This window comes from uncultured Eudoraea sp. (assembly GCF_947260015.1).
Lineage (GTDB): Bacteria > Bacteroidota > Bacteroidia > Flavobacteriales > Flavobacteriaceae > Eudoraea.
This window is the reverse complement of sequence record NZ_CAMYOM010000005.1, coordinates 1-115,343: the sequence shown is the minus strand read 5'-3', so window position 1 is coordinate 115,343 and position 115,343 is coordinate 1. Positions and strand designations below refer to the sequence as shown.

Sequence of the window (115,343 nt, the reverse complement as noted above, 5' to 3'; positions counted from 1 at the left end):
AAGACTGACAATTTTGTCATTTGTGGTATCCGGTAAAGTAAAATTAGGGGCAATTGTACCTAAAGGCAACATATTGCTTGGTGTTCTTGCCATCTTTTAAAGATTTTTTAGAGAGGACTAAAGTTAGCATTTATATAGCAAATAGAAAGCGATATCGTTAACACTAATTACAACAACTATTAATTGTTATCTGGTTTAATATTAAGGTTAGTATTTCCATAAAGGGATATTTGATCATTTTTGTATCCAAAATTAATGAGGTAAGAACAGTTTTGTTTATCCACGAATATCGGCTAGTAAATTATTCCCAAAGGTAATCCTGCTTTTGTCTGAATGATATACCCCGGGCTTCAGGGCATAAAAAAACGATCTTTGAATACAAGGATCGTTGAGTTGTTTAATTGATTAGAGTTTTAGAGTTCATCAAAATCTAAATCTGTGAATTTATCTTTGGAAGAAATCTCACCATTCTGACCCGGCTCTTCCTTTTTGAAGTCCTTTTGATGTCTTTCTGAGATGACTTCATGCCCTTTCTCGTTAATTATATAGTCCATCATTTCTTCCATGATCTCTCTAAATGATTGAAAGTCTTCTTTATAGAGATAAATTTTGTGTTTCTTATAATGAAAGGAGCCATCATCATGCGTAAACTTTTTACTCTCCGTAATGGTCAGATAATAATCTTCTGCCTTTGTACTCCTAACATCAAAAAAATATGTCCTTCTCCCAGCTCTTAAAACTTTTGAGAAAATTTCTTCCTGATCCATGAAATCTTTATCGCTCATTTGTTAAATATCTAGTTAGTATTTAAAGCTAAAATATATTCAAAAATGGGCAAAAAAAGCGTATCCAGCAAGATTTTTCTAGATTTCTTTCGCTGATAGTTGATTGATATATAGCTCCTTGTAATAACCGTTTACTTCTATCAATTCATTGTGAGTGCCTTCTTGGAGCACCTTTCCGTCTTCCAAGACTATAATCTTATCGGCATTTTTGGCCGAAGAAACACGATGACTTACGATAAGGGTGGTCCTTAGATGTGAAGCTTGTTTTAAGTTTTGTAATATTTCTTCTTCAGTCTCAGTGTCCACAGCAGACAGGCAATCATCGAACAGATATATCATGGGATCTTTTAGTAGAGCCCTGGCAATTGAAACACGCTGTTTTTGACCTCCGCTAAGGGTTATTCCCCTTTCGCCCAGAATTGTATCATACTTTTTAGAAAAGCCCATGATGTTTTCATGCACAGCAGCCTTTCGGGCCACTTCTAAAATTTCATTTTCGGATGCGTCCTCCTTCCCGAATTTAATGTTATTTTTTATGGTATCAGAAAAAAGAAATGCATCTTGCGGAACGGCACCTATAGATTCTCTCAGGCTAAGTAAATTTAATTTTTGAACCGGGACATTGTCAATTAAAATCTCACCTGAAGAGCTGTCATATAGCCTGGCAATCAGATCCAGGATAGTGGATTTTCCTGAGCCGGTTTTTCCTATTATAGCAACTGTTTCACCTTCACTAATGGTGAAAGATATATCGTTAAGTGCGGTAATGTTAGTGTCGTCATAAGTAAATGTGACATTCTTGAATTCTATTGCGCCCTTAATCGGGGTATCTTCTAAAACTTCATTTCTTATCTCGGGTTGTTCCTTTAAGAACTCATTTATCCTTTTTTGAGAAGCTTCGGCGCGCTGAACAATAGATGTTAACCACCCTACAACGGCTACCGGCCAGGTAAGCATATTTACATAAAGTATGAATTCTGCTATGGTACCAATAGATGAAATTTCGCCATTAATATATTGCTTACCTCCCACATAAATAACAAAAATGTTGCTGATACCAATTAACAGGATCATCAAGGGAAAAAACCAGGCGTTCACTTTGGCTAAGTCCATGCTTTTCTCCTTTCCCTCATTAGCAAGCACAACCACTTCACTATTTATCTGAGGTTCCAGGCTATATGCCTTCATAACTGATATTCCAGAAAAGGATTCCTGGGCAAAGGTTGACAAAGTGGACAGGTATTCCTGAACTTTGGTACTTCGTTTATGAATAATTTTACTTATCTGGTATATCAAAACAGAAAGTATAGGCAGGGGTAATAAGGAATAAAATGCAATGGTTGGAGCCTTAATAAACATTAAAGGTATGAGACAAACGAATAAGGTGAGTGTCTGAATTCCATACATTATTGCAGGTCCGGTATAAAGCCTAACCTGCCCAACATCCTCACTTATCCTGTTCATCAGGTCACCAGTTCGGTTCTTTTTATAAAAATTTAAACTTAAAAGTTGGTAATGATCGAAAACTTCATTTTTTAAATCGTATTCAATATATCGCGATACATTTATGATGGTCTGTCGCATTAAAAAAGTAAAGAATCCCGATAATAAAGCTGCCCCAACGATGATAAGGATGTATTCCAAAAGCAAGTCTCTTGCCTGGGGTTCTGTAATTTGTGAAGCCACATAATTTTCAACAACTTCTATGGATTTTTTTACATAGGAAGGCATTACCAATTGAAATATCCTGGCAATAATGGTGATAATTATGCCGATGAGTAATTTAAACCAATATTTTTTGAAGTATTTGTCTAAGTGCCTGAGTTCTTTCATTAAAATGGCTGGTAATGCAAATAGGGTTTAAGCAAAGGACAAATATAGCTGATTGGACCCAAAACAAATGTTATAAAACTTATAAGATAAACTGATAATTAGGTTTGGATTTAAAATAGATTAGTATTTTTGCGGCGTTTTGTATTTCTAATTTAACACAAGGTTCTTTAAAATGCTTACACGAAGGCAAATCAGGGTAAAAGTGATGCAATGCATTTATGCCTTAACCTTATCGCACGATGAATCATTAGAAAAACAGAAAAACTTCCTCCGAATAAGTATTGACAACACTTATATCCTCTATCTACTTGTTGTAAGTCTTCTAATAGAACTCCATAGAATGGAGGAAAATTTCATCAGATTATCTGCTAAGAAATATTTGAGTGAAAATGATGAAAAATATCCGAATAAGGAAAAGTTTCTAAATAATGCAATACTTAAGCAAATTGTTAATAATTCGCTGTTGCAGGATGAATTGGTTAAAAGGAAATTGAAAAATTGGGATCTGCACGAGGATTATGTAAAAATTGTGTTTAATGAAATAAAAAAAAGAATTTATGAATATTTTGAGGATGATAAATTAACCTGGGTAGATGACATCCCCTTGGTAAATACCTTTGTACTGAAACAATTGAGGAAGGTAAATAAAGAATATAGCCAATCCTTCTTTGTGCCAAAGCTTTTAAAAGACACAGATGATATGGTCTTTGCTAATCAATTATTAACAAAAACTCTCTTAAATAATAAAAAATTTGAAGAAGAAATTCAAATAAAAACACCCAATTGGGATAAGGATAGAATAGCAGATATAGATGCTATACTTTTGAAGATGGCCATTTGTGAGCTAACTGGTTTTTCTTCCATACCCGAGCGAGTCACCATTAACGAGTATTTAGAAATTGCTAAAGAATATTCTACACCTAAGAGCAGTATTTTTATTAATGGCATATTAGATAAATTGGTAAAAGAATATAGGATTGATGGAAAATTGAAAAAAACAGGGAGAGGGTTATTATAAACAAATATTCCTTAATTTTGCATGCAAATCTTAAACTTATATTGAAATGAAAAGATTATTTATTGCCCTCGGTTTAACCGCAGCGTTAGTGCTTAGCTCTTGTAAGGAAAATGCTTCGAGCAAGGTAAATACTGAAAATGTTGAAGTGGCAGCAGAAAGAGATTTGCAGGCAAAAAATCTACCTGTAATGAATTTTGAAAAAACGGAACACGATTTCGGAACCATCACTCAAGGTGCTCCACAGGAGACTATCTTCAATTTCACAAACACAGGTAGTGCGCCCTTAATTATTACAAATGCAACCAGTAGTTGTGGGTGTACAGTTCCCAATCCACCTAAAGATCCTATTGCACCGGGTGAAACAGGTGAACTTCTTGTGAAGTTTAATGGTTCAGGCCAAAATCAGGTTACTAAGACCATTACCGTTACTGCAAATACAGAAAAAGGGCAGGAAATTTTAAGAATTAAAGCATTTGTTAACCCTAAAGAAGGAGGACCTTCAGCAGCTCTTGGTCCAGTTAAATAAGTAATCCAAAACTCAACAAAAAATTATGGGTGATATAGGACAATTTCTTCCAATGATACTAATCTTTGCCGTGGCATATTTTTTTATGATACGCCCTCAAATGAAACGTCAAAAAGATGAAAAGAAATTTGCGCAAGCATTAAAGAAAGGTGATAAAATAGTAACTAAAAGTGGCTTGCACGGTAAAGTAGTGGATTTGAATGATAAGGATTTTTCCTGTATTATTGAGACCATGGCCGGAAGGCTTAAATTTGACAGATCATCCATTTCTATGGAAATGAGCGCCAAATTGAATGTTAAGCCAAAGGAAAAATAGGGTTAAAAACAATTTCATTAAAAAACACCGGTAGCTACCGGTGTTTTTTTTGATCTGGCTATTAGTTGAAAATCTTTGTATTGATCTTCTCAATATATAATGATATGAACAGATAAAGGAGAAGCTATATTTAGAGAAGGCTCATTGTTAACTAGATTCAGAGAAGTAGCATTCCGTAAAATTAGGTGAAATCAGATGGGTTAAAGCCTTGGCATATCTGGGGTGGATGTAAGTTGTTCCTATAATAGCTGGAAATTATCCCAATAACAAATAAGCAATATATAAAGTTGACCTTTTCAGAAATTTAAGGGCACTAACAGGGATAAATAGCTATAAGTTTATTTGTATTTATCATTTAATCCCTGGCCTTTAGAAATCATTGGAAGTATCTTTTCAAGTCGCGATTCCTTTGTCTTTTGTTGTTTTGCCTCTGCGATGTACTCGCAATAATCTCGTTGCTTATAAGGAGTAAGTTCATTAAATTGTTCGTTCAGTCTGGTATTTTCTATCAAAGAGTCCAATAATAGTTTCGGAATAATTATTTCTGTCTTTCGCGATGGTTTTAATTCCAGTCCTTTCTTTTGATTTGCGATAGCTTCCTTTATATATTCAAGAACACCTGCTTCATCTATATCGCTTACTGCCTTAAATTTCCAATGCCTCATCGATTTTGTTTTGCCTTCTTGTGCATTTTCTAAAACTCTCTTGGGATCACTAAGGAAAACTCCGTTAAAAAACCATAAGCCAAAATAACTTTTAAAAGCTAATATCCCCAATACATTTTTATTGTCGATAGTGTAAACAGGAGAGCCCCATTTATAAGTTTCTACCAATTGGGTTTTCAAGGCAATCTCCCTTAGCCGGGCAATACCCTCCCTGAATTTTTGATCTTTGGAATAATAGGATTCTATTTTTTCTGCTATTACCATATTCCCAATTATTTGCTGCCTACAATTTCGCAAATTTTCACGATAACCTCAACTGCTTTTTGCATACTTTCTACTGGTACGTATTCGTACTTTCCATGGAAATTATGTCCCCCCGCAAAAATATTTGGACAAGGTAGGCCCATATAACTAAGTTGCGAACCATCTGTACCACCCCGTATAGGTTTTATGATTGGTTCTATATCGAGTACTTCCATAGCCTTTTTGGCAATTTCAACGACTTGAATTACCGGTTCTATCTTTTCCCTCATATTGAAGTATTGATCTGTTATCTCAACAGTTAAGAAATCTCCATGTTTTTCATTCAGTTCATTGACAATATTCTTTAATAACTTTTTTCTCTTCTCAAATAAAGACCGATCATGATCCCTTATTATGAGTTCCAATTCTGCTTTTTCTATTTCGCCCCGGAGGTGATTTATATGAAAAAATCCTTCCCGGCCTTCTGTTTGTTCCGGCACTTCTTCTTTTGGCAATAAATTCATTAATTCACTAATGAGGCCAATTGCATTTACCATTTTTCCTTTTGCGTATCCGGGATGTACACTTTTACCTATAGCCGTAATTTTTGCTCCGGCTGCATTAAAATTCTCATACTCCAATTCTCCTATCTGGCTCCCGTCTATAGTATATGCCCAATCTGCATTAAATTTTTTAACATCAAATTTATGGGCTCCGCGCCCTATCTCCTCATCCGGCGTAAAACCAATACGGACAGGGCCATGCTTAATTTCCGGATGCTGTATAAGATACTCCATTGCTGTGATTATTTCGGCAATACCAGCTTTGTCGTCTGCTCCCAGCAGGGTAGTACCATCCGTAACAATAAGGGTTTGTCCTTTGTAAAGAAGTAAATCATCAAAATAATCCGGGGAAAGCACAATGTTGTTCTTCTTATTAAGTACGATGTCCTTTCCGTCATAATTAGGTATCAAACGAGGCCTTACATTGGTTCCTGAAAAATCGGGTGTTGTATCAAAATGTGAGATAAATCCAACAGTTGGTACCGCTTTTTTAATATTTGAAGGAAGGGTAGCCATAATATAGCTGTTCTTATCAATAGACACATCTTGCAGACCAATTTGTTTTAATTCTTCAGTCAGTTTATTGGCGAGCACCCATTGTTTTTCTGTACTAGGAGTACTATTTGAATTTGGATCACTTTGAGTATCTATAGTTACATAGCTAATAAAACGGTCAATAATTTTTTTCATGCTAGTTAATTTTATCAAAATTACAATAATACTTTAAAGCCTCAAAGAGCACAATATTAGTTGCTTGGCTCAAAATCCAAATGAAAAAAGTATAGTTAAAGGGTATTTAACAAAGTTTTTTCTACCTTATGCAGATATTAACTCAAATTGGATAAGATATGAAACAGTATTACTTAGTTTTTTTAGTCCTCGTTTTTGGCGCTATTTGCATTGCAAATGGTCAGATAAGTGGAACGGTCAGCGATGATCAGGGAGTTCCGCTTGTTGGAGCTTCAGTTGTAAAAAAAGGTACCAGCATTGGTACTACAACAGATTTTGATGGAAACTACACAATTGATGCAATCCTTGGTGACAGGTTAATCGTTTCTTTTATTGGGTATGAACCTCTGGAAGTTATGGTAAATAGTACTATTCTGAACATCACCCTGGTTTCCGGTTTAGCATTGAGTGAGGTAATTATTACAGGTTCCCGTAACCCCAACAGAGTTGCTACAGAGAGCACGGTTCCTGTAGATGTTATAGATGTTAAGGAATTGGCAGCTGTTGGTCCTCAGGTGAATTTAAATCAGATTTTAAATTATGTAGCGCCGTCATTTACGTCGAATACACAAACCATTTCGGATGGAACGGACCATATAGATCCTGCCTCACTCAGAGGTTTAGGACCTGATCAGGTATTGGTTTTGATTAATGGAAAAAGAAGACATACATCTTCACTGGTAAATGTGAATGGCACATTTGGGAGAGGAAGTGTAGGAACAGATTTAAATTCTATTCCTGCGGCTTCAATACAACGTGTTGAGGTACTGAGAGATGGAGCTGCTGCTCAATATGGGTCGGATGCTATTGCAGGTGTAATCAATATTATTCTTAATAAAGGGTCAGGTGAATTAAACCTTACCGTAACTACCGGCGCGAATTTTTCAAAGAATGCCAATGAACAAACAGGAGGTTCAGATGGTGAAGCTACTAATGTAGCTGGCAGCTATGGAATTTCTTTGGGTGAAAGAGGAGGATATTTAAATTTTTCAGGAGATTTTGATGTTCGTCAGGATTATAGTCGTATGAAAGAATGGGAAGGTGATGTATTTAATCAATACAATACTGTAGAACGATTTGCAAACGCTGATGGTTATGATCTAGCTGCATTACTGGATGACGATGTTACCGATGTAATTCAATACGCAAATGCTGCAGGAATTGATATAATGGGAGCTACTACTAAGGCAGAATTACAGCCTATACTCGGGGTTGATAATACAGAAGCTGAATTGACAGCAAGGGGACAAGTAAGGAGTGATTATAATATGAGAGTGGGGCAGTCCGCATTAAGGGGTGGTCGTTTCTTCGCTAATTTTTCACTTCCCCTGGACGACTATGGAACAGAACTATATTCTTTTGCGGGGATAAGCTCAAGAACGGGTAATTCTGCAGGTTTTTACAGACTTCCTAATCAGAGTAGAACATTTACCCCTGCATATATCAACGGATTTTTACCGGAAATAAATTCCAATATTAAAGATCAATCCATAGCAATAGGTATCAAGGGAAAAGTAGGCGATTGGAGTGTCGATTTCAGTAATACGTATGGAAAGAATGCATTCCTTTATACTATAGGAAATACCTTTAATGCTTCCCTGCAGAGCGCATCACCTACTAGCTTTGACGCGGGTGGGTTTTCCTTTGCACAAAATACAACTAACCTGGATGTTACCCAGTTTTATGATGATATCTTTAGTGGTTTTAATGTCGCTTTCGGTGGAGAATACCGTTATGAGAATTATGAAATTGTTGCCGGGCAGGAGTCGTCTTATGCTCAATACACGGGTGCAGGAGAAGTAATTACACTTGCTACCCAGCAACCGTCACAGGATTTCTTTGGAAATTCCAGGCCTGGCGGATCGCAGGTTTTTCCGGGATTTAGTCCTAACAATGAATTATCGAGAGACCGAAGCAGTATTGCGGGATATTTTGATTTAGAAGCGGATTTTTCTGAAAATGTACTTGTGAGTTTAGCCGCTCGCTTCGAAAATTACAGTGATTTTGGATCTACTTTTAACTTCAAGCTCTCGTCAAGAGTTAAGATTACTGATGAAATTAATATTAGGGGTGCCGTAAATACTGGATTTAGAGCGCCATCTCTTCATCAGATATATTTTAATTCAACTTCCACTATTTTTGATCAAGATGGCAATCCTCAAGAGGTGGGAACTTTTTCCAATGATAGCAGGGCTGCCAATCTTCTTGGGATACCAAGTTTAAAAGAAGAAACATCAAGTAGTGTAAGTATAGGTTTAACAGCTCAAATACCTTCTGCTAACCTTACCATTACTGGCGATGGGTATTTTGTTAGAATAAATGATAGGGTTGTATATACGGGGCAATTTCAAGGTCCTGGAACCGGAACGGAATTGGATAATCTGCTTAGACAGGCAAATGCATCTGCAGCTTCATTTTTTGCTAATGCAATTGATACAGAATCAAGAGGTATTGATTTAGTTGTTACCCAAAGGGCTAATGTATGGGATGGATGGATGCTTAATTCATCTTTGGCAGCTACTTTTTCTAAGACGCAGCAGGTAGGGGAGATAAAGGCATCTCAGGTTCTTGAGGACGCAGGTTTGGTAGATACTTACTTCCCTGAAGATAGCAGGGTTTATCTGGAAGAAGCGGTGCCAAGAACAAAGGTGAACCTGACGTTTAATCTGTCTTCAGAAAAATGGATCTTCTTTCTAAGAGGCGTATATTTTGGAAAAGTAACTGAAGCAACTACAAATATAGATAGACAACAAGTCTTTGGTACCAAATTTGTAACTGATCTTTCGGTGAGTTATAGAGCTACACCCTCACTTACCTTTACAGTCGGGGCAAACAACTTATTTGACACTTATCCCGACAGGGCGGCCGAAGTTTTGGCTGACGGTGGGAATAATCGTAGTAGCGGTCGTTTTGATTGGTCTCGTAGAGCACAACAGTTTGGTATTGGAGGTAGATTCTTATTTGCCCGGGTGAATTTCATTTTAAAATAAGCCATACAATGGCAATACTAAAAAAGCTACCTTATTGGGTAGCTTTTTTTGTTTTTGGCGTTAAATTGACTGGAAGTATAATTTTTGATAAAGAATATAGTTTATATATAAGTCTATTTAATAAATTCCTTAAAGGATTTGTGCTCATGAAATTGAATAATTATTGTTCTATTCTACTGTTTTTTATCTTCTTCACAAGCGTAGGTCAAACTGTTGACTGTACCTTGGGTATTGGTGGTAAGGATACAGAAACCATTATTAAAGTATTTCAGCTTAGTGAAGAACAGTTAGTACAAATGGAAGGCTGGATTGAGGAATTGAATAAATCTAATGAATTAATTGAAGAACAAATTGATGTCCTTTTGGACAAGCATCCGCAAAGTAACGAAGAGGAATTACAAGTTCTGGCTGAAAAATTTAAACCACTTCGTGCACAGATTATCGCCAATTCAAGAATATGCGATCAAAAATTAGTGGGTATACTGAATGAAAATCAATACCAACGATATATTAGTTTGTGTTTCGAGGCTGTGCGCAGACCACTAAAAGGATTAACTTCTAAGGAGGATTCCGCACCGGAGTGAATTTCACACTACATAAAAGTCGAAATAGTTGGTAATGGAGCGCTAACCTAATGGAAGTTTGTATTTTTGAGCAAAGTTTTTATAGATTATGTACAAGCTCCTCATCAGACCTTTTCTATTCCTTTTGGACCCGGAAAAAGTACACCACCTTTCATTTATGTTTATTAAATTGCTCTCGAAAATTGGATTTTCTGGTCTCTTCAGATTCCTTTATCTTATAGATGACGAACGTTTGGAGCGAGAGGTTTTTGGAATAAAATTTAAAAATCCTGTAGGCCTTGCAGCCGGATTTGATAAGAATGCCAATTTATATAACGAACTCTCCAATTTTGGATTTGGTTTTATTGAAATTGGTACTGTAACACCTAAACCACAAGCTGGTAATCCAAAAAAAAGACTTTTCAGATTAAAAGCAGATCAGGCAATAATAAACAGAATGGGCTTTAATAACCTGGGAGTTTTTGAAGCCGTTGAAAACTTAAAGAAAAAACACAATGTTATAATAGGCGGCAATATTGGTAAGAACAAAATCACTCCAAATCAGCTTGCAATCAAAGATTATTTAATATGTTTTGATGTACTTTTTGATCATGTCGACTATTTTGTGGTGAATGTAAGTTCTCCAAATACTCCGGGCCTTCGGGAATTACAGGATAAGGAGCCTCTTACCGCGCTTTTGATGGCATTAAAACGTGAAAACCATAAATATTCACAAAGTAAACAAGTAATTGAGAAGCCAATTCTTTTAAAAATAGCACCTGATCTTACTAATGACCAGTTATTAGATATAATTCAAATTATGGAAGACACCCGGATTTCCGGGATAATTGCCACTAATACTACTATAACAAGAGAAAATTTGAAATCGGATTACTATCTCAAGGAAGAAAAAGGAGGATTAAGTGGTAAACCCCTTGCGAACAGAAGTACAGAGGTTATTCGATTCTTGTCTGAAAGAAGTAATAAGGCGTTTCCAATAATTGGGGTGGGTGGAATTCATTCGGCAGAAGATGCCCTAGAAAAACTAGAAGCAGGTGCAGATTTAATTCAGCTATGGACAGGATTTGTTTACGAGGGCCCGGCACTGGTAAAAAAAATAAATAAGGCCATTCTGGACAAAAGCTAAACGCGGTTATTTAATTTCACTTGAATTCGATTAGTGATGCTTTACCTTAAAAATGGCAATCCAGACTATTATTTTGTCCAATAATCAACCACCATTACATCATCTACCGAAGGTCCTATAAGACTGACAAACGCCTTATGATCTGGATGTGGTAAATATATTGCACGATCTTTTTCACTTTTAAAACTGATAAAAAAGCAATGTGTAAATCCTTTATCCAGTCCTTCCGGGCTATTGTTTAAACCCCATTCGAAATCAGAGATTTGTGGTATTTTACCCGCTAAAGCTCCAAAAGCCTCTTCAAAAGAATCTAGTTGTTCCTCAGACGTTTCTTCCTTAAACTTAAAAAGGACCACATGTCTTAAAACACTGTCCTTCGTATTTTGTAATTCCGTTTTGGTCTGAATTAATTTTTTATCCATTTTTAAGGAAGTAAAGCTGAGTGACACCAGGCCAAGGACTGCTGTTATTAAAAGTAATTTAGTTTTCATAAATAAAATTTTTGTAAGATAAAGAAAAGCAGGAAACTTTTGTATTTTGAGCAATGATACTCATAAATTCATAACTTGAATTACGAAATACTTTCTGCTTTTATCCTGGCAACGGCTGCGCTGGCCATATCACCGGGACCCGATAATATTTATGTTTTAACACAAAGCATATCCAATGGTATAAAATATGGCATTTCAACTACCGCCGGTCTAATTACCGGATGTATTGTTCACACTACTTTCCTGGCATTTGGCGTCTCGGTATTAATTAAAGAAAACGATCAGTTATTTTTCGTTATTAAACTATTTGGAGCATTTTACTTGTTTTACCTGGCTTATAAGGTTTATAATACCAATGTGCATATTAAATTGGACAGTACAGAGATTCCGAAAAAATCTTTGAGTCAATTGTTTAGACAAGGTTTTATAATGAATGTACTCAATCCGAAGGTTACTATTTTCTTTCTTGCTTTTTTTCCCGGATTTCTTTTTAGCGAAGATTTGGATACGGTAATTCAATTTTATGTTCTTGGTTTAATATTTATGATAGTTACATTCCTTATCTTTTCTTCAATTGCATTGCTTTCAGGGTCTATTGCCGAACAAATAAAAAGACATAAGGGGATAGCATTATTTCTTAAGTGGTTACAAATAGTAGTCTTTTCCGGCATAGGCATTTACCTGTTATTTTCGAATAAATAACACTAATTTTGGTAAATAATAGATTAGTAATATGCCCGAGAATGTGAAGATTATTGAATGTCCCAGAGATGCGATGCAAGGCATTAAAGACTTTATTCCAACTGAGAGGAAAATTGCATACATTCAATCATTGCTGGGTTGTGGTTTTGATACTATAGATTTTGGGAGTTTCGTTTCACCCCGGGCTATACCACAGATGGCAGATACTGCTGAAGTGCTTTCAAATTTAGACCTGTCCAAATCAAAGAGTAAGTTATTGGCTATTGTAGCCAATGTACGAGGGGCAAATGAGGCAAGCGTTAACCCGGAGATTGACTATATGGGTTATCCATTTTCCATTTCAGAAAACTTTCAAATGCGTAACACGCATAAAACAATCTCACAATCCACAGATGTTCTGGATGAGATTCTTGAAATTGCAAATGCAACTAACAAAGAGGTAGTTACTTATATATCTATGGGATTCGGTAATCCATATGGTGATCCATGGAGTGTAGAAGTTGTGGGAGAATGGGCAGAAAAATTGGCTAATATGGGAGCCCGGATATTGTCCTTGTCTGATACAGTTGGGACCTCCACCCCTGAAGATATTAACTATTTATTTTCACATTTAATTCCCAAATATCCGAATGTTGAGTTTGGAGCGCATTTGCATACAACACCAAACAGATGGCATGAAAAAGTTGATGCGGCATATAAAGCAGGCTGTCGCAGATTTGATGGTGCGATAAGGGGGTTTGGGGGCTGTCCAATGGCCAAAGATGAATTAACCGGAAATATGCCTACTGAAAAAATGTTGTCTTATTTCACTGAAAAAAAGGTAGATACGGGAGTGAATTGGATGGTCTTTGAAGCAGCACATAATAAGGCTTCCGAGCTGTTTTCCAACTACCAATAAAGTTTTCATAAGAATTGAATTCCTTTGCCGGTATTATTCTCGATATTAATATTGCAATAAGACCCCAATAAAACCTCCAAAAGGATGGCCTGGGCGCAAACCTGCGGGGACGCGGGATACAGCATATGTCTCATCCAATAGATTAATGATTCTCCCATTGATACTGAAATGATCATTCAGATGATACTTTGCCGATAAATCTATTACAAAACTGGATGGTACTAATTCATTGGCAGGAATCCTGCCACTACCGGCTTTGGTTCTAAAAGAGCCATTGTATCTTCCGCTGAGATTTAGTTCATAGGAAGGATGCTCCAGAGAAATCAAGGCATTAAACTGATGTTTGGGGATATAGGGCATTTCATCTCCTACAGTAACTTCTCCCCAGATATCATTGGGGCTGTCAAAACTACTTCTGAATTCTGCATTGGTGAGCGTATAAGCAAAAGTTATAGGAAGCCTTAGATTCTTGTGGTTATTTAAAGCACTGTAATTTAATAATACTTCTAATCCTGTCACATTTACTTCTCCGGCATTAAACTGTTCCAAACTTCCAGTGCCTCCGGTAGCAGCCAGATCGCTTCCTAAAAGATTGCTATAATCATTAAAAAATCCTACAAGTTCTCCTGAAAAGCTTCCCAGTGTAAATCGGGATCCAAGTTCATAATTGACACTTTCTTCCGGCTGTTCACCTTCTTTGCTTGTTGGCGGCGAAAACCCTTTGTGAATACCACCAAAAAGCGATATCTGGTTGAAAATATAATTGAAACCTATTCCTGGAATCCAAACGAACACTTGGTTTTCACGAGTAGAGAGGTCAATACCCTGGCGTGAGACGTCATTTTTACCATAGTCTTTTCGCCCCAGTGAAATAGACTCATACCTTAATCCCGGGGTAATGGTAAGGTTTTTGTATTTAAGTTTATAAAGTAAATAACTGGAGAAGGCACTGGCATCACTTATCCGATTGGCATCAGTACCTCGGGTGCCCGCCGTAGTCAGGTTCATGATACCATCGTTAATACCATAACTATCAACCCATTGAAATCTATCTTCAAAGTCAGTATGAAAACGAGCCCCTAATTCCAGATCATGAAAGGTATTGTCGCCACTCCAATGGTAATCAAACTTCGTCTGAATACCTTTGGAAACATATTTTCTATTATTGGCCTTTACTAATAAGGCATCGGCCGCTTCGTCCTGGTTCCCTGAGATAACGCTGTAATATTCCTCATTGTTTATAGGGTCTTCAAGAATATTTGCAAGGCTTCTGCGATCTCCATTTAATGTCACGGCGTCTAGTTTATACCAGTTTCTGGCAAATCCGTTGTAATAAGCTGTAGTAGTTATATGGAAATAATCGCTGAAATCCAATACATAAGTAGCGGCCACCTGAATATGATCATTAACCATTTCATCTTCCTGAGACCCGGCATATCTCCTAAATGGGGTATTTGCAAAATCATTATCAGTAAGACCAACATATGTTTCATTGGAATCCTCATCGGAATATTGGAATTTCATGTCCAGAATATGCTTTAGTTTGGCTTCCGGATCAGAATTTAGTCTAAACTTTGCAACAACATCATTTTTGTCAAAACCTGTATTTCCGCCATTATCCAAATCTTTAAAACCATCGGAATTAAAGTTTAAATATTCAACACTATATCCAAAATGCTTTTTGGTATCCCCTAATTTTACATGTAGTTCTCCACTATGATAACTTCCATAACTTGCCAATAATGAGGCTTGAAAAGAATCAGGAATTGTTGAAGAAATCATATTTATGGCGCCACCGGTGGTAAAAGGACCGTATTGAACTTGGCTACTGCCTTTAAGAATTTCTACCGCCTTCATCCGGGCAACTGATGGGAAATAATAAGCAGCCGGAGCACTATAAGGTGCAGGAGCAATTAGTACACCATCTTCCATCAAAGTAATCTTTGCGCTCCTTTCCGGAGAGGTACCCCTTAGACTAATATTTGGACGTAACCCAAATCCGTCTTCTTCAACAAGAGTTACTCCGGGTACAGATCGTAAAACCCGGTTAATATCCGTGTAGTTATATTTCAATAATTCAGGTTGCGATACATAGTAGGCAGAGCCAGTTCTGTTCTTCGCCTGGAATTTGCTTCCCAGAATGGCATTGGCAGATAGCACTACTTCTTCCAGTTTTATAAGGTTAGAATCCTGGACTTTAGTAATGAGACGGGTTGATTGCCCATAGGACAGATTCAGAACAATACCGGTTAAGAGAAAGACAAGAAAACACTTCATTTAATTTAGACTAATTATAAATAGAGTTAAATGTAGTTGTCAAAATTAGCAACTAAATTCAAAAGATAAAAGCTTATTTAGATTAAATAAAAATAAAATTATTTACTTTTTTCATTTTGAGAGGGTTGCATCTTACACTGAAACATGATCTCCGATTAAAATGACATTGTCCAAAAAGTTCTTCTTGTAAAAATGTGTATATTTGCACGCAATTAATCCTTAATTGCCATGGAAGCTCACCTTAATAAAATTCTTGGAGAAGGCCTCACATACGATGATGTCCTTTTAGTTCCTGCTTATTCCGAAATACTCCCCAGAGAAGTAAGTATTCGGACAAAGTTTACCAGGAACATCACTATAAATGTTCCTATAGTTTCAGCTGCGATGGATACGGTTACTGAATCAAAAATGGCTATTGCCATGGCTCGTGAAGGAGGTATTGGTGTATTACATAAGAATATGTCCATTGAGCAACAGGCAGTTAAAGTTCGAAAAGTAAAAAGAGCTGAAAGCGGGATGATTTTGGATCCGGTGACATTACATCTAGATGCATTGGTTGGCGACGCCAAAGCAAATATGCGGGAACATAGTATAGGGGGTATTCCCATTGTTGATGAAAATCAAAAACTTATCGGTATTGTAACCAACAGAGACCTTAGGTTTGAAAAGGACAATAGCCGTCCTATTGCGGAGGTAATGACAAAATCCAATCTTATTACTGTCGCAGAAGGAACTTCCCTGGAGCAGGCAGAGGGGATACTTCAGATCAATAAAATTGAAAAACTTCCGGTTGTCGATAGTTCGAATAAACTTGTAGGACTTATCACCTTCCGGGATATTACGAAGCTAACTCAAAAGCCAATATCAAATAAAGATAAATATGGAAGGCTAAGAGTAGCAGCGGCTATAGGCGTAACTCCAGATGCCTTGGAAAGGACAGAAGCACTGGTGGCAGCCGGAGTTGATGCTGTAGTTATAGATACTGCCCATGGACATACAAAGGGCGTAGTTAAGATACTTAAGGACGTTAAGAAACAATTCCCGGAGCTGGATGTTATAGTTGGTAATATTGCCACGGCGGATGCCGCAAAATATTTAGTAGAGGCCGGGGCAGATGCCGTCAAAGTTGGGATAGGACCTGGTTCAATTTGCACAACAAGAGTAGTGGCAGGTGTTGGGTTTCCACAATTTTCGGCAGTGTTGGAAGTTGCAGCAGCTATTAAGGGTAGCGGCGTTCCGGTTATTGCTGATGGTGGAATACGTTATACCGGAGATATCCCAAAAGCGATCGCAGCCGGAGCAGATTGTGTTATGCTTGGCTCTTTATTGGCGGGGACCAAAGAATCTCCGGGAGAAACAATTATCTACGAAGGTCGAAAATTTAAGTCCTATAGAGGAATGGGGTCTGTAGAGGCCATGAAGGAGGGAAGTAAGGACCGGTATTTCCAGGACGTCGAAGATGATATTAATAAATTGGTACCTGAAGGTATTGTAGGTCGCGTTCCTTATAAGGGAGAGCTATATGAAAGTATACATCAATTTATTGGTGGTCTCAGGGCCGGGATGGGTTATTGCGGTTCCAAAGATATTGACACTTTAAAAGAAACAGGAAGTTTTGTTAAGATTACAGCGAGCGGTATTAATGAGGGCCATCCTCATGATGTGACAATTACTAAGGAATCTCCCAACTACAGCAGATAATTTATTTTATATTTCCACTATAAGTTTTCCAGTCTTTTTCCTTATAAATATTATCTCCAAAATATCGGGCAATATTTAAAAAGGGATCTGGTTTTTGATATCCGGGTACAGGAGAGAGCATATTGAGTTGCTCATCCATGAATACCACAGTCGGGTAGCTTAACCGCCCTTGCATTAGAGCCGCAGCAAACTCATGGTAACCTCTTTTACCCGACGGTACATACTTATAGGTCTTGCCCTTAAAATCAATGGGTTCTTTCCCTTCTCCATCCAGCTTAACCATATAAAAGTTATTGGACATGTATTCTGCCACTTCTGCATTTTGAAAAGTATCCTTATCCATTTTTTTACACCAGCCACACCAATCGGTATAGACGTCCACAAAGATTTTCTTTGGATTCTTGTCTGTTGCTGCCAGTGATGCAGCTTCATTCCAGCTAAGCCAATTAACCTGCTGAGCGCTTGCGGTAAAGGTTAATAAACCAATAATGACTACGAGAAAGGGCTTAGAAATTGCCAGGGACTTAAATTTCATAAGATTTGATTTGAGTTATTAGTCCAAATACTATACCAAAACTAACGAAAATTTAACTGCTTTATTTCACTATGGCTTTTTGATTCTTTGTTGCAAACAGATCTTTAATATCAATTTGATTTCTAATCAGATCATCAAAAGATTCTCTTTCCCGTATAAGTACAGATTTACCCTGATACCAAAGGACTTCAGCCGGTCTGTATCTCGAATTGTAATTACTGGCCATACTAAAGCAATAAGCTCCTGCATTTTTAAAACAAAGGATATCACCTTCAGCAATTTCATTGATTCTCCTGTTATTGGCAAAGGTATCGGTTTCGCAGATATAGCCAACTACTGAATAATAGCGTTCTTTTCCTTCCGGATTGGAGATGTTGATTATTTCATGATTGGCACCATAGAGCATAGGGCGAATTAGATGATTAAAGCCGGAATCTACACTGGCAAAAACGGTAGAAGTAGTCTGTTTTACCACATTTACTTTTGCTAGAAAGTATCCGGCTTCACTTACAAGAAACTTCCCTGGTTCAAAAGCCAAAGTCAGTTCTTTTCCATACTCTTCACAAAAGTCATTAAACCGACTACTTAATTTTTCACCCAATTCCTCAATATTGGTCTCTATATCTCCATCTCTATATGGTACTTTAAATCCGCTTCCAAAATCTATAAAGTCCAGCTCTTTAAAATTTTTGGCAGTTTCAAAGAGAATTTCTGAGGCATATAAAAACACCTCAATATCCAAAATATCACTCCCGGTGTGCATATGTATGCCATTGATTGTCATTTTAGTTAGTTCAACAATTCTCAATAAATGAGGAATTTGATGGATGCTAATACCAAATTTTGAATCAATGTGGCCCACCGATATATTAGAATTTCCACCGGCCATTACATGAGGGTTTATTCTAATACATACAGGAATATCAGGATGTTTGCTGCCAAATTGCTCAAGGATAGAAAGATTATCAATATTTATTCGTGCTCCTAAAGCTGCGGCTTCTTCTATTTCCTCTAAAGAAACTCCATTCGGGGTATAAATGATTTCTTCAGGCTTAAAACCAGCCATAAGTCCTAGTTTTACCTCTTGTATTGATACGGTGTCCAAACCACTCCCAAGGTCATTCATTAACCTCAATATTGTTAGGTTGGAAAGTGCTTTTGCAGCGTAATTTAATTTTAATTTTTTAACTGTTTTAAAGGCATTGGTTAGCCTGTTGAACTGAGATTTTATCTTTTCAGCATCGTAAACATATACAGGATTTCCGTACTCTTTTGTAATGTTTAATAGATCGGTATACTTCATCTTAACCTTGCTTTTGAACAAAACTAAAATACTTGGGGCTATTGCACAAAATAAAACGCAGAATAATTATAAATAAAACAAATAGTTACAAATATAACAATCTTAATTAATGCATCATTTGCGACTATGTAGTTCACTTTGTATTTTTAGAAAAATATTTTAATATGAAACTACCCTTTTTCCCTTTGCAATCTGTTTTCTTTCCCGGTGAAAAGGTGCCTTTACACATTTTTGAGGAAAGGTATAAACAACTTATCAATGATTGCCGTAAAGAGGCTATTACATTTGGTATACCAGTGTATATTGATGATAATATTGCTTTTGGAACTGAGGTTCAGTTGATGGAAGTCGTTAACACCTATGAAAGTGGGGCAATGGATGTTGTATGTGTAGCGAGACAGATATTCAGGGTGGTTTCTTTTGATAACTCAATGAATAAAAGACTATATGCCGGTGGCGAGGTACAATTCATAGATAATATTAAGGACAGTGAATTAACTGCGAAACAAGAAGTATTTCAAAAACTTAAGGAGTTATACCAACTTATGGAAGTTCCTTTTGCGCCCATTGGAATAGAAATGTTTAATAGCTATACCCTTGCCCACAAAATGGGTCTTTCATTTGAACAGGAATACCAGCTCTTACAGTTAGCAAGTGAAAGGGAACGTTTGCAATTTATAATGAATCATTTATTGGTAACCATTCAGGTCCTAAATGAAGTTAATCGTACTAAAGTACTCATAGAATTGAATGGTCATTTCAGAAATTTTGATCCATTAGATTTTAAAGCTTTTAAAATTTAGATATAAAAACTGACTGGATGACTATTAATATTCCTTTCCAAAGAATACTACTCCAAAGTTTGTGGATTCTTAAAAAGATTAAGTCCTATTTATCGTTTTATTAGGGTAAATGCCGTCCGTTTCCTATTTTTGCCTCTTAACAATCACAAATTGTAATATGAATCTTCACGAATACCAGGGAAAAGAAATTTTGGCAAGTTTTGGAGTACGAATTCAACGCGGTCTCGTCGCCCACAGTCCGCAAGAAGCCGTAGATGTGGCAAAACAACTTACAAGAGAAACCGGCACTAAATGGTTTGTGATTAAGGCACAAGTGCATGCAGGTGGAAGGGGAAAAGGAGGAGGCGTAAAGCTGGCAAAAAATTTAAAAGAAGTAGAGGAGGTTTCAGGTAATATTATAGGAATGAACTTAGTTACCCCTCAAACTTCAGCAGAGGGTAAAAAAGTGCATCAGGTACTGATTGCGGAAGATGTCTATTATCCGGGTGAAAGTGAAACGAGTGAGTTTTACATGTCCGTTTTACTGAATAGGTCTAGTGGAAGAAATATGATAATGTACTCAACGGAAGGGGGCATGGATATTGAAGATGTAGCTGATAAAACACCGCACCTTATTTTTACGGAGGAAATTGATCCGGCTGTTGGATTATTGGCATTCCAGGCCAGAAAAATAGCTTTTAATCTGGGTTTATCCGGAATTGCTTTTAAAGAAATGACCAAATTTGTTACAGCACTTTATAAGGCATATGACCAAAGTGATTCTAATATGTTTGAAATAAATCCGGTTCTTAAGACATCGGATAATTTGATAATGGCTGTTGATGCCAAGGTATCTATAGATGATAATTCCCTATACAGGAGAAAGCAATATGCCGAAATGCGGGATTTGCGTGAAGAAAGCCCCATTGAAGTAGAAGCGCGTGCTGTAGGATTGAATTATGTGGATCTTGATGGAAACGTAGGATGTATGGTCAATGGAGCGGGATTGGCAATGGCAACTATGGACTTGATAAAAATGGCAGGCGGGGAACCGGCTAACTTTCTTGATGTGGGTGGTACTGCTGATGCCAAAAGGGTGGAAGAAGCATTTCGTATTATATTAAAAGATACTGCGGTGAAAGCTATCCTTATAAATATTTTTGGAGGTATCGTTAGATGCGACAGAGTAGCACAAGGGGTCGTAGATGCTTATAAAAATATGGGAGATGCTATTAAAATTCCTATTATTGTTCGATTACAAGGCACTAATGCCGAATTGGCCAAGGAGATAATTGATAATTCCGGACTTGCCGTACACTCAGCTGTTCAATTCCAGGAAGCAGCGGATAAAGTAAAAGAAGTTTTAGCCGAAATTTAGGATTACTAAGATTTTATAAAAAAGGGCTATGTTTTGAACATAGCCTTTTTTTTTATTTCTATAAGTAACAATGTGTTATCTATATTAAATTACCATTAACCTTTTTTAGGGCTTTATATCACACAAATAATTTCTGGTTTCTAAGGAATTAGTAGTTAAACTATTGATTAAAGTTTTGTTAAAACTAAGAATAGCTGTAACATTCTTAATTATTGGTCGTCTATTATAACAAATCATCAATTAATTTATTCATCAATCATTAAACAAACAACATCATGAGAAAATTCAGTTTCGTTTTAGTAGCGGCAGTTCTACTAACATCAGGAAATCTTTTTGCAACCGAACCTACATCAACAGATCCAAACACTAATATTGCTACTCAAATAGGAGAGCTGTTAGAAAGAAACAATTTTATTATTAACGATAATGATTTGACAGCCAATGTTTTGTTTACTTTAAATGCAGACCATGAAATAGTGGTCATATCCGTTGATACAGAAGATGACGTCTTGGAAATGTTTGTAAAAAGCAGGTTGAATTACAAAAAAGTACAAGTATCAAGTGTCAAAGAAGGTAAAATGTATACGGTTCCGGTTCGTATTACGGAATAACAAACTATTGATGCAAGAGAAAATCCTGAATTTATTCAGGATTTTTTTTTGTTTTTGTATTTGACATAACTAAGATCAGGCTTTTTTTTCGGTTTTTCATATTTCCTAGGTGGAGTGCTTTCCGGTTTTTTTGTTTGTTTTAAAACCTCTATTGGGATTTTTGGATTTTCTTTTGTCCCTCTTAAATGAATAACTAAACCGTTAAGGAAATTGCGCAATACCTGATCTCCACATTCACGGTATTTAGGATGTCCTTCCTTCCGGCAAAAAGCGCCGATTTCACTTTTTGAAATTCTGAAATCAACTAATTCAAGAATTTCTACAATTTGATCATCACGAAGCATTAATGCCACACGAAGTTTTTTTAATATATCATTATTGGTCATATCAGGCATTTTATGCAAGTTATTATAAATAACGAATCCTTAGCCGTTTTTGAGTCTTTTGGACCGTTTTTTATACGAAATTGGGCATTTTGGTGTTATAGATATGACTAAATTAAAGGAGGGATTAACAAATTAAAGAATGAGTAGCTATAAAGAAAAACTTAGCATATTATCCGAAATGATTGCTTTTGCAAAGGCCGATCATGCTTTAAAAGATGCTGAATATAATTTTCTATTCGGTGTGGCTGTTATTTTGGGTATTGATAAGGATATATTTGATTCACTTCTCGACAAACAGGAAAAAATAACTGTACCTAAAACACAAGCAGATCGTATTCTGCAGTTCCATAGATTGGTGCTACTAATGAATGTTGATCAGGAACAACATCAAATTGAAATTGGTAAACTACACAATATTGGCCTTGGCATGGGTTTACCACCATCTGCCATCGAACAGGTTCTAACCGTTATGCATGATTATCCGGATAAAATAATTCCCCCTGAAGTGCTAATTAATATTTTTAAAGCACATTACAACTAAATTTAAGCATCAATATTTTATTAAATTCATTCTTCTGGGTATATAGCCCATGGCTTTCAATAAACCTTTTAGCAACTAAAAGTTATTGCTTTGTGGTTAAGTAAATGCGCCATAATGGCATTAAGAATACCCGTTAATAAGCCAAAAAGGCAGTTAGTTAAGCTTGGTATATGATTTGACTATTAATAATCAAGTAAATAAGTTTAATAAAAAAGATAGTATCATGAGTATAGTTAAAAGAAATAATTTGGTTTTTCCTTCCTTAATGAATGAAATCCTTAAGCCTGATTGGTTCGGCGGATTGGAAAATTACAGGAGCGCATTTCCTCCAGTTAATATTCAGGATAATGAAACAAGTTTCGAATTGGAGTTATCTGTTCCTGGAAGAAAAAAAGAAGATTTTAATATTGAAATTGATGAACAGGTTTTGACAATTACCAGTGAAGTGCAAAGAGAAGAAGAAGTTAAGGAAGCGAGTTACACTCGTAGAGAATTTTCTTATTCTTCATTTAAAAGATCGTTTACGCTCCCAGAAACCGTGAAAGAGGAGGGAATTAAAGCCTCTTATGAAAATGGTATTTTAAGGTTTAGTTTACCTAAGAAAGAAGAGTCACTTCCTAAACCCAAAAGATTAATTGAGATTGAGAAATAAGTATTAAAAACACTATGTGGTACCCTCTTAAGGGTATTCATAATAGTTGGTTTGTTTAGTTGGTTAGGAAGAGCGTCTTGATTTATCAGGGCGCTCTTTTTTTAGCTCTGGTGTTGCAGCATCTTTATTTCATCTCTGAGTTTTGCAGCATGCATAAAATCTAATTCTTTTGCTGCTTTTTCCATTGCTTTTCTCTTCTCTCTGATCAGCTTTTCCCTTTGATCTTTCGTAATATATTGCAAGTCAGGTTCTGCAGCTCTAATTTCTTCTTTTATAAAATGGTAGGTAGAAACAGAATTCTTGGCAAGTGCATTGTCCAAACTTTTGTTAAGTGCCTTAGGAATGATATTATTTGAAATATTATACGCTGTTTGTTTTTCCCGTCGGTAATTCGTCTCATCTATCGTTTTTTGCATGCTTGCTGTAATTCTGTCCGCATACATAATTGCTTTGCCGTTTAAATGACGTGCAGCTCTTCCCACAGTTTGCGTTAATGAGCGGTTACTTCTCAGAAACCCTTCTTTGTCTGCATCCAAAATTGCCACAAGTGATACCTCAGGCAAGTCCAAACCTTCTCTTAATAAATTAACTCCAATTAAGACATCAAAGACCCCTTTTCGTAAATCCTGCATTATTTCAACCCTCTCCAAAGTGTCCACATCACTATGTATATATCGACATCTCACATTGATCCTTGCAAGATATTTAGCGAGCTCCTCGGCCATTCTTTTGGTAAGTGTGGTTACAAGGGTGCGTTCGTCTAGTTCTACCCGTTGTTGTATTTCTTCTACCAGATCATCAATTTGATTTAAACTTGGACGGATATCTATTTCCGGATCTAAAAGGCCTGTAGGACGAATTACCTGTTCAACAAAAACACCCTGACTGTTCTGCAATTCATAATCTGCGGGGGTAGCACTGGCATAGATTACCTGATTCTGAAGCGCTTCAAATTCTTCAAATTTTAAAGGTCGGTTGTCCATGGCTGCCGGTAAGCGAAATCCATACTCCACAAGATTTTCTTTTCGGGACCTGTCACCACCATACATTGCGTGCACCTGAGGTATTGTAACATGACTTTCGTCTACAACCATTAAGAAGTCATCCGGGAAATAGTCCAGTAGGCAGAATGGTCTGGTGCCAGGTTCACGACCATCAAGATACCTTGAATAATTTTCGATACCCGAGCAATATCCTAATTCTCGGATCATTTCCAAATCAAAATTGGTACGTTCTTCGAGTCGTTTGGCTTCAAGAGGTTTAGGAATACTTTTAAAGTATTCAACCTGACTTACAAGATCTTCCTGTATTTGATGAATGGCGCCCTGAAGGATATCGGGTGAGGTCACAAACATATTCGCAGGATATATATTTAGATTTTCATAACGCTCCAATGCCTTATTCTTATAAGGATCAAAAGCTTCAATTTCTTCTATCTCATCCCCAAAGAAATGGATTCTGTAGGCGTGATCAGCATAACTTGGAAATACATCTACCACATCCCCTTTTACTCTAAAATTCCCATTTCGGAAATCCGCTGTCGTTCTTGAATAAAGACTCTGTACAAGTTGATGAAGGAATTTGGTTCTGGAAATAACCTGATCTTTCTGTATGGAGATAACATTTTTTTGAAACTCCACAGGGTTTCCGATACCGTATAAACAGGAAACTGAAGCCACCACAATAACGTCTCTTCTTCCGGATAATAGAGACGAAGTAGCGCTTAGTCGCAGTTTCTCTATATCCTCATTTATGGAAAGATCTTTTTCAATATATAATCCCGAGGTAGGAATATAAGCTTCAGGCTGATAGTAATCATAATAGGAGACAAAATATTCAACGGCATTTTCCGGAAAAAACTGTTTGAATTCAGAATATAGTTGGGCCGCTAATGTTTTGTTGTGAGCCAAAACCAATGTTGGCCTTTGAACTTCTTCAATTACATTGGCCACAGTAAACGTTTTACCAGATCCGGTTACTCCTAATAATGTTTGATAACGTTCACCAGTTTCTATACCTTCTGTCAGCTGTTTAATTGCTTCAGGTTGGTCTCCTGTTGGTTCAAATTCAGATACTACCTTAAATTTCATTTAGCAAAGTTACAAAAGGGTAAATATTATTCTTAGAAGGGTATTTGTTATGTATGTTTTACCTTTTTAAGGCAAAAAATCCCCTGATTTCGTTATTTAAGTTATCCCTTGCATTAAACCAATAACTGGAGGCGGGTAGTGGTTGTCCATTAAATGTGCCATCCCATCCCTTCGAAGTGGGCATAATCTGGGTTAATAAAATCCCATATCTATCAAAAATGTAGATTACACCTATGTTCATTTCTCCGGTCAAAGAGGTTGGAATAAACTGCCAGAAGTCATTAACCCCATCACCATTGGGTGTAAAAAATTTAGGAAACCCTTCCAGCGTCAAATCCTGTTCTAATAGTTCTTGCGCAATTCCGCACCCATTTTTATCTCTAACGTATACTGTGTATGAACCAGCCGGACCAGTATTAAAAACATTACTGTCCTGATAAGGTCCGTTTGTGTCATTCAATGCATATTCATAGTCACCAATACCACTGGCATCTACCGTAATTCTTATGTCCTCTCCTTGTTCGGTTATATTCACAGAATTAATCGTTGCTATTTCCGAAGATACCACATTAAAAAATTTGGATGTGGGGCATTCTACAGTACCACTTGCCTGTAAAACAGTATTGTAGGCTTCATAACGGTACTCACCTGTCTCCACAAGGGAAACATCAGACGTATCTGAGATCAGTGTTTCATTCCCAAATTCATCTATCTGAAACCACCTGAATCCTTCCGCTGCATCTGTTGAGGATACTAAAAAAGGAAGTTCATCCTGACAAAAAGAAATAATGTCGGGAAAAGATATTTCGGGATTTATGATGATTAGTTCCCCTGTAACTGAATCAAAATAGGGCCCGCACCCAATTATGGTTGAGAAAGATTCTGTGATGCAACCAATAGCTTCCCCTGCAGCGTTAAATGGTATTATTGTTATAAAAAATGTGCGATTGGGCTCAAAGTTTATCACAAAAGTAGAATTAGTTGAGAAAACCACATTGTCCAGTACTTCTGTTGTAAAGGGCGAACTTCCTATAGTCACTTTATATCCGGCAGCTCCTGCCACTGCTGTCCATTCTATCAAAGGGGTAAGTGGCACATTTATTTCACCATTTAAGGGACTAATAAGGGTTGCACAGCCGGGGAGGACAGCCACGGCGCCCGTAGTAAAACTTTGTTCCAGGCAGGGAGACAAATCTCCATTCTCATTGTATGGCGTTATTTGAACAAATATCTGCGTACTTGGTGGCAAGTCCAGAATTGGATTATATAACAGGACATTACCTACGTCCTGATCATTTACAATATTACCCGTACCAGAGACCGTACTCATAGAAATTCGATAGCCGGTAGCTGTGGGCGAATAATTCCATGAAATATTTGATCCTATGTTTACATTTATTGCACCATCAGCAGGGCTCGTCATTGTTCTACATGGGGGTGGGCTGGTCACATCCTCAGTCCGAAAAGTTGAACTTGGGCACATGACATCGGGAATCGCCGGGTCAAAAAAGAAAAGGGTTATGGTGACATATATCTGAGTATTCTCGGGGAAACCTAATGGAGGAGTGTAAGAAAGGGCAGCTCCCACATTGGTCTGATTTACAATATCCACTCCACCCAGAGTTGTTCCTATAGATATAATATAACCAGGGACTCCTACTACGGCATTCCAGGTAATAGTGGAATTGACAGGCACATCTGTTGTTCCGTTAACTGGAAATGTCAACACAGGAGAATTACATTCCTGTGCCGATAAAAAAAATGACCAGCATAGAAATATAAAAAAGACTGTATTATTCTTACCTATTCCCAATTTGTACTTGCTATATTCAATATCAATAATATTTTATGATTACTTTTTCTTTACCTTTTTAGGGTAAAGTGGCCCTTAATTTCTCTGCCGTCTTCCAGTTTTAGCTTAAACCAATAATCAGAGGCGGGTAGTATGTTAGATCTTGATGTGCCATTCCATCCTTTTTGTTCGGGACTGATTTGTGTAACCAATTTTCCATAACGATCAAAAATAGCGATCATGGCAGCAGGTTGAAACTGTTCATTTATTCCTGTAACTTGCCAGTAATCATTGACTCCATCCCCGTTAGGAGTAAAAAATTTGGGATAACCCATAACGGACAGGTCTTGTAACACTTCTCCACAACCATTAGTGTCCCTCACTGTCAGCGTTAAAAAACCCGGTTCAACATTGTTAAAAACATTCTCTGGTTGATAGTTAGTCCCGTCAAGTGAATATTCATAAATACCTTCTCCTGACACTTCAATCTCCACCGAATTATTATTTGAAAAATCAGTAATATTGACATTCTGAATTATTGGCTTACCCGAGGAAATTACCGTGAATTTTTTGCTATTTTCACAGCGTATTTCCGCACCTCCAATATCATAAATAAAAGTTGTTTCAAGTATATAATCCCCTGCTTCTGTTATATTAACCTCTGGCTTTTCAGATATAAGTTCTTCCCTGTCATTTATTTGGAGGAACCATCTGTAAGAATCAAAACCCTCAGGGCCATTAATAAAAAGCTGGGTGCCTTCACATTTTATATAATTCTCTTCCAGGAATAGTTTGGGAGATTCAGTAACCACAAATTCTATAGCATCCACCCCTAAACACTGTCCGGAACTTTCCCGCAGGCCATAGATGGTGGACGTTTCGGAAATGTAAAGATTGTCTATTTCATTTTGTTCTAAAGCCAAATCCTCTCTTGTTTGAAAAAACCGAATTTCTTCATTTGTATAATTAGCGGCTATAGCTTCCAGGTCAAAGCTGCCTAAGAGAATCTCGTCATTTGGAATCTCATCGCAACTGTAAAATGGACCATATGGACTTGCCTCAATATCAACTGGTGATATTTCGAGTTGGATTTCTCCTGAGTATGTACATCCCGCAATATTTACCGCTTTGTAATACAGTGTTTGGTTAAAAACTGAAGTGTTTTGATATCCGCTTGTATCAGGAATTCTTATGTCATTATCGCGGTTCGAAATACTTTCATAGAAATAAAATATTATTTCAGGATCATTGTTTAACTCTTCTAAATTTATTGTCGTGATGCCATCAGTTGAGTTAGCAATATCAAGATCACATTGAGTTATAGAAAGTACTGGGTCTGGAACAGGAAGGATATTTACTAAAGCTTCACCGAGAATTGGGCAAGCCGAAGGATTGGATGGTGTAATTTCCACACTGTAACGCCCGGAATCATCAATGTCTACATTTCCTATTTCCAAATAATAACCGGTAGGGACAACAATTGGGACTCCATTTTTTAACCAGGTATAGATTGCTCCGGGATTTTCTTCGGCTTCCAGTCTTAAAGTTTCACCTGTGCATTTTGTTAGGGTACTGCTTCTCGTTCCATCATTGTTTAGAACCAATTGTATTTTACCAAAAAATGACTGAATAAACGGAGGTAATCCCTGAGTAGCATTCCCTTCCAAAAACACAGCATTGTGTTCATAATTAGAGGCAGTTCCTTTTTCATTAGGATTATTAATGGCTCCTAGATATGAAGTACCCAGATTATAATTTTCTGCGATTGTTCTGTAAATTTTACCATTATTTGCCAATTGCAGTGCCCCACGAAATATTGGCCTTGAATCTAATCGTAGTTCTGAAGCAGAAATGTCAACCGCTGTTAGGTCATACTGCAGCAGTTGAGATAAATGGCCGGATTCCTCCAAAATATTATTTGAAGTATGTACATAAAGAAAATTACTATTTGGAGAAAATTCTACCCCGTAAGCAAATTGATTGGATGTACGTACCGTAATTCTTTGTTGATTAGAAAGAGTGCCTGTTGCAGCATCAAAATCATAAATATAGAGTCCGCTCAATACATTAGCACTAGCCATTTTAGTACCATCTGCAGAGAGTTTTAAATAGCCCCGTGAATCATTCACCATTAAATCATCGAAAGTTGTTTTAACTGGCGTGTTTACTACACCTGTCGCATTCACTTCATAGGCGTAATATGTATTTAACCTTCCCAATCCTCCATCTGCTGATGCAAGTGTAAGTAGCCATATTGAATTGTCTGAGCAGTCTTTTAAAACTGCGGATATTTTTTCAGAACAGTCTCTTAGTAAATTAACATTTTTCTGAATTACGGCTCCCATACCATTGTTCAAAGAAATATCGACAACCGAATAATTTAATCCAAAATCGGGATCCGTTTCGAAGATAGTAGTATCAACAGTAAATATAAAAAACAGATTGGGGTCCTGGGGCTTGGGAATTATGAGGGCAGACTGTGTACTTGAAGAGTCGCCGTACAAGCCCTCACCATTTTGCATTATTTCATTCGTTTGGTCGTAAACAGTAATCCCATCAGTATAGAAAAGTAGGTTACCGAAAGTGTCAGAAATAGCTGCACAACCTTCAAAGGTATTGAGTTTACCATTTTTAAGTGCAGTAACGCTGCCGTCATTATTAAACCTTAACCCAGCTTCATTTCCAAAATACCAATTGGATGCTTCGCCCTGGCCTGAGACAAAAAAGGGGCAAAGAATCAGAAGGAGCAATAATGTTCCGATCTTTTTCATAGTGTTCTTTCAAACACCACAAGATACTACAAATCTCTCTTTTTTAGTAAAGCATACGATAAATAGATAAAAATGGCAGTCCAACCTATGACTATAAGAATCTCATAGAATTGAACATGATAGTCCAGTGCAAGTTCTTCACCAATTTGATCGGCAACTGTCTGAACAGCGCCCAGTCTGGAAAAAGGTTCTTTTATCAGATTCCACATAGAATTCAAAGGGAAAAAGGCCATTATGGCATCGGTAGTTTCACCATCAAACAACTGCCAACGCATCATCCCCCTTACAAATCCTTCGAAAACCTGCCATAGAACTAGAAAACCCAATGCAAATGCCGATCGCTTTACAAGTATTCCCAGAAATAAACAGAATGAAAAGAATCCAACTAGTTTTATAAAAAATGCAAGAAGGAACTCCAAGTCAGAAAAAATGATGGAGATTTCATTATAATCTGAATAAATAAGTCCCAATATCATTGAAACTACAAAAACAAATACTGTGGAAATCAGGGCAAATGAAATAACGGTAAGGAATTTCGAAAGAATAAATTCCTTTTTGGAAAGCCCATCAATTAGGTTCTGTTTTATCGTTTTATTGCTATATTCATTTGCCATCATTGACACTATGACTATGGCTAAGAAAAGTTTAAAAAAAGCGGTAATAAACGTATTGAAATGCCAGATATAGGGAAAATTAAAAATCCCCTGTTCTGCCAAATGAAACTTAACAGGGCCTATATCGAATTTTATGGCCGCGACCAATGCTATTGAAGTAAGAAGTACAAAATAAGATAGGATAAGAGCCCTGCTGGCCCTATTGTTCCAAAGTTTTATAAATTCTATCTGTAATAACCTTTTCATTATTTTTTGATTGGAGATTTTAAATCGATTGATTTTCAGTTAGTGTTAGGAACTGTTCTTCCAGGCTTTCTCTTCTTTTGACCAAATGCGAGAGGACAATACCTTTTTTAAACAGAGTATTATTCAATTCGCGGGCATTCATCTCCTTATTTAGAACGGCCGTAATAAGTCCGTTCTCCGTTTTAATTTGACTAAAATCTGGATGTTCCTCCAGAAAATTAATCAACACCTCGTTGTTATCAGTTTTAAGTTCAAAGAATCCAAAACTGGCTAACATACCGTCCACGCTACCAGAATAAAGTTTTTTACCTTTTCTTAGAATGACCACATGACTACATACTTTCTCAACTTCGTCCAACAAATGCGACGCCAAAAGAATAGTAGTGCCCTGTGAGGCAATTTCCTTTATGATTTCGCGAATTTGATGAATTCCCTGAGGATCCAAACCGTTGGTTGGTTCATCTAAAATGAGAATTTCAGGATCATTTAACAAAGCAGAAGCAATTGCAAGTCGCTGTTTCATCCCAAGTGAGTATGTCCTGAACTTGCTGTCCTTCCTTTCCCATAACCCTACAAGTTCCAATTTGTCTTTTATTTTTTCTACAGAAACTTCTTTAATTTTACAGACCAATTTTAAATTTTGAATGGCGGTCATATAAGGGTAGAAGTTAGGCCGCTCTATTATTGCGCCCACCTTTTTCAACGCTTCATGGGTTGAGGTATTTCCATCAAACCAGGAAAAACTTCCGTTTGTACTATTGACCACATTTAAAACGATTCCGAGGGTAGTTGATTTTCCACTTCCGTTGGGCCCCAGAATACCATAAACGTTGCCTTTTTCAATAGAAAAAGATAAATCCTGAACTGCGGTAAGATAGCCGAATTTCTTTGTAAGATTGCTTACTGTTAGAATAGTTTCCAAATTAGATGGAGTTTTTGGGTTGTGTCTAGTATACTTGACGAAGAAATCGTTATTTTGTTACAGAAGCAACTAAATTAAAATTTAACATATGTCCGGAGAGCGATTAATGTCGAAGAAGAAACCCGCCTATCCCGTAAGCCCAAAGTTGGATGCTTATTTAGACCAGTATAGCAGAAAAATTGAAATACCGATTTTTTATGAGGACTTATTGCGTTTCGCGGGTTCGGTTGTGGTGTATGATGATGATGGCAATGATACGTTATGGGTTAGAGTTTATTATTCTGATAGTGAAAGACTTGAGATTGATCAAAGTTTAAAACAGGTATATTCTATTTTACATTCTGATGGCAGTGATAGGATATTTCAATATTTGAATATTGATGCTGTTGATTATTGCACTTTTGGTAATTCCAAACCCTTCCGTATCAAGGTCAGGAATATTCTTAATGATAACTTTTTGTATTTCTATATTAAAAAAACGGATGCATCCCGTATTTACGGCCTGGAATTGGAGCATCTGTTATCGCCTTATCACTTAAATTTTCTTGTACATAAGGATACCCTGATAGAGGAGCATATTGCCGGAATTCCCGGGGATGTATTTATTAAAAACATGTTACCTAATTGTTCAGAATCTGAAAAAGCTCAGCTTGCAAAGGAGTTTGTAAAATTTAATGAACGATGTATGATCAGGCTTTTAGGGGATATGAGATCTTATAATTATGTAATTGTTCCCATGCATGATTTTGATCACGTGATTTATAAGATAAGGGCTATTGATTTTGATCAGCAGAGTTTTGAAGGTAAACTCAAAGTATACCGCCCGCAGTTTTTTAAGGAGAACTATATAATGGTTCAAATGGTTCAAAAGAAACTACAGCGAGACTCTGTTGATCAATATAAGATTGAAGAGCGCTCTATTGTCGCCAAGAGGATTATCAGTTCCGGCGATCGAATAAATAGATTGGTCAATATCTGTAAATTGGATAATATCTCACTTCCGGAAAACATTGAATCTTTAAGAAAGCAGATTTATGATCTTACTTTAGACGTTAATTTTAAGAAATGTAAAACCATGGGGCAATTATTGGATCTTGCTCTCGATTTTGTAAAGCGTAATTACCAGGATGTGAGTATGAAGCAAATTATTGAGAAGAAAATCAAGATTCAATAAACATTATGTTTTCTGTTCGTTATTAAAGTATATAAGGTAGTAATACATTTGGCGTTCCTCATCCCATCCCTTTTCCACAAATTTTTCTGCTGATTCAGGATTAATAAAATCCATTTTAATCTGAATATTGGTATCCAGATTAATAACATTTTTTATTTTTTTACGGGTATCAGAGACAGCTTTATTGGCAATATCAAAACTGGAAACATCTTCAATACTGTATTTTGGCCCTTTCTCGTTTTTATAGTGCCTAAATTCAGGGATCAAATCCGGATTCTCCATTACTTCATTCAGGAAATTTCCTTCCTCGAAAGCATCATTTTTTGCAAAATGATTAACAGCCCTGTTCATAAACATAACTTCCTGTTTTTTGTCTTCTGCAGGCAGCACAACATCTTTTGCAAAGTTTTGACAAAATTTCAGATAGTTTTTGGTGTAAAAATTATCGTCTGCCAGGGCATCTACCCCAAGAAAACTCTCTAACCAATATTTCGTATCATACCTATTGCTGTCAATTGATAATACCTTATAACCGTCAGATTTATTTACATTGAATATCAGGCAGCCTTTATCCAGTTTGTTGATATTGATTCCCTGTTGAACAATTAAATCGAGATTGGTTCCATTTTCTGAGAACTGTAAAAAATCCTGTTTTATTTCGCTTTTAAAGATCCCGATCGCATCCGTTTTCTCATTATCCAGAAGGATATCTGTTAGATACGCAATATATATCTCACCACTTTTTATATGAGGATGATTAGATTGATCATATAAATATTTAGTCAGATTAAGTGATATCTCATGAGACCGCTCCGGTTTTTCAAAAATTTCAGAGACAAGCTTATACACTTCATTAAATTCCATATCGATCTCATGCGTAAGACGATAATAATTTTCCTCTTTTTCTCGAAAGGGCTTTAAGAAATATTCTTTTAATAAACCATTTGTTTCGTTGTTAGGGATAAAAGGCTCTTTAGAGAGAAATACTGGTTCTGCTTTACTTTTATTTCCAATACGATGCAGTGATACACCTTCAATTTGGGTGGCATAGAGATTGATCATAGAAAAACTTGGGGATTAGTTTTTTAGTTTATTCAATATATAATTTGGGATCGAGATTAGGCAGCTATATGATAAACATCTGCTTTTGTTATTTAAGTCAAAGGATATTAATTCCAATTTTCATCAAAATCCATATCATCATAGTTTTCCAGAGGTTCATCAAAATCAAATGATGGATCTGATTCAAATTTCTTTTCCGGAGGAGCTTCAGGCAGTTCACCAAAGCTGAATAAAACATTGGGATAATGCTTCCCATCTTCTTTTTCAACTACATCAGCCAATTCAACAAAAAATGTCCACATAATTAAAAAATCATATACATAAATGAGCTTAGGAGTTTCTTCGGTCAGAATATCCTCTAATGATATCTCGTTCATTAAGCGAACATTGGAACCATTTTCACTAGTGTCAAAAAGAGGAATTTCTTCATCCTGTTTCCACAACTCATCGCAGGTGTAAAAAGAGGCCATCTCATTTCCTAAAAAACCAAAGGCCTGAGTAATTGTATTGTGAAAATCTTCCAGTGTAGCATAGTGTTCTATCTCTATGTCCCTAAAGATGTCTTCTTGAGTATCCAGGATTATCCTGATTTTACAGATCATTAACTCTAATTTATGCGTGGGGGCAAAGTTACAAAGATTTCTGACTTATTTTTCCTTTTGTGGCTTCCAAAACCAAATAGAATTGAATTCCAAAGAGAAAAGCTGCCAATATCAAATGCAGTGGTTGACTTGCAAATGGGAAATCGAAATAATACATAACAACCCCTGTAATTACTTCAATAAAAAGAAGACCTAAAACCCATTTTATTTTTGAATACCCCAGCCTCTTTTGAGATATGGAATATGCTAAGTAGAGATTGATCAATACTACCAAAATTGAAAAAGAGCGATGGATATAAAATTGTATTGATGGATTAACCAGCCAAATATTTTTGGCATTTTCCCCTAATAAATCTATTTGATGGTCCACGAACTGTCTTACTTGTGTTCCTAAAATGATTTGTATTAAGGTAAGACCTAATGCGATCCATATGGTTAATGTTACTTTTTTGTCATACTTCTCATTTTGAGAAATAGAATCTGTTTTATAAATGAGATAGACCAGTAATGCTACAATGAAAAGGGCCATAACCATATGCATCGTTATTTTTACAGGTTCAAGAACAGAATAAACAACTGTTGCCCCCAACCATCCTTGAAAGCCCATTCCAAATACAACAAGCCAGGAAATCAAAGTAATTTTTTTATCCTTTCGCCAATATGAAGTCGATGCCAGGGCTAAAAAAAGTGTTGCCATTCCGGCAAGTGCTCCTAAAAGTCGATTTATAAATTCGATCCATGTATGATAGGCATTAAAAACGGCATAGTCATGTCTTTGATACGACTCCCAATTGACTTTATTGTAATTACTCCCAGTTGTGAAATCTTCCTTAGCCACCCATAGGGATTCTTCTCGAATAATCACCTGCCCTTCATTATAAGCAAATTCCGGTTGCCATTGTAACTGAGAAATATCTGTGGGGGGTATATAATAGCCAAAACACTTTGGCCAGTCCGGACAGCCCATTCCACTTCCTGTCATGCGAACTACGGCTCCTGCTATTATTACCAGATAAACCAGTACCAACGAAATTTTGGCAATTTTTCTAAAATTCTTATGCATAGGAACTCAAAATTCAGAGCAAAATTACTATTCTTTTATTCAAATACTCACATATTTCTCTTTATGAGAAATAATAAATATTGATAATTAAATTCATTTGATTAAAACAAAAGTTCTCATTTCAGCTTAAAACAACTTTTCCATAAATTTGTCTTGATTACTTTTCATGAAGACCCAATTCTGCACCTTTTTTGATCATAAATTCATAAGCCGGCTTATATTCATTTAGAATTTCACCTTCAAGAATTGCCTCTTTTATTGCATCTTTGATGATACCTATTTCTTTAGAGGGTTTAAGATTAAAAGTTTTCATAATCTCCTCACCACTTATTGGGGGTTGAAAATTTCTTAAATGATCACGTTCTTCTACTTCAATGATTTTTTGTCTTACAAGCTTAAAATTGTTTTTATACTTTTTCTGCTTATAAGAATTTTTTGTAGTAATATCTGCCTCACAAAGGGTCATAAGATCGTCTACATGTTCTCCGGCATCAAATACCAATCTTCTAACTGCTGCATCCGTTACATTATTCTGTGAAAGAATTATGGGTCTTGAACTCATTCGCACCATTTTCTGGACAAATTTCATTTTGTCGTTTAATGGCATATGCAATCTCTTAAATAATTTAAAGACAATTTTAGAACCTACAAATTCATGTGCGTGAAAGGTCCAACCTATCTTGTTATCAAACCTTTTGGTGGGTGCCTTACCTATATCGTGTAATAATGCTGCCCAGCGTAACCATAAATTGTCGGTAGTCTTAGCAATATTATCAACAACTTCAAGAGTGTGCCAAAAATTGTCTTTATGCCGTTGTCCCTCAATTTCTTCAATACCTTCCAAAGCAGTTAATTCGGGCAGCAAAAAGGGTAATAATTCGGTATTATGTAAAAGTTTTAGACCAATGGATGGCTGATCACATGCTAAAATTTTATTTAATTCATCAACAATTCGTTCCTGAGAAATTATTTCTATTCGGTCCTTATTTTCTGTAATAGCTTGTAGCGATTTTATTTCGATGTCAAAATCCAGCTGAGTTGCAAAACGAATAGCTCTTAGCATTCTTAGAGGATCATCAGAATAGGTTATTGACGGATCTAATGGGGTTCGAATTAGTTTATTTTTCAGGTCTTTAACCCCATCAAACGGGTCTAGTAGTTGGCCAAAATCTGATTCATTAAGTGATATGGCCATGGTATTTATAGTAAAGTCGCGTCTTTTCTGGTCATCTAAAAGTGTTCCATCCTCAACAACAGGCTTTCTACTATCTCTTGTATAACTTTCTGTCCTGGCACCCACAAATTCTATTTCCAAATTATGATGTTTTATCATGGCCGTCCCAAAATTCTTGAAGACAGATACTTTGGGTTTTCCCTTGAGTTTTGAGGCTACCTTTTTAGCGAGCTGAATTCCGCTACCTACGGCAACAATATCTATATCCTTAGATTTACCTCTTTCCAATATAAGATCCCTAACATATCCGCCTATAGCATAACTGTCAACAGATAGCTCCTTTGCAGAGTCTGCAATAATGCGAAAAATAGAGTCTTGTAGGCTTTTTTTATAATTTGTCAGCGTCATAATTTAGATCACTTCTGAATTGAGTTGCCAAAGTGGGTAGAAATCCGGAATTATAAAGCCAGGATTTTTTTGTTGTTCTACTTGCGGATAATTTTTATAGTTCCATCATTACCCAATTTAATAATGGAGGAAGGTGATTTAATAGTTGTTTTCCGCTCCAAATTTACCACATAGTCCACACCTTTTAAAATCAATTCACTTATTTCTGAAAAATTTCCCGGCGTAGGATCACCACCTATATTTGCAGAAGTAGAAACAATGGGTCTTTTGAAATTTTGAATTAACCGTTGACAGAACTTATCAGATGCAACACGTATAGCAAGCGTGTTATCCTCGGCAATAAGATTCCGGGCTACACCTTTTGGATTATCGTAAATAATAGTAACTGGTCTTTCAGATAGATCCATGATATCATAAGCCGTTTCAGGAACTTTTTCTACATATTGTTCCAGCATAAACTGATTAGAGACCAGGCAGATCATTGTTTTTTTATCCGATCTTTTTTTGAGTTTGTATATTTTCTCTATTGCACTCTTATTTGTTGCATCACAGCCAATACCCCAAACCGTATCGGTGGGATAAAGAATAATGCCTCCCTTTTTTAAAATTTCAATTGCAGCCGCTATTTCTTCTTTGATCATTACTGTTTAAAAAAGGATAAAATTTATAACAACTTAATTCAGGCCATATCTTATGGCAAAATACTTTGTTCTTGTTTTAACGATTTTCCCATGGGAAGTCCAATTAATATACGATGGAATAATTTAAAATATTTAGGTTTTACAATGGAAACCAGACCATAACGCAAAATAAAAAACACTCTTAGCAATTGATAATGAAAATACCCGTAGTTCTTTCGTATAACATAGAACATAGATGTTTTAAGTTCAATTTTTGTTCGAATATTCCAAGTGGTTTTTTGGATGCTTTTACCTTGATAATGAAGATAAGACGCCGAGGGGATAAAATAGGTTTTTCTATTTTTTTTCTTTAGCCTATAACAGATATCACTCTCCTCAAAATATAGGAAAATTGTGGTATCAAATCCCCCTACGGAATCAAAATCCTTAGCCCTAAAAAACATAAAGCTGCCATTTACATAATCAACCGATAATGGCGTTGAATACTGTTTTCGTCTGTTGGGCTTCGTTTTTCGAAAAACAAATTCCAACATCTTTTTGCCAAAAATTTCCCTTCCTATAGAAGTAAAATGATCAAAACTAACTTCTTTTTTTTGGTGCTCATTAAAAATTTGAGGCCCGCATAATGCCGCATCCCCTGTTTTTTCCATAAAATCAAAACATATTTTTATAGGATCTTTTATGAGTAATGTGTCGTTGTTTAAAAATAGGTAATAGTTGGCATGGGCAAACTGAACCCCATACATGTTACCACCTCCAAAACCAGTATTTATCCTACTTCTGTAAAGTCTTATATTGGTGTTTTTTAGGTTAGAAATATAGTTTTTCAATGTTTCATAATCTCTATTTTTGGAGGCATTATCTACAATAATGATTTCATAGGAAATTGTACTTGTCGTATTTTCCAAAACACTTTGGATACACTTTTGGGAAAACTCAGAAGAATTGTAATTGATAATGATTATTGCTAAATCTAACTTAGTATTTCTCATTCAACGAATTATCTATTATGGCACTATTGCAATACTTATTTAGAAAAAGAAGTAATTCGTCCTCAAAAAGGATAGGTTTAAAATAAGCGTAGAGGGATCGTATTACTTTTTTAATTTTCTTTTTGTTCATATTTACAAATAATTCCGGATGATAGTCATTTAGATGGATTGCAATATTCAACTCAGATGAACTATCATGCCACGCCTCCTTAACAATAAAAGGACTAAAGAGGCAAAATGTGGGCACCCTTAGTGCTTTGGCCATATTAGCTGCCCCTCCTTCATTCCCAATTAGGGCATCACACTGTGAAAGTATCAGAATAAACTCTCTTAAAGAATTTGCGTAAAAGTCAAAATTTATTAATGATTTAGAGACTTCGTTACACTGGTCATAAATGGCCCTTGCCTCATCTCTTTGATTTGGTAAATAATTAAAAAGTACTATGCCGTCAGTTTTAGAACAAATTACGTCAACAACTTTAGACATATATTCAGAGGGGTAAGTTTTTAAGGCACTACTTCCCAAAATACTTATCATGATCAGTTTCTGATTAGAATTTCTTTTTAATTCTCCAACTTTGTATTTGGCTAAATCAATTTCTTCCTGGCTAAGATATAATTTAGGAGAGATGGAATAATCATTAAATTCAGATGCGATAGGACTAAGTAATTGCAATCTGATTTTGTTGGCAAGTGAATTGTTGTTATCAGCTATTTGGCTTTCAATTACCGTATCAGTATATATCCAGGAAGTGTACCACCTGTAGTGAGCAATTTTGCGTTGCGATTGGGCAAATATAGAAATTAGGTTGCTTTCCAATTTCCCATAAGCATCTATAACTACATCGTAAGATTGCGTTCGGATCGATTTTAAAAATGAATAAAGGGCCTTTTTATTTTCGCTAAATTCTTGTTTAAAAACGATGATATGGTCTATATCTGGATTGTTATTCAATACCGCCAGCGTATTTTCATTTGCAACATAATGTACAGTACATTCAGGGAATAAATGTTTTAAAGTGCGGCAAATAAGGGTACTTGCTAATACATCCCCTATCATTTTTTGTTGAATAACAAGAAACTTCATGTTTACTGCATTCTCCCTTACAACCTCATGCGTTTTAAACCTGCTTTTATGATCTAATTGTATACAGACTGAACTATATCGAAGTTGCTTAAACTTAATGCCATAATTGTGTAAACGTTTTTCAAGTACGCTGTCTTCACCTTTATATCGTATACCTTCTTCAAAACCATTAACTTTAAGAATATCTCTTTTCCATCCAGAAGAATTTTGCCTGTTCCAATTGTACTTCGCAGGTTTTAAAGGATTAAGTGCCTTTGTAATAAACCCTTTTGAACTAGGGTTTGGATTTTTGAGTGATTTTTTTATTCCTTGCTCTTTAAGCCAGTCGATTTTGAAGCAATTTTGTTCTTCTATATCCTTTAGCGTTAAAGTCTTAGATATATTCAAAGGCAACAAATAATGGACTCCCGAAATAAATGTTGAGGGTTCCTTATTTATATAGTGAACCTGAACAAAATCCTCTCTGGGAATACAGTCACCTTCTGTGAAAATTATGTAATCCGAATTGGATGATAAAATGGCCTTATTTAATATTTTGTTTTTCGGAAAGCCCTCATTCTCATGCCATATATGATTTATCACAAAGAATACGCTGGGCTTTATTTTATTAATCAATTCTTTAGTTTGGGCCACTGATCCCTGGTCGGCAATGATCAGTTCGAAATCCATAAAAGTCTGGCAATTGAAACCCCAAAGAACCTTTTCCAGCAGTTCAGGTTGGCTGTAAGTACTAACTATTACACTTACCGCACTCATTTAAGATTATTTATTTTCACCATTATTACAAATGTAGTTTTTTGAATACCATATCCAATATGCTTTCCAAATTAATGCAGGCTTTATGCGCATGAAAAGGGCATTAAGTTCAATAAAGCAAAGATATCTGCAAAGTAAATAAAATGTGAATATGATCTTGTAAAATTAGAAGAGTTTCACTATAACTTAGCGCTAAAATAAGTAAAGATATTACCTCAAATTGGCAAATAAATTAATCATAATTGCCTGGTTCAAAATTATACCTTTCTGTTTATAAGTAATGAGGTAAGAGAAAAGAAGAGTATCTGGACTTATTCTGGCATAACCAAATAATAAGCAAGGTCATTAGTATTCTCCAATCTCTTTAATTCTCGATAACGTTCTAGAACTCCAAGTGCATCAAGATAGCAGATTGTAATGCCTTTTTTCCCATCAAGTATGCCTAATCGAAGGATATATCGATGTAAAAATTTCCAAGCTGGCTTAAGAACCATGTAAACATAATTGAATCTATTCTCTTTGAAAAATGACTCTTTAGCCTTTAATCGACCATAGCTTATCATTTTCTCCTTATATTCCTCAAAATTTTTGTAGCAATAATGAATGAGTTTTTCATTAAAGATTCCCGAAGACCCATTAACATTCAAGGTCTCATGTACCAATTTTTCTTCAGAAAATTTAACTCTACTCTTTCTAAACAGACGATAGTTCTTATCTGTTTGCCATCCGCTAAAGAGTAGCCGTCTATCCTGGAACATAAACTTCCTATAAAACCAGTATGCTGAATGTTCAGGGTTGGAATTTAGTGTTTTTAAAATCTCATATTTAAGATTTTCGGAAACAACCTCATCTGCATCTATAAAGAGAACCCAATCATTTGAAGCCTGTTTTAAGGCAAATGATTTTTGTAAGGTAAAGTTATCAAAAGGATGTTGAATTACTTTTACATTATCCAGATTGGCTAAATATTCATAAGTTCCATCTGTACTAAAAGAATCAACTACGATTATTTCATCGGCAAAATCTATAGATTGGATGCAATTTTCTATGTAACCAATTTCATTATAAGTAATAATTAAAGCTGATACTTTCTCCTTAGAACTCTTCATTTAAAAAATGATATGTAGGTATTATTCCTAAACTATTAACAAAGTTATAACTATAAATTAGAGAAAATATTATCCTAAACATAATTTTTGAAAAAATTATACAGCTACGTTATACTCCCTGAGAGCTTCATTTAAGGAAGTTTTTTTGTTTGTGCTCGCTTTGCGAACACCAATAATAAGAGCACAGGGAACCTGAAAATCTCCCGCAGGAAATTTCTTCGTATAACTACCGGGAATTACTACAGATCTTGCAGGAACCAAACCTTTTCGCTCTACAGGAGTGACACCGGTGACATCAATAATTTTTGTGGAAGCCGTTAAAACAACATTTGCTCCTAAAACTGCCTCCTGCTCAACTCTTACTCCTTCAACGACAATACATCTGCTACCAATAAAGGCATTGTCTTCAATTATAACAGGGGCAGCCTGTAAGGGCTCTAAAACCCCTCCTATACCAACACCTCCGCTTAAATGTACGTTTTTACCAATTTGCGCACAGCTCCCAACGGTGGCCCAGGTATCAACCATAGTGCCTTCATCTACATAGGCACCAATATTTACATAACTAGGCATGAGGATTGTGCCTTTTGAAATGTAGGCACCATGTCTGGCTACAGCGTGTGGAACTACACGAATCCCCTTTTCCTTGTAGCCTCTCTTAAGCGGAATCTTATCGTGGTATTCAAAAATCCCTGCTTCCAGGGTTTCCATTTTTTGAATTGGGAAGTAAAGTACAACTGCTTTTTTAACCCATTCATTTATCTGCCAATCTCCCTTTACAGGTTCAGCACATCGTAATTTTCCATCATCAATTAATTGAATCACTTCCCTTATAGCATCTTGTGTTTTAGTTTCTTTCAGGAGTTCTCGATTTTCCCAGGCATTTTCAATGGTATTTCGGAGTGTATTCATGTTGTAAGAATAATTTGGGCAAAGATAACAGGTAACTATTAATAAATCTTTAATTTTTATAGGCGTAACAAATTATCCCTTATTTTTGCAAAAAAATTGATTTGGCAAGAATTATTGCACTAGATTTTGGGAAACAACGAACTGGGATAGCGGTTACTGATGAGTTGCAGCTTATTGCCTCTGGTTTAACTACCGTTAACACCAAAGATCTTTTGCAGTATCTGAAAGATTATTCGGCCAAAGAAAATATTGCAGTGATAGTTGTTGGAGAGCCCAAACGGTGGGATAATACGCCATCTGAATCAGAAGTATCAATTCAGGTATTTTTGAAAAAGTTAAAGACTTATTTTCCATTAATTCCAATTGATCGGCAAGATGAGAGATTTACATCAAAAGTTGCTTTTCAAACCATGGTCGAATCAGGGCTTAAAAAAAAGCAACGTCAGAATAAAGAATTGATAGACGAAATTAGCGCAACCCTGATTTTACAGTCATATTTAAACAGAATATAGTAGAATGACCTTATCTATTTTAGCATACGGGGATCCTATTTTAAGAAAAATAGGGAAATCTATAAAAAAAGACTACCCCCAAATAAAGGAAATAATCGCCAATATGTGGGAAACAATGTATAATGCAAATGGTGTAGGATTGGCTGCTCCACAAATTGGACTGCCAATTCGATTATTTATCGTAGATACAGGACCTTTTGCAGATGATGATGAATTATCTCCTGAAGAACAGGATGCTCTAAAAAATTTTAAAAGAGTATTTATTAATCCCAAAATTGAGGAGGAGACCGGGTCTAATTGGGCTTTTAATGAAGGTTGCCTAAGCATTCCCGATATCCGTGAGGACGTTACCCGCCTGGATACTATTGAAATTAGTTATTTGGATGAGAATTTCAATCCTCATAAAGAGACTTATGATGGACTTTTGGCCAGAGTTATACAACATGAATACGACCATATAGAGGGAATTCTCTTTACGGATAAGCTCTCCAGCCTTAAAAAAAGGCTACTGAAAGGCAAACTTACTAATATCTCTAAAGGTAAAATTAATGTGGAGTATAAAATGCGTTTTCCTGACTTGAAAAAAGTACGCTAAACTGGAAGATTTATTTAATAGAGTTTAACATTTATTATTTTAAAAATATTTATGAGTTTAGATAAAATACTATCAATTGGAGGGAGGCCCGGGCTTTATAGATTGCTTACCCAAACCAGAACAGGTCTTGTAGCGGAATCCTTACTGGATAATAAAAAAGTTACTGTGGGCATGAGCAGTAATGTGAGTGTGCTATCTGAAATTGCTATTTATACTTTGGAGGAAGAACTTCCGCTAAGAGCCGTATTTCAAAAAATTCAAATCAAGGAAAAAGGAGGTAAAACCTCTGTTAAGCATAAAGATGATAAATTAAGCCTTGAGGAATATTTTTTTGAAGTATTGCCTAAATACGATGAGGACAAGGTCTATGTAAGCGATATCAAGAAAGTTATTCAATGGTATAATATTTTACACGATCATGGAATTACAGATTTTACGGCATCTTCTGAAGATGCTGATAAGGCAGACGAGGAAGAATAGTTTACTTTAAAAACTAGTCCTTTTGAATAGATTTATAAGTAAATCTACTTTCCTTCCAATCAATTAATTTGGATGGGTAAAATTTTACATCCATTCGTTCCATATATGGAGCCTGATTGGCCAGGCGTACCTTGAAATTTTCCCAATTTCGGTTTTCTTCAGTACTCCAGCTCAGTTCAGAATACCCGATAACCCTTGGAAATGCCAGATATTCTAATTCATCAATATTGCTTATAGTTTCGGACCAAAGAGGAGCCTCAACACCTAAAATGTTTTCTTTTGGAATACCCGCATAACTCTCTGGAGACCATATATATGCTGTATCAACAGGAATATATGCTGCCCAATGGAGTCCATGTTTGGAAAGGGTATCATATTCCATATCCAAATATGCTTTTTTTGCAGGTGAAATAATTACCCTCATTCCTTTTCGAGAAGCTTCCATGGCATTTTTCTCGCTGTCCCAGAACTGTGCAATAGATGTGCTATCCAGATCTGCAGTTGCCACTTCATCCCATCCAATCATTTGCTTACCATACTTTTGAACAATTTTTTCTACTTTATTGACAAAGAAGTTATAGTCGTTCTTTTTGGTCACATGGCTTTCATCCCCGCCGATATGGAAATATGGACCTGGTGTAATAGCAGAGATCTCACGCACCACATCATCAATAAAAGTATAAACCGTATCCTTTCTGGTGTCAAAAGTGCTAAATCCCACCTTAGTACCCTCATACAATTTCGGAGTTTTTCCATTTCCATTTAGAATGGGATAGGAGACTGAAGCCGCATTAGTATGTCCGGGCATATCAATTTCAGGAATTATCATCATATATCTTTGCTGTGCATAGGCCACGATATCCTTATATTCTTCCTGTGTAAAGAAACCGCCTGCTTCTCCACCAACTTCTGTACTACCCCCAACTTCGGTTAGCTTTGGCCATGATTTGATTTCTATCCGCCAGCCCTGGTCATCTGTCAGATGCAGATGCAGCACATTTATCTTATAGTAGGCGAGAAGATCAATATATTTTTTTACATCATTAACGCTAAAGAAATGTCGTGCAACATCTAACATGGAACCCCTGTATTCAAAATTAGGTTTATCCAAAATTTTTCCTGTCGGGATGGGCCATAATGGCATTTCGGCAAGTGTATCATTACTTGTTTCCGGGATGAGTTGTCTAAGGGTCTGTACTCCGCGAAATGCACCTTCAGATGTTTTTGCATTAAGTATAATTGAATCTTTAGAAATATATAATTGGTAGGCTTCCGGACCTTCAAGTTCGTCGCTTTCAGATTGATTTATAAAGATCATTCGGTCAACCTGTCCGGCATCTGTTTTGTTTACGGCAAGCCTTAAATTCGTTTTCGATTTTATTTTATCGGCAAGAAAGGAACCTACCTCTTCAAAACTATTGTCGGTTTGTGAAGTGTAGATCGCGGTAGTATGATCTAAGCCAAAGGCGTCATGGGTAGGAACTATCTTCAGTGGTTTTGGAATCAGATTTTCTAAACTCAGGTCTGTCGGAGGAAATACTATTTCTTTCATCTTATGCTCTTGACATCCAATAAACAAAGCAATTACAAAAAGTAGTACAAACGGTTTTAAAAGAGTTGAATTTATCATTATCACAATTTTTATTGAACATAATTACTAATTATCTGATCCCATAACTCATATCCTTTAGAATTAAGGTGGAGACCGTCATCAATGAATATATCTTGTCGTAATTTCTTTCCATCAAGCATGATATCCCAAATATTGGCATAATCCAGATCTTTTTCTTTTTAGATGCCAGCGGGCCAAACTGGGTTTGGCAGAAATAATAACAATCCGGGTACCAGGATTATAATTCCTTATTTTGGCTATTATTTCTTTAGTCACGTAAATAATTTTCTTAGGTTTTTTATGATCATTTAAATCATTATCTCCCTCATATATAAAAACCTTTTTCGGATTGTATCGTAATATTAATTCATCTGTATACGCTAATAAATCAGTTGCCTGAGAGCCACCAAAACCCGAATTAACTATCTGGTATTCAGGAAAAATTACCTGGAGGTTTTTCCAAGTTCGTATACTAGAACTACCTGTAAAAACTATAGTCTCTTTGGTGCTGTCCCATAGTGTCTCGTATTTCTCTTGAATTGCCTGAACTTCTTCCTGAAAACGGGAAGGATCCTGGGCCACAGATCCAATGCCTATAAACATAAAGAAAACAATTAAAGGAATTCGCATGCTCTAAAAAAGAAAGCAAGATACTTTTAATTAAGGGAATGTTCAACAATTTTGGAATAATAGAGAGTAGCCCTTTCTTCAGAAAAATGGTCCAGCACAAATACATAAAATGATAAAAGCATTAATGCAATACCAATTGCTCGGATATTTGGGGCATGTGATAACAGCAAAAAAAGCATACCCAGGATCATAACACCAAAAAATATTTTTTGTGTAATTGGATACCATCTTATAAAATCTGCTGTCCGTTTTTTTTCGCTTTCTAAAAACTGTTGTGGATTTTCTTTAAACTGTATTTCATATCTGGGCATTCGTTTCTGGTTTGTACTTACGAGGTAGATTCCTGCACTTATGGTCAGGATGGCAATTACAAGTAAAGGCAAAAACATGGCTCTGGCTCCCGGGGTACTTCCCCATTTAAAATAAGCCAGGCTTATTAGTAGAATGAACAGTCCAAATAAGAGGCTCATTTTACCCTCAAAAACTTCTCCTTTGCACCAGTTGAGTGTCTCATTAATAAAGTCCATTTCTTCTAAAATTTAGCTTAAATTATTCGGAATATTCATAAACTCCGGGAAGTTGGAATAGCCAAAAAATTATTTGTAAAAGTAACCAAATCCTTACCTTGATTAATCGTAAACTTCCAAAGGATATTTACAATGATGGTTTATCTGAGGTTTATATTGCAGTTCAGGCCGCTGAAACTGGCAGAATCTAATTTAGAAATATAAAAATAAAAGAGTTTTAAATTAATTAATCCAGAAGATAAATAATGCCACTTTATTAATTTTTAACGAAAAATGATGGGTAATTATGTGGAGGATATTTCATACAAATGTCTTATTCATCCAATGAACTGTCGGGATCTTCATTTGCCTGAATTTCTTCTTTGTTAAGATTATGTTGCATAATGTTCAGATTTTTCAACTTGGCTTTCCAAGTTGCCAAGGTTTCTTTCTGACGGTCTATGTTCTTTACAACATCTTTAACAAGAGGATTGCCTCCTGAAGCATTTGAGAAGAATAGTAAATTGTTTTCTAATTGGCGAATTTCATTTAAGCTTTCATCTATCTTTCTTCGGATGAATGTTCGCTCATTCAACAGGGCTCTTTCATCATCTGCGTTTGCAAGTTTTTTAAGCTTGTTTCCATATTTCATTAGCTCCGATTCTTGTCTACTAACATCAAGCTTTTTTAAAATAGCATCCAGAATGGTGTTAAACTTCACATTAATATTCTTTTTATTAAAAGGAACCCTGCCATAGGACTTCCATTCTTCAATAAAAGACTTCACTGTGGTCAAATCTTTTTCTTTATCACCACTCAGTTCAAATGCTCTAAGTTTCTCAAGACAAGCGAATTTATTATCAAAATTTGCAGACTCTTCCGTATGAGCTTTATTTTTTACGGCATGCAACCTGTCAAAATAATGATTGCAGGCATTTTTAAAATCATTCCAAATCTTATCGGAATATTTTCGGGGCACATGCCCAATAGTTTTCCATTCCCTCTGAATTCTTTTCATTTCAGAGGTTGTCTTATCCCAGTCCTCACTTTCCTTTAATGATTCTGCTAGGCCGAGAAGGTCTCTTTTTTTCTGGAGGTTATCCTGCTGATCTTTTTTAAGTTTTTTATAATAGGCGTTTTTATTTCTGTTAAACCCTCGAACAGCTTCTTTAAAATCTGCCCAGGTTTGTTCATTTACATTCTGTGGTACTTTACCGGCCTTAAAGAAAATTTCTCGTTGTTCCTCTATATCTCTTATTTGTTGTTGCAAGTCTTTATGATTGCTGGCCATATGAGATCCTATTTCGACAATCTTTTGAATGGTGCTTTTTTTCTTTTCCAAGTTTTTTTCATACACTTTGTCAAGATCCTTAAAATAATTCTGTCTCCTTTGGTGCATGGCTTTGGTAGCATTACTAAAGCGTTCCCAAATTTCTTCTCGATGTTTTTTATCAACCGGCCCAATATCTTCTTTCCAAACCTTATGAAGTGTTTGTAATTCCCTAAACGCTTTATTGAGGTCCTCTTCTTCAACCAGGGCTTCAGCACATTCAACTAGTTTTAACTTTTCCTCTAAATTATGCTTAAAATCCAGGTCTCTTAATTCCCTGTTAAGATGCAGGAAGTCGTAAAAAATCTCAATATGGTGATGGTATGTTCTCCATACATCATTGTAGTTATTTCTTGGGATTGGTCCTGCATTTCGCCATCTTTCCAGAATGTCTTTAAAATTTCTGTAGGTGGTGTTAATATCTTCTTCAACATTCACGAGCCCCTTAAGCTCAGCAATAATTTCCAGTCTGTTTGCAAGGTTTTCGTTTAGATTTTGCTCTAGACTTTTATAGTATGTATTTCTTTTATCACGGTATTCAGAATAGACCTCGTTGAATTGCCGTTTGGTAACAGAATTATATCTGAAGTCAATTTCGTTACCACCCTTGGCTATAAAATCTTCTTTTTTATGCTCTAAAAAATCAAGAAATTTTAAGTCAAATTCGTATTTTATGCCATCGACATGTTTTTTAATGGCCTGCACTTTCTCATTTCGAACCAATCTCTGTAATTCCCCAACCAGATTTTCCATAGACATGGCGTGATAATCCTGGATTGGAATATGATGCCTCCGATGATTGTCTTTGTCTTCGGCGTCTTCCGCGTTAGATTCATTTATTTCATCATGGACGTCCTCTTTAACAGTTTCATCATTATCGGCTGTTATTACTTCCTTGGATTTATTTTCTGGTTCAGTGCTTTTCTCTGATTCCTGTTTAGATTCAGTAGTTTCTGAATTTACTTCTCCCTCTACATTATCCTGTAGTTTATGGTCTTTATTTTCCAACATTTTATTTAATGTTTCTATGGATTTGTTAGATCCTCCATCGTAAGATACTAACAGCATTTATAACTACAAAGGTAATCAAACTACTTTTATGCATCAATTAATACGCCAACTGTTATGAGGTTGGTCTAATACAAAACTTCAGGTTCAGAATATCAGGAATTCCATATTTGCCAGGCTTTTTCGGCTTGTAGCTCCAGCATCTTTTCACCATTACAAATAATTGCACCTTTGCGTTCTCCTGATAATAGAAATGCAGTTTTTACAGGATTATAGATAAGATCAAAAAGCAAATGGTTTGAATTAAGAAATTCATATGGAATATTTGGTTTGGCATCAGTATCGGGGAAAGTACCTAATGGGGTGCAATTAATAAGCACGGTGTACGAACTAATAATTTTCTTATTTAATTCTGCATAGCCGATCTGATCTCCTATTGGGTTTCTTGAAACGTATTTGAACGAGATACCTAATTCTTTTAAAACAAATGCAACAGCTTTAGAGGCCCCGCCTGTGCCGAGAATCAAAGCTTTATTGTGGGATTTTTGCAATAATGGTTCGAAAGATTTTTTGAAACCGTAAACATCTGTGTTATATCCTTTGAGACGGTCCTTTGTAAATTTTATTGTGTTCACAGCCCCGATGCGCTCCGCTTTTTTATTTAAACTATCCAAATAGGGAATTATCGCCTCTTTATACGGGATTGTAACATTTAAACCTTTTAGCGTGTTATGTTTTTTTATTAGAGCGGGAAATTCCTCTATTTTGGAGAGGTCAAAATTTTCATAGCTATGGTTCACCAGGTTCATTGAAGTGAACTTGTTATTAAAATATGTTTTAGAGAAAGAATAGGAAATATCCTTTCCTATTAGTCCAAAACTATGTATTTTTTGCTCTGTTTTTGCCATATTTTTCCAACCCTATTAACAGGCCAATTCCTAACGCTATAAACATGATTGCCCACCAGGTTTCGCTAATGAAAAAATCCGGAATATATCTTTCATAGTTCATAATTATCTTATCCCCGTTTGAATCAATGGCTATATTACCCAGATCATCTTTGACATAAATAGCATTTTTCCATGGCCATACCACTCCCAAAGAACCGGTAATAAACCCTATTATAACTGCAGAAGTGATATGTTTGTAATGCTTTAATACATATCCCAGGAGATGGGATAGCGTAACTAAACCTGTTGCAGATCCCATTGTAAATACGGCAAGAATTTTCAAAGTTCTTAACCGCATTTGGTTCTCTAAGAAGCTAAAATCACCTTTTATCATTTCAGCCATAGTATCGTATAAGGAATTTACAGAATCTACCAATAGCAATACGTAATTACCCAATAATATTAAGATAAATGATCCGGATAAGCCCGGGAGTGTCATTCCGGAAACGCTTATAATACCACAGAGAAAGATAAATAACAAATTGTCATTTTCTTTGGCTGGGCTTAAAAAACTAATGGAAATGCCCACTATAAATCCTAGCAGACCAGCCAAAATTGTTCCTCTATGCCAATGTTTAAAGTCGTTGGCAATGAAATATATGGAACCTATTATCATTCCAAAGAAAGTAGCCCAAACAAACAATTCTTGTCGGTCAAGAAAATAGTCCAGTATTTTGGAGACGCTAAAATAGCTAACTAACATTCCAAATATCAGTAGCGATAAAAATTGCCCATTTACGTAACGGTAAAAACTTTTAAACCTGCCATTAAAAAGCAATTTAAAAGCTTTTAGATTGATTTTACGGAGTGAATAAATAAACTCTTCATAAAAGCCGGCGACAAAGGCTACAATACCTCCTGAGACACCCGGAACTTTATTTGCAGCACCCATTCCCAATCCCTTAATAATCAGAAATAATTTATCAAGAAAAGTTCTTGGCTTCTGCATTGGAGTTAATTTTTACTTTTTGTAGCTACTCTTTCAAGTATAAAAATAACGCAAAATCCAAGTAAAGCTAATAGGATGGCAAAGTGTAACTGGTTATCACCTTCATATTGAAAAGGAGATATGTTTATTTCCTTTACGGGTATTACTTTGTCACCAAATGTCTTTGTCTCCAAAACTCTTTTCCATGGCCATATTTTGCTTAAAGAACCCAATATAAAACCTGTTAAAAGGGCCAAAGTAGTGTTCTTGTAATTTTCAAACATCCATTTTAAAAGTCTTGCAAAGCTTAAAAGGCCAAATATAGCCCCAGTAGCAACTGTAGCAATAATATAAAAGTCTTTTTGGTGCACAGCGTCCAAAATGGTTTTATAGGACCCGAGAAGTACCAATATGAAAGCACCCGAAATTCCAGGTAATATCATAGCGCAAACAGCAAGCGCTCCGGAAAGAAATAGGAAAGGCAAGCTTGCGGTGTTTTCTGAAGCAGGAAGTGTTGTAATATAATAGGCAACTATTGTTCCTAAAACAAAGGCCAAAATTGTTCCCAAATTCCATTTTTCAATAGCCCTGGCTACAAAAAATATACTGGCTAATACGAGTCCGAAAAAGAAGGACCAAAGCAATACTGGCTGATTTACTAAGAGCCAACTAATCATCCTGGCTAAAGAAAAGACGCTTATGAAAATGCCTGAAAAAAGAGCAAATAAAAAATTTCCATTAATAGCTCTCCAGAAGGGTTTGAATCCCTCATTTTGTAAGATTTTAATCCGGGAAAAATTTAGGCCATTTATAGAAGTAATAAGTTCTTCGTAGATCCCTGAAATAAACGCTATGGTACCACCGGAAACACCCGGTACTACATCTGCAGCACCCATGGCGACTCCTTTAAGAGAAATAATAATATAACTTAATAAATTGCGATGACCCATTAAAAAAATAAAAAAACAAAAATAGCTCTTTTATTCGTAAGCCTTTTTAATATTACTAATTATGTTTTGGGTCCAAATAGAGTTGTAATATTCAGGGAATGCCTCTTCAAAAATAGTGAGTTTAGAGATGTCTAATTTTAGTGCGTTAATAAATCTGAATCTTGCTTGTTCAGAATTACTTAACATAAGATATAAGCCAGTCATTCTATATTCTATTTCAGCTTCTTCAGGGTAAAATTGAAGGCCCTGGATCAAAATTTGAACAGCAGAATCAATATCACTGTTCTTTGTAACGACTTCCGCCCAATTTAACCAGGTGTCCAATTCATAATTTCCAAGATCTACTGCTTGTTTATAAGAAAAATCAGCTTCATCCAGATTTTGAAGGATGTAATGAATTTTAGCGGATTTTTTCCAATATAAAGCATTTTCACCATCAATATTTATCGCCTTATTTACATAATACAAGGCCCTATCATAATTTTTCTTACGAAAGTAAAAATCAGTAATTGCCAACCAACCTTTGTCGAGTAGTGGATCCTCATGTACAGTCTGGTAGAAATAGAATTTTGCAAGTTCGTCGTTGTTTAGTTTTTCATGACATTTTCCAATCCTCAGGTAAGCATGTGAGGTAGGATCTTCTATTTTTATTGTTGTTTCGTAATTTTCAATTGCCTCGTTGTGTTTTCCCATTTTTTCCAGGACTTTACCTTTTTCAAAATAAGCCCCTATAAAGGAATCGTCTGCAATTATGGCAAAATCAAATGCCGCTAAAGCCTCGGGGAGCATCTCTTTTGTGTAATACTGTTTTCCCAGTTGATGCCAGGCCACCTGGCAATATGGATTTCTTTCAAGAAAATCGTTCAAAAAAGTTATAGCACCTTCATAATCCTCCATAAATTCAAAACAGTAGACTACATTATAAAGGGAAGAATAATCCTGTTCATCAAAAGACACACATTTTATAAAATTATCTTTGGCCTTCTCAAAATTATCCATGAACAAGTATTCCATGCCCAATAATGAGTAAATGTCAAAACTATCTTCAGATAGGTCCAAAGCTTTTTTTAGCATGTCTATGGCCGCCTCATGATTGTCTTTTTTTGAATAGATATTAGCGCGCTGAATATAAATTTCCTCATTAGTGCTATCCATCAATTGAAGCTCATCTAGCAGCTTCTCAGCAACTTCCAGATTATTTTCAAATACCAGGACCTCTATATCCAAAAGCTTTAAATCCATGGCCCCCGGATGTTGTTTAAGACCAATTTTAATAGCCTTCTTCGCTAAGGATATTTTCCCGTTATTTAGATAGTGATGAATTATGTCTTCGAAATCTTCTGCGTCAAAAAAATAAACGTCATCCGTTTTCAACATGGACTCAAACTTCGTTATTGGTTGATTTTGACTTTCGTTAGGATCTAACGCCATAGGAACGTGCTTGGTTAATCTATGGATTTAAAAATAGTCTTTTGGAACTACCTTTAATTCCAACTTAGGGCTATATTATTAACAAAATAGTTAACAAATTATTGCTATAACTCATTTAAAGTTTGCATTATAATGTCGCAACCCCGGTCAATTTCCTCTGCGTTTATGGTCATTGGAGGAGTAATTCGAACCCCTTTTGATTCAAAAAGCAGCCAAAAAAGAATTAAATTCTTTTTTGCACAAGAAAGAATAAGTTTATTGGCAAGTTCTTTATTTTTCATGATAAGAGACAGCATTAGTCCCTTTCCTCTAATCTCTTTTATGTATTTATGTTTTAATCTGGATCTGAAATGTTTTTCCTTTTCAAGAGTTTCCGGAATAAGATTGCTATTGGTTAATTCCTCGAGTGTTGCCATGGCAGCCGCGGCTATAACCGGGTTGCCTCCAAAGGTCGTTATATGGCCTAATTTAGGAGAATCACTTAAAGAATTCATCATTTCATGCGAAGCCGTAAACCCGCCAATAGGCAAACCCGAAGCCATACCCTTACCCATAACCAGTACATCCGGTACGCATTGATAGTGCTCAAAGGCAAATAAATTACCAGTACGCCCAAATCCAGGTTGTATTTCATCAAGGATTAATAAGGCACCCACTTCTGCGCAACGATCCTTTACTTTTTTAAGATACCCTTCTTTTGGCATAATAAATCCCGCACCACCTTGAATAGTTTCCAGTATGACCGCCGCTGTATCCATCGAGATTTTATAAAGATCATCTTCGGAATTAAATTCTAAAAAAGAGATATCCGGTATTAGTGGACGAAAAGGAGCTTTTCGTTCTTCAAAATTCATTAAACTTAGGCTACCTAAAGTACTTCCGTGATAAGCATTCCTGGCAGCTATGAGTTTAGAACGACCAGTAAAGCGCCTTGCCAGTTTTATTGCTCCTTCAATTGCCTCCGTTCCGGAATTTACGAGATAAGTTGTTTCGAGATTACCCGGTAATAGTGAGGCTAAATATTTACTTAACTGCACTGCGGGTTGCTGTATGAATTCACCATATACCATGACATGCATGTATTTCCTGGTTTGTTCAACTATCGCCTCAACTACTTTTGGATGGCAATGACCTAAACTACAGACCGATACTCCTGCAACAAAATCCAAGTGAGCATTTCCCTGCTTGTCATAAATATAGCTACCCTTGGCATGAGAGACTTCCATTGCCATAGGATGGGGAGTGGTTTGAGCCTGATATCTGAAAAAATCTTCGTGCATGGTAACTATTCCTTTTTTTGAAGGGCGGGTCCTTTTTTCGGTATAAGACCTTTAATAGGCTTCGACTTTTTTGAAGAGTCATCTTCACGATCATCCTCCTCTTGTTGTTCTTCTTCAAGATCAAGAGGATTATCAACCCCATTTATCTTTGCTAATTCAATATTGTTGTCATCTTCATCAAAAATATCATCTTTGCTAAGTATTCGTTCATCACCACGCCATATAAACCCTTTGAGTTTTCTACTGCTCAACGGAAGATCTACTTCCGGAAAAATGTCTCCATCCGGATTGGTATAAAAAGTAATATCCTCAATATCATTTTCAGCTAATGTTAACCTAATTTCACTGCAAATTGTTTTATTAATACCGATGAGTTCATCGTCATCATTATACATATAGTAAATTACTTCAGTATTTTTAACCAGGTCCACAATTTTTAGTGAATTATCGATAAACTTTCCGAAAAGATCTTTGCCTTTAGCCTGGTTGTAACCTTCCATGCTTATGCTGTCGAGTGAGATTATAAAAGCGTTATTTATTACTTTTAATGAATCCAATTTTTCAGTTTCCATATCGGAGATCAGATAGATACTGTCACCGGTCATTTGGTTATCCACATTCCACAGAACAGGTTCTTTAATCAATTGGGTTATTCCGGAAGATTGATCAAAGTGTATAGAATCACATTTGCCACTCAAATCAGTTTTATAGAATTTAGCATTTCTGAAAGCCCTTAAAATTCGTTTATCCGGTTTCCCGGTAAGAAGTAAGGTGTCTCCATGCATATAGAGCGAATCCTGTTCAACCAAACTTATGGATACAGCCCGCTTAGTAGCAAATACAGAATCTTTAGCTTTAAATACCTCAGCATAGTGGGCCCTAATTACCCCATTATTGACAGTGTCCGTAACAACAATATTATTGGTGGCCGAGGCAAATTGAGAAGCTTTGTCAAAATAAACACTATCACCTTCAATGATTCGGTTATTGTAATCTATTCTCGTATTTTTTATACCATAACCACTTTCTATTTTGGTGTCATAGAATCCTCGTTCACAATATATTTTATAGGTCTTACCTGTTATAGTGGAAGGCCCGTACATATAGGCGTTCTTAGAATTCTGATAATAATCCAATTGCTTGGAGTCTATAGTGTATTCGGGATTTAAAATATGTACATTGTCTATGAACTGAAATTTTTCAGGTACCATAAAGTATCTTCCTATTTCACTGGTAAGTGTATTGGCAGAATCAACAATAGTACCTGAACTCGTATAATAAGATTCCTGTTTTTCACGGTCAAAGTAGAGGGTGTCTGTTCGAAGGGTCATGCCAGAACTGGTACCGGTACCGGTACCAGTATTTTTTAAGACTACTTTTTCCCAGGCCTTGGCAAGTCTGGTGTTACCATCATAATTAATTTTTCCACCAGTCATTTGAATGGAATCACCCTGTTTCATTCGGATGTTACCAATTGCCTTCAATTTATTTTCTTTTTGATAGAATATAGCTATATCGCACCAAAGATCTGCCCCCTGGTGTTCAAACTGGACTTGCCTCTCATCTTTACTAAATATAGATGCACCGGGAAATTGAGCTTCGTCTTTTGTAAAATTCGCACCGTATACGATATTAATCTGTTTAACTTCTTCCTCAGGCTGTTCCTGAGCAGAAGCTATACAAAAGAAAAAAAGAAATACATTAAGTAGTATTAATCTGATCAAGACCCAAATTTTTGTTCAAAAATAGGATAATTTAAAAGAGAAGCATAAGTATTGGCACTGTTTTAGGATTTCATTTAGACCAAATTCCAATTTCTACTTCGAGGTCTAAATTATCTTTCTGTTAGGCCTTGGCATTGTTAGTGGTAACCCTGGTCCTTCATAAGTAAACTCTCTATAATTACGGGATTTGTTTTAATTTCAGACAGGCAAGAATCCGTAACATTGATTCCAATTAATTATAGACTGCAGAGGCTCAAATCTCCGGAAAATTCTATAGATTCATCTGAAACTTCTGTTTTTTGAAGTTCTGGTCAGTTCAGATTGGGAGTTGAAACCTTATTTGATAATATGTTTTTTATCTGAAGGTTATGGCGAAACAGTAATGAACCGATTCTTTAGAGAGCTTTATTATTTCAGGTATATAATGAGTTGCCAACTAATTTCTATCGATATGTAATTACCTGTGAATAGTTTGCTTTCGATCCGGGCCTACGGATACAATTTTAATCGGAATTTCTAACTCCGCTTCAAGATAATCGATGTATTCTATTAATGTTTCCGGGAGTTGCTCTGCGCTGGTCATTTTGGTAAGATCCTTTTCCCATCCTTTCATTTCTTTATAAATAGGAACAATATTTTCTGCTTCAATATTATAAGGGAGGTGATTTACTTTTTCCCCTTTGTATTTGTATGCTATGCAGATTTTTACTGTTTTAAATCCACTAAGTACATCTGCTTTCATCATCATTAATTCTGAAACCCCATTAATCCTAACTGCATATTTTAAAGCCACAAGATCTAACCATCCACAACGTCGTGGCCTGCCTGTAGTAGCTCCAAATTCATTGCCCACTCTTCCCATAGTAGCGCCAACTTTATCAAATAGTTCTGTTGGAAAAGGTCCACTTCCTACACGGGTGGTATATGCTTTAAAAATGCCAAAAACGCCTCCTATGTTCCCCGGAGGTACACCAAGCCCCGTACATGCTCCTGCGGCGGTTGTATTTGAAGAAGTAACATAAGGATACGTTCCAAAATCGATATCCAGCAGGGAACCCTGAGCTCCTTCAGCCAGGATTTTTTTTCCACTTTTCTGAGCCTGGTAAAGATACTCCTCACTATCGATAAAAGTCAGTTGTTTTAATTCCTTTATAGCATTGAAGAAATCTGATTCCAATTCCTGAAGATCGTATTGTATATCTACATTATGAAAGTCTATCATGGATTCATGCTTATCAGCCAATGCACGATATTTCTCCTTCCAGTTATTTAGTTCAAGATCTCCTACTCTTATTCCATTTCGTCCTGTCTTGTCCATGTAAGTAGGTCCTATACCCTTCAGAGTTGAACCTATTTTTGCTTTACCTTTTGCGGCTTCCGAGGCTGCATCCAGCAACCTGTGGGTAGGTAAAATCAGATGAGCTTTCCTGGAAATTAGGAGTTTGGATTTTATATCCAGATTAAACTTGTTAAGGTTATCAAGTTCTTTTTTAAAAATAACCGGGTCAATAACTACCCCGTTACCTACAACATTGATCGCATTGTCATGGAATATACCAGAAGGAATAGTGTGTAAAACGTGTTTTATGCCATCAAATTCCAAAGTGTGCCCCGCATTTGGGCCTCCCTGAAACCTGGCTATAATATTATAGTTTTTGGTAAGTACATCAACAATTTTTCCTTTTCCTTCGTCTCCCCATTGAAGACCTAGTAGCAAATCTACGGCCATGCGGTAATTTATTGGTTAGTTATTAGCTTTTTCTTTGTGGTTTCTTGTACCGTAGAAATACAACGAATGATTATTTATTTTAATATCGAATACTTCTTCAATAGTTTGTTTTATTGATTGTATTCGCGGGTCACAAAATTCAACCACTTCTCCGGTATCTGTCAGAATTACATGATCATGCTGCCTGTCAAAATAGGACTTCTCGTACTGCGCCTGATTCTTACCAAATTGGTGCTTTCGGACTAACCTACAATCCAACAAAAGTTCTATTGTATTGTAAAGCGTTGCTCTGCTTACCCGATAGTTTTTATTCTTCATATTGATATAAAGCGACTCTATATCAAAATGTTCATCACTTTCATAGATCTCCTGGAGGATTGCATAACGTTCGGGGGTTTTTCTATGCCCATTTTCCTCCAAAAAGGCGGTAAATACTTTTTTAACGATTTCTTGGTCCTTATTGGTCCCCATAATTACGTCATCATCTTATTGGCAAATGTACATCTAAAAATACGAATATAGATATTTTATGACCGCTAGATTACACCAAAAAGATTCTGGGAAATCTCTATACCCGAGTCACCTTTTCAATGCCGTTTAACCGCTTCAAATTATTGATAAGTTTTTTGAGAATAGCATTATTTTTTACTACAACCGTAATTTTACCTGTAAAGGTACCTCCATCTGTACTAAAATTGAGATTCCGCATATTAACAAGCATATTATCAGAAATAATTTCTGTAATCTCGTTCATCAGGCCTAAATTATCAATTCCTGTCAGTTTAATTTCTGAAGTGAATTCTTCCTGGCTCGAATCAATCCACTTGGCACTGATAATCCTGTAGGCATAGTTAGATTGCAAAGAAATAGCATTTGGACAGTTTTTCTTGTGAACTTTTATACCTTCAGCCACACTTACAAAACCAAAGACTTCATCTCCGGGAATTGGACTACAGCATTTGGATAGAGTGTAATTTAATTTTTCCTCCTCCTTACCAAATACAAGCATATCATATTTGGTAGTTATTTCGACCTTATCAATATCTTCTTGAACCGGTTTACGCCGAATCTTATTTTTGAAAAAACTGATAAATGCATTATTATAAGATGATGCAAAATCTTTGATCATCTGATTATCAATTACTCCGATACCTACTCGATAGAATAGATCCAAACTGGTATTAAGCTTAAAGTGAACGACCATCTTATTGATGGAATCCTCGTTCATTTTAATTTTTTGAGACTTAAGTTTACGTCTTAATGTTTCTTTACCTTCCTTAGCAATTTCTTTTTGTTCTTCTCGCAAAGACGAGCGAATTTTTGCTCTGGCTCTTGCTGTAGTAGCGTAATCCAGCCAGTTCTGATTGGGTTTGGCTTTTTCTGATGTAATGATCTCAACTTGGTCACCGCTATTTAATGTCGTGTTCAGAGGTACCAACTTTCCATTTACCTTCGCCCCCCGGGTTCTCATTCCTACTTCGGTATGAATATTAAAAGCAAAATCCAAAGGGGTGGCGTCTTTTGGTAATGATTTTAATTCACCTTTTGGAGTAAAAACAAAGATCTCCTTCGAATATAGATTTAATTTAAATTCCTCCACAAAGTCCACGGCATTTCCATTAGAGCTCTCCAGAGCTTCCTGTAAACGGTTGAGCCACATCTCTATTCCCTGTTCTTTTTGTGCTCCATGTTTATATTTAAAGTGAGCGGCATAGCCTTTCTCGGCTATTTCGTGCATTCTCTGACTCCGTATCTGAACCTCAACCCATTTGCCTTCTGGGCCCATTACAGTAATATGCAGTGCTTCATAACCTGTTGATTTTGGAGAAGATATCCAATCGCGAAGACGTATTGGATTGGGCGTAAAATGATCTGTTACAATAGAGTATATTTTCCAGGCAATGAATTTCTCATTCTGTTTATCAGATTTATAAATGATGCGGATGGCAAACTTGTCATATATTTCATCAAAAGCAACATTCTGAGATACCATTTTCTTTCTGATGGAATAGATCGACTTCATCCTTCCTTTTATATGATATTCAAGACCTTCTTTATCCAAAGAATCTCGAATAATATTGGAGAATTCATCAATATAATTCTGTTGTTCTTCTTTGGTTTGCTCAATTTTTTCCTGAATATCATTGTATACTTCCGGCTCTGTGTATTTCAGACTTAGATTCTCTAGTTCTGTTTTTATATTATAGAGTCCAATTCTATGAGCCAGGGGAGCATAGATATAAAGCGTTTCAGAGGCCATTTGCACCTGCTTGTGCTCCGGCATGGCGTCCATAGTAAGCATATTGTGATATCTATCTGCTATCTTGATGATAATTACCCGAACATCATCATGCAACGTTAGCAACATTTTTCGAAAATTCTCTGCCTGTTGGGATATGTTCATCTCCTTTTTGAGATGGGCAATTTTCGTAAGGCCGTCCACAATGCGAGCTATTGTTTCACCAAACATTCGCTCAATATCATCTAATGTATAATCGGTATCTTCAACAACATCATGGAGTAATGCGGCCGCAATAGATACGGCATCGAGACCAATTTCTGAAGCTACTATCTTGGCTACTGCTATAGGATGAAAAATATAGGCCTCTCCTGATTTTCTTCGTTGATTCTTATGGGCATCCACGGCTATGTCAAAAGCAGAACGTACTAGTTTTTTATCTTTAGCAGTTAATGCCTGATAACTAATTCTAAGTAGTTCCTTGTATTGCTTTGCAATTTGCTTGTTCTCCAGCTCTAAGTCCGTTTCCACACTCATAAAATAAATTTACCACAATCTTTTCTACTAACCAACAAAAATCATGCCTTAAGGTTACGTATTCTTTGAATCAAGGGTGGGTGAGAATAGTGCAAAAATACATAGGCTGAATGCGGGGTTAGATTGCTCAGGCTATTTTTTGAAAGTTTTTTTAATGAGTTGATTAAAGGCAAAGCTTCATAGGTATTTTTGGCATAATCATCTGCCTCAAATTCAAATTTTCTGGACAGAATGTTCATCACCAAACCAGTTATTTCGGAGATTGGACTATAGAGGATTCCAAAACAAATTAAAGCAGCATGAAAACTGGGTTTAGTGACACCTATGGCATATGAAAATTCGGGGTTATTAATAAAAAGAGATAGTATGAATAGTGTAATTCCTGTGAGAAGTATTGAAATAGTTAGATTTATAATAATATGGTGGCGCTTATAATGCCCGACTTCATGGGCAAGTACGGCTACTATTTCTTCTTCCTCTAAATCCTGAATTAACGTATCATAAAGTGTTATCCTTTTTTCTTTTCCAAAACCGGCGAAATATGCGTTAGCCTTAGTACTTCTCTTGGATCCGTCTATTACAAAGATATTTTGAAGTTTAAATCCCACCTTACGTGTGTAATTTTCAATTTTACTCTTAAGTGATCCATCCTCCAGGGGAATTTGTTTGTTAAATAAAGGTACTATTAACCTGCTGTAAAAAAGGTTCATAAAAACCGTGAATATGGCAATCAGTCCAAGGGCATATATCCAAAAATTAGCACCAGCAAATTGAAAAAACCAAATGACCATTGAGAGTATACCTCCTCCTAAAATAGCCATCATTAACCAGCCTTTGATTTTATCAATAAAAAACAATTTTCTAGTAGACTTATTGAACCCATATTTTTCTTCTATCACGAATGTCTGATAATATGAAAAAGGCGTTGTAATAATATCACTTCCTAGCATAATGATACCAAAAAATAAAAGAGCCATTAAAATTGGGTTTTCAGTAATATTTCGCACGAGTAGGTCTAGCCATTCAAATCCACCAAATATTAAAAATCCTAAAGTAAGAACAAGAGTAAAGGAAGAAGATAGAATGCCAAATTTGTAGTTATCTTTCTTATATGCCTGAGATTTTAAATATTCTTTCTTATCAAAGACATCCTGCAACTCTTCTGGAATAGGATCCTGAAATTTTCGTGAATTGAGATAATCCAGTACAGTTTCCATAAGGAATTGGAGCACTATGATTACTATTATTATATAAAACAGTAAAGTACTATTCATAGAAGACTTTTATCATTCAATTAAAAACGTGACAAATTTAAATAAGCTGGCACTAAAAAAGGTTTGAATTTTTAATAGTGAACCTGGCAATCGGGGTTATAATCTTAAAGAAATTCTCTTTGCCGCTTAGCCTCAAAGATAAGAATTGCAGCCGATACAGAAACATTCATGGAATCTATCTCACCTTGCATTGGTATAATAATATTCTGATCGGATTCCTGCAACCATTCTGATGTAAGTCCGGTAGCCTCAGTACCTACTGCAATGGCACAAGGTTTCTTAAAATCCACCTCGGTATAGTTACATGAAGCTGACAAGGTGGCTGAATAAATAGCTATTTTATTCTTTTTTAAAAAATTGATTACCTCCTGAGTTTTTCCAGTTGCAATATTTACTGTAAAAAGGCATCCAACGCTGGCTCTGATTATATTTGGATTATAAAGATCACCGTTGCTATTTACAATAATTACAGCATCTAATTTAGCTGCATCCGCAGTTCTTAATAAAGCACCAACATTTCCGGGTTTTTCCGGTGCTTCCGCAATCAATATTAATGGATTCTTATTCCTAAATGAAATATCATTTAGATTGTGATTTTTTGAACAGGCAATAGCAACAATTCCCTCCGTACTTTCTCGATATGCTATTTTTTGGTATATCTCCTGTGTCACTTCTACCAATTCTGGAGATTTCTCAAACCGGGCAATAATTAGCCTTACTTTTTCTACAGAAATAATAGTGGGGCAAAAAAAGACAATCTGAATAGTATAACCGCCTTTACATGCCAATTCAAATTCTCGCTGTCCTTCTAATACAAATAAGCCAGAATTTCTGCGTTCACGTGATTTTTCCTTTAACAGGAATACTCTTTTAACCAAAGGATTTTGTAAACTACTAATCTGCTTAACTTTGTTCATAAGACAAAAATAGAAGAATTAGGGAAAAGTAATAAAAGTAGTTAAAAACACTGTGCATTTTGAGAATGTTTCGCTTTCTGAAACTTTAAAACCGGGTTCCTATTTAATGCATGCCGGTTGGCAGTAAAATAGTTGAAAGGATACAGGAGTAAAGTTAAGAATATCAGAGGCATCCACTTTATCAACTAAAAATCGATTAAGGCACTCATTCAATCGGATATTTTATATCATAGGTAACCAAGAGTGTAACAATAAGTCTATAACTTTTTATCCCCTCTTCCTGGTTGTTCGCTTTCAGAAATGTATTAAAAATTGACTTAAACACAGGCTCAAAAGGATTTTCATAGGCCAGCCAAAATTTATTCAACTCTTCGTAGTTTTTTTGAACACCCCGGTTTAAGCTGGAATATAATTCACGAAATTTCGCTTCATCGCTTAATTTTATTTCACTTAATGAGTAACTAAGTGCATATGCTGCGGCAGAATACTTAAAGTAAATATCTTTATTATTGGCTGTAACGAGGAATCCTATAAAATTAACTTCGTTTTCTGCAGAATAACCAACCTGATGTCCTATTTCATGGCCCGTAATCACCGGAAATCTGAAATTAGGTATTTTGCTATTCACCTGAGCCTCATTTGTAAAAGGGTTAAGATAGCCGCCATATCCCATATAAGTGAGGGCAGTACTAAAAATAGATTTTTTTAAACTTGGATTCTTGTAACTAAAAAACGGATACCTAATTCCGAGATTTGTGTACCCCTCCAGGGTCTTTTGAAAGATTTCCTTTTGATTATACGGGATATTTACCGCTATTGAAGTGTCTGAAGTTACTTCATACTGAAGTTTATTTGTCCTTTCTATGAGCTTTTCTGTAAACATTATCAATTCATTGGTCGTATAGGTGTCTTTTAGGTCAAGTGTTTGAGAAAGTGGAACTCGGTAATAATTGAAACCCCACATGAGATGAAATGTGAAGTAGGCTACGGAAAGTATTAAAACTATATCCCTAAAGAATAGTTTCAGGTTTTTTCTTATTTGATTTCTTTTGATAATTATATACCGGATGGCAAGTATTATTAGGATGGTGTAAATTAGATCGCCAATGGAGAAGGGAAGCCATCCAAATGCGATCCGAAAAAAGTGTGAAATAAGGGGATACAGGCCTTTGCTGTAATAATTTTCAACAAGCTCCGGATAACTCCCGAGACACTTGACTATTATTATTTGCGGGATAATGGATAATGCAATTCCATTCTTCAACCTATTATTCATGAATTCAAAAATAACAATTATCTCGCTTGGTTCATTTTCAATATGTATTTTTGATTCTTAAAGTAAAATATGAACCAAGAAATAGAACAATTAGAACCAAATAGAATCTGGAATAATTTCTCAAAACTTAATGCCGTACCACGTCCTTCCAAGAAGGAAGAAAAAGTAATTGAATTCATGCTGAATTTTGGCAGGTCTTTGCAATTAGAGACCTTTAAAGATGAAGTAGGCAATGTTATTATCAGAAAAGAGGCATCGATTGGAATGGAAGATTGTAAAACAATTACACTTCAATCTCATTTAGACATGGTTCATCAAAAAAATTCTTCTACAGATTTCGATTTTAATACTCAGGGAATTGAGATGTACGTGGATGGTGATTGGGTTAGAGCCAGGGGAACAACTCTTGGTGCAGATAACGGGATGGGAGTAGCAGCGATTATGAGTTTACTAGAAAGCCATGATATTCCACATCCCCCTCTTGAAGCCTTGTTCACTATTGATGAAGAAACTGGTATGACGGGGGCAATGGGACTAAAAGGAGGTGTCCTCAAGGGTCAGATTTTATTGAATTTAGACACTGAAGAAGATGACGAAATAGATATTGGATGCGCCGGCGGGATAGATATTACAGCAACCAGAACCTATGAGGAACAAACAGTGCCAAAAGAGTCGATTGCATACGGCATAAGCGTCAAAGGATTACACGGCGGACATAGTGGTATGGATATACACCGAGGTTTTGGGAATGCAAATAAAATAATGAACCGCCTTTTGTTTAAAAGTACAGAAGAATTCGGTATTGGAGTGTCACAAATTGATGGAGGAAGTTTGAGGAATGCAATTCCTCGCGAGAGTTTTGCAACAGTTGTTTTAAGAGCAGACCAAAAAGAAGATTTTGAAGTTAAAATAACGGAATGGGTAGAGGACATTAAAAGTGAGAATTCATTTGTTGAAACCAAGTTGAATATTAGCCTGAACAAAGTTAAAATGCCGGTAAAGATGATGGAAAAAACCGCTCAGGATAAAATTTTAAGAGCTGTATATGCAGCTCATAACGGCGTTTATGCAATGAGTGCAGCAATTCCCGAATTGGTGGAAACTTCCAATAACATTGCCAGAATTCAAGTCAAATCCGGGAAGATTAGTATTGGATGTCTTACCAGATCTTCAGTAAATACCGCCAAATTTGATTTGGCTAATTCTCTCAAATCCGTTTTTGAGCTTGCAGATTGTTCAGTTACTTTAACTGGGGAATATCCGGGATGGAGCCCAAATCCGAATTCTGAGATATTAGAAGTGCTTAAAGATCAGTACGAAATCCTTTTTAATGAAAAGCCACAAGTAGTAGCTTGTCATGCCGGATTGGAATGTGGTATTCTCGGAAAAAATTACCCTGAAATGGATATGATAAGTTTCGGGCCTACCATTAAAGGTGCACATTCTCCGGATGAAAGAGTAAGTATCTCTTCAGTAAAAAAGTTTTGGATCTTTCTATTACAGATTTTAAAGAATACGCCTTAAATAAAAAAGGGCCCGAAAATTTTCGGGCCTTTTTTACTCGGCAATACCTATAATCTCCAGGTCAAAAATGAGATCAGCATTTGGAGGGATTGGACCTCCGCCTTGTTCGCCATAACCCAAATGTGGTGGAATAAATATCCTGATTTTGTCTCCAATTTTCATACCTAATAAACCCTCTTTGAAACCAGCTACAAGCCTTGAATCGGGACTGTAATCCATTGGAAAGGGTTCATAACCTCCTCCTTGTTTTCTTCTTTCATCGAATTTATCAAACTTGATAGCAACTTCTTCATAATTACTGTCGAAAAGAGTTCCATCTTCCAGCCAGCCAGCATAATACACTAATACTTTATCACCAATCTTTGGGTTAGCACCGGTTCCTTCTTGTAGAGTTAGGATTTTTAAACCAGACGGAAGTTCTTTTGCATTTTCCTGTTGTTGTTTAATTTCCGCTGCGAAATCGGTTTTAACCTTGGCCATAGCCGCAATAATAGCTTCTTCCTCTGCAAAATAATCTGTCATCACTTGTACAGCATCAAAATTCTTGGCCTCTTTTCCATTTCTAACGATGTACACGGAATTTATTACTACATCAACGACGGGTTTGTCCTTTTTGTTCGGTTCTGCATAGGTTTTTACATTGGCAATGGAATCTACAACATCCATTCCCGATACAACCGCTCCAAAAACACTGTGTTTACCATTGAGAAAAGGGGTTTCTTTATGAGTTATGAAAAACTGACTTCCATTAGTTTTTGGCCCCGAATTAGCCATAGAAAGAATACCAGACTTATTATGTACAAGGGAATCATTGAATTCATCTTTAAACTTATACCCCGGGTTACCGCTACCTGTACCAGTAGGATCACCACCCTGAATCATAAAATCTTTAATGACTCTGTGAAAAATTGTACCATCATAGTACTTACGGTCTTTATACTCTTCACTTACAAAAGGATTGTTACCCTCTGCCAGGGAAACGAAATTGGCCACTGTTACAGGAGTTTTTTCTATTTCGAGCTTTATAATGATGTCTCCTTGGCTGGTATTTAAATCTGCGAATAAACCATCTCCCAGATCCCGGTACTTGCTTGATGTACAGCTTGTTAATGCTGATATGCCAATTAAAACTATTACTATTAATTTTTTCATTTTTAAAAGTTTAATTATCAAGATTTTCTTTTTGTTTATCAATTTTTAGAATGCTAATGGTGGACTTAAGTGCTACGTTAGGTCCAATTTTGTTATTATCCCCGTGATAGCCATATGCCATGGCAGAGGGAAAAAAGAAAGTGGCCGTTTCATTTTCTTTAAGAAGTTTTACGCTACTGCGCAGGCCTGGAAATAATTCCTGTTTATCTACTTTATACCGGATAGTCCCTATTTCCTCCATAGAATAGATGGTATCATTCTGAAGACTAACTAAATTGTAATTAAGAGTCACCAAATCATCGGGAAGGGGAGTGTAATCACTTTCCTCATTTATAGCACTATAAAAGTACCAGGATCCTGTGGCCGATGCCAGGTAGTGATGAAGAGTATCATTTGCTATGATTTGTTGAATAATCTGCTCCTCTTGATTTAACAGCTCTATGTTTCTTTGAACAGAAGCATTAATAAGGCTTCCGGACTGAGTTTTAATGGGCCGCCTGGGTTCAGGTTCGCCACAAGCTATAAGACATATGATTGGTATTACATAAAGGAAGTTCTTCATTTGCTAAGCTGGTCTCTATAGTTTTCCAATAAGGCTTCGAAATGTTTTATTGTGCCCTCCATATCACTTTCACTTCTTCCTCCTGCCGCATTGGTGTGCCCACCTCCATGAAAGTGATTTCTAGCAAATTCATTAACTGAGAAATTTCCTTCAGAACGAAATGAAATCTTAATTATTCTTTCTTCTTTATTCTCAATAAAAATAACAGCAAATAGAATATTCTGAAGCGTAAGGCCATAATTTACAAATCCTTCGGTATCTCCTTTTTTATAATTGTGGGCATCCAATTCTTCCTGACTCAAACAGGTATAAGCAGTGTTATATTCCTTTAGGATGACCATGTTTTTTAATGCACAACCCAAGAGTTGTAACTTACTAGGGGTGTTAGTGTCAAATATTTGATTTTGCACTTCAAAATTATTTGCCCCTTTATTTATCAGCTCAGCTGCAACCAGATGCGTTTTACTGGTTGTTGACGAATACTTAAAAGAGCCTGTATCTGTAACAATTCCTGCATACAAACAATCAGCAATTTCACTTGTAATCATGTTTACATCACCCAGAGAATTAATAAAATTAAAAACCATTTCAGACGTAGAACTCATTTTAGAATCTGAATATGTTATTTGGGCGTAATTATCGGGAGCCTGATGATGGTCTATCATTATAAAAGTGGCTTGCAAACCTTCCAGTATCGGCGTCATCTGTCCAACTCTTCCCAGCTGATTAAAATCGAGTGTAAAACAAAGGTCAGAGCTATTAAGGTATTGAACTGCGGCAGCGTTATCTCTTTCGAAATTAAGGACTTCGTTAGTACCTGGCATCCATTTTAGGAACTTGGGATAATCATTGGGGACAATTACCCTTACTTCATGTCCAATTGACTTAAGATAATGCCATAAACCCAGCGAAGAGCCAATCGCATCACCATCAGGGTTTTTATGTGGCACAATAACTATTCTTAGTGGCTTTGAAAGCAGTGCTTTTAGCGCCTTTACATCCTCAGAATTCATGCGCGCAAAGATACAATTAAATTGGAGATTCCCTATACTGGTATTTTCAAAGGTAAGGGGCGGTAGAATACTTCTTTTAACCAGCTTTAAAATAGAGTCTAAAAGTATTCTCATGACGGACTAATATTCCTTTTTATAAAAGTTTATTTTTGTATGCTAAATCATTTGATTCATGTATAAATCATTCGTTGTTGTAATCGTGTTTGCTTTTGCCTACGGTTGTGCCACCCAAAAAAAATCGGTTAAAACAACTGTTCCGGATGCGGAAATTACAATTGCTTTTGGTTCTTGTAATAAGCATAACTTAGAAAATCTTTTGTGGGATGACATAAAAGAAGCTAATCCATTATTATGGATTTGGGGGGGTGATATAATTTACGCTGACTCAGAAGATGTAACTGAAATAAGACAACTATATAGTGCCCAAAATAAGGTTTCGGGCTATAAAAAATTAAAAAAAAGTACGCAGGTAATAGGAACCTGGGACGATCATGACTATGGATTAAATGATGGGGGCACAGAATATGTTTCTAAAAAACAAAGCCAACAGGCTTTTTTAGATTTTATGGAAGTACCGGCAAATCATCCGAGACGAAGTCAGGAGGGTGTATATTTTGCCTATAACTATAGCGGAAGTCTGGGTAAAATAAAGATAATAGTCCTAGATACTCGATATTTTAGAACAGTATTAACCCCGGACATAGACACTGAGAAACGTTATAAGCCCAACCAATATGGTAAGGGCACCCTACTAGGAGAAACACAATGGAATTGGCTTAGCAATGAGTTGAATAATACGGAAGCCGATTTTAATCTGGTTGTAAGTAGTATTCAGTTCTTGTCCAATGAGCACGGTTTTGAATGTTGGGGAAATTTTCCCCATGAAGTTGATAGATTTAAACAATTACTGGCTGATTCTAAGGCCAAAGGGGTAATTATTCTTTCAGGGGATCGCCATATTTCTGAGTTTTCTAAAATTAATATTCCGGGACTTTCCTACCCATTGATAGATTTTACCAGTAGCGGACTTACGCACAGTTATTCAGATTTTTCCGGGGAACCCAATCCGTATCGACTGGGTAGTGTTATTGCTAAAGAGAGTTTTGGACTGGTAAAGTTGAATTTGATTACAAAGGAAGTTCAATTACAAATCGTTGAAGATGAAGGGATTGTGCCTCTTGAGATAAGACAGAATTATTAATGTTGTAGTTTGCTGCTAGAAAATGTATTTTTGCCCAAAATTTTATAAATGACGGCTAACAGAACTTTTACAATGATTAAACCAGATGCAGTTGAAAATGGACATATTGGAGCCATTTTAGAAAAAATTACATCTGCAGGTTTCAAGATCATAGCTATGAAATATACTCAATTGAGCAGGCGCGATGCCCAGCAGTTTTATGCCATTCACAGTGACCGACCCTTTTTTGGTGAGTTGATTCAGTTTATGACTAGAGGACCTATTGTTTCTGCTATTTTAGAGAAAGATAATGCGGTAGATGACTTTAGAGCATTAATAGGGGCTACAAATCCTACGGAAGCGGCTGAAGGAACTATTCGAAAATTATTTGCTAAAGATATAGGTGAGAATGCAATACACGGTTCAGATAGTGATGAAAATGCGGCTATAGAAGGAAGTTTCCATTTTTCAGGCAGGGAAATTTACTAAAGAGAATAGTACGAAAAAACCATTAATAAAACTTACCAATTACCTTAATACAATATTTTTGACTAGGTCCTTATTCATTTCTTCATTGATCATATCAATGATTTTGGATTTTCCATGACTTAGTTCTTCTCGTAATACAGAAGATGAAAGTGAGACAAAAAGCGTATCATTGCGCAGCTCTACTGCGGTAGTATAGTTATTCACTCCATTGTCCATTATCTTCTCCCAGGCTTTCTTAACCATAACCTTATCTATACCTTTCTGCAACTTATTTTCTTTAATAAATGCATTCAAAGCTTCACTCAGGGAATGTAGGTTTTTTTCTTTAGCCATTACTCTTTAACATTAACATTGATGGGCTGAAATCGTCTGTAATGATAATACAGGCCTTCTTTATTTTTAATAACCATATTGGATGTAGTAATCTTAGTTATTTGCTCTTCCCATGAACTTAAGTCATTCTGGTAACTCATCCAAAAAAAACCATCTCTTTCATTTATTTGGAATGACGTTGCATCATTGGAAGTAATATAAGTTCCATCAAATGTGGGTTGTACTTTCTTACGAAAACCTTTCATATTATTATATTCAAAATAATCAATAGTCATATTTACGTCATATTCTTTGCTTTCTCCATCGGGAAATTTAACTTCTTTAATTTCCCAATATCCGTTGATATGATTTAAATCTGAAACGGATATTTTTTCAGAACATGCCAGAAAGCATAAAAACAGTAGTAAAGAAGCCAGCTTACGCATACTACAAGTTAAAAATTTTATATGATTGATGAATAGATTTCACAACATTTTCGGTCCGCTCCGGATGTGTATCACTAATAAATATTTGTCCAAAATTTTCATTATCAACTAAGGTAATAATATGTTTTACTCTATTCTCATCCAATTTGTCAAAGATATCATCCAATAGCATTATCGGGGTAGTTCCGGCATGTGCCTTTAGAAAATGAAACTGAGCAAACTTTAAAGCGATTAAAAATGATTTTTGCTGTCCCTGACTACCAAATTTTTTTATAGGATGATCTTCAATTTCAAAGCGAAGATCATCCTTATGTATTCCTGTGGAGGTGTATTGCAATGCCCTGTCTTTTTCAATATTGCTTTCAAGCAGTGATAAAAAATCCTGTTCGAATAATTTGCTATCATAATGTACGTTAACCAATTCATGTCCTCCGGAAATTGCCAGGTATTGCTCTTTAAAAATAGGAATAAAATCTTCGATAAAAGTCGCACGTTTTTGGAAAATGCTTGTTCCATAGCCGTTTAACTGCTCGTTATAAACAGAAATCGTTGCCATGTCAAAAGAATGGTTAGCCGCAAAATATTTCAGAAGGGTATTACGCTGTTGAATTATTTTATTGTATTTAAGAAGCGTTTGCAGATACTCCTTATCTGACTGTGATATAACACTGTCCACAAATTTTCTTCTAATATCACTTCCCTCAAGAATTAAATCTCTGTCGGCAGGCGAAATAATAACTAAAGGTAATAGACCAATATGATCAGATAAGCGATCATAAACTTTATTATTTCGTTTTATGATCTTTTTCATGCCTTTTTTAAGGCTGCAAACAATCTTTTCGTTCCTGTCCTTGAGTTTAAAAGTACCTTCAATGATAAAAAATTCCTCTCCGTGCCTTATATTCTGACTGGCCAGGGGATTAAAGTAACTTTTACCAAATGCAAGGTGGTAAATAGCATCAAGAACATTGGTTTTTCCTTTACCGTTATCACCAACTAAACAATTGGTTTTGGAATCGAATTCATATTGTTGCGCCTCAAAATTTTTGTAGTTAACCAGTGATAAATTCTTCAGAAACATTGGGAAGATAATTTGGCAATAAACATGGAAGGTGCAAATTATCGAAAAATAACGAATAATTTGGCTTTTGGTTTTAGATAAAAACTTTATTTTTGCGCGACCAATAAATATAAAGATGGCAACATATAAGAAAAGGGGTTACAAGCCTAAAAACAAAGCCGAAGAAAGAGAATTTGATTCTAAGCATAGTGCGACAGCTGAGGTTTTTAGCAGCCTGGATGAAAGTGCTTCCAAATCTGAGCAATGGGTGGCCAAAAATCAAAATTATATCCTTGGCCTGATAGGTGTGATTGCTATAGCTGTGTTGGGCTATCTTTCTTATAATCAGTTTATTCAAAAACCTAAAGAGGCAAATGCTGCCAATGAACTTTTTTATCCACAACAATATTTTGATCAGGCTATAAACAATACAACCGCAAAGGATTCATTGTTTGGTTTAGCATTAAATGGAGCCGAAGGCAAATATGGTTTTCTGGATATTATCGACGAATATAAAGGGACAAAAGCAGCCAACCTGGCAAATTATTCTGCGGGCATGGCTTATTTGAACATGAAACAATACGAAGATGCTATCAGGCATTTGGAAAACTTTTCTTCAGATGATGCCATCTTAGGTGCCCTGGCGAAGGGGGGAATTGGAGATGCCTTTTTGCAATTAGGACAAACCGCAGATGCGTTAGAGTATTATGAGTTGGCATTTACGCACAATATAAATGATTATACCACGCCAAGATTTCTTTATAAGGCCGGAGTAACTGCTTCAGAGTTGAATCAGAATGATAAGGCACTTCAGTATTTCGAGAGAATTAAAGATGAATTTTCAAATTCGGAAGAAGCTAATACCATAGATGCCTTTATAGGAATGGCTAAAAGCAAAAAGTAAATGGCTACGTCCAACAAAAATTTGTCAGTTTATGACAAGAAAACAATCCCAAACGCAAAGGCTCTTCGGTTTGGGATTGTTGTTTCAGAATGGAATTCAAAAATTACGGAAGACCTTTTTAAAGGTGCTGAAACCGCATTATTGGATTGCGGTGTAAAACAAGGAAACATTTTAAGATGGAATGTTCCGGGTAGTTTTGAGTTGATATTTGGATGTAAAAAAATGATACAGCAAAATAATCCGGATGCCGTTATTGCAATAGGCAGTGTAATACGCGGTGAAACCAAACACTTTGATTTTGTTTGCAGTGCCACCGCCCAGGGAATAAAAGACCTGAATGTAAGTACCGACACCCCCGTGATTTTTTGCGTATTAACTGATGATAATCTTCAACAGGCAAAAGACAGAAGTGGTGGTAAGTATGGAAATAAAGGAACAGAAGCTGCAATTGCCGCAATTAAAATGGCACTACTTTAACTAATTACTGCTGATACCTTTTCCTATTATTCACATTTAGGTACAATTGGATTATATTGTAAAAAGTGATCTTAATAATGCGCATGCCGTAAACTGTTAACAATTTTTGGGAAGGTTATCTCTTCATTTTTTTTGATTTTAAGTAACTTTGAACCATAGGTATATGGGAAAATTTTCAAAACTTCGTAAGAATAGAAAATACAATTATACACCCCGTTATTATGACGACAAGGGTGAGGGTAGCCCATTTAAAATGCAGCCAAAACTTGATAAATATCGCACTACCATAGATGCGCCTAGAGGTTTAAAGGGAAAGTTTAGCAATGCAATGGGTGATATCAGGAAATCTGGCGATCGAAACTTAAAATTAAGAATGCTAATTATAATCGCTATCCTTATCCTAATATTCCTGTATATTATCGATTTTGATTTATCAATCTTCTATTCAAACTAATGGCAGATATTATACAACTTTTGCCGGACCACGTGGCCAATCAGATTGCCGCGGGTGAAGTAGTTCAACGCCCGGCTTCTGTGGTAAAAGAGTTGCTGGAAAACGCCATTGATGCAGGAGCTACTACCATAAAATTAATTGTAAAAGACGGAGGGAAGACTTTGATCCAGATTGTCGATGACGGATTGGGCATGAGTGTAACGGATGCCAGATTGAGTTTTGAAAGGCACGCAACTTCCAAAATCAATTGTGCTGAGGATTTATTTCACCTGGACACCAAAGGATTTCGTGGAGAAGCTCTGGCCTCTATTGCTGCTATATCGCATGTTGAAATGAATACCCGTCCGGCAGAAGATGAAGTGGGCACGCTTCTTAAAATTGAAGGGAGTAAGGTATTATCGCAAGAAGTAACCGTAACACCAAAAGGAACATCTGTATCAGTAAAGAATCTCTTTTTTAATATCCCGGCAAGGAGAAAATTCTTAAAGTCTAACCAGGTAGAATTACGTCACATAACTGATGAATTTCACCGGGTAGCTCTTGCACATTCATCGGTGCATTTTTATTTTTATAACAATAACAGTGAGCTATTCAACTTGCCTTCAACCAATTTAAAAAAACGAGTTGTACATATATTCGGAATTAAAACAAAAGAAAAATTAGTGCCTGTAGAGGAAGAAACCCGGGTGGTTAAGATATCAGGTTTTATTTGTAAACCGGAATACGCTAAAAAAAGTAGGGGAGAACAGTTTTTCTTTGTGAATAATCGCTTTATAAAAAGCCCGTATCTCCATCATGCGGTTATGGCTTCTTTTGAAGGGCTGTTAAGACCAGATACAAGTCCGGGCTACTTTTTATATCTTGAGGTAGATCCATCATCAATAGATATAAATATACATCCTACTAAGACAGAAATTAAGTTTGATGATGAACATACCTTATATGCTATACTAAAATCAACAATAAAACATAGCTTAGGTCAGTTTAATGTAAGTCCGGTTTTAGATTTTGACAAAGATCAGAATTTAGACACACCATATGTTTTATTAAATAAACAGGCACAGCAGCCTGGAATTACTATTGATCCTGATTATAATCCATTTAAGGAAAGCGGATTTGGAAATAGTAATAAAAAGTCTTTTACAAGGCAGTCTTCTGGGGATTGGGAAAGTATGTATGTAGGTTTGGAGTCAAAAGTTGGCAGGGGTGAGGGTTTTAGTACAGTACATTTTGAATCTGACACTATTACAGGTTCTATTTTTAAGGAACAGCAGGAATTAGATGGAATAGGGGCAACCACATTTCAGCTCAGAAGAAAATATATTGTAACGACCATAAAATCCGGGATGCTTATTATTGACCAGGGACGTGCACATCAACGAGTGCTATATGAAAAATTTCTTAAGAGTATTACGGTAAAAGAAACTTTAAGCCAACAATTGCTTTTTCCTATCTCACTAATTTTTTCAAAGACTGAATTAGCTGTTCTTAAAGAAATTAAAGGTAGTTTGACATCACTGGGTTTTGCGTTCGGTGCTTTTAAACAGGATGAACTCCAAATAACCGGAATTCCCCAGCTTATTAATGAGAGTGAAATAGGTATTATCCTGGATCAATTAATTTCTGATTATCAAATGGAGATAAATGGGAATGGATTTACTCAGTCTGAGGTATTATCAAAAGCACTTTGTAAGTCTTTGGCTGTAAAAACGGGAGAAATATTGGATAATGAGTCACAACAGGCTTTAGTAAATGCATTGTTTGCATGTAAGGAAACTAACCGAAGTCCGTTTAACAAATTAATTTACGTTACAATAACCGAGCGTGATATCGATAATAAATTTATATAGATGGGAAAACTTACCGATGCCATTAAGCATCTGCTAATTGTTAATGTGTTGTTCTTTGTGGCGACCAATCTATTTGGAGATCAGATGTATCAATGGTTTTCATTGTGGTTTCCGGAGAATGAGAATTTTGGAATTTGGCAGATTTTGTCCCATATGTTTATGCATGGCGGATTTATGCATATTTTATTTAATATGTATGCGCTCTGGGCCTTTGGTACGCCTTTGGAGCGAATGTGGGGTCGGAATAAGTTTTTGTTTTTCTATTTCTCAGCTGGAATTGGGGCAGCACTTATACATTCGGGCGTAAATTATTATTATTTCAATCAGGGGATTGAGGTCCTTGTGAATTCAGGAATAGCCAAAAGCCAGATTATGGAAATTATTGCGGGGGGACAATATAGTCCGGACTGGTACAATTATGCTCCAAAGAGTGTCATAGATAATTTTTTAGGTGCTTATAACACACCTGCCGTTGGTGCTTCGGGTGCTATATATGGGATACTGGTAGCCTTTGGGATGTCTTATCCTAATAGTGAATTATTCCTTATCTTCCTGCCAATACCTATTAAGGCAAAATTTTTCATTCCTGTTTTAATAGGTCTCGATTTGTTTTCAGGAGTTACTGGTTACTCCATATTTGGTAATGGGATTGCACATTTTGCTCATGTAGGTGGTGCCCTATTTGGATTTCTTATGATGTGGTACTGGAAAAAAAACCAGTTTAATAAAAATCGATGGAATTGAGATGGATACGGGAAATTTGAAATATCAATTTGCGCGACTAAACGTAGCAGAAAAATTAATTGCAGTAAACGTATTTGTTTTTATTATAAACGGATTGTTTACTTTTTTAATGGGCATGCCTTCCAATTCATTGATCCGCTGGTTTGAATTACCTAAAGATTTTATCGACTTTATTTCTCAACCTTGGTCACTGGTAACTTATTCCTTTTTCCACGGGGGTATCTGGCACTTATTTTGGAATATGATAATGCTTTATTTCTCGGGAAGGATATTCCTCAATCTTTTTGGGCCTAAAAAGTTCATGAGCGTTTATTTTTTGGGGGTCATATTGGGAGGATTAATCTTTTTATTAAGCTATAATGTATTTCCTGCTCTTTTAGCCACCAACGCCGCCCTTATTGGTGCGTCTGCTGGTGTGACTGCTGTTTTAATTTTTGTATGTACCTATATTCCTAACCAGGAGGTACGGCTATTTATTTTCAATGTAAAGTTGTGGTATATTGGAGCTTTCTTTGTGTTGGTAGATTTAATTCAGATACCATCCGGCGGAAATGCAGGTGGGCATCTTGCCCATTTAGGAGGAGCTTTACTCGGGTATGTGTATGCCAGGCAACTTCTAAAAGGCAGGGATATTGGAGAAGGATTTACCAAAATGTTGGAAAGTCTTGGAGGTCTTTTTAGGAAGAAAGAGAAAAAAGCGCCTTTAAAAACCGTCTACCGCCGAGCAAAAGGAAATAGCGTTTCAAATGTAAATTACGACAGGGAAAGTAAACAACGCAAGATTGATACCATCCTTGATAAAATAAGTAAATCGGGTTATGAAAGTCTCTCCAAATCAGAAAAGGATTTCTTATTTAAGGCGGGTAAAGAGGACTAATCTGTGAGAGAATTATCCCTTTTTGATAAGATAGTTTATTTTTTAAACTTGATAGTGGCGGTAATCCTTTTATTGTCATGTCTGGCACCATATATTTCTGTAAAGACATTTCTCCCTTTAGCTTTTTTGAGTTTGTTCTTTCCAATAACTTTTATCATAAATATTCCATTTGTTTTTTATTGGAGCTTTAGAAAAAAAAAGATATTTATAGTGTCATTTTCAGCTATTCTCATTTCCTTTTTGACTTTTGGCTCTTTTTATAGATTTGGTTCTTCCAATGTATATCCTGAAGATAAAGACCTGAGTATTATGACTTATAATTCCAGGGATTTTGGATTTGCAGGCAGGAAAAATAGTGAATTAACAGGGCATAAAATTGTCAATTTTATCACGGAACAAGATCCTGATATAATCTGTTTTCAGGAATCTAGCAGAATAGGACTGGGACAGTTAAAAAATTATCCATTTAAATACATAACTCCATATACCTCCCAGAAAAGTATTCAGGCTATTTTTTCAAAATACCCAATAGTCGGTAATGGTTCTCTCGAATTTCCGGATACTGCCAACAATGCTATTTATGCAGATATTAAATATAAAGGGGACACTATTAGGATATATAACCTTCATCTTCAATCATTTAAAATTATACCAGGGAGGGTAAAGAGTGTTGCACGCGGGATTAGGGCTTATAGTAAAATGGAAAAAACTTTTATTAAACAAGAAGAACAGGCGCAAATATTTGATAGGCACAGGAAAGAATCTCCGTTCAGCACTATAGTATGTGCGGATTTTAACAATACACCATTTTCAAATGTGTATCGTATTGCCAAGGGTGAAATGCAAGATACATTTGACGAGAAAGGAATTGGTTTTGGAAAAACTTTTGATTTAAAAGTTGTTCCATTTCGCATCGACTTTATTTTAGCGGATAAGACCATGCAAGTAATGACACATCAAAACTTTGACTTAAAACTATCTGATCACTACCCGGTACTGACGTCAATTCGACTCTGACAACAAGAAGTAACAATCAATCAAATCTGCCAGTATGTGAATGAGTAAAGCAAGCCCGATTATCCTTGTCTTCTTAAAAATAAACAGCAAGATATAAACCGCAATGGCCCAATAGGAATGAAGGGGGTGGAAATTAATACTGCATCTCCCGGGATCAAATATGGGATTAGCAATTAAATGATCTACATCAATTAAGATTCCCGAAAGGAGAATTAGGATAATCCATATTCTATTATTTTTAAAAAATATTAGGCCAATTGCTATTGGTACTATTATATGAATACCGTAATGGAGTAGGAATCTAAGCATTCAGAAAATTGAGATTTTGATTCATTAAATAATCAAGACTGGCAGTACCTTCGTTAAATAACAAATCCAGAACACTACAATTTTCAATAAAACCATGCCTGGCATTAAAAACCTGCATATAGCTTTTTTGCCTCATATTAATTTTTTTTTTGGCATGTACCAAAAACCTGGCATCAAAAACCGTTTTGGGATTTGGCTCATAGACATCAGTTTGCCTGTTGTTAATGTTGAATTGCAGGCAACTGGCAATAATATCAATTGCCTTAAGATTAAAATCTAATAAATAGGAGTAATTATTCATAAAAAGCGGAGCCAGATCATCTTCGTAATATTCAAAAAAAGGAGATGTCCTGTATGCGGTTTGAAGCGTCCTCCAATGTTGACGCTGCCATCTGTAATCATTATCCAGCCTTACATCTTTATACTTTTGTCTGCCCTGCTTGCCACCTACATGTTTAATTGGAATATTTAACATAAATTTTCCCTGATCTGTACAAATGAAGGCCCGGTTTCGATAGGTTTGTTTTTGATAATTGTCGCAGACTTCCCAGATTATTTTATTTTGCACAAGAGTTGCATAAGTGGCAATATCAGGCAAGTAGGTAGGATGGAGTAGCAAGTTCATCAATTAGTATTTTTTTTCCACCCAAAAAAATAAATAATTACTTTTTAAGCTTCTTTCTACGTTTCCAAAAGTAATCAAATATAAACCATGCCGCCAGTGCAATAAGGAAGTGCTTAAAATAAGACCGGGGTTCGCCATCACCTCCAACAGTTGTGAAAATCCTATCCCATCTGGGTTTCCAATGAGTAATTCCCTTGTTGAAATTATCAAAGCTAAGCCAAATAAATATTGGTTTGCCAACAATATGATTAGCGGGGACGTAGCCCCAACTCCGGCTATCTTCTGAGTGATCTCTATTATCTCCCATCATCCAATAGTAATCCTGTTTAAAGGTATAGGAGTCTGTAACCTGTCCATTTATACTTATCTGATTCCCTGAAACTCCGACAGTATTTTCTTCATAGTCGCGAATTATCTTTTTATAAAGTGGAAGAACTTTTGGAGTTAGCTTAATAGTTACTCCCTTCTTAGGTATGTAAATTGGTCCAAAGTTATCGTTATTCCAGGGATAGTCGGGAGCATGAGGGAATATATTATAACCCTTTACACCTTTGGGTTCTACTATTTTTACAACAGAATCTATATCAGTATTACTTTTTAATTCTTCCAACATTTCGTCGGTAAGTGTCACTGTGCGCTGGCGTCCTGTTTCTTCCCGTAGAGAAAGTCCTGCCTGTCTAATAACTTTTGGGGGAATTCCACTTGCATCGGTAATCAACTCTATTTCACCCTTCGCATTTTGACCTCCAGCTATGAGGTATTTACTGACAGCTTCAAATTGATTTTGGTTTAAAGGAGCCGACAAGTATTTTCTTGTAAACTCATCTATTCCCAAACTAATAAGTAGCCTTGATGATACTCCTTTCTGTGAGTAAACATTATAATCATATTGAGGCTTAGCTCTGTCTGACAGCTGAAGCTGTTTGGCATTGATGTATACTAAACCATCAATTACGGATAGCGAATCGCCAGGAGTTCCAACACAACGCTTTACATAATTGGATTTTTTATCAATTGGTTTTTTAACCCCTTCTTCCTTCTTAAAAAAGACGCGAACCGTATCTGCCGGCCAGCTAAAAACAACAATATCATTTTTTTTGACCTTTTCAAATCCCGCTAATCTAAAATAAGGAAGTTGAGGTTTCTTCAGATAAGATCTTATACCTAAGCCAGGAATTGTATCATGGACCATTGGAGCTGCTATGGTGGTCATGGGCGCACGAGCCCCATAATGAAACTTACTCACAAAAAGCAAATCACCAACTCTAAGGGTACGTTCCAGTGAACCTGTGGGGATTACATATGGCTGAATAAAATAAGTATGAACCAGTGTTGCAGCCACAACAGCAAATACAATGGAGCTTACCCATTCTCCTAATCCACTTTTTGGATGCAAACTTCTATCCTCAATATAAGTAACATCTTCGGCATAGTTAATATAGTAAATATAAAATCCAAGGGTTAGGATAACCAACCACGTATCAAGAAGGCTATTTTTACCGAAACTTCGTATAGTTTCAACCCAAATTACAGGAAACATCAGAAGATTAATTATAGGAATGAAAAGAAGTATTACCCACCATTTAGGCCTTCTTATAATTTGCATTAATACAATGGCATTATATACTGGAATAGCAGCTTCCCAAGGTTTTCTTCCTGCTTTAATATATAGCTTCCAGGTCCCTAAAAAATGAATGACTTGTATAACTAAAATAAAGATGATCCAATTTGTACTATTCATACTCTTATATATATTTTTTAAGACGTAATTTCGTCCGATTTGTTACCAAAATTAACCGAGGTTTAACACATCCTTCATGGTGAAGACACCTTTTTTTCCATTTAGCCATTCCGCCGCAACTACTGCACCTAATGCAAAACCTTCCCTATTGTTCGCTTTGTGCTTTATAACTATCTGGTCTTCTAAATTTTCATAAGAAATAACATGGGTACCGTATTCATCCGCAATCCTTTTGGAAATTATAGAGACATGTTGGTCTTGTGATTTTTCCATTTGCCAGCCTTTATAATCAGAATTCTCAATAATACCTTCAGCAAGTGAAATTGCAGTTCCACTTGGGGCATCGAGTTTTTGTAGATGATGGGTTTCTTCTATTGACACCCTGTATTGGGGTAAATTGCTCATCATTTTTGCTAAATAGCAGTTTAATTCAAAAAACAGATTTACGCCTAAACTGAAATTTGAAGCATAAATAAATGCCCCATTTTTTTCTTTACATAAAGAAATCACTTTGTCGTAATCTTTCAGCCAACCTGTTGTACCGGATATGACCGGAACATTGTGTTCAAGACAACTCTTAATATTATTAGATGCAGCCTGCGGACTACTAAAATCTATTGCCATATCCATTGCGGAATAGTCAACTTCTTTTGTGTCCACATCTACTTTAGCAACTATCGTATGATTTCTTTGGATAGCGATCTTTTCAATCATTTTTCCCATTTTCCCATATCCAAATAAACCTATATGCATATTTTAGAATTTAATGGTTAAAGCCACTCCATAGTTAGGGTCTCCAACTATTGGGTTATATTCGAGATACGGTTTAATATCCAAACTAAGATCGTCATCTACATTAAATTGTTTTAAATGTGCGTCAACATTGGCATCAATAATATTCAAAGCATATAATGCCAGGGTGATAAATAATGCAAGATCGCGATCTCTTTGATAACGTTCCTGCCCATCCTGCAGGGCGCTGTCTGATAAGTCCGGACTGCCAGGAACTATTCCAGAACCATTTACATCATAGAATTCATCATCTGTAAAACCAGCTCTTCTTCTTTTAAAGGCCGTTCGGAAACGATCATAAAGATCATCATTATACTTATAGGCATAGATTCCGACGCCTATGGCACCAATAACAATAGGAATTTTCCAATAGCGCTTATTATAGGCCTGACCTAATCCGGGCAGAATAGCAGAATAAAATGCGGCCCTACTAGGCGCTAAGGGATTTATACGCTTCTTTTCTACTTTACCTTCAACAACAATTTTTTGTTTTTTTGAATTTTGTGGAACAGAATCCTTAGGACTTTCTTTTTGACCTTCCTGGGCCAAGGAAAAAAGTACAGGGAACAATAATAAACATAAAAAAACAAGGTTTTTACTCACCTGTAATTAGTTTTTTCAATCGCTGAAAATCTTCCTCTGAACTGAAGGGAATACTTATCTTACCCTTACCATCATCTGTAGAATTGACTGTTATATTGGCAGAAAGATAGTGTTTAAGTTGTTTCGCGCCATTATTTATTAAATCTGTTGTTACTGACGACTTGTTTGAAGATTTCTTTTGATTAGGTCCTTTGTGATATCGCTGCACAAGACGCTCAGTTTCTCTAACGGACAAACTGTTTTTTACAATTTTTTCATAAAGGCTAATTTGATCTTCTTTTTGGTCAATATTTACCAGAGTCCTACCATGACCCATAGAAATGAAGCCATCTCGCATTCCGGTTTGTATAATGGGGTCCAGGCGTAATAAGCGAAGATAATTTGCAATGGTCGATCTTTTTTTACCCACCCGGTCACTTAACTTTTCCTGGGTCAAACCTATTTCATTGATTAAACGATTATAGGAAAGGGCAATTTCAATTGGATCCAGATCCTGGCGCTGAATATTTTCAACGAGAGCCATTTCAAGAGACTCCTGGTCATTGGCAATTCTAATATATGCCGGTATTGTTCTAAGTCCAATTAATTTAGAAGCCCTATACCTTCTCTCTCCTGAAACTAACTGAAATTTATTAAAGTCAGATTTTCTTACTGTAATTGGCTGAATAACTCCTAATTCTTTTATAGAGGAAGCCAGTTCCTGAAGGGTATCATCATTAAAATGAGAACGGGGCTGAAAAGGATTTACCTCAATAGAATCAATATCTAGTTCTACTATATTACCAACAACTTTATCAGCGTTTCTGTCCGATACCGAATTAATATCATTTTCAGGATCTTTAAGCAGAGCAGAAAGTCCTCTTCCCAAAGCCTGTTTCCTGGTTGCTTTCGCCATTACACCTTCTCTCTATTTTTTTTCAATAGTTCGTTAGCCATATTTAAGTAGTTTGTTGCACCTTTACTACTGGCATCATATTTTATGATACTTTCTCCATGACTGGGGGCCTCTCCCAAACGAACATTACGTTGAATTATAGTATCAAAAACCATATCAGAGAAATGTTTCTTGACCTCTTCCACAACCTGATTAGACAGTCTCAATCTGGAATCGTACATGGTTAACAACATCCCTTCAATATCCAATTCAGGATTGTGAATCCTTTGTACACTTTTTATGGTGTTTAATAATTTACCAAGTCCTTCCAAAGCAAAATATTCACATTGTATGGGAATAATTACAGAATCTGCAGCTGTTAAGGCATTTAGTGTAAGTAATCCTAAAGAGGGGGCGCAGTCAATAAGAATATAGTCGTATAACGCCCTTAAATCTCCAATGGCTTTCTTCATCATATATTCCCTTTCATCTTTGTCGACCAATTCTATTTCAATGGCTACAAGATCTATGTGTGCGGGAATCAAATCTACATTAGGAGATGAAGTCTGAATAATTGTTTCTCCAGCTGTCTTTGTATGTTCCATCAACTGGTAAGTACCAATTTGAATCTCATCTGCATTAATACCTAATCCAGACGTAGCATTGGCCTGGGGGTCGGCATCAATTAATAACACTTTTTTTTCAAGTACACCCCAATAATCTTGCCCATAATTGAAGTAAGTTAGGGGTTAAAAATACGATTATTTACAATGCACAAAAAAGTATTTTGTTAACACAAAGTGAATAACTCTGACAAAAGCGTTAAAGTTGGTTAAAGTAAAGCTATTAAGCCATTGGGTAAGGTATCCTAACCAATTAATCTATTAAAATATCAAGTATCTGGATAGCTGCATCACTAATTTTGGTGCCTGGTCCAAAAACAGCTGCAGCTCCGGCATCAAATAAATAGTTATAATCCTGTTTGGGAATTACACCCCCCACAATTACCATGATATCTTCTCTGCCATATTTTTTCAACTCTTCCAAAACCTGTGGTACCAAGGTTTTGTGCCCTGCAGCTAAGGAAGAAACACCAAGAATATGAACATCATTTTCCACGGCCTGTTTTGCTGCCTCCGCAGGTGTTTGGAATAGGGGTCCTATATCAACATCAAATCCGAGATCTGCATACCCGGTAGCGACAACTTTCGCACCGCGATCATGCCCATCCTGACCCATTTTAGCAACCATAATCCGAGGTCTTCGACCTTCTTGGGCTGCAAATTTATCGGCCAATTCTCTTGCCTTTTTAAAACTCTGGTCGTCCTTAATTTCTTTTGCGTACACTCCTGTAAACGATTGAATTTTTGCTTTATATCTTCCAAAAGCATCTTCCAGAGCATCACTAATCTCTCCAAGAGTGGCCTTAGCCCTGGCGGCTTCTATCGCTAAAGCTAACAAATTGTTTTCACCCTGACCAGATTTTGCTGCGGTTTTATCTTTTGCGGCTTCTGTTATTTTTTTCAGTATACGCTTTACCTTTGCGTTGTCTCTTTTCTGTTTTAAAGATTCTAACCGTTCTAGTTGTTGTCTTCGTACCTCTGCATTATCTACCTCCAGAATCTGCAATTCATCTTCTTCTTCCAACTGATATTTGTTGACACCAACAATAATATCTTGTCCGCTGTCTATACGAGCCTGTTTTTTGGCGGCAGCTTGTTCAATCCGCATTTTGGGGATACCAGCTTCAATTGCTTTTGTCATACCACCATGCTCCTCGACTTCCTCAATAAGCTTCCAGGCTTTCTTGGATAATTCATTTGTCAAATATTCTACGTAGTAACTACCAGCCCAGGGGTCGACTGTTTTTGTGATTTTTGTTTCTTCCTGAAGATAGATTTGTGTATTTCTTGCTATACGTGCCGAAAAATCAGTGGGTAAAGCAATGGCCTCATCTAAGGCATTCGTGTGCAGGCTTTGAGTACCTCCCAAAGCCGCTGCCAACGCCTCAATTGTAGTTCTTGCAACATTGTTGAAGGGGTCTTGTTCGGTAAGACTCCAACCACTGGTCTGACAATGAGTTCTGAGTGCCAAAGATTTTGGATTTTTAGGATTAAACTGTTTCACGAGTTTAGCCCAAAGCATTCTTCCTGCCCTCAGTTTGGCAATTTCCATAAAATGATTCATTCCAATAGCCCAGAAAAAAGAAAGTCTGGGGGCAAACTGATCAATATCCAGACCTGCTTTTAAACCAGTTCTAATATATTCTAGTCCATCCGCCAGAGTGTAGGCAAGTTCAATATCTGCCGTAGCACCGGCTTCCTGCATATGATAGCCGGAAATACTTATGCTATTAAATCTGGGCATATATTTACTGGTAAATTCAAAAATATCTGCAATTATCTGCATAGAAGGAGCAGGTGGGTAGATGTAAGTATTTCTAACCATGAATTCTTTGAGTATGTCATTTTGAATGGTCCCGGCGAGTTGTTCAGGAGACACTCCTTGTTCCTCTGCGGCAACTATATAAAAAGCCATAATTGGCAGTACCGCACCATTCATGGTCATTGATACAGACATTTTATCTAAGGGAATGCCATCGAACAAAATTTTCATATCCTCAATAGAATCGATAGCCACGCCGGCTTTACCTACATCTCCAACCACTCGTTCGTGGTCGCTGTCATAACCTCTGTGGGTGGGCAGGTCAAAGGCAACAGAAAGACCTTTTTGACCAGCTGCCAGATTGCGCCTGTAAAAGGCATTGCTTTCATGTGCAGTAGAGAAACCAGCATACTGTCGTATTGTCCACGGTCTTCTAACATACATAGTAGAATATGGGCCTCTTAAATTAGGGGGAATGCCGGCTGCAAAATTAAGATGCTCTAAATGTTCAATATCATTTTTTGATATAAAGGATTTTACCTGGATATCTTCGGCAGTAATAAAGTCGGGTTTTTTTGATTCTTTTTGTCTATAAGAATCAATAGTTTTTAAATTTAGATGTTGCAGCTCTTTTCTACTCATGATCCAATCTTATTTTTTCTGACGATTCTGACAATCTGATTTCCGCTATTGGTTCAATAATGGTTTTCCTTGGATTTTTTTTGGCAAAAGGATTTTTTTGTAATTCCTGCTTCATTTTGTCCATTTCGTTAGGGTATTTATTACTACCTAATAATACCTCCTCTCCGGCATCATAGCGAATTTGTTGTTTAAGTGCACTTTCCCTGATTTTCCTTTGAATATTATGAGCTTTTAATTGTTTTAAAAAGCCATCACCTTGCTCAATTTGTTTAAAGATATCCAATGCCTTTTCTGCCAGTTGCAGGGTAATCACCTCTATATAATATGAGCCATCTGACGGATTCGCAATTTTGTCCAAATAACTTTCACCTTTTAAAATAAGCAATTGATTTCTGGATATTCTTTCTCCAAACTCATTATTTTCATGATATATGGCGTCATAGGATAAATTATAAACTGTATCAGCTCCGCCGAGAATTGCAGACATACACTCTGTTGTGGTCCTAAGTAGATTTACATTGTAGTCATATATTGTCTTGTTTCGGTTTGAGGGGCAAGCCAAAATATGACAATCCGAAGAAACTCCGAATTCAACTGCAAGTGTTTTCCAGAGCAGGCGTAAGGCTCTTAATTTAGCAATCTCAAAAAAGTAATTTCCATCTACAGCCATTTTAAAACAAACTTTCAGATCAGAACGCAATAACTTTTTCTTATTCAAAAAATTAAGATATTCACTTGCGTGCCCAAGAGCATAAGCTAGTTGCTGGGTTCGGTTGGCTCCTGCATTTTGATAGAGTGAAACGTCAATACTTAAGGTTGGGGTGTTTGCAGCCTCATTTAAAATTTCTTCCAGGGCAGCATGGTCTGATTCAAAGTCTGTAAACCAATTTCCAGTTTTGCAAAAATTACCCAAAATATCAATATGAAAATAAATATTCTCTTTAGCGCTACCGGCATATGATAGAAGATCCATGATGTACGCCAGAGATAGAAATTGAAATTCAAAGTGGACAGGGATTGAATTTATATCAATACCCTTTAAGATCACCTTTGGTTTCAAATCAGGATTGGCCAGGGTGAAAATCAAACTTTCAGTTCCGTTTTTGACAGCCTTTAAAGCCTTTTTATTTGCTTTTGAGGCATCTGTAACCAAAATATGCTGCCCAATTAGCCAGTCAGATTTGGTAGAGGACGAACTTATGAGCCTTTCATTAAGATCATCAGCCTGGTAAAAAGGTTTCACTTTAATGCCTTCCGGTGACTCCCATATCAGCGTATCATTGTAATCTGCGCCTTTTAGATCTGCTTGTATTTTTTGCTTCCAGGCTTGTTGAGAAACCGCCGGGAAATCTTTAAACAGTTGTTTTTTATTCATTTTCTTTCTGTTTTGTACTATCCTCGTACTCAATCAAATAAATTTCCTCGTTCTTTTTTTTAAGATAATAGTTTTCCCGAGCAAATTTTTCTAATTCTTTGGGGTCCGAGAGTTGTTCTATAATTTCTTTATCCTTAGTTATTTCTTCTTTCAGAAATTCCTGGGTCTTTTCTAATTTTTTGATTTCTTTCCTCAACTCCATATGTATAAGCAAAGAGTTTGTATCGAAAAAAGCCATCCATATGACGAAGACGGTTAATACCAGCACATAAATATTTGTCAATATTCCGAACCACTTCTTATTTCGGATAGCTTTAAAACCCATTAGCTTAATTTTTCATTAATGATGGTGCGCACAATATCTACGGCTACCGTATTGTATTTATTATTTGGAATAATTATGTCTGCATATTCCTTTGTAGGTTCTATGAATTGATCATGCATAGGCTTCAAAGTGGTTTGATACCTGCTTAGAACCTCCGATAAACCCCTGCCTCTCTCATTTATATCCCGTTTGAGTCTCCTTATGAGCCGTTCATCAGAATCGGCATGTACATAGATCTTGATATCGAACATATCCCTGATAACCGGGTTAGTCATGATCAAAATTCCCTCAATTATCATTACTTTTCTCGGGTGAGTCCTTATCGTGTCTTTCGTTCTATTGTGTTTTGGGAAGGAATATACAGGCTGATCAATGGGCTCTCCCTGCCTTAACTTGTTAAGGTGTTCTGCCAAAAGCTCAAAGTCAATTGCCCTGGGATGGTCAAAATTAATTTTTGAACGCTCGTCAAAACTTAGGTGCGACAGGTCATTGTAATATGAATCCTGAGATATTAATCCAACTTCTTCATTAGGAATTTCGTTAATAATTTGATTAACAACTGTGGTTTTACCACATCCTGTCCCTCCCGCAATTCCGATTATTAACATATTGGTTCAATTTGTACCAAAAATACAGATTTGGGATGATATTTATCCAGACAATCGCCTTCCTTTTATAACTACATAATTACAGGAACAAATTCGTTTAAAACATGATAATATTCATATTCAGCATAATAATTTAGTAATAATTTTGAGAAAATGAACTGATAAATTGATCTCAATTGAGATTATTCAGACATTAGAAAGAGGAAAAAGGTAATGGGCTATGGCAATTCATATCTTATATTAAAATCCCCTAAATTAATTGCTATTTATTTTTAATGGAAATCATAAAATTTCTATAACTTAATAGTCTTTTCTCAGAAGATAATTTTAACTAGATCAAATTAATATATCTATGGATAATTCGTTTAAGGTTGTCGTAGACAGTAATCAGGAGTTTAAGATTACCAGCGATGACATCTCGAAAATTGATGCCTTACAAACTTCATCTAATTCGTATCACATATTAGAGGAAAATAAATCCTTTAAAGCAGAAGTTACCGAAAAAGATTTTTATCATAAGAAGTATACCATTAACATTAACAATAGTTCTTATAAAGTTGTTATTTCGGATGGTCTGGACCTTTTAATAAACAAAATGGGTTTTGCACTTTCTTCAGCTAAGGATATCGATTCTATATCGGCTCCAATGCCGGGTCTAATATTAGAGATACATGTTCGAATTGGACAGGCGGTTAATGAAGATGATCCTTTATTAATACTTGAGGCAATGAAAATGGAAAATGTAATTACCTCGCCAAGGGATGGGATTATTAAAAGTATTATGGTAAAGAAAAGTGATGCAGTTGATAAAAACCAATTATTGATTGAATTTGAATAATTAATCTACTATGAAAAAAATATTAATAGCAAACAGAGGGGAAATTGCCATCAGGGTAATGCAAACTGCCCAAAAAATGGGGATTAAAACTGTGGCTGTCTATTCTAAGGCAGATAGGAATGCACCTCATGTAAAGTTTGCAGATGAAGCCGTTTGCATAGGCGAAGCTCCTTCCAACCAATCCTATTTGTTGGGATCAAAGATTATTGAAGTGGCAAAAAAGCTAAATGTAGACGGGATTCATCCCGGATATGGGTTTCTAAGTGAAAATGCGGATTTTGCAGAAGAAGTAGAAAAAAATAATATCATATTTATAGGTCCAAAATCAAAAGCTATCCGCGTAATGGGGAGTAAACTGGCCGCCAAGGATGCTGTTAAGAATTATGATATTCCTATGGTCCCCGGGATCGATGAAGCTATTACTGATGTGAAGAAAGCAAAAGTAATTGCAAAAGAAATAGGTTACCCTATTTTAATAAAAGCTTCTGCCGGGGGAGGTGGAAAAGGGATGAGAGTGGTTGAGGAAGAAAAGGAATTAGAATCGCAGATGAAGAGGGCAATAAGCGAAGCCACATCTGCATTCGGTGATGGCTCTGTGTTTATTGAAAAATATGTGACCTCACCCAGACATATAGAGATTCAGGTCATGGCCGACAGCCATGGAAATATCCTTTATTTTTTTGAACGTGAATGCAGCATTCAACGAAGGCACCAAAAAGTAGTTGAAGAGGCGCCTTCATCTATACTTACCCCAGAGTTAAGAGAAGAAATGGGTATTGCTGCAACCAAGGTTGCAAAAGCCTGTGATTATCTGGGAGCGGGGACAGTAGAATTCCTGATGGATGCTGATCATAAATTTTATTTCCTGGAAATGAATACGCGGCTTCAGGTTGAACACCCGGTTACAGAATTGATCACTGGAGTGGATCTTGTAGAGCTTCAGATTAAAATTGCAAGAGGAGAAGCAATGACCATTAAACAGGAGGATCTTCATATAAATGGCCATGCTTTAGAGTTGCGGGTTTATGCCGAAGACCCCCTTAATGATTTCCTGCCCAGTGTAGGCACTTTGGAAACCTATAAGCTGCCCACAGGGAAAGGGGTTCGTGTAGATAATGGTTTTGAAGAGGGGATGGATGTTCCAATCTATTATGATCCAATGTTGTCAAAATTAATCTCTTATGGCAAGGATAGAGATGAAGCAATTCAAATCATGCTTAAGGCCATAGAAGATTATCATATTGAAGGAGTGGAAACTACGCTGCCTTTTGGTAAATTCGTTTTTGAACATGAGGCCTTCAGATCAGGAAATTTTGACACTCATTTTGTTAAAAACTATTATTCTCCTGAAGTATTAAATAAGAAAGCGGAAGAGGAGGCCAGAATTGCTGCAGTATTGGCAGTTAAACAATATTTGAAAGATCAGAAAATCTTAAGAATACCAACAAACTAACATATGGACCCTAATTTAGAAAAATTAAAAGAAAGAATATCCCTTGCGCATATAGGTGGGGGACAAAAACGAATAGATAAACAGCACCAGAAGCAAAAACTAACTGCGCGTGAAAGGGTAAATTATTTATTGGACGAAGGTTCATTTGAAGAGATGGGTATTTTGGTTACCCACCGCACGACGGACTTTGGGATGGATAAGGAAATTTACTTTGGTGATGGTGTGGTTACCGGTTATGGAACCATCAATGGTCGTTTAGTATATGTCTACGCCCAGGATTTTACGGTATTTGGAGGTGCTCTATCTGAAACCCATGCAGAGAAAATTTGTAAGGTAATGGATCTTGCTATGAAAGTTGGCGCACCTGTTATTGGTTTAAACGATTCAGGCGGGGCCAGGATACAGGAAGGGGTAAAATCTTTAGGCGGATATGCGGATATTTTTTATAGAAACGTTCAGGCTTCGGGTGTAATACCGCAGATATCAGCCATAATGGGGCCATGTGCAGGAGGCGCTGTTTATTCGCCCGCTATGACAGATTTTACCATAATGGTGGAGCAAACCAGTTATATGTTTGTAACAGGTCCAAACGTGGTAAAAACTGTTACTAATGAAGAAGTTACTTCAGAGGAACTGGGAGGTGCTAGTACGCACTCAACTAAATCCGGGGTTGCCCATAAGACTTCTGCAAATGATGTGATTTGTCTGGAAGACGTTAAAAAATTGCTGAGTTATTTACCCCAGAGCAACCGTGAAAAACCTGCCTCATTACCTTATGAGTTAGGGGATGAGGTGCGCGATGAGCTTTCAGATATTATTCCTGATAATACCAATAAGCCTTATGACATGCATGATGTTATTAATGGTATAATTGACAAAGAATCTTTTTATGAGATTCACGAGGATTATGCAGAAAACATCATTGTAGGCTTTGCACGACTGGCAGGCAGAAGTATTGGTATAATTGCCAACCAACCAATGTTTCTCGCCGGAGTATTAGGAACACAAACTTCAGTCAAAGCAGCCAGATTTGTGAGATTTTGTGATAGTTTCAATATTCCATTATTGGTGTTGGAAGATGTACCGGGATTTTTACCGGGTACGGATCAGGAATGGAACGGTATAATTGTTCAAGGAGCCAAGCTATTGTTTGCCTTTAGTGAAGCAACTGTTCCAAGGATAACGGTTATTACCAGGAAAGCCTATGGAGGCGCCTATGATGTAATGAATTCCAAACATATTGGCGCGGACTTTAACTTTGCCTGGCCTTCCGCAGAGATTGCTGTGATGGGTGCGAAAGGAGCGAGTGAGATTATTTTCAGGAAAGAAATTATGAGCGCAAAGGATCCTGTTAAAAAGCTGGCGGAAAGAGAGGCGGAATATGCAGAAAAATTTGCCAATCCGTTCATGGCAGCCAGAAGAGGCTTTATTGATGAAGTGATCTTACCACAAAATACCAGAAGAAAACTTATCAAAGCTTTTAACATGCTCGAGAATAAGGAAGTTTCTGCTCCAAAACGAAAACACGGAAATATTCCGCTTTAGGATTTAAAAGGGGCTAATTATAAGTCAAGCTGGTAAATATACTACTCCGCTTGATGAGTCTTTAGAGGCTCCTGTAACTGTTTTTAGCACATTAATTTCCTGTTCAATGCGCAATATTCCCATTAATGCAAAGATCAATGCTTCCTTGTATTCAATTAATTTCTTTGATGGGATAACAAGACTTACGGTTGGGGAGAGTTTTGACTGAAGTAATTCCATCATAAATGGGTTTAGAGCACCTCCGCCAGTAACAAAAAGAGTACTTTGATCTTTTGCGGCATACATTTTTATTTGCAATGCAACCTGCTTACAGATATGATGCACTGCCGTATGTAATAAGTTTTCCGTAGTATCCTTTGTGGCATCAATGATAGGCACAACCTTTTCTACAAACCATTCGTATCCTGTTGATTTTGGGAAAGCTAAGCTGTAATATGAAAGTTGGTTTAATCTTTCCAGCATATCATTGTTAATGTTGCCCTTCCTGGCCAGCATACCATTATCATCATAATTTAGTCCAATTTTCTGTGTGATATGGTTTAATATCATGTTTGCCAATCCAATATCATAGGCTATGCGCTTACCCCCATATTCAAATGATACATTTGCGATTCCACCCAGATTCAGACAAAAATCATACTTGCCAAAAAAAAGTAAATCTCCAATAGGTACCAGAGGAGCCCCTTCTCCACCCAGAGCAACATCATTAGATCTAAAATCGCAGACCGTTTTATGTCTGCTGACGTTCGCAAGGTGTTGTCCGGATCCGATCTGAAATGTTAACCCTAGTTGTGGCTGGTGGTGGGTTGTATGGCCGTGACTCGATATAATGTCTACATCAAGACCTTTTTCTTCAATAAACTCCCTGGCATGCTGCCCTAACCAGCTTCCATAAGTGTTATGAAATATTAATAATTCATCTGCCGGCAGAGCTATTGAATTTTTCAGACGGGCGCGCATATCCTTGTCATAGCCGATGGCACGTGTTTCCTTAATTTCAAATTTCCATTGGTCAAATTTTTTCCAGATATGGCAGTAGGCCAGATCGAGGCCGTCCAGGGAGGTGCCTGACATTAAGCCTAAAACTTTGTGAATTTTCATTGTATTATTTCATCAAGAGTTATCGGTAAGCTACCATTGGCATTTGACTTTCCTAAAAAGTGCTGAGCTGCATTCTGCTGAAAAACTTCAAAATTTTGATATACCAGCACTACAGCCTCTGTTTTTTTTATTTGAAGAAGGTTTAAAACATAAGGGTTTCCAAATAGATATAAAATGACATTTTTTGTTTCAATCAGTTCTTTTAGGAACTTTAAATGTTCTTCAGGAATGCCAAAATTGTTTGGGGGTTTTACCATTGGTGGATATAATGCAATCAAGACGTTTTCCAAATTAGAAACTTTTTCCTTTATTAAATGTACATTATTATCCGTGGTGGAAAAAAACTTAAAATCAACATCTTTTCTAATAATCGGAAAAAAGGAATTATTGTTTTCATTGGCTATTTCAATACCTGTGAATCCCTTACCTGCAAATGAGTTTATTTCCATTGGAGAACCCTTATATAGGGTTAGACTTTGTTGAGCAAGCCTAAAATTTAGCTCAGAAGGATCTATTAATCCAGTCTCTGAATTTGTATTTTCTCTATTGAATACCTTTTCCTTAAGTTTCCAAATTCTTGCAAAGCTTAATTCAATTTGTTCTTCTTCCGCGTTTTGTAAAATAGTATCTATACCCTCTACAACATGTTCGGCAAAACATAAAATATCATTACCGGCATCAAATGCCGCCCATTCTAAATCACCCTTATTAGAGAACATTTTGGAAACAGCATGCATATTCAATGCATCTGATACCACTAATCCCTGAAATCCTAATTCTTCTCGTAAAACCCCTTTAATTATTTTCTTTGAAATGGAAGAAGGTTCCATTGAGCCATTAGTTAGGCCGGGTACTGCAAGATGCCCTACCATTATAGATTCTATCCCGTTTTTAATTAATTGATTGAACGGGTAAAGTTCATTCTCAAGAAGTTCTTCTTTTGATTTGTTGATTAAGGGAAGTCCTAGATGAGAATCTGTAGCTGTGTCGCCATGCCCGGGAAAGTGTTTCGCACTGGTAAGTATTCCTTTACTTTGTAGTCCTTTAGCAAAAGCAAGAGATTTTTGGGCCACATTATGCTTATCACTACCAAATGACCTATAGCCTATTACCGGATTTTCAGGATTGCTATTAATGTCAGCGACAGGAGTAAAATTCCAATGTATTCCTGCTTGTTGGCAATCAGAGGCGATATTCCTGCCAACTTCTGTAATAACTTCGTCATGATCTTTTATGGCACCAAGTGTTATAGCATATGGGTATTGTGGAGTGTTTTCTACTCGCATCGCCAATCCCCATTCAGCATCAATGCTAATTAACAACGGATATTTGGCAACTTGTTGGTAACGTTTAATAAGAGATTTCAGAACATGATAACTATCCTTATTATATGCTACCTTTTTCTTTCCTTCATAATTTGTAGCGGCACTGGCCCTGGAATGAAAAAAACAAAGCCCTCCAATATGGTAGTTTGCTATTAAATCTTGTAACCTTAATATTTCTTCTTCACTGTCATTGATAAATGCGGCAGGCATAAAAAGTTGTCCAACTTTTTCCTTTTGCGAGAGTGTGTTTTTAGCTTTTGAATAGTCCATATTGTCACTCCTCAGTAGTTGCCCCCTTTTTTCCATAATCTGCAGGATATTTTAAGTATTTTAAAATAAATAATGCCGGAAGTGCACCAAGCACCACCCATATAAAGAACCCATCATATCCCAGCCATTCCTGAATATAGCCACTCACAAGGCCCGGGAGCATCATTCCAAGGGCCATAAACCCTGTTGCAAGTGCATAATGAGAGGTTTTGGAGGCTCCTTCAGCGATGTAAATCAGATAGACCATAAAACCAGCGATCCCAAAACCATAACCAAACTGTTCTAAAACCACGGTGGTTATAACGGCGAACTTATTTGTAGTATTTGTTATCGCCAGGAAAGCGTAAAATGCATTGGGAATATTTATGGAAAGTACCATGGGTAACATCCACTTTTTTAAGCCATCTTTTGAAATCAGTATCCCGCCCAAAATTCCTCCAATGGTAAGCATAATAACACCGATAGTTCCATATATGTAACCAACTTCAGAGGTGGTATAACCCAAACCGCCTTTAGCAGTGGAATCCAGGAAAAAAGGTGCAGACATTTTCACCAATTGCGATTCTCCAAATCGGAAAAAGAGAACAAATGCTAATGCAATCCCCATGCCTTTTTTATTGAAAAATGTCCTAAATACTTCAAAAAAACCTGCAGGTTTCTGTTTTTCAATAGCTTCCGAAGATTCAAATTTTGGGGTAACAAAAAAATTGGTAAGCGTTAAACCAAACATTAAGAGTGCCGCAGCTACCATGGTAATAGACCATGCCTTTGTATTATCTCCATAATAATTTTCCAAAAATCCCGCAAGAATAACCAAAAGCCCTTGTCCTGTAACATTTGCCAGTTTGTAGAAGGTACTCCGAATACCAACAAAAAAAGATTGTCTATCCTGAGTTAAACCTATCATATAGTAGCCATCTGAAGCAACGTCATTAGTTGCAGAGGCAAATGCAGCCATCCAGAAACACGCCAAAGTGGTTACAAAAAATATGTTAGTAGGCAAAAATAGTCCAACACCTAACAAGGCTATTGCAACCAGGAGTTGCATGAATAAAAACCAATTTCTCTTGGTACTTATAATGTCTACATAAGGGCTCCATAAAGGTTTTATTACCCATGGCAGATAAAGCCAACTGGTGTATAAACCAATATCAGCATTGCTTATACCAAGCTTTTTGTACATGATAACAGAGACGGTAACAACCAGAACAAATGGGAGGCCTTGCGTAAAATAGAGTACTGGTATCCAGACCCAGGCACGTTTATTTTTTTGTATCATGTTGGTTTATTTAGTTTAAATGTATGACAATTGGCTCACTTTCTTTTCTAAACTTATCCGTAAAAGTGATCGCAATTTTTTTTCTTTGGTCAATTAGCCCTTTACCCAGGTTAAAGAAGTTGTTGTCATCCATGAATATTTGGCCGATAATATTCTTAGGCTTGCAGAGGGGTGGCTTTTTAGGGTTTTTTATATTATAAATAGTGGCATATCTTATAATTCCTTTACTCGCGAATTTGAAAGTGAATTTGAGATAATTGTCTTTATCAAGTATAAAATCCAATTCCGGTAAAGGTTGGTCTTCATTTATAATTAATGGTGAAGCGGGCGTGAAGGAGGGATAAGAGTACAATTTATTTTTGATGTATTTTACAACGTCTACGTTCCCATTCATTAGTGATCTGGCACTAAAAAAGACATTACCCTGAACAGCTTCTGTTTTTCTTGCCAACTGCAATTGTTTTGGTAATTCTTTCATCTTATTCCAGGCTTGGTCGCTGTTGTTTCTTACTTTATAAGCACCATTACCTATGTAAAGATTTGAGTTTTTATGATTTTCTGCCCACCAGTCCATCAGAATGCGGTGGGAGGCTACTGGTAACTTTAAGCTCCAGTAAATCTGAGGGACCAAATAATCTATCCACCTTTTTTCCATCCATAAGAGGGGATCGGCAAAGAGATCTTCATAAGTGGTTTGCCCGGCTTTTGTGTCTGACCCTTTTGGGTCGGTAGCTATGTTCTTCCAAACCCCAAACGGACTTATTCCGAATTGCACCCAGGGTTTTTGTTCTTTAATGACCTGATTTGCTTGTTTAACGAGTGAATCGATATTACTTCTGCGCCAATCTTGCAGGGATTGATTGGTTTGAGCATAGGATGCATAGCTTAATGTATCATTAAAGATTTCATCCTTAATGGTATAGGGATAGAAGTAATCATCGAAATGAATGGCGTCTATATCGTATTGGGTAACCACTTCGTCAATAACTGAAACCATATGTTTCTGTACCTCAGGTAATCCCGGGTTATAATAATACTTTTTACCATATTTAATCATCCAATCCGGGTGCTTAAAGTAATCGTGAGATTCCGAAAGTACATCAGTATTCAGATTAAATGTGGCCCTGTATGGGTTAAGCCAGGCATGAAATTCAAAACCCCGAATATGGGCCTCTCTGATCATCCACTTCAGAGGGTCTTGATCTGTTTCCGGGGCAAGCCCTTCTTCTCCGCTTAAAAAACGAGACCAGGGTGAAAGATTTGACTTGTAAAAAGCGTCACCAGCAGTGCGTATTTGTAAGACAACGGCATTAAAATTTAGTGCTTTGTAAAAATTGAGAATGTCCAGGTATTCTTCTTTTTGCTTTTCCCAGGGGTCACCCGCTCTTTGTGGCCAGTCAATATTGACCACTGTAGCAATCCAAACTGCACGAAATTCCGTTTTTGGTATTGTGCCATTGTGTTTAATCAGGCTGCAAGATGACAGTAAAAGTAAAATAAAGACCCCAACTTTTTTTAGCATCAATTACGTTTAATCCCCTGCCTCTTCTAAGTTACGCAGGAAGAAGCAGGGTTGATTTAGCCTAAGATTATTAATTGAATTTATAACGTACAAATCCCTCCATGGCCTCATATTCTGCCATCCCCAGAGCATTATACTTTCTAGCGGTTTCTGTATTTCGCTGTTCTGCTCTTTGCCAGAATTCCCGTTGATCATTTCCAGGAAACATAGCACTGTCTTTTTGGGATTGATGCTTAAAAATAGCACTCTTTTTTCGTTCCATATCCATTGGGCCAATAGGTATGGTCATCTCCATGTCCGCGATATCCCATTCCTGCCATGCGCCTCTATAAAGCCAAACATAGCAATCATTTATCCATTCTGCTTTTTCCTTTACCAACCTGTCTAGAGCGCTGTAAATAACCTGGAGACAAACACGGTGAGTGCCATGTGGATCAGAAAGATCTCCCGCTGCAAATATTTGCTGGGGTTTTACTTTGTTAAGCAGATCATAAGTTATCTGCACATCTTCTTCAGAATAAGGTTTCTTTTTAACCGTTCCTGTTTCATAAAAAGGAAGGTTTTGAAAGTGGGCATTCTTTTCTTTAACACCGCAGTATCTGCACGCAGCCAGCGCTTCCCCTTTTCTAATTAGTCCTTTAAAAATTTGAATTTCCGGACTGTCCACCTGACCAGGTCTTTTGTTTTTAAGAAATGCCCGGACTTCTTTAACTTGCTCTGACAGGGCCTTATTATCTTGTTCCACATCCGTTGCGAAATCGAGAAAGCGGATTACTTCATCATCAAAAACGGCTATATTACCGGAAGTCTGGTAGGCTACATGAACTTCATGACCCTGATCCACCAACCTTAAAAGTGTGCCTCCCATGGAAATGACATCATCATCCGGATGGGGACTAAAAATTAGTGAAGTTTTAGGGTAGGGATCTTTTCTTTCTGGTCTTTGGCTATCATCGGCATTTGGTTTGCCACCAGGCCAGCCCGTAATAGTTCGCTGTAAATAATTGAAAACCCTAAGATTAATTTGTTCTGCAGATCCTATCTCAGCAATTAAGTTACCCATTCCATGCTCGTTATAGTCCTCATTGGTTAATTTTAGGATTGCTTTATTGAGTTTTTCAGAAAGCCAGATGGTTGCCCCTTTAATTAGCTTCTCATTCCAATCACATTCGCTTACCAACCATGGTGTGCTTATCCTTGTAAGGGAGGAAGCCGCTGCATGGTCAACTATAAAATCACATGCGTCATGATGCTGAAGAAAAGTTGCCGGTACAGATTCTCTTATCGGTCCTTCTACAGATTGCTTAATTACATTTGCTTTTCCTTCTCCCCAAGCCATCAAAATTATTCGCTTTGCCGCCATAATTGAGCCAACACCCATGGTAATAGCTTTTATGGGAACATTTTCCAAACCGAAAAAATCGCTTGCGGCATCTAATCGTGTAACTCTGTCAAGTCTGACTATTCTTGTTTTACTAACCAGGGATGAACCAGGTTCGTTAAAACCTATGTGGCCGGTTCGGCCAATTCCAAGAATTTGGATATCAATACCACCCGCGTTCAGAATTTTTTTCTCATAATTGATACAGAAATCCCGAACATCTTCTTTGTCCAATGTGCCGTCGGGGATATTGATATTACTTTTTTTGATATCAATATGATCAAACAAATGTTCGTTCATAAAGCGAACGTAGCTATGAATAGAATCGGATTCCATAGGGTAGTATTCATCCAGATTGAAGGTGATCACGTTTTTAAAACTAAGACCCTCTTCTTTATGAAATTTCACAAGGAATTCATACATCTTGGTAGGAGAGGAACCCGTTGCTAATCCCAATACTACATTTTTCCCCAGCTTTTGTCGCTGTCTAATTAGTTCTGCAATCTCATTGGCAACAAAAAAGGATGCCTGTTCAGAACTATCATGAATAACGGTGTTAATTTTTTCAAATTTCCGTGACTCTTCGTCAGTTGGAAAGCTCATTTCGCTTGGTTTTGTAAGTGTTTGTGCCATCTTAGCTGCTTATATTTTTGATTCTTTGAGGCAAAGATAGATAAATAATTGAAAAAATGCAGCATATTGCAATATATATTGCAAATAAATGCCATAAAATACCAAAGAATTAAAAAAAAACAGTAAAAAACAGCAAGTAAATTTATTTTGCTATCTTTGTAAACAGTAATTAATAGGATTCGATTTATGCTAAAGGAAGAGCGTCAGCTGACCATTTTAAATGAAGTAGAACTTCACAATCGCATATTGTTAACAGATATAGCTGAGAAACTGAATGTATCTATAGATACTGCAAGGAGAGATGTAAAAGAACTGGATGCCGTGAATAAATTACGGAAAGTACACGGGGGAGCAATATCTCTTGGCTTTACTGGCCTGGCCAGCAGTAATGCAAACATTTATGCGGTTGAGAAAAAGATAACTATTGCTCAAAAAGCAGTTGGTCTTATCCGTGAAGGAAGCGTAATATTCATTGATGGAGGTACGACATGTCTGGAACTTGTTCGTTTAATTCCACCACAACTTAAACTTACTTGTTTTACATTAAGTCTCCCCGTCGCCTGGCAATTGCTTGCTAACCCGGATATTAAAGTAATTTTTATTGGAGGAGAGATTTCCAGAGAGGCTCAAATTTCTATTGGGTCCTATACCATCCATCAATTATCTCAGATAAGATTTGACTACAGTTTTATAGGAACTGGTTATGTTGATGCAATACACGGGTTAACCGATTTTGATTGGGAAATAGTTCAGATGAAGAAGGCCGTTATCAACGCATCCAAAAAATCGGTACTTTTGTGCATATCTGAAAAGCTAAATTCACAGCATCAATATAAAACCTGTGACATTAACTCCATTAACACAATGATTACCGAATTAGCACCAGATAATAATCTTCTTAACCTCTACAGAAACCAGGATATTCACCTTCTATAATATGTCCGATTATATTAAAATTACGGAAACCCCTTCAGATTATACAGATTTGGAACTTATGAATACCCAATCTATTCTGGAGAACATCAACAATCAAGACCAGAAAGTGGCAGAGGCAGTTCAAAAGGTAATTCCGCAGCTTACAAAACTTGTCGATGCTCTTGAAGAGCGTTTTTACCAGGGAGGTCGTTTGTTTTACATAGGTGCAGGAACAAGCGGACGTTTAGGTATTTTAGATGCTTCAGAAATCCCACCAACCTATGGGATGCCACATGATAGAGTCATAGGCTTAATTGCCGGAGGAGATTCTGCCATTAGAAAAGCGGTGGAATTTGCAGAAGACGATACTAAACAGGCCTGGTTAGACCTTAAATCTTATAATATTTCCGAAAAAGACGTCCTTGTAGGTATAGCAGCTTCAGGTACAACACCTTATGTGCTTGGGGGTATTACCGATGCAAAAAAACATGGTGTATTAACAGCCGGAATTACCAACAATCCGGGATCACCTTTGCCAAATTTATCGGATATCCCCATAGAAATCAATGTAGGACCAGAATTTGTTACAGGAAGTACCCGGATGAAAAGTGGCACTTCTCAGAAACTTGCATTAAACATGATTAGTACTGCATTAATGATCAGGGTAGGCAGGGTAAAGGGTAATAAGATGGTAAATATGCAACTCAGCAATAATAAATTGGTGGATAGGGGCACCCGTTATCTCATGGAGGGTTTGAACTTGAATTATGAGGAGGCACAAAAGGTACTCAGTCAATACGGTTCAGTTAAAAAAGCCTTGGACGCACTTAAAAAATGAATTTATTTTAGGAGCGTATTTACCTCTTCAATAGTGACCATTTTTGCACCTGAATTTCCCCAGGAATTAAGCACATAATTCATTACATCGACAATTTCTTCGTTTTCCAGGCCCAGCGGCATCATGGTATTGTTATAGGTAACACCATTAACCATAAGTTCTCCCCGCTGCCCGTACTTTACTCCTTTAATGCTTGCTTCCCTGTTATTCATTAAATAATCTGATTTAGCCAGAGGAGGAAAGGTATTCTCTACACCTTCTCCGGTTTCTAAATGACAGCTAATACAAAAATCGGTATAGATTTCTTTACCTCTTTGAATGCTTTCTTTCAATTCTTTGTCCTGAATCAGAAAATATGTCAGACCAGAAACAATCAAGAGATAACTGCAAATAATAAATTTCATTGGATAACAAATTACGGAAATGGCGATTTAACTGTAGCTATATCGGTTGGTTGATATCATAGAGGAACCAATTTGTAAATACCTTTTCCTTCAACGGCAACATAAATAAAGCCATCCGGGGCCTGGCGAACATTCCTGACCCTGCCAATATCCTCCATAAGTTTCTCACGATAAGTAACTTCATTTCCATTTAATTCGAGCCGTTCAAGGTATTGAAAAACAAGAGACCCAACCAGCAAATTGCCTTTCCAGGCGGGATACTTATCTGAAGTTACAAACGTCATTCCACTTGGTGCAATAGAAGGAACCCAATAGTGAATGGGTTGTTCCATACCTTCCATCTCAGTTATATCTGTTATTGGAGTACCACTATAATTAATGCCATAGGTAATTACAGGCCAGCCATAGTTGACTCCTTTTTGTACAATATTTATTTCGTCTCCTCCTTGTGGGCCATGTTCATGGATCCATATGGCTCCTGTTTCAGGATGTTTGACCATCCCCTGAGGATTTCTGTTGCCATAGGTATAAATGGCTGTTTTGGCATTTGGGTCATTAAAAAACGGATTATCCTCCGGGATTCTACCATCTTCATGAATTCGGTAGATCTTTCCACAATCTCGGGTGATATCTTGTGGATTTATGTCGCGCTCCCCACGTTCACCTATGGAAAAATACAAATAACCCTGATCGTCAAATTCCAGTCTGGATCCGAAGTGTTGCCCTTTTGTAGTATTAGGTGAAGCTTTATACAGTATCTCTTTGTTTGTTAATGAGTTACCATTTAATTTAGCACGCATAATTGCAGTATTACCACCCTTGTCTTCTCCTTCTTCAGAGGCAAAGGAAAAGTAAATCCATCCGGTATTCTCATAATCCGGATGAAGCTCCATGTCCAATAAGCCGCCTTGTCCTCTATTATATACTTCTGGGCCATTTGTTATCGTTGATTTTTGTCCATCTTTAAAGAGAATGATCTCACCTGATTTTTCGGAAATTAACATACTGCCATCAGGTAAAAACACCATTCCCCATGGAATTTGAAGTTCATCAACTATCAATTCTGCGGTAAAAGTGGTTTCACTGGGTGTATTTACGTCATTATCTGTCTTCTGTGCACATGATAAATTGGTCATTACAACGAATAAATACAGGGCTTTGATACTATTTTTCATAATTCAGCGTTAAAAATATGTAATAAGTAGGCGATTTTGAAGCCTAAAGATAAAGAGAAATTATAAGTTTAAATAATTACGCTGTAGAATATTCTGATCCCAAATCATGCATATTCTTGCCATAACACGAATTAACCTATGCTCCAAAAAAACTCAAGGCAACTTGTGTATGCCGCGCTATTGCTCGCGCTGTCAATTGTGGGGACTTCGGCCATAGCAAATACCAAAGTTTATGAGCTTATATCGGAAATAGCATCTGAAGAAGATGAAGTTAATTCTTTGTCTGAAACTAATGCCATTGAAGTTGTTACGCCTTTTAAAAGCTCCAATACAACTGGATCCTTTTTAAATGCCACAATGTTCATGACTATTATTCAGGGGGCCAATGAGGAAGTAGTTTGCCCCAATGACGGTAGTACACTTGCAAAATTCTTTTTATGTGGGTTATGAATGGCAAAAACTTGATCCGAACAGATGCGCCTTGTCGGTTATTGAAGATTGCGCAAACACAAATAACACCTGTTATGATACCGTAGGTACAGGCTCTACCTATGACCTGGATTCTTCGGGAGAATTTCGTGTGCGTGTAGATGGTGGTCAATATTACTATTTTAAGTCCTCTTTAAACCCATTAGATCCTCAGCTCATTCATGAGGATATCATTTGTGGAAACCCAGGAAGGGTAGAAGTAACAAATGTCCCTGCGGGATATGAGTACAGTCTTAATAATTCCGGGGGTCCTTATCAGGATGACCCGTTTTTTGATATAACCACGGCCGGAGATTACACAGTATGGGTTCGTTTAAAAAATGTTTCGGGCAGTGCCTGTCTGTTTCCCTCAAATATCCAAACCGTACAGGATCTGGATATTACCGTAGATGTTACGGCATATGATATTTTGTGTAGCGGAGAGTTAGGAAGTATAGACGTCCAGGTATCCGGAGTCCCGGGATTTTATACCTATAGGCTTATAAAGGCTGGTGTTACAGTAGATACTTTTGGACCGGACTCGGCCAGTAATTATACTTTCGCCAACGTTAGTCCGGGTATTTATAGTGTACGTGTAGAAACTAATAAGTGTAATGAGCTCATAACATTAGATATTAATAATGATCCTATAGATATAGGAAGCGGGATTAGCCCTTTGGCGGTTTCTGCAACAGCATCGGATAGTTTTGGTTGTGGAGCGGCTTCGGTTGATGTTACAATTGATACTTCAGGAGGTACTTCTCCATATAGATACAGTTTGGATGCGGGTGTTAATTTTAGTGCACCTTATGCAAGTACGGCCATGTTTACTGTAACTTCGGCCGGGACATACAACATCTTGGTTGAAGATGCTAATGGCTGTATAAAGACGGCAAGTATAGACGTTGAAGATTTGCCACCACCCATTTTCACTATAACAACAGAAGATGCGAATTGTGGAGGGGTCAATGACGGTAGGATTACCGTTAATGTTACTAATGGATTTGGATATAATCTTGAATTCAGTAGCGATAATGGTACGAACTACCAGGGTAGTAATGTGTTTAATAATTTAGCGCCCGGCAGTTACGATGTGATCATCCGCTATCAGCAGGGCTCTTTTGTATGTACAACTCCGTCATCTACGGAAACAGTTGGTACTCCATCCAATATTACAGCTACTGCCACTCCCAATTCCATTCCTACATGTTTAAATGAGAACGGCGGACAGATAACAATTTCGGGTGTAGCCGGAGGGACACCCCCATACGACTATAGTATTGGTGCAGGTTTTAGTCCTACCACGGTTTATTCCAATCTCGGTGTGGGAACATACACTCCTCAAATCCGGGATGCAAATGGTTGTGTAGAAAGCCTGCCACCAATAGTCTTTGCTGCCTTAGACAAGCCAACGGATATGGACTTTACCATTTCCAGTATTGATTGTTTAACCAGCAGTGCCTCAGTTACCGTTGCTGTTACCGATGGTGCAGCACCTTATACCTATGAAATTATTGCCCCGGCGATCAGTGCTATTAACAATGGGAACAACCCCGTTTTTACTGGTCTGGGACTGGGAACTTATACTTTTAGGGTAACTGATAATGAAGGGTGTAGTTATGACGAAGTCTTTGCAATTACTGATATTAGTTCCATTGCGGTCCAGGCTCAGGCTACGAAGGTAGTGACCTGTGTTGGAGATAGTGATGGCGAGGGACGTTTCCTGGTAGATGGGTTTGATACTACCTACAGGTATCAGATTGATGCAGGTCCGGTATTTAACGGACAATCAGCTGGAATAATTAATGTTACAGGATTAACAGCAGGTAGTTATACGATTACAGTAACAGATGAGGACACTAATTGTGCCGATACGGCCACTTTAGTAATTCAGGAACCGGCTGTGGCTTTTGCTATAACCAGCCTTAATGTTACCCCTATGAGTTGTCAGAATGGTAATATTGGTAGCGTAACCATTAATACCGTTGGAGGCTGGGGTGGTAACCGATACACATTAACTCAACCAGATACGTCAACACGCGGACCTAAAAATGGGAATACCTTTTCAAACCTGTCTCTTGATGGCTTGTATCAGGTAAGTGTAACCGATGCCAATGGTTGTACAGTTACAGATAGTTTTACACTAACAATTTTAAATTCCCCTACAATCAGTTTAGATGCAGCTGCTTCAGATTTCTGTTATGACAATGTTGATGCGGCTACCCTTGCAGTGAATGCAGTTGGTGGTCTTCCACCATATCAATTCAGAGTTAATGGCGGGCCTTTAGGTGGCGCAAGTACTTTTATCAATCTAACACCGGGCAACTACGACATTGAGGTAATAGATGCCAATGATTGTCGGGATGATATTACTTTGACCATAGAACCTGAAATTACAGCTAGTGGCACCATAATCAGGCCATTAACTTGTGGTGGCATTTCTGCACAGATTCAGGTAAATATTTCTAACGGATACCCTTCAGCTGGTGACTATGACATCTATGAAGTAAGTATTGACGGTGCTCCTTATACTTCAAATTCTAATAATATTACGGGGAACTCCTTTATCTATGATATTCCAAATGGATCTATTTTAGTTCCTACAACCTATCAGTTTTTGGTAAGTGACAGTCAGGGATGTACGACAGAGACTAATGTGATCACTATTGATCCGCCAGAGAGTATTGTAGGATCAGCAAATCCAACAGATACCACCTGTGGTGATAATAATGGTATAATAACCCTGGTACCCGATACTAATTTTGGAGTACCTCCATATGAATATAGTGATGACAGTGGGACTAATTTTAGTTCCCAAAATATATTCTCAGGCTTCGCTCCGGGAATCTACAGTACTTTTGTTATCAGGGATAGTCGTGGGTGTATAACTCCTGTATTATCTGCTACAATTAATGCCAGTACCCCTGTTGATGCAACAGTAGTTGCTAATAATGCGGTGTGTGCAGCAGGTACTGTTGAAGGTTCAATAGATGTTACGGCTGTTGCTAATGGAACGCCTAATTACACCTATATTGTGCAAGATATTACAGGTACTACTGTCGCCACAGTAGGTCCAACAGCAAGTACTGCTGTTAATTTTCCAAATCTTATACCTGGTACTTATACTATATTAACGCAGGATGCATCGGGATGTGAGGACAGGGATACAGTTACTATTACGCAAAATCAGATAGATCTGGTTCCTGTATCGACTACAACACCACCCGATTGCACCACAGCCTTTACGTATATCGTGGATATAGTTGGTGGAACTCCACCCTACCAGATAGGTCTTTTAGGTGGCCCTTTAGGCCCTCCAAACGTGGATATCGACACACATGATTTTACGGGTCAAATAGCCTATGGTATAACTTATTTTGTTGAGGTAATTGATGCCCTGGGATGCCGATATATTGAACAAATAGATCCTATTTTAGGTCCTTCACCTATAGCAGTTGCAGCCACGGCGACAACGGCCTCATGTACACCGGGAGGTAACGGGCATATAGACTTTCAAGTAACTGGTATTGCCTCGCCTGCAGATCTTACAATTGAGTTACAGGATACGAATACAGGAGCTATTATAAGTGGTCCAACAGTATTAAACAATGAACCTATTCCATATAACGGCTCTTTTACAGCACTTCCGCCAGGCAATTATCAGATACTTGTAAATGATAACAATACAAGTTGTGATGCCAGTGCTCTGGTAGATATTATAACGGATATTCCAACATTGGTTGTTGATAATAATGAACCTGCAAATTGTAATGTGGGTGCATTGGTAACAGTTCGGGGAACCGGTGGTACCCCTGGTTATAACTTTGCATATGTTCCAACGGGTAATCCGGCTCCAGCTATTTTTACAGCACAGACCACTTATGAAATTGCGGGTCCATACCCCGCAGATTACGATTTCTTTACTACAGTAACTGTAACAGAAAATCCCGGTGTTCCTATCCCCACCCTGGATGTTGTGAATCAGTGTACTGCAGTTGCCAATTACACGGTTAACATACTCTCTCCTTTGAGCACAGGTTCAGGCCTGCCCGATGAGACATTTGAATATGATATTGGAGGCGGATTCCAAACAAGTCCTAATTTTATTGTACCTAACCCTGGTGATTATACCATAATTGTAAGGGACGGTAATGGTTGTACTAATAGTATAGTTGCAAGGGTATTTGATTTCTTTGCAATTACTGCAAGTGCAACTACGGAACCTACCTGTAACGCGGGAGATGGCGTAATTACGGTGAATACAACAGGTGGTAGTGGTAATTTTGAATTTCAACTTAGGGACAATTTGTTAAATCCGATTGGACCACCACAAGGTTCAAATATATTTATAAATGTATTACCCGGGAACTATGACATTTTAGTGACCGACCTGGATTCTAACACCATACCACTGTGTGAGGATAATGCCATAGTTGATGTTACTCTTGTTAACACTCCGGTTATATCAGCAACTCCCAAAGGAGATATTACTTGTAATGGGGCGAACGATGGTTATATTTCAGTAGAATTGCAACCGGGATCAGATACAGACAGTCCATTTACGTATGTCTTATACGATGGGGGTACTGCAACGGTTCTAGCTGGCCCTCAATCAACAGCTATTTTTGATAATTTAGCACAAGGTACATACCAGGTTGAAGTTATATCAGACAGAGGTTGTACAGATAGATCGGGAGACGTTGTAATTCTTGAGCCTACGCCATTACAAATCGCTACGACTAATACAGAATTTACTTGCGACCCCAGCAGTAACCGATTTAATACCGCTACAATTACAATATATACGGATACCAACGGAGATGGTACAGGGGCCAATACCGGTACCCCAACCTATACCTATAGTATGAATGATGGGACTCCGGCTTTTGATGGTACCAATTTCCAGACTAGCAATGTCTTTGAAGTAATTGACAATGGTACAGATCAAACCATAATTCTAATTGCTAAGGACCAAAACGGTTGTGAAATTACGGATACTGTTACTATTAACGCACCGGTGGGACTAACTTTTACGTTTAACGTGAATTCAATTAGTTGTGATGCATCAGGTACTGGAGTGAGTCCGGGTTCTATAGATATAATAATGGATCAGGGACCAGGAAATTATGATGTGGAAATATTGCCTTTGGGATCTGAACCAATTCAGAATTCTGGTGGTAGTGATACAGTGAGTTGGGCTATAAGTACACCCGGGAACTATATATTTGCAGTTACTGATGTTGGAAACGCGGGTTGTACCTACCTCACTCCTGTAGTAAATGTTCCTGACTACAATACCATTGATGCTCTTATTGCCGAGACCAAACCGGTTACCTGTTTTAATGGTACTGATGGAGAGATAAGTATTCAAATAAACAATTACAGCGGAATCTATAATTATGAAGTATTCTCACGAGATAATGCAGGTGTTGAAACAACCACTGGCGTTACCGGTACATTTGATACCAACATTCCAGCTCAGAATCCAGGCGTGATAACTGGTCTGCCTGCTGGTAATCTATTAGTTTATGTAGAGGCACTGGACATTCCTTATTGTGATGCGGTTAGTAATATAGCCACGGTTAGACAGCCAGACAGGGCTTTAACTGTTGCGCTTACACAAACGGCAGAGGTTACTTGCGCAATTCCGGGACTGGGAGAAGTATTTGCAGTAGGTGATGGTGGCTGGGGTAGTTTTGAATACCAGTTAATAGCCCCCGATGGTACCACTATTCTACAGGATTTTCCAAGTACGAACGACAGTTTTACAGGTTTATCTGATGGCATATATACAGTTAATGTAAGAGATTTGGAAGGATGTATTGAAACCAACACAATAAATTTAGCACTGCCGGCACCTATATATGCTGATATTCAGGTTGTTATTCCTTTACAATGTAACAATGATAATAATGGTGAGATAGAGGCCTTTAACGTAAGTGGAGGTCAGGGCCCCGGTAATTATTTGTACCAGCTTAATCGACTACTTGACGGTACCAGTAGTGGTATACAGACTACTACCAATTTTGGTAATTTATCAGCGGGTGATTACACGATTACTGTTTTTGACGGATGGGATTGTAGTTATACTACTGTTCCTATAAACATAGTTGATCCGGAGGTGGTTTTAGCAGAACTTGTTGAATTGTCACCGCCTGGTTGTGGTGATGTGGGAGTTATGGAATTAACGGTAACGAATCCTGAAGTAGGAATAAGTTATTTCTTCAGACGTGCAGGTACTGCAGATCCGATTTAGCTAACGCTACCATTAATTGTGCCGGTGAGGCAACTGGGATTATCCGTTCCGAAGCCTTTGGTGGCATTGGTAATTACGTATATTCCTTACTTAATTCAGATATACCGCCTTTCCCTTCAGGAGGTAATGTTGAAAGGAGTGCCCAGGCATCAGGAATATTCAGAGACCTTGGACCAGGAACTTATTGGGTTTATGCACAGAGTGGTGGATGTACTGCCATTTCTACCCCAATTACTATTGTAGATCCTCCTCCACTGGTACTCGATTATATAGAGGCAGTACCCGTGAGTTGTAATGGAGATACAGATGGGCAACTTATTATTGAAGCCAGTGGCGGTACCGGAATTATCCGTTATTCCATTGCAGATCAGTTAAGTGAATTCTTTGAGGCCGATGATCCTTTATTCCCTAACAGAAAAACATTTACCGATCTGGGACCAAGAAGTTATGAAGTTATTATTCAGGATGCTTTGGGTTGTACTATAACGCAGACTATCACTATAACCGAACCCATGGAATTAGTGGCAGGTGTTGTAGATTCTACCCCTGAAACCTGTCTGGGTGATCAGGACGGTACGGTAAGCCTGGATGTATTGGGTGGAACTCCTCCTTATGAATTTGCTTTAAATTCATCTGCCGATGTTGATTTTGCACCTAACCCCTCAATGTTCTGGGATAATCTTGTTGGTGGAGATACTTATGTAATCTTTGTACGTGATTCTAGAGGTTGTGAAACAAATGTTATTGTACCTATTGGAATAGGCGTAGAACTAATTGCTACGCCAATTATTCAATATGGATGTGATGGAATATTCCCGAACAGCACAGTTACAGTGGAAATGCAGGATCCCAGCCAGTATTCAGATTTGCTTTTTGCACTAAATCCTGCAGATCCGACAGATGCAATTACTGCTCTGGCAACAACAGAGAGGATCTGGGGTAATTTACCTGCTGGAGATCATACGGTATATATTTATCATTCTAATGGATGTACAACCTTCGTTGATTTTACAACGGATGCATATGAACCGTTAACGCTATCGGCGGTTAAAAGCGGTCCAAATGAAATAACCGCAACTGCTATGGGCGGATATGGAGGTTATGAGTATTTCTTCCAGGGCGTATCTTATGCCGATGTAAATGTATATGAGACAAATGAAGATGCTATAGTCAATATCATGGTAAGGGATCAGGGAGGTTGTGAAGCAGTAATAGCGATACCTTTTGATTTTACAGGAATGCTGGAGATACCAAATTTCTTTACGCCGGATGGAGATAACAATAATGAATTATGGTTTCCAAGAAACCGAGACTATTTCCCGAATATCGAAGTTAAGATCTACGACCGATATGGTAGGGTAGTAGCAGTATTGGATCAAGTATCTGGTTGGGACGGTAAATACGACGGAAGTGCACTTCCTTCAGGAGATTACTGGTATGTGGTGAATGCCAATGATAAAGAAAGACAACAGTATGTTGGCCACTTTACCTTGTATAGATAAGGAATAGGTATCCAAAAAGAAAAAACAGGTGTAAATTAATCATTTACACCTGTTTTTTTAAATAATAAGTATACGCATCACTAGTTGCCTCCATCTCTCCTGCTTACGGAAGTCCTATTTTATAATCCTTTTATATAGTTTATAACCAACCACTGTTCTTCCTCATCTGGTATTTTCTTTATAAAACTTGGCATATCATCTCTTCCAATGAATGATTTATAATATAGACTACCGTCTGTTTGACTTTTAAAGGAAGTATCTGTAAAATCTCCCACTGGTGTGTCGAGGGACTTTGCTTTTGTTCCGTCACCCTTCCCTTTAGAACCATGGCATGATTTACAATGTTTCGCATATAATATACGTCCAATTTGATCCTCATCTGAGGCGCTGGCGTAAGGATTTTTCATTTTTTCATATTTAGCAGGAACATCCCACGGATCCTGTTGATTGGATTTTATAACTTTCATTGACAACAGGATAAAACTGCCAACAAATACTGCTGCGATTAATAAAACTTGTTTTTTCATTATTATGGAATTTAAGTTATTGTCTACTCAAAAACTTTCTATTATATCTTTAAAATATTTTTCTTCATCAAAATGGGTATGTTTATCACTTTTGATTTTACCGATCTTATACAAGATAAAAATAATGTAACCAATAATAATCCACATTACAAGAATCATACCACTTACACTTATAACTAAAGTTATTGGTGCATTGGCTGCCGCTGCCGACAAAGATCGTTTTTCTTTAAATTGATCTACTGGAGTGGGTATGCCCCAATTTTTGATTGTTTCTAAAGTAAGATCATTGTAGATATCCGATTCCAATATTTTTACCACGATTTTAACATGCCCCTCCATGTTGCCAGGTAAATCTTCCGGAAATGGGATTTCAACTATGCCGTTCTCATCGGTGGCATTAAAAAAATCCCCTATGGGTAATAAACTGAAGGTTCTTTGTATATAAAAATATAATTCCAGGTCTTCAATAGGGCTTCCATCTTGGTCTGTAGCTTTTGCCTGGATTATTTTAGCTTCGTTATTATCTATGAAGGAAAGTGTTACAATGGCATCTTGTAAATCATCTTGCCCGTAACTAAATGTAATAGCTAGTAAAATGAAAGTTATGGCCATTATAATCTCTAAAAAATAATTAATAAGTTTTGTTTCAGATTTCATTTCAGAAAATATTTTGTTTAAAGACAATTTCAGAACCTTGTTGATATTTTTTAATAGGGATTACCGGAAATAATTTAATAAGCACTGTAATAATCAGTAATAACCAGGCAAAAGATGAAATGGTAATTGCCCACTCTTCCCAGGTTGGATTATAATGTAAATAGGATTCATCAACTCCCTGAATTGGTAAATATGGATGTTGCAATGAAGGGATTACTATTAAAAACCGTTTTAACCATGCCCCGAGTACCACAAATATGGATATTATTAATATTGGTAGTGGTTTGCGAAATGGTTTGATAGATAAGAGTATAATTGGTAAAACAAGACCACCCAGCTGAACAAACCAATACATTGGGGCATATTTTCCCACAAATAGTTCGGTGATATGTTCCCCTTCTAGCCCAACCATTTTAAAAGCTGGACCCAGATATTCGTTAATATTAAAATACAAGTAAACGAGCGAGAGGAGTACCAGTAGTTTGCCCATCTTGTCGAAATGAATAAGTGTAATGTATTTGCCCAGTTTTAGATGTTTCCTGACAAAATACATGGCAATAATGATTACAGCTGCGCCTGCCATGAATGCTCCTGAAACAAAATAAGGACCAAGGTTGGTGCTGTCCCATCCAGGACGCCAGGTTGTCGCAAACAGCCAGGAAGTAATCGTGTGGATCGCAAATGCAACCGGAAGTACAGCAATTGCCAATATTTTGTTTACTTTTTGCAGCATTGCTATTTGCTTGGGATGATTATGCCAATTGATGGCTGTAATTCTATATAATTTTTTTTTCCAATTAGGAATCTCCGTTAATCGGTCACGACAAAGAGCGATGTCTGGAAGTAAAGAAATATATAATAATAGTATGCTTATAACTAAATAAGTAGAAATTATAATTACGTCCCAAATAATGGGGGATTGGATTCTTAAATGCGTAATTACAAAAAAAATACGATCCGGACGACCCATGTCGACAATAATGATTACAGCGGCACAAATAATAGCAGCGACCGCAATAATTTCAGAAATTCTGGTAAGAGGTCTGGCCCACAAATTTTTGTTGAGTTTTAAAATGGAACTAAACAATGACCCTACCAGGCTAATAGCTACAAAAAAAACAAAATTCGAGATGTAAATTCCCCAGGAAGTATAATCTCTCATGGCAGTTACTACAAGTCCGTATCTTAATTGGCGATAATAGCCAATCATTCCTAATACAATAAGTATGAGTAAGAATACTATCCACAATTTATATTGTAAGGACGTTGTAATTATATGACTTAAGAGACGTTTTCCTCTTTTTGTTCTAAACTTTTGAAGTTCGATATTCGGTTTACTCATGACTCACTGTTTTCTTGGGTGGTCTCTTCAAAGGGGAACAACCTGTCAACAGGTGGGAGATAATAAACACGTGGTTCCGTACCTAATTCTTCCATATATCGATACCCGGCTTTTTCTTTCAGCAATGTAGATAACCGTACCGTTTCTTCTCCATTGGTAACGGTGTCGTCGATCTCATCCCCAAAGTAAATAACACCATTAGGACAGGAAGTAACACAATGGGGTAGCTTATTGTTCCGAAGCATGTCCGGGCAAAAATCACATTTTCCTACCGTGCCTATTTGACTTGGAAGACTGGTTTCAGGAGAATAAGGAATACTTTCATCTTCATCTGGTGGTTTTCCCCAGTTAAATACTCGTGCCGAATATGGGCAGGCAGCCATACAAAATCGACATCCAATACAACGTTCATTATCTATCAGTACAATACCATCTGTACGTTTATATGTTGCCCCAACCGGGCAGACTTTTACGCAGGGAGGGTTATCACATTGGAAACATTTTTTTGGCATCCAGTAAGGGGAAGATTTTTCATTATCCTGCATTTCCAAAACCTTAATGTAAGGTCTGTCTGGAGTTAAATTATGCGTATGGTCACATGCTTCAATGCATTT

At 36.8% G+C, this 115,343-nt stretch carries 105 protein-coding genes and 1 pseudogene (1 of these 106 running past the window's edge); 37 read left to right on the top strand and 69 right to left on the bottom strand.

What is annotated here, in order from left to right:
* The 3 genes from Q0X66_RS04290 to Q0X66_RS04280 form a co-directional block, all read right to left on the bottom strand.
* A protein-coding gene (locus Q0X66_RS04290) for a thioredoxin family protein (protein WP_297703546.1) crosses the window boundary here: on the bottom strand, window positions 1-93 show its 5' portion. 462 nt of this gene lie to the left of the window's left edge; only the first 93 of its 555 coding nucleotides appear in the window; it begins with the start codon at window positions 91-93; its stop codon lies beyond the left edge, outside the window.
* A 320-nt stretch (window positions 94-413) separates the two neighbouring features.
* Window positions 414-785, bottom strand: a complete 372-nt coding sequence (locus tag Q0X66_RS04285) for a PUR family DNA/RNA-binding protein (RefSeq protein ID WP_297703544.1) — start codon at window positions 783-785, stop codon at window positions 414-416.
* A gap of 78 nt (window positions 786-863) precedes the next feature.
* Entirely contained in the window at window positions 864-2,618 is a 1,755-nt protein-coding gene (locus Q0X66_RS04280) for an ABC transporter ATP-binding protein (protein WP_297703541.1), read from the bottom strand.
* Between the two features lie 172 nt (window positions 2,619-2,790).
* Here Q0X66_RS04280 and nusB point away from each other — a divergent pair, with 172 nt between their 5' ends.
* The 3 genes from nusB to yajC are packed head-to-tail and all read left to right on the top strand — an operon-like array spanning window position 2,791 to window position 4,478.
* Window positions 2,791-3,636 carry a transcription antitermination factor NusB gene (gene nusB, locus Q0X66_RS04275; protein WP_297703539.1) on the top strand — a complete coding sequence of 282 codons (846 nt, stop codon included), beginning with the start codon at window positions 2,791-2,793 and terminating at the stop codon, window positions 3,634-3,636.
* Window positions 3,637-3,682: 46 nt separating this feature from the next.
* Window positions 3,683-4,162: a DUF1573 domain-containing protein gene (locus Q0X66_RS04270; RefSeq protein ID WP_297703537.1), complete on the top strand. Its 480-nt coding sequence runs from the start codon at window positions 3,683-3,685 to the stop codon at window positions 4,160-4,162.
* A gap of 25 nt (window positions 4,163-4,187) precedes the next feature.
* Window positions 4,188-4,478: a preprotein translocase subunit YajC gene (gene yajC, locus Q0X66_RS04265; protein ID WP_297703535.1), complete on the top strand. Its 291-nt coding sequence runs from the start codon at window positions 4,188-4,190 to the stop codon at window positions 4,476-4,478.
* A gap of 338 nt (window positions 4,479-4,816) precedes the next feature.
* Here yajC and Q0X66_RS04260 read toward each other — a convergent pair whose 3' ends face one another.
* Both Q0X66_RS04260 and pepT read right to left on the bottom strand, forming a co-directional pair.
* Window positions 4,817-5,407, bottom strand: a complete 591-nt coding sequence (locus Q0X66_RS04260) for a DUF1801 domain-containing protein (RefSeq protein ID WP_297703533.1) — start codon at window positions 5,405-5,407, stop codon at window positions 4,817-4,819.
* A gap of 8 nt (window positions 5,408-5,415) precedes the next feature.
* Window positions 5,416-6,639 (bottom strand): peptidase T, encoded by a 1,224-nt coding sequence (gene pepT / locus Q0X66_RS04255; protein WP_297703531.1) that lies wholly within the window; start codon window positions 6,637-6,639, stop codon window positions 5,416-5,418.
* A gap of 158 nt (window positions 6,640-6,797) precedes the next feature.
* Here pepT and Q0X66_RS04250 point away from each other — a divergent pair, with 158 nt between their 5' ends.
* From Q0X66_RS04250 to Q0X66_RS04240, 3 genes are all read left to right on the top strand, one after another.
* Complete coding sequence (locus tag Q0X66_RS04250) at window positions 6,798-9,668, top strand: TonB-dependent receptor (RefSeq protein WP_297703529.1); 2,871 nt, start codon at window positions 6,798-6,800, stop codon at window positions 9,666-9,668.
* 8 nt (window positions 9,669-9,676) lie between these two features.
* Window positions 9,677-10,252 carry a hypothetical protein gene (locus tag Q0X66_RS04245; RefSeq protein ID WP_297703527.1) on the top strand — a complete coding sequence of 192 codons (576 nt, stop codon included), beginning with the start codon at window positions 9,677-9,679 and terminating at the stop codon, window positions 10,250-10,252.
* An 88-nt stretch (window positions 10,253-10,340) separates the two neighbouring features.
* Window positions 10,341-11,378, top strand: a complete 1,038-nt coding sequence (locus tag Q0X66_RS04240) for a quinone-dependent dihydroorotate dehydrogenase (RefSeq protein ID WP_297703525.1) — start codon at window positions 10,341-10,343, stop codon at window positions 11,376-11,378.
* Window positions 11,379-11,446: 68 nt separating this feature from the next.
* Here the strand turns inward: Q0X66_RS04240 and Q0X66_RS04235 are convergent, their stop codons facing one another.
* The gene (locus Q0X66_RS04235) at window positions 11,447-11,869 is read right to left on the bottom strand and encodes a Dabb family protein (RefSeq protein ID WP_297703523.1); all 423 of its coding nucleotides are present in this window, start codon (window positions 11,867-11,869) and stop codon (window positions 11,447-11,449) included.
* Between the two features lie 75 nt (window positions 11,870-11,944).
* Here Q0X66_RS04235 and Q0X66_RS04230 point away from each other — a divergent pair, with 75 nt between their 5' ends.
* Both Q0X66_RS04230 and Q0X66_RS04225 read left to right on the top strand, forming a co-directional pair.
* Entirely contained in the window at window positions 11,945-12,571 is a 627-nt protein-coding gene (locus Q0X66_RS04230; protein ID WP_297703522.1) for a LysE family translocator, read from the top strand.
* 31 nt (window positions 12,572-12,602) lie between these two features.
* Complete coding sequence (locus Q0X66_RS04225; protein WP_297703520.1) at window positions 12,603-13,469, top strand: hydroxymethylglutaryl-CoA lyase; 867 nt, start codon at window positions 12,603-12,605, stop codon at window positions 13,467-13,469.
* Window positions 13,470-13,514: 45 nt separating this feature from the next.
* Here the strand turns inward: Q0X66_RS04225 and Q0X66_RS04220 are convergent, their stop codons facing one another.
* The gene (locus Q0X66_RS04220) at window positions 13,515-15,746 is read right to left on the bottom strand and encodes a TonB-dependent receptor (protein WP_297703518.1); all 2,232 of its coding nucleotides are present in this window, start codon (window positions 15,744-15,746) and stop codon (window positions 13,515-13,517) included.
* A gap of 228 nt (window positions 15,747-15,974) precedes the next feature.
* Between Q0X66_RS04220 and guaB the strand changes: the two genes are divergently transcribed.
* Window positions 15,975-17,447: an IMP dehydrogenase gene (guaB, locus tag Q0X66_RS04215; RefSeq protein WP_297703516.1), complete on the top strand. Its 1,473-nt coding sequence runs from the start codon at window positions 15,975-15,977 to the stop codon at window positions 17,445-17,447.
* 1 nt (window position 17,448) lies between these two features.
* Here guaB and Q0X66_RS04210 read toward each other — a convergent pair whose 3' ends face one another.
* Both Q0X66_RS04210 and lysA read right to left on the bottom strand, forming a co-directional pair.
* Window positions 17,449-17,982, bottom strand: a complete 534-nt coding sequence (locus Q0X66_RS04210; protein WP_297703514.1) for a DUF255 domain-containing protein — start codon at window positions 17,980-17,982, stop codon at window positions 17,449-17,451.
* 61 nt (window positions 17,983-18,043) lie between these two features.
* Window positions 18,044-19,306 (bottom strand): diaminopimelate decarboxylase, encoded by a 1,263-nt coding sequence (gene lysA / locus Q0X66_RS04205; RefSeq protein WP_297703512.1) that lies wholly within the window; start codon window positions 19,304-19,306, stop codon window positions 18,044-18,046.
* Between the two features lie 143 nt (window positions 19,307-19,449).
* Between lysA and Q0X66_RS04200 the strand changes: the two genes are divergently transcribed.
* From Q0X66_RS04200 to Q0X66_RS04190, 3 genes are all read left to right on the top strand, one after another.
* Entirely contained in the window at window positions 19,450-20,088 is a 639-nt protein-coding gene (locus tag Q0X66_RS04200; RefSeq protein WP_297703510.1) for an LON peptidase substrate-binding domain-containing protein, read from the top strand.
* Between the two features lie 157 nt (window positions 20,089-20,245).
* Complete coding sequence (sucC, locus tag Q0X66_RS04195; protein WP_297703508.1) at window positions 20,246-21,445, top strand: ADP-forming succinate--CoA ligase subunit beta; 1,200 nt, start codon at window positions 20,246-20,248, stop codon at window positions 21,443-21,445.
* 275 nt (window positions 21,446-21,720) lie between these two features.
* The gene (locus tag Q0X66_RS04190; RefSeq protein ID WP_297703506.1) at window positions 21,721-22,056 is read left to right on the top strand and encodes a hypothetical protein; all 336 of its coding nucleotides are present in this window, start codon (window positions 21,721-21,723) and stop codon (window positions 22,054-22,056) included.
* A gap of 35 nt (window positions 22,057-22,091) precedes the next feature.
* On the opposite strand, the gene Q0X66_RS04185 is transcribed toward Q0X66_RS04190, so the two are convergent.
* Window positions 22,092-22,442, bottom strand: a complete 351-nt coding sequence (locus Q0X66_RS04185; protein WP_297703504.1) for a DUF1456 family protein — start codon at window positions 22,440-22,442, stop codon at window positions 22,092-22,094.
* Window positions 22,443-22,581: 139 nt separating this feature from the next.
* On the opposite strand from Q0X66_RS04185, the gene Q0X66_RS04180 reads away from it, so the two are divergent.
* Window positions 22,582-22,983, top strand: a complete 402-nt coding sequence (locus Q0X66_RS04180) for a TerB family tellurite resistance protein (RefSeq protein ID WP_297703502.1) — start codon at window positions 22,582-22,584, stop codon at window positions 22,981-22,983.
* A gap of 223 nt (window positions 22,984-23,206) precedes the next feature.
* Window positions 23,207-23,635 (top strand): Hsp20/alpha crystallin family protein, encoded by a 429-nt coding sequence (locus Q0X66_RS04175; RefSeq protein WP_297703500.1) that lies wholly within the window; start codon window positions 23,207-23,209, stop codon window positions 23,633-23,635.
* A 101-nt stretch (window positions 23,636-23,736) separates the two neighbouring features.
* On the opposite strand, the gene uvrB is transcribed toward Q0X66_RS04175, so the two are convergent.
* The 5 genes from uvrB to Q0X66_RS04150 all read right to left on the bottom strand — a co-directional run bounded on the left by uvrB (window position 23,737) and on the right by Q0X66_RS04150 (window position 32,070).
* Window positions 23,737-25,725: an excinuclease ABC subunit UvrB gene (gene uvrB, locus Q0X66_RS04170; protein ID WP_297703499.1), complete on the bottom strand. Its 1,989-nt coding sequence runs from the start codon at window positions 25,723-25,725 to the stop codon at window positions 23,737-23,739.
* A gap of 58 nt (window positions 25,726-25,783) precedes the next feature.
* Window positions 25,784-27,451 (bottom strand): T9SS type B sorting domain-containing protein, encoded by a 1,668-nt coding sequence (locus Q0X66_RS04165; RefSeq protein WP_297703498.1) that lies wholly within the window; start codon window positions 27,449-27,451, stop codon window positions 25,784-25,786.
* A 137-nt stretch (window positions 27,452-27,588) separates the two neighbouring features.
* The gene (locus Q0X66_RS04160) at window positions 27,589-30,288 is read right to left on the bottom strand and encodes a T9SS type B sorting domain-containing protein (RefSeq protein ID WP_297703497.1); all 2,700 of its coding nucleotides are present in this window, start codon (window positions 30,286-30,288) and stop codon (window positions 27,589-27,591) included.
* Between the two features lie 26 nt (window positions 30,289-30,314).
* Window positions 30,315-31,148, bottom strand: a complete 834-nt coding sequence (locus Q0X66_RS04155; protein ID WP_297703495.1) for an ABC transporter permease — start codon at window positions 31,146-31,148, stop codon at window positions 30,315-30,317.
* A gap of 19 nt (window positions 31,149-31,167) precedes the next feature.
* Window positions 31,168-32,070, bottom strand: coding sequence for an ABC transporter ATP-binding protein (locus Q0X66_RS04150; protein ID WP_297703493.1), 903 nt, complete (start codon window positions 32,068-32,070; stop codon window positions 31,168-31,170).
* Window positions 32,071-32,158: 88 nt separating this feature from the next.
* Here Q0X66_RS04150 and Q0X66_RS04145 point away from each other — a divergent pair, with 88 nt between their 5' ends.
* Window positions 32,159-33,244 (top strand): hypothetical protein, encoded by a 1,086-nt coding sequence (locus tag Q0X66_RS04145; protein ID WP_297703491.1) that lies wholly within the window; start codon window positions 32,159-32,161, stop codon window positions 33,242-33,244.
* A gap of 3 nt (window positions 33,245-33,247) precedes the next feature.
* Here Q0X66_RS04145 and Q0X66_RS04140 read toward each other — a convergent pair whose 3' ends face one another.
* The 9 genes from Q0X66_RS04140 to Q0X66_RS04100 all read right to left on the bottom strand — a co-directional run bounded on the left by Q0X66_RS04140 (window position 33,248) and on the right by Q0X66_RS04100 (window position 43,050).
* A complete protein-coding gene (locus Q0X66_RS04140; RefSeq protein WP_297703489.1) occupies window positions 33,248-34,306 on the bottom strand; it encodes a nucleoid-associated protein in 1,059 nt (352 codons plus the stop codon).
* Window positions 34,307-34,413: 107 nt separating this feature from the next.
* Window positions 34,414-34,908, bottom strand: a complete 495-nt coding sequence (locus Q0X66_RS04135; RefSeq protein ID WP_297703487.1) for a hypothetical protein — start codon at window positions 34,906-34,908, stop codon at window positions 34,414-34,416.
* Between the two features lie 28 nt (window positions 34,909-34,936).
* Window positions 34,937-35,971, bottom strand: a complete 1,035-nt coding sequence (locus tag Q0X66_RS04130; protein ID WP_297703485.1) for a heme A synthase — start codon at window positions 35,969-35,971, stop codon at window positions 34,937-34,939.
* 157 nt (window positions 35,972-36,128) lie between these two features.
* The gene (locus Q0X66_RS04125) at window positions 36,129-37,553 is read right to left on the bottom strand and encodes an HD domain-containing protein (protein ID WP_297703483.1); all 1,425 of its coding nucleotides are present in this window, start codon (window positions 37,551-37,553) and stop codon (window positions 36,129-36,131) included.
* A 77-nt stretch (window positions 37,554-37,630) separates the two neighbouring features.
* On the bottom strand, window positions 37,631-38,194 hold the full coding sequence (locus Q0X66_RS04120; RefSeq protein WP_297703481.1) for an L-threonylcarbamoyladenylate synthase: 564 nt from the start codon (window positions 38,192-38,194) through the stop codon (window positions 37,631-37,633).
* Between the two features lie 50 nt (window positions 38,195-38,244).
* A complete protein-coding gene (locus Q0X66_RS04115; protein WP_297703479.1) occupies window positions 38,245-39,186 on the bottom strand; it encodes a glycosyltransferase family 2 protein in 942 nt (313 codons plus the stop codon).
* Window positions 39,173-41,029, bottom strand: coding sequence for a glycosyltransferase family 9 protein (locus Q0X66_RS04110; RefSeq protein ID WP_297703477.1), 1,857 nt, complete (start codon window positions 41,027-41,029; stop codon window positions 39,173-39,175). Before Q0X66_RS04110 ends, Q0X66_RS04115 begins: the two co-directional genes overlap by 14 nt.
* A 311-nt stretch (window positions 41,030-41,340) precedes the next feature.
* Window positions 41,341-42,138, bottom strand: a complete 798-nt coding sequence (locus Q0X66_RS04105) for a glycosyltransferase family 2 protein (RefSeq protein ID WP_297703475.1) — start codon at window positions 42,136-42,138, stop codon at window positions 41,341-41,343.
* Window positions 42,139-42,234: 96 nt separating this feature from the next.
* Window positions 42,235-43,050 (bottom strand): 2,3,4,5-tetrahydropyridine-2,6-dicarboxylate N-succinyltransferase, encoded by an 816-nt coding sequence (locus Q0X66_RS04100; RefSeq protein ID WP_297703473.1) that lies wholly within the window; start codon window positions 43,048-43,050, stop codon window positions 42,235-42,237.
* A gap of 101 nt (window positions 43,051-43,151) precedes the next feature.
* Between Q0X66_RS04100 and ruvX the strand changes: the two genes are divergently transcribed.
* From ruvX to Q0X66_RS04085, 3 genes are read left to right on the top strand one after another with little or no spacing between them, the layout of a single operon-like run.
* Window positions 43,152-43,562 (top strand): Holliday junction resolvase RuvX, encoded by a 411-nt coding sequence (gene ruvX / locus Q0X66_RS04095; RefSeq protein ID WP_297703471.1) that lies wholly within the window; start codon window positions 43,152-43,154, stop codon window positions 43,560-43,562.
* Between the two features lie 4 nt (window positions 43,563-43,566).
* A complete protein-coding gene (def, locus tag Q0X66_RS04090) occupies window positions 43,567-44,157 on the top strand; it encodes a peptide deformylase (protein ID WP_297703469.1) in 591 nt (196 codons plus the stop codon).
* A 51-nt stretch (window positions 44,158-44,208) separates the two neighbouring features.
* Window positions 44,209-44,637, top strand: a complete 429-nt coding sequence (locus Q0X66_RS04085; RefSeq protein ID WP_297703467.1) for a DUF5606 domain-containing protein — start codon at window positions 44,209-44,211, stop codon at window positions 44,635-44,637.
* A gap of 13 nt (window positions 44,638-44,650) precedes the next feature.
* On the opposite strand, the gene Q0X66_RS04080 is transcribed toward Q0X66_RS04085, so the two are convergent.
* The 16 genes from Q0X66_RS04080 to Q0X66_RS04005 form a co-directional block, all read right to left on the bottom strand.
* Window positions 44,651-46,267 (bottom strand): family 20 glycosylhydrolase, encoded by a 1,617-nt coding sequence (locus tag Q0X66_RS04080; protein ID WP_297703465.1) that lies wholly within the window; start codon window positions 46,265-46,267, stop codon window positions 44,651-44,653.
* Window positions 46,268-46,381: 114 nt separating this feature from the next.
* Window positions 46,382-46,852, bottom strand: coding sequence for a GDSL-type esterase/lipase family protein (locus Q0X66_RS04075; protein WP_297703463.1), 471 nt, complete (start codon window positions 46,850-46,852; stop codon window positions 46,382-46,384).
* A gap of 53 nt (window positions 46,853-46,905) precedes the next feature.
* Complete coding sequence (locus tag Q0X66_RS04070; protein WP_297703461.1) at window positions 46,906-47,406, bottom strand: hypothetical protein; 501 nt, start codon at window positions 47,404-47,406, stop codon at window positions 46,906-46,908.
* A gap of 313 nt (window positions 47,407-47,719) precedes the next feature.
* Window positions 47,720-49,726 (bottom strand): DUF349 domain-containing protein, encoded by a 2,007-nt coding sequence (locus tag Q0X66_RS04065; protein WP_297703705.1) that lies wholly within the window; start codon window positions 49,724-49,726, stop codon window positions 47,720-47,722.
* 152 nt (window positions 49,727-49,878) lie between these two features.
* On the bottom strand, window positions 49,879-50,631 hold the full coding sequence (locus tag Q0X66_RS04060; RefSeq protein ID WP_297703459.1) for a shikimate dehydrogenase: 753 nt from the start codon (window positions 50,629-50,631) through the stop codon (window positions 49,879-49,881).
* Complete coding sequence (locus Q0X66_RS04055) at window positions 50,603-51,622, bottom strand: DUF368 domain-containing protein (protein ID WP_297703457.1); 1,020 nt, start codon at window positions 51,620-51,622, stop codon at window positions 50,603-50,605. Before Q0X66_RS04055 ends, Q0X66_RS04060 begins: the two co-directional genes overlap by 29 nt.
* A gap of 5 nt (window positions 51,623-51,627) precedes the next feature.
* Window positions 51,628-52,551, bottom strand: coding sequence for a DUF368 domain-containing protein (locus tag Q0X66_RS04050; RefSeq protein WP_297703455.1), 924 nt, complete (start codon window positions 52,549-52,551; stop codon window positions 51,628-51,630).
* Window positions 52,552-52,581: 30 nt separating this feature from the next.
* The gene (locus Q0X66_RS04045) at window positions 52,582-53,982 is read right to left on the bottom strand and encodes a tetratricopeptide repeat protein (protein ID WP_297703453.1); all 1,401 of its coding nucleotides are present in this window, start codon (window positions 53,980-53,982) and stop codon (window positions 52,582-52,584) included.
* A 104-nt stretch (window positions 53,983-54,086) separates the two neighbouring features.
* Complete coding sequence (locus Q0X66_RS04040) at window positions 54,087-55,262, bottom strand: aspartate aminotransferase family protein (protein ID WP_297703451.1); 1,176 nt, start codon at window positions 55,260-55,262, stop codon at window positions 54,087-54,089.
* Window positions 55,263-55,267: 5 nt separating this feature from the next.
* Window positions 55,268-56,986, bottom strand: a complete 1,719-nt coding sequence (locus tag Q0X66_RS04035) for an OstA-like protein (protein WP_297703449.1) — start codon at window positions 56,984-56,986, stop codon at window positions 55,268-55,270.
* Window positions 56,987-57,443: 457 nt separating this feature from the next.
* Complete coding sequence (locus tag Q0X66_RS04030) at window positions 57,444-58,715, bottom strand: adenylosuccinate synthase (protein WP_297703447.1); 1,272 nt, start codon at window positions 58,713-58,715, stop codon at window positions 57,444-57,446.
* Window positions 58,716-58,730: 15 nt separating this feature from the next.
* Entirely contained in the window at window positions 58,731-59,186 is a 456-nt protein-coding gene (locus Q0X66_RS04025; protein ID WP_297703445.1) for a Fur family transcriptional regulator, read from the bottom strand.
* 97 nt (window positions 59,187-59,283) lie between these two features.
* Window positions 59,284-61,491, bottom strand: a complete 2,208-nt coding sequence (locus Q0X66_RS04020; protein WP_297703443.1) for a RelA/SpoT family protein — start codon at window positions 61,489-61,491, stop codon at window positions 59,284-59,286.
* A gap of 41 nt (window positions 61,492-61,532) precedes the next feature.
* The gene (locus tag Q0X66_RS04015) at window positions 61,533-62,765 is read right to left on the bottom strand and encodes a M48 family metallopeptidase (RefSeq protein ID WP_297703441.1); all 1,233 of its coding nucleotides are present in this window, start codon (window positions 62,763-62,765) and stop codon (window positions 61,533-61,535) included.
* Window positions 62,766-62,869: 104 nt separating this feature from the next.
* Entirely contained in the window at window positions 62,870-63,682 is an 813-nt protein-coding gene (locus Q0X66_RS04010; RefSeq protein ID WP_297703437.1) for an RNA methyltransferase, read from the bottom strand.
* Between the two features lie 205 nt (window positions 63,683-63,887).
* The gene (locus Q0X66_RS04005) at window positions 63,888-64,958 is read right to left on the bottom strand and encodes a DUF3810 domain-containing protein (RefSeq protein ID WP_297703434.1); all 1,071 of its coding nucleotides are present in this window, start codon (window positions 64,956-64,958) and stop codon (window positions 63,888-63,890) included.
* 69 nt (window positions 64,959-65,027) lie between these two features.
* Here Q0X66_RS04005 and Q0X66_RS04000 point away from each other — a divergent pair, with 69 nt between their 5' ends.
* On the top strand, window positions 65,028-66,482 hold the full coding sequence (locus Q0X66_RS04000; protein ID WP_297703432.1) for an aminoacyl-histidine dipeptidase: 1,455 nt from the start codon (window positions 65,028-65,030) through the stop codon (window positions 66,480-66,482).
* A 33-nt stretch (window positions 66,483-66,515) separates the two neighbouring features.
* Here Q0X66_RS04000 and Q0X66_RS03995 read toward each other — a convergent pair whose 3' ends face one another.
* Genes Q0X66_RS03995 through Q0X66_RS03985 form a run of 3 tightly spaced genes read right to left on the bottom strand, consistent with a single transcriptional unit; the run spans window position 66,516 to window position 69,209 of the window.
* A complete protein-coding gene (locus Q0X66_RS03995) occupies window positions 66,516-67,634 on the bottom strand; it encodes a peptidylprolyl isomerase (protein WP_297703430.1) in 1,119 nt (372 codons plus the stop codon).
* 10 nt (window positions 67,635-67,644) lie between these two features.
* Entirely contained in the window at window positions 67,645-68,196 is a 552-nt protein-coding gene (gldI, locus tag Q0X66_RS03990; RefSeq protein ID WP_297703428.1) for a gliding motility-associated peptidyl-prolyl isomerase GldI, read from the bottom strand.
* Window positions 68,193-69,209, bottom strand: a complete 1,017-nt coding sequence (locus Q0X66_RS03985) for a bifunctional oligoribonuclease/PAP phosphatase NrnA (RefSeq protein WP_297703703.1) — start codon at window positions 69,207-69,209, stop codon at window positions 68,193-68,195. The genes gldI and Q0X66_RS03985 overlap by 4 nt, the downstream gene beginning before the upstream one ends.
* Window positions 69,210-69,381: 172 nt before the next feature.
* On the opposite strand from Q0X66_RS03985, the gene Q0X66_RS03980 reads away from it, so the two are divergent.
* Window positions 69,382-70,410 (top strand): alkaline phosphatase D family protein, encoded by a 1,029-nt coding sequence (locus Q0X66_RS03980; protein WP_297703425.1) that lies wholly within the window; start codon window positions 69,382-69,384, stop codon window positions 70,408-70,410.
* Window positions 70,411-70,458: 48 nt separating this feature from the next.
* Window positions 70,459-70,878, top strand: a complete 420-nt coding sequence (locus tag Q0X66_RS03975; RefSeq protein ID WP_297703423.1) for a nucleoside-diphosphate kinase — start codon at window positions 70,459-70,461, stop codon at window positions 70,876-70,878.
* A gap of 39 nt (window positions 70,879-70,917) precedes the next feature.
* Here the strand turns inward: Q0X66_RS03975 and Q0X66_RS03970 are convergent, their stop codons facing one another.
* Genes Q0X66_RS03970 through recF form a run of 3 tightly spaced genes read right to left on the bottom strand, consistent with a single transcriptional unit; the run spans window position 70,918 to window position 72,717 of the window.
* Window positions 70,918-71,211, bottom strand: a complete 294-nt coding sequence (locus Q0X66_RS03970; RefSeq protein WP_297703421.1) for a DUF721 domain-containing protein — start codon at window positions 71,209-71,211, stop codon at window positions 70,918-70,920.
* A complete protein-coding gene (locus Q0X66_RS03965) occupies window positions 71,211-71,636 on the bottom strand; it encodes a hypothetical protein (RefSeq protein ID WP_297703419.1) in 426 nt (141 codons plus the stop codon). The genes Q0X66_RS03970 and Q0X66_RS03965 overlap by 1 nt, the downstream gene beginning before the upstream one ends.
* A gap of 1 nt (window position 71,637) precedes the next feature.
* On the bottom strand, window positions 71,638-72,717 hold the full coding sequence (gene recF, locus Q0X66_RS03960; protein ID WP_297703417.1) for a DNA replication/repair protein RecF: 1,080 nt from the start codon (window positions 72,715-72,717) through the stop codon (window positions 71,638-71,640).
* A gap of 115 nt (window positions 72,718-72,832) precedes the next feature.
* On the opposite strand from recF, the gene Q0X66_RS03955 reads away from it, so the two are divergent.
* The 6 genes from Q0X66_RS03955 (at window position 72,833) to Q0X66_RS03930 (ending at window position 78,002) form a co-directional block, all read left to right on the top strand.
* Window positions 72,833-73,600: a tetratricopeptide repeat protein gene (locus Q0X66_RS03955; RefSeq protein ID WP_297703415.1), complete on the top strand. Its 768-nt coding sequence runs from the start codon at window positions 72,833-72,835 to the stop codon at window positions 73,598-73,600.
* Complete coding sequence (ribH, locus tag Q0X66_RS03950; RefSeq protein ID WP_297703413.1) at window positions 73,601-74,077, top strand: 6,7-dimethyl-8-ribityllumazine synthase; 477 nt, start codon at window positions 73,601-73,603, stop codon at window positions 74,075-74,077.
* Between the two features lie 163 nt (window positions 74,078-74,240).
* Window positions 74,241-74,531, top strand: coding sequence for a riboflavin synthase subunit beta (locus tag Q0X66_RS03945; RefSeq protein ID WP_297703411.1), 291 nt, complete (start codon window positions 74,241-74,243; stop codon window positions 74,529-74,531).
* Entirely contained in the window at window positions 74,531-76,381 is a 1,851-nt protein-coding gene (gene mutL, locus Q0X66_RS03940) for a DNA mismatch repair endonuclease MutL (RefSeq protein ID WP_297703409.1), read from the top strand. Before Q0X66_RS03945 ends, mutL begins: the two co-directional genes overlap by 1 nt.
* Window positions 76,382-77,125, top strand: a complete 744-nt coding sequence (locus tag Q0X66_RS03935; RefSeq protein ID WP_297703408.1) for a rhomboid family intramembrane serine protease — start codon at window positions 76,382-76,384, stop codon at window positions 77,123-77,125. It begins immediately after the preceding gene.
* Window position 77,126: 1 nt separating this feature from the next.
* Window positions 77,127-78,002: a rhomboid family intramembrane serine protease gene (locus tag Q0X66_RS03930; protein WP_297703406.1), complete on the top strand. Its 876-nt coding sequence runs from the start codon at window positions 77,127-77,129 to the stop codon at window positions 78,000-78,002.
* 35 nt (window positions 78,003-78,037) lie between these two features.
* On the opposite strand, the gene Q0X66_RS03925 is transcribed toward Q0X66_RS03930, so the two are convergent.
* Window positions 78,038-78,160 (bottom strand): hypothetical protein, encoded by a 123-nt coding sequence (locus tag Q0X66_RS03925; RefSeq protein ID WP_297703403.1) that lies wholly within the window; start codon window positions 78,158-78,160, stop codon window positions 78,038-78,040.
* 52 nt (window positions 78,161-78,212) lie between these two features.
* On the opposite strand from Q0X66_RS03925, the gene Q0X66_RS03920 reads away from it, so the two are divergent.
* On the top strand, window positions 78,213-79,019 hold the full coding sequence (locus Q0X66_RS03920; RefSeq protein WP_297703401.1) for an endonuclease/exonuclease/phosphatase family protein: 807 nt from the start codon (window positions 78,213-78,215) through the stop codon (window positions 79,017-79,019).
* On the opposite strand, the gene Q0X66_RS03915 is transcribed toward Q0X66_RS03920, so the two are convergent.
* The 11 genes and pseudogenes from Q0X66_RS03915 to udk all read right to left on the bottom strand — a co-directional run bounded on the left by Q0X66_RS03915 (window position 79,005) and on the right by udk (window position 89,298).
* The gene (locus Q0X66_RS03915) at window positions 79,005-79,328 is read right to left on the bottom strand and encodes a DUF6122 family protein (RefSeq protein ID WP_297703399.1); all 324 of its coding nucleotides are present in this window, start codon (window positions 79,326-79,328) and stop codon (window positions 79,005-79,007) included. The two genes, Q0X66_RS03920 and Q0X66_RS03915, sit on opposite strands and share 15 nt — an antisense overlap.
* Window positions 79,321-79,953 carry a WbqC family protein gene (locus Q0X66_RS03910; protein WP_297703396.1) on the bottom strand — a complete coding sequence of 211 codons (633 nt, stop codon included), beginning with the start codon at window positions 79,951-79,953 and terminating at the stop codon, window positions 79,321-79,323. Before Q0X66_RS03910 ends, Q0X66_RS03915 begins: the two co-directional genes overlap by 8 nt.
* A 37-nt stretch (window positions 79,954-79,990) precedes the next feature.
* Window positions 79,991-81,694: a signal peptidase I gene (gene lepB, locus Q0X66_RS03905; protein ID WP_297703394.1), complete on the bottom strand. Its 1,704-nt coding sequence runs from the start codon at window positions 81,692-81,694 to the stop codon at window positions 79,991-79,993.
* 51 nt (window positions 81,695-81,745) lie between these two features.
* The gene (gene dapB / locus Q0X66_RS03900) at window positions 81,746-82,447 is read right to left on the bottom strand and encodes a 4-hydroxy-tetrahydrodipicolinate reductase (protein ID WP_297703392.1); all 702 of its coding nucleotides are present in this window, start codon (window positions 82,445-82,447) and stop codon (window positions 81,746-81,748) included.
* Between the two features lie 3 nt (window positions 82,448-82,450).
* Window positions 82,451-83,089, bottom strand: coding sequence for a DUF5683 domain-containing protein (locus tag Q0X66_RS03895; RefSeq protein ID WP_297703390.1), 639 nt, complete (start codon window positions 83,087-83,089; stop codon window positions 82,451-82,453).
* On the bottom strand, window positions 83,082-83,984 hold the full coding sequence (locus Q0X66_RS03890; RefSeq protein ID WP_297703388.1) for a ParB/RepB/Spo0J family partition protein: 903 nt from the start codon (window positions 83,982-83,984) through the stop codon (window positions 83,082-83,084). The genes Q0X66_RS03895 and Q0X66_RS03890 overlap by 8 nt, the downstream gene beginning before the upstream one ends.
* Window positions 83,984-84,676, bottom strand: a pseudogene (locus tag Q0X66_RS03885) (AAA family ATPase); the annotation flags it as partial. The gene Q0X66_RS03890 and the pseudogene Q0X66_RS03885, both read right to left, overlap by 1 nt.
* A gap of 163 nt (window positions 84,677-84,839) precedes the next feature.
* Window positions 84,840-86,990 (bottom strand): methylmalonyl-CoA mutase, encoded by a 2,151-nt coding sequence (scpA, locus tag Q0X66_RS03880; RefSeq protein ID WP_297703386.1) that lies wholly within the window; start codon window positions 86,988-86,990, stop codon window positions 84,840-84,842.
* The gene (locus Q0X66_RS03875) at window positions 86,983-88,365 is read right to left on the bottom strand and encodes a methylmalonyl-CoA mutase subunit beta (protein WP_297703385.1); all 1,383 of its coding nucleotides are present in this window, start codon (window positions 88,363-88,365) and stop codon (window positions 86,983-86,985) included. Before Q0X66_RS03875 ends, scpA begins: the two co-directional genes overlap by 8 nt.
* Window positions 88,358-88,690, bottom strand: a complete 333-nt coding sequence (locus Q0X66_RS03870; RefSeq protein WP_297703383.1) for a septum formation initiator family protein — start codon at window positions 88,688-88,690, stop codon at window positions 88,358-88,360. The genes Q0X66_RS03875 and Q0X66_RS03870 overlap by 8 nt, the downstream gene beginning before the upstream one ends.
* Window positions 88,690-89,298, bottom strand: coding sequence for a uridine kinase (gene udk / locus Q0X66_RS03865; RefSeq protein WP_297703381.1), 609 nt, complete (start codon window positions 89,296-89,298; stop codon window positions 88,690-88,692). Before udk ends, Q0X66_RS03870 begins: the two co-directional genes overlap by 1 nt.
* Before the next feature lie 352 nt (window positions 89,299-89,650).
* Here udk and Q0X66_RS03860 point away from each other — a divergent pair, with 352 nt between their 5' ends.
* Genes Q0X66_RS03860 through Q0X66_RS03850 form a run of 3 tightly spaced genes read left to right on the top strand, consistent with a single transcriptional unit; the run spans window position 89,651 to window position 93,134 of the window.
* Window positions 89,651-90,136 carry an acetyl-CoA carboxylase biotin carboxyl carrier protein subunit gene (locus Q0X66_RS03860; RefSeq protein WP_297703379.1) on the top strand — a complete coding sequence of 162 codons (486 nt, stop codon included), beginning with the start codon at window positions 89,651-89,653 and terminating at the stop codon, window positions 90,134-90,136.
* Window positions 90,137-90,146: 10 nt separating this feature from the next.
* On the top strand, window positions 90,147-91,589 hold the full coding sequence (gene accC, locus Q0X66_RS03855) for an acetyl-CoA carboxylase biotin carboxylase subunit (RefSeq protein ID WP_297703377.1): 1,443 nt from the start codon (window positions 90,147-90,149) through the stop codon (window positions 91,587-91,589).
* Window positions 91,590-91,592: 3 nt separating this feature from the next.
* Window positions 91,593-93,134, top strand: coding sequence for an acyl-CoA carboxylase subunit beta (locus tag Q0X66_RS03850; RefSeq protein WP_297703375.1), 1,542 nt, complete (start codon window positions 91,593-91,595; stop codon window positions 93,132-93,134).
* Between the two features lie 24 nt (window positions 93,135-93,158).
* On the opposite strand, the gene Q0X66_RS03845 is transcribed toward Q0X66_RS03850, so the two are convergent.
* The 5 genes from Q0X66_RS03845 to nagB form a co-directional block, all read right to left on the bottom strand.
* Complete coding sequence (locus Q0X66_RS03845) at window positions 93,159-94,235, bottom strand: anhydro-N-acetylmuramic acid kinase (protein WP_297703373.1); 1,077 nt, start codon at window positions 94,233-94,235, stop codon at window positions 93,159-93,161.
* A complete protein-coding gene (locus Q0X66_RS03840; RefSeq protein WP_297703371.1) occupies window positions 94,232-95,866 on the bottom strand; it encodes a glycoside hydrolase family 3 protein in 1,635 nt (544 codons plus the stop codon). The genes Q0X66_RS03845 and Q0X66_RS03840 overlap by 4 nt, the downstream gene beginning before the upstream one ends.
* Window positions 95,835-97,109, bottom strand: a complete 1,275-nt coding sequence (locus Q0X66_RS03835) for an MFS transporter (protein WP_297703368.1) — start codon at window positions 97,107-97,109, stop codon at window positions 95,835-95,837. Before Q0X66_RS03835 ends, Q0X66_RS03840 begins: the two co-directional genes overlap by 32 nt.
* Window positions 97,110-97,119: 10 nt before the next feature.
* Window positions 97,120-98,631 (bottom strand): family 10 glycosylhydrolase, encoded by a 1,512-nt coding sequence (locus tag Q0X66_RS03830; protein WP_297703366.1) that lies wholly within the window; start codon window positions 98,629-98,631, stop codon window positions 97,120-97,122.
* A gap of 70 nt (window positions 98,632-98,701) precedes the next feature.
* Window positions 98,702-100,645, bottom strand: a complete 1,944-nt coding sequence (gene nagB / locus Q0X66_RS03825) for a glucosamine-6-phosphate deaminase (RefSeq protein WP_297703364.1) — start codon at window positions 100,643-100,645, stop codon at window positions 98,702-98,704.
* Between the two features lie 186 nt (window positions 100,646-100,831).
* Between nagB and Q0X66_RS03820 the strand changes: the two genes are divergently transcribed.
* Window positions 100,832-101,581 (top strand): DeoR/GlpR family DNA-binding transcription regulator, encoded by a 750-nt coding sequence (locus Q0X66_RS03820; protein ID WP_297703362.1) that lies wholly within the window; start codon window positions 100,832-100,834, stop codon window positions 101,579-101,581.
* A gap of 1 nt (window position 101,582) precedes the next feature.
* Window positions 101,583-102,398, top strand: coding sequence for an N-acetylmuramic acid 6-phosphate etherase (gene murQ, locus Q0X66_RS03815; protein WP_297703360.1), 816 nt, complete (start codon window positions 101,583-101,585; stop codon window positions 102,396-102,398).
* 2 nt (window positions 102,399-102,400) lie between these two features.
* Here murQ and Q0X66_RS03810 read toward each other — a convergent pair whose 3' ends face one another.
* Both Q0X66_RS03810 and Q0X66_RS03805 read right to left on the bottom strand, forming a co-directional pair.
* Complete coding sequence (locus tag Q0X66_RS03810; RefSeq protein WP_297703358.1) at window positions 102,401-102,802, bottom strand: cytochrome c; 402 nt, start codon at window positions 102,800-102,802, stop codon at window positions 102,401-102,403.
* Window positions 102,803-102,858: 56 nt separating this feature from the next.
* Window positions 102,859-103,977, bottom strand: coding sequence for a PQQ-dependent sugar dehydrogenase (locus tag Q0X66_RS03805; RefSeq protein WP_297703356.1), 1,119 nt, complete (start codon window positions 103,975-103,977; stop codon window positions 102,859-102,861).
* 138 nt (window positions 103,978-104,115) lie between these two features.
* On the opposite strand from Q0X66_RS03805, the gene Q0X66_RS03800 reads away from it, so the two are divergent.
* From Q0X66_RS03800 to Q0X66_RS03785, 4 genes are read left to right on the top strand one after another with little or no spacing between them, the layout of a single operon-like run.
* On the top strand, window positions 104,116-104,427 hold the full coding sequence (locus tag Q0X66_RS03800; RefSeq protein ID WP_297703354.1) for a hypothetical protein: 312 nt from the start codon (window positions 104,116-104,118) through the stop codon (window positions 104,425-104,427).
* Entirely contained in the window at window positions 104,384-110,701 is a 6,318-nt protein-coding gene (locus Q0X66_RS03795; RefSeq protein WP_297703351.1) for a Two component regulator three Y domain-containing protein, read from the top strand. Before Q0X66_RS03800 ends, Q0X66_RS03795 begins: the two co-directional genes overlap by 44 nt.
* A gap of 24 nt (window positions 110,702-110,725) precedes the next feature.
* On the top strand, window positions 110,726-110,944 hold the full coding sequence (locus Q0X66_RS03790) for a hypothetical protein (RefSeq protein ID WP_297703349.1): 219 nt from the start codon (window positions 110,726-110,728) through the stop codon (window positions 110,942-110,944).
* 41 nt (window positions 110,945-110,985) lie between these two features.
* Complete coding sequence (locus tag Q0X66_RS03785) at window positions 110,986-112,203, top strand: T9SS type B sorting domain-containing protein (protein WP_297703347.1); 1,218 nt, start codon at window positions 110,986-110,988, stop codon at window positions 112,201-112,203.
* A gap of 119 nt (window positions 112,204-112,322) precedes the next feature.
* Here Q0X66_RS03785 and Q0X66_RS03780 read toward each other — a convergent pair whose 3' ends face one another.
* The 4 genes from Q0X66_RS03780 to Q0X66_RS03765 form a co-directional block, all read right to left on the bottom strand.
* Complete coding sequence (locus Q0X66_RS03780; protein ID WP_297703344.1) at window positions 112,323-112,730, bottom strand: cytochrome c; 408 nt, start codon at window positions 112,728-112,730, stop codon at window positions 112,323-112,325.
* Window positions 112,731-112,757: 27 nt separating this feature from the next.
* A complete protein-coding gene (locus Q0X66_RS03775) occupies window positions 112,758-113,387 on the bottom strand; it encodes a hypothetical protein (RefSeq protein ID WP_297703342.1) in 630 nt (209 codons plus the stop codon).
* Between the two features lies 1 nt (window position 113,388).
* Window positions 113,389-114,729, bottom strand: a complete 1,341-nt coding sequence (gene nrfD, locus Q0X66_RS03770) for an NrfD/PsrC family molybdoenzyme membrane anchor subunit (protein WP_297703340.1) — start codon at window positions 114,727-114,729, stop codon at window positions 113,389-113,391.
* On the bottom strand, window positions 114,726-115,343 hold a 618-nt coding region (locus Q0X66_RS03765; protein WP_297703338.1), incomplete at its 5' end, for a 4Fe-4S dicluster domain-containing protein. The genes nrfD and Q0X66_RS03765, both read right to left, overlap by 4 nt.

Excerpts from the sequence above, each read along its gene's own strand:
- Q0X66_RS04285 (WP_297703544.1), bottom strand. The coding sequence starts at position 785 with ATGAGCGATAAAGATTTCATGGATCAGGAAGAAATTTTCTCAAAAGTT.
- Q0X66_RS04280 (WP_297703541.1), bottom strand. The coding sequence starts at position 2,618 with ATGAAAGAACTCAGGCACTTAGACAAATACTTCAAAAAATATTGGTTT.
- nusB (WP_297703539.1), top strand. The coding sequence starts at position 2,791 with ATGCTTACACGAAGGCAAATCAGGGTAAAAGTGATGCAATGCATTTAT.
- Q0X66_RS04270 (WP_297703537.1), top strand. The coding sequence starts at position 3,683 with ATGAAAAGATTATTTATTGCCCTCGGTTTAACCGCAGCGTTAGTGCTT.
- yajC (WP_297703535.1), top strand. The coding sequence starts at position 4,188 with ATGGGTGATATAGGACAATTTCTTCCAATGATACTAATCTTTGCCGTG.
- Q0X66_RS04260 (WP_297703533.1), bottom strand. The coding sequence starts at position 5,407 with ATGGTAATAGCAGAAAAAATAGAATCCTATTATTCCAAAGATCAAAAA.
- pepT (WP_297703531.1), bottom strand. The coding sequence starts at position 6,639 with ATGAAAAAAATTATTGACCGTTTTATTAGCTATGTAACTATAGATACT.
- Q0X66_RS04250 (WP_297703529.1), top strand. The coding sequence starts at position 6,798 with ATGAAACAGTATTACTTAGTTTTTTTAGTCCTCGTTTTTGGCGCTATT.
- Q0X66_RS04245 (WP_297703527.1), top strand. The coding sequence starts at position 9,677 with ATGGCAATACTAAAAAAGCTACCTTATTGGGTAGCTTTTTTTGTTTTT.
- Q0X66_RS04240 (WP_297703525.1), top strand. The coding sequence starts at position 10,341 with ATGTACAAGCTCCTCATCAGACCTTTTCTATTCCTTTTGGACCCGGAA.
- Q0X66_RS04235 (WP_297703523.1), bottom strand. The coding sequence starts at position 11,869 with ATGAAAACTAAATTACTTTTAATAACAGCAGTCCTTGGCCTGGTGTCA.
- Q0X66_RS04225 (WP_297703520.1), top strand. The coding sequence starts at position 12,603 with ATGCCCGAGAATGTGAAGATTATTGAATGTCCCAGAGATGCGATGCAA.
- Q0X66_RS04220 (WP_297703518.1), bottom strand. The coding sequence starts at position 15,746 with ATGAAGTGTTTTCTTGTCTTTCTCTTAACCGGTATTGTTCTGAATCTG.
- guaB (WP_297703516.1), top strand. The coding sequence starts at position 15,975 with ATGGAAGCTCACCTTAATAAAATTCTTGGAGAAGGCCTCACATACGAT.
- Q0X66_RS04210 (WP_297703514.1), bottom strand. The coding sequence starts at position 17,982 with ATGAAATTTAAGTCCCTGGCAATTTCTAAGCCCTTTCTCGTAGTCATT.
- Q0X66_RS04200 (WP_297703510.1), top strand. The coding sequence starts at position 19,450 with ATGAAACTACCCTTTTTCCCTTTGCAATCTGTTTTCTTTCCCGGTGAA.
- sucC (WP_297703508.1), top strand. The coding sequence starts at position 20,246 with ATGAATCTTCACGAATACCAGGGAAAAGAAATTTTGGCAAGTTTTGGA.
- Q0X66_RS04190 (WP_297703506.1), top strand. The coding sequence starts at position 21,721 with ATGAGAAAATTCAGTTTCGTTTTAGTAGCGGCAGTTCTACTAACATCA.
- Q0X66_RS04185 (WP_297703504.1), bottom strand. The coding sequence starts at position 22,442 with ATGACCAATAATGATATATTAAAAAAACTTCGTGTGGCATTAATGCTT.
- Q0X66_RS04180 (WP_297703502.1), top strand. The coding sequence starts at position 22,582 with ATGAGTAGCTATAAAGAAAAACTTAGCATATTATCCGAAATGATTGCT.
- Q0X66_RS04175 (WP_297703500.1), top strand. The coding sequence starts at position 23,207 with ATGAGTATAGTTAAAAGAAATAATTTGGTTTTTCCTTCCTTAATGAAT.
- uvrB (WP_297703499.1), bottom strand. The coding sequence starts at position 25,725 with ATGAAATTTAAGGTAGTATCTGAATTTGAACCAACAGGAGACCAACCT.
- Q0X66_RS04160 (WP_297703497.1), bottom strand. The coding sequence starts at position 30,288 with ATGAAAAAGATCGGAACATTATTGCTCCTTCTGATTCTTTGCCCCTTT.
- Q0X66_RS04155 (WP_297703495.1), bottom strand. The coding sequence starts at position 31,148 with ATGAAAAGGTTATTACAGATAGAATTTATAAAACTTTGGAACAATAGG.
- Q0X66_RS04145 (WP_297703491.1), top strand. The coding sequence starts at position 32,159 with ATGTCCGGAGAGCGATTAATGTCGAAGAAGAAACCCGCCTATCCCGTA.
- Q0X66_RS04140 (WP_297703489.1), bottom strand. The coding sequence starts at position 34,306 with ATGATCAATCTCTATGCCACCCAAATTGAAGGTGTATCACTGCATCGT.
- Q0X66_RS04135 (WP_297703487.1), bottom strand. The coding sequence starts at position 34,908 with ATGATCTGTAAAATCAGGATAATCCTGGATACTCAAGAAGACATCTTT.
- Q0X66_RS04130 (WP_297703485.1), bottom strand. The coding sequence starts at position 35,971 with ATGCATAAGAATTTTAGAAAAATTGCCAAAATTTCGTTGGTACTGGTT.
- Q0X66_RS04125 (WP_297703483.1), bottom strand. The coding sequence starts at position 37,553 with ATGACGCTGACAAATTATAAAAAAAGCCTACAAGACTCTATTTTTCGC.
- Q0X66_RS04120 (WP_297703481.1), bottom strand. The coding sequence starts at position 38,194 with ATGATCAAAGAAGAAATAGCGGCTGCAATTGAAATTTTAAAAAAGGGA.
- Q0X66_RS04115 (WP_297703479.1), bottom strand. The coding sequence starts at position 39,186 with ATGAGAAATACTAAGTTAGATTTAGCAATAATCATTATCAATTACAAT.
- Q0X66_RS04110 (WP_297703477.1), bottom strand. The coding sequence starts at position 41,029 with ATGAGTGCGGTAAGTGTAATAGTTAGTACTTACAGCCAACCTGAACTG.
- Q0X66_RS04105 (WP_297703475.1), bottom strand. The coding sequence starts at position 42,138 with ATGAAGAGTTCTAAGGAGAAAGTATCAGCTTTAATTATTACTTATAAT.
- Q0X66_RS04100 (WP_297703473.1), bottom strand. The coding sequence starts at position 43,050 with ATGAATACACTCCGAAATACCATTGAAAATGCCTGGGAAAATCGAGAA.
- def (WP_297703469.1), top strand. The coding sequence starts at position 43,567 with ATGACCTTATCTATTTTAGCATACGGGGATCCTATTTTAAGAAAAATA.
- Q0X66_RS04085 (WP_297703467.1), top strand. The coding sequence starts at position 44,209 with ATGAGTTTAGATAAAATACTATCAATTGGAGGGAGGCCCGGGCTTTAT.
- Q0X66_RS04080 (WP_297703465.1), bottom strand. The coding sequence starts at position 46,267 with ATGATAAATTCAACTCTTTTAAAACCGTTTGTACTACTTTTTGTAATT.
- Q0X66_RS04075 (WP_297703463.1), bottom strand. The coding sequence starts at position 46,852 with ATGTTTATAGGCATTGGATCTGTGGCCCAGGATCCTTCCCGTTTTCAG.
- Q0X66_RS04070 (WP_297703461.1), bottom strand. The coding sequence starts at position 47,406 with ATGGACTTTATTAATGAGACACTCAACTGGTGCAAAGGAGAAGTTTTT.
- Q0X66_RS04065 (WP_297703705.1), bottom strand. The coding sequence starts at position 49,726 with ATGTTGGAAAATAAAGACCATAAACTACAGGATAATGTAGAGGGAGAA.
- Q0X66_RS04060 (WP_297703459.1), bottom strand. The coding sequence starts at position 50,631 with ATGGCAAAAACAGAGCAAAAAATACATAGTTTTGGACTAATAGGAAAG.
- Q0X66_RS04055 (WP_297703457.1), bottom strand. The coding sequence starts at position 51,622 with ATGCAGAAGCCAAGAACTTTTCTTGATAAATTATTTCTGATTATTAAG.
- Q0X66_RS04050 (WP_297703455.1), bottom strand. The coding sequence starts at position 52,551 with ATGGGTCATCGCAATTTATTAAGTTATATTATTATTTCTCTTAAAGGA.
- Q0X66_RS04045 (WP_297703453.1), bottom strand. The coding sequence starts at position 53,982 with ATGGCGTTAGATCCTAACGAAAGTCAAAATCAACCAATAACGAAGTTT.
- Q0X66_RS04040 (WP_297703451.1), bottom strand. The coding sequence starts at position 55,262 with ATGCACGAAGATTTTTTCAGATATCAGGCTCAAACCACTCCCCATCCT.
- Q0X66_RS04030 (WP_297703447.1), bottom strand. The coding sequence starts at position 58,715 with ATGGCCGTAGATTTGCTACTAGGTCTTCAATGGGGAGACGAAGGAAAA.
- Q0X66_RS04025 (WP_297703445.1), bottom strand. The coding sequence starts at position 59,186 with ATGGGGACCAATAAGGACCAAGAAATCGTTAAAAAAGTATTTACCGCC.
- Q0X66_RS04020 (WP_297703443.1), bottom strand. The coding sequence starts at position 61,491 with ATGAGTGTGGAAACGGACTTAGAGCTGGAGAACAAGCAAATTGCAAAG.
- Q0X66_RS04015 (WP_297703441.1), bottom strand. The coding sequence starts at position 62,765 with ATGAATAGTACTTTACTGTTTTATATAATAATAGTAATCATAGTGCTC.
- Q0X66_RS04010 (WP_297703437.1), bottom strand. The coding sequence starts at position 63,682 with ATGAACAAAGTTAAGCAGATTAGTAGTTTACAAAATCCTTTGGTTAAA.
- Q0X66_RS04005 (WP_297703434.1), bottom strand. The coding sequence starts at position 64,958 with ATGAATAATAGGTTGAAGAATGGAATTGCATTATCCATTATCCCGCAA.
- Q0X66_RS04000 (WP_297703432.1), top strand. The coding sequence starts at position 65,028 with ATGAACCAAGAAATAGAACAATTAGAACCAAATAGAATCTGGAATAAT.
- Q0X66_RS03995 (WP_297703430.1), bottom strand. The coding sequence starts at position 67,634 with ATGAAAAAATTAATAGTAATAGTTTTAATTGGCATATCAGCATTAACA.
- gldI (WP_297703428.1), bottom strand. The coding sequence starts at position 68,196 with ATGAAGAACTTCCTTTATGTAATACCAATCATATGTCTTATAGCTTGT.
- Q0X66_RS03985 (WP_297703703.1), bottom strand. The coding sequence starts at position 69,209 with ATGAATTCTGAGGATGTAAAGGCGCTAAAAGCACTGCTTTCAAAGCCA.
- Q0X66_RS03980 (WP_297703425.1), top strand. The coding sequence starts at position 69,382 with ATGTATAAATCATTCGTTGTTGTAATCGTGTTTGCTTTTGCCTACGGT.
- Q0X66_RS03975 (WP_297703423.1), top strand. The coding sequence starts at position 70,459 with ATGACGGCTAACAGAACTTTTACAATGATTAAACCAGATGCAGTTGAA.
- Q0X66_RS03970 (WP_297703421.1), bottom strand. The coding sequence starts at position 71,211 with ATGGCTAAAGAAAAAAACCTACATTCCCTGAGTGAAGCTTTGAATGCA.
- Q0X66_RS03965 (WP_297703419.1), bottom strand. The coding sequence starts at position 71,636 with ATGCGTAAGCTGGCTTCTTTACTACTGTTTTTATGCTTTCTGGCATGT.
- recF (WP_297703417.1), bottom strand. The coding sequence starts at position 72,717 with ATGTTTCTGAAGAATTTATCACTGGTTAACTACAAAAATTTTGAGGCG.
- Q0X66_RS03955 (WP_297703415.1), top strand. The coding sequence starts at position 72,833 with ATGGCAACATATAAGAAAAGGGGTTACAAGCCTAAAAACAAAGCCGAA.
- ribH (WP_297703413.1), top strand. The coding sequence starts at position 73,601 with ATGGCTACGTCCAACAAAAATTTGTCAGTTTATGACAAGAAAACAATC.
- Q0X66_RS03945 (WP_297703411.1), top strand. The coding sequence starts at position 74,241 with ATGGGAAAATTTTCAAAACTTCGTAAGAATAGAAAATACAATTATACA.
- mutL (WP_297703409.1), top strand. The coding sequence starts at position 74,531 with ATGGCAGATATTATACAACTTTTGCCGGACCACGTGGCCAATCAGATT.
- Q0X66_RS03935 (WP_297703408.1), top strand. The coding sequence starts at position 76,382 with ATGGGAAAACTTACCGATGCCATTAAGCATCTGCTAATTGTTAATGTG.
- Q0X66_RS03930 (WP_297703406.1), top strand. The coding sequence starts at position 77,127 with ATGGATACGGGAAATTTGAAATATCAATTTGCGCGACTAAACGTAGCA.
- Q0X66_RS03925 (WP_297703403.1), bottom strand. The coding sequence starts at position 78,160 with ATGATAAAAGTTATTGGAAAGAACAAACTCAAAAAAGCTAAAGGGAGA.
- Q0X66_RS03915 (WP_297703399.1), bottom strand. The coding sequence starts at position 79,328 with ATGCTTAGATTCCTACTCCATTACGGTATTCATATAATAGTACCAATA.
- Q0X66_RS03910 (WP_297703396.1), bottom strand. The coding sequence starts at position 79,953 with ATGAACTTGCTACTCCATCCTACCTACTTGCCTGATATTGCCACTTAT.
- lepB (WP_297703394.1), bottom strand. The coding sequence starts at position 81,694 with ATGAATAGTACAAATTGGATCATCTTTATTTTAGTTATACAAGTCATT.
- dapB (WP_297703392.1), bottom strand. The coding sequence starts at position 82,447 with ATGCATATAGGTTTATTTGGATATGGGAAAATGGGAAAAATGATTGAA.
- Q0X66_RS03890 (WP_297703388.1), bottom strand. The coding sequence starts at position 83,984 with ATGGCGAAAGCAACCAGGAAACAGGCTTTGGGAAGAGGACTTTCTGCT.
- scpA (WP_297703386.1), bottom strand. The coding sequence starts at position 86,990 with ATGAGTAGAAAAGAGCTGCAACATCTAAATTTAAAAACTATTGATTCT.
- Q0X66_RS03875 (WP_297703385.1), bottom strand. The coding sequence starts at position 88,365 with ATGAATAAAAAACAACTGTTTAAAGATTTCCCGGCGGTTTCTCAACAA.
- Q0X66_RS03870 (WP_297703383.1), bottom strand. The coding sequence starts at position 88,690 with ATGGGTTTTAAAGCTATCCGAAATAAGAAGTGGTTCGGAATATTGACA.
- udk (WP_297703381.1), bottom strand. The coding sequence starts at position 89,298 with ATGTTAATAATCGGAATTGCGGGAGGGACAGGATGTGGTAAAACCACA.
- Q0X66_RS03860 (WP_297703379.1), top strand. The coding sequence starts at position 89,651 with ATGGATAATTCGTTTAAGGTTGTCGTAGACAGTAATCAGGAGTTTAAG.
- accC (WP_297703377.1), top strand. The coding sequence starts at position 90,147 with ATGAAAAAAATATTAATAGCAAACAGAGGGGAAATTGCCATCAGGGTA.
- Q0X66_RS03850 (WP_297703375.1), top strand. The coding sequence starts at position 91,593 with ATGGACCCTAATTTAGAAAAATTAAAAGAAAGAATATCCCTTGCGCAT.
- Q0X66_RS03845 (WP_297703373.1), bottom strand. The coding sequence starts at position 94,235 with ATGAAAATTCACAAAGTTTTAGGCTTAATGTCAGGCACCTCCCTGGAC.
- Q0X66_RS03840 (WP_297703371.1), bottom strand. The coding sequence starts at position 95,866 with ATGGAAAAAAGGGGGCAACTACTGAGGAGTGACAATATGGACTATTCA.
- Q0X66_RS03835 (WP_297703368.1), bottom strand. The coding sequence starts at position 97,109 with ATGATACAAAAAAATAAACGTGCCTGGGTCTGGATACCAGTACTCTAT.
- Q0X66_RS03830 (WP_297703366.1), bottom strand. The coding sequence starts at position 98,631 with ATGCTAAAAAAAGTTGGGGTCTTTATTTTACTTTTACTGTCATCTTGC.
- nagB (WP_297703364.1), bottom strand. The coding sequence starts at position 100,645 with ATGGCACAAACACTTACAAAACCAAGCGAAATGAGCTTTCCAACTGAC.
- Q0X66_RS03820 (WP_297703362.1), top strand. The coding sequence starts at position 100,832 with ATGCTAAAGGAAGAGCGTCAGCTGACCATTTTAAATGAAGTAGAACTT.
- murQ (WP_297703360.1), top strand. The coding sequence starts at position 101,583 with ATGTCCGATTATATTAAAATTACGGAAACCCCTTCAGATTATACAGAT.
- Q0X66_RS03810 (WP_297703358.1), bottom strand. The coding sequence starts at position 102,802 with ATGAAATTTATTATTTGCAGTTATCTCTTGATTGTTTCTGGTCTGACA.
- Q0X66_RS03805 (WP_297703356.1), bottom strand. The coding sequence starts at position 103,977 with ATGAAAAATAGTATCAAAGCCCTGTATTTATTCGTTGTAATGACCAAT.
- Q0X66_RS03800 (WP_297703354.1), top strand. The coding sequence starts at position 104,116 with ATGCTCCAAAAAAACTCAAGGCAACTTGTGTATGCCGCGCTATTGCTC.
- Q0X66_RS03795 (WP_297703351.1), top strand. The coding sequence starts at position 104,384 with ATGACGGTAGTACACTTGCAAAATTCTTTTTATGTGGGTTATGAATGG.
- Q0X66_RS03780 (WP_297703344.1), bottom strand. The coding sequence starts at position 112,730 with ATGAAAAAACAAGTTTTATTAATCGCAGCAGTATTTGTTGGCAGTTTT.
- Q0X66_RS03775 (WP_297703342.1), bottom strand. The coding sequence starts at position 113,387 with ATGAAATCTGAAACAAAACTTATTAATTATTTTTTAGAGATTATAATG.
- nrfD (WP_297703340.1), bottom strand. The coding sequence starts at position 114,729 with ATGAGTAAACCGAATATCGAACTTCAAAAGTTTAGAACAAAAAGAGGA.